Source organism: Mesorhizobium sp. M0598, assembly GCF_040320865.1.
Taxonomy (GTDB): Bacteria; Pseudomonadota; Alphaproteobacteria; order Rhizobiales; family Rhizobiaceae; genus Mesorhizobium.
On the sequence record NZ_JAMYQL010000013.1, the window covers coordinates 1 to 112,722 of the forward strand.

The following is a 112,722-nucleotide window of genomic DNA, read 5'->3' on the forward strand; positions in this document are numbered from 1 at the left end:
ACTGGTCTTGTGGGGTGGTCGGCGTTGGGGGCCCCCAAAAAACTGTGGGGTACCATAAACCCTCGGCGCCCGGCTTTGCCCCGGGCCCCCCGAGCCGGAAAGTTGAGATCGTGGACCGGGATAGCCGTCAGCTCACGCCGGCAAAAGTGCCTCGCATGAGCAGATCCGGCAGATAGCTTGCCGGCTTACCGCCAACCGCCTGCCCACCGGTCAGGCCGCCTTGTATTTCAGGGCCGAAGAACGAATACGGAAAGGGCGTGACCGGCCGGCTCACCGCATCGAGCCGTGCCCGAAGATCTTCGGGAATGTCGAAATCAAGCGCGCCGAGATTGTCCTTGAGCTGGTCAAGCCTGGTGGCGCCGACGATGACGGACGCAATGCCTGGCCTGTTTGCCGTCCAGTTCAGGGCGACCTGCGCCATGCTGCGGCCGAGCTGGCCGGCAACCCTCTCCAGTTCGGCGACGATTTGCCAGTTGCGATCGGTGAATTTCTGGAACCGGGATTGGTCGAACCACGCATTGTCTCCAGCCACCATCCTCGACGATTGTATCGAAACGGTATTTTCCGCTGAGCAGGCCGCTGGCCAATGGACTCCAGACCATGATTCCGGCGCCATAGCGCGTGCCGAACGGCACGAACTCGTGCTCGATGTTGCGCTCGGCCAGCGAATATTCGAGCTGAAGCGCCGAAACCGGTTCATAGCCGCGATGCTCGGCGACGGCCTGCGCCCGGCTTGCGTACCAGGCCGGCACGTCGGACAGACCGACATGCCGGATCTTTCCGGCGCGCACCAGATCGTCCAGCGTCCGCATCACCTCCTCCGGCGGCGTCAGCCTGTCCCAGGTATGGAGGATGTAGAGGTCGATGTAGTCGGTGCCGAGCCGCTTCAGCGAACCGTCTATCGCCCGCAGGATGTTCTTGCGGCCGTTGCCCCCGGCGTTCGGGTTGTCCGGTTCGGCGTTGTAGGTGAATTTGGTACTGATCACCGCCTTGTCGCGCAGCCCACGCTCGGCGATGAAGTCGCCGAGCCAGGTTTCGGCCGTGCCACCGGTATAGAGATCGGCGGTATCGAAGAAATTGCCACCGGCTTCGACATAGGCATCAACCAAGGCGCGCGCGGTTTCCTTCTCCGCGCCCCAGCCCCATTCCGTGCCGAACGTCATGGTGCCGAGCGCCAGGCGGGTGACACGCAGCCCGCTGTTGCCGAGCGTGTAGTAGGACATGGTCATGGATTTTCTCCTGAAGTTTGAAAAGCGGGATTGAGGTCTTGCCTGGGATACGCAGTCAGGCCTTGGCCAGCGCATCGACCACCACCTGGAAGCGGCGCGGATCGAAATAATCGTGGTAGGCGCTGATCAGACCGCTCTTGAAGTGGAAAATCGCAATATTGCTGTTGGTGTATTCAGTGCCGCCGATCAGCACCGCGCGGTTCTTGTACTCAACGACGATCGCGTCCGAATCCGCTGCCGGATAGATGGCTGTCAGCTGCGAATCGAAGGATTCGAAATTGCCGAAGAGGCCTCGGAAGGCCGCCAGGATCGCGGCCTTACCATCGATGCTGTTTCCAAATCCTGCCGGCGGGTAGAAGACAAGTATACGGCCATCTTCAGCCCAAAGGTCGCCCCATGCCTCAATGTCCTTGCGGTGCATCAGATCAAAGAATTTACGCACGGTCTCGAGATTACGGGTTCGTTCGGAATCGAGGTCGGTCATTAGACGTCTCCTTGGCTGCTCGGCGATTGCCGTGTGATGCAGCCAAAGATGCGCCCTCCTTTCCCCGCCGATAAGATTGCATTATCCGAATGGACTATGCGATATCATGCATGAATGGACCGCGATCTGCTTAGCCACCTACCTGTAATCGTTGCCGTCGCGCGGCGTGGCGGCTTCGCGCCGGCAGCCGCCGAGCTCGGCATGAGCCCGTCAGCCGTCAGCCATGCGGTTCGGCTGGTAGAGGAGCGAATCGGCCAGCCGTTGTTTGCCCGCACCACGCGCAGCGTCTCGCTGACCGAGGCTGGCACCGCGCTTGTCGCTGCGGCGGAGCCGGCGCTGGAAGACATTGCCGACCGGATCGAACGTATCCGCTCTGTCAAAGGCCGGGCAAGCGGACTGCTCAGGATCAACGCGCCGCGTTTGGCACTGCCTCTGGCGCTGATGCCCATCCTGACGGCGATGGCGGAACGTTACCCTGACGTGACGGTGGAGATCGTCACCGACGAACGTCTGAGCGATATCGTCGGCGAGGGTTTCGACGCCGGCATCCGGCTGGGCGAGATGATCGCCGAGGATATGGTGACGGTGCGACTGACAGGGCCTTTCCGCAGCATCATCGTTGCCTCGCCGGCCTATGTCGGCCGGCGCGGACGGCCATGGGCGTTGGCCGATCTCGCCGCGCACAACTGCATCGGCTATCGGCTGTTGCGATCACGTGCGCTCTATCGCTGGGATCTGTCCGATCAGGGCAAGGATATCAGCGTCGAGACACGCGGCAGCGTCGTCGTCAGCGATCCGCTGTCGGCAAGGGAAATGGCGCTTGCCGGCATCGGCCTCGCCTATCTGTTCGAGCCGCTTGTCAAGCCGGACATCGAGGCAGGCCGGCTGGTCGAAGTCCTTGGCGAGGCATCGATCGAGGAACCGGGACTGTTCCTCTATTTCCCGCGCCGCGCCGCAATGGCCCCGAAGCTCCGCGCCTTCATCGACACCGCGGAAATCGGCCGGGCATCCTCGCGGATACCCGGCCGAAAAAGCCTTTCAAACGAATAGTTACTTCTTGACCGCTGCCGCGACTTCCGCCGCGAAATCGGTCTCTTCCTTCTCGATGCCCTCGCCGAGCGCGAAGCGCAGATAGGCAGCGATTTTGGCTGGCGCGCCGATTTCGCTTTCGGCATCCTTCAGCGCCTTCTCGACGGTAATGTCGGGATTGAGCACGAAAGCCTGCTTGAGCAGCACGACCTCTTCATAGAACTTGCGCAAACGGCCCTCGACCATCTTCTCGATGATCGCTTCCGGCTTGCCGGACTGGCGCGCCTGGTCGGCGAAGATCGCCTTCTCGCGTTCCACTGCGGCCGGATCGAGCTCTTCGGTGGTCAGGGCCATCGGATTGGTGGCAGCGACATGCATGGCAACCTGACGGGCGAAGGCGTTGGCGGCATGCGCGTTGCCTGTCGTCTCGATGGCCACCAGCACGCCGAGCTTGCCAAGGCCGTCGGCGACCGCATTGTGAACGTAGGTTGCGACAGCGCCGTGCTCGACGGTGAGCTTGGCCGAGCGGCGGAAGCCCAGATTCTCGCCGATGGTGCCGACAGCGTCCTTGATGGTCTCGGCGACCGACTTGCCCGAGCCCGGATAGGGAGCGGCGGCAACGGCCTCGGTCTTGCCGCCATAGGCAAGCGCGACCTTCGCGACATTGGCGACGATCTCCTGAAACGCAGCATTGCGGGCAACGAAGTCCGTCTCGGAATTGACCTCGACGATCGCTGCCTCGCGGACCCCGGAATCTACGCCGATCAGGCCTTCGGCAGCGGTACGGCCAGCCTTCTTGTCGGCCTTGGAAATGCCCTTCTTGCGCAGCCAGTCGATGGCTTCTTCCATATTGCCGTTGGTCTCGTTCAACGCCGCCTTGCAGTCCATCATGCCCGCGCCGGTCAAGTCGCGGAGTTCTTTGACCTGTGCAGCCGAAATGCTCATTGTCGCCTCTTTGTCTAAATGCACTGACGCACCATCGATTTTCGATGATGCGCCTGGTGCCGGTAGCGCTTACCGCGCCAACATATTGGAAAGATGAAGGCCGCAGCCGGCCTTCGCTACTATGCTTCCGGGGTCTGGGCTGCCGGGCTCTCGGCGGCCGGGGTCTGATCGAGCGCCGGCTCGACCGGAGCCTCGACCGATGCGCCGATATCGACACCGAGCGCGCCCTGCTGACGGGCGATGCCGTCGATAGCTGCCTTGGCGATCAAATCGCAATACAGCTGGATGGCGCGGGCCGCGTCGTCATTGCCCGGGATCGGGAAGTCGATCTTGTCCGGGTCGCAGTTGGAATCGATGATGGCAACGACCGGGATGCCGAGACGCTTGGCCTCGAGAATGGCGATCGCTTCCTTGTTGGTGTCGATCACGAACATCAAATCGGGCGTCGAACCCATATCCTTGATGCCGCCCAGCGCCTTGTCGAGCTTCTCACGCTCGCGGTCGAGGTTGAGGCGCTCCTTCTTGGTCAGGCCCTGAGCCTCGCCGGCCAGCATTTCGTCGAGCTTGCGCAGGCGCTGGATGGAATTCGAGATCGTCTTCCAGTTGGTCAGCATGCCGCCGAGCCAGCGCGAGTTGACATAGTACTGGGCCGAGCGCTGCGCGGCATCGGCGACGATGTCGGAGGCCTGGCGCTTGGTGCCGACGAACAGCACGCGGCCGCCCTTGGCAACAGTGTCGGAAACCTGCTTCAGCGCCTGGTGCAGCAAAGGCACCGTCTGCGAGAGGTCGATGATGTGTATGTTGTTGCGGGCGCCGTAGATATAGGGCGCCATTTTCGGGTTCCAGCGGTGGGTCTGGTGGCCGAAGTGAATGCCAGCTTCCAATAGCTGGCGCATGCTGAAATCAGGCAGAGCCATTCTTATTTCCTTTCCGGTTAGCCTCCACGGACACAGGCATTTTTGGACTTTGTCCTCGAACGCCACCGGAGGTTTCAGCCGGATTTCTCCCGGGCAGACACCAAAGTCCGTGTGTGGAATGAGCGCGCATATAGAGGGGAAGCGCGACAAACGCAAGCGTTGTGGCGTCTGTGTTTCAGCGTGCGGCGATCAGCGCACCGGTGTCATCGCCGCATCTTCCCCTTCGGCACCCGCACACGCCGGAAAACAGCGACGATCTCCTCGCGGGTGCATTCGATGGCGCCTAACCGCACTGCGCGGTCGCGCTCGAACCCGGTTATGTCATAATGCGGTGCCGATGTCTTCGGCGGTCCTTGGTAGGACGCGCGCTTGATGCCGAGCTGCCCGGCAAAGCGATGCAGCTCGTCGGTGTCGTCTGCCAGCAGATGACACCAGCGGTGGCCGACCCATTTCCAGATCGCCGCATCGACATAGACCGCCATGAGGCTTGCCGCACTCCTTCATCTTGCGCCGACCAACACATCGCTAACGATGATAGAAGGGATTGGCATAGAAAATGAAGCCGCCGCCGGCCTCGAGTTGCGTCATCGTCCTGGTGACGGTCTCCTGCATCCGGCCGTGCAGTTCGGCGAGTGCCTCCTCGACGGAGCCTTGATAGGCGTGCAAGCCTAGCGGCTCCGGTACCCGGACATAGGCGCGGCGTGGGCCTGCCGGCTGCGGCACGAAACGGTTGATCGTATCGCGCAGCGTACCCTTGCAATAATCGTTGCGGATCCGCTTCAAATGTTCGGCGATCTCCTCCTGCGTGATGCCCGGGTTGGCTGAAGCCCACGGCCCGACACGCTGCACGCGCTGGATTGTATCCGCCAGCATTCGGACCTGCTTCTGGCTTCCACTGCCATCCGTGTCTTCCCGCAGCCAGCGCCGCGAACGGCGCAAAAGGTCCGCATTGTCGAGCGTGCCGGCGTCGACCGAGACAAGTTCGGCAAGGCGACGGCCGAGTTCGGTCAGCAGGTCCTTTTGACGTGCGTCATACGAAGCCCGCTCATCGGACCGCAGGCCATATGCAGCCTCATCGCGCGACAGCAACGTCGCATAGATATGATGGATGCGCTCCGGCAGCGAATCGGCGGCACGGCGTTCGATCTTCAGGCTGTGCTCGACATAGGCGCATTCCCTTGCCAGCGCTGCCTCGACATTCCCCGTGAAAGCAAGCTTCCAGATCACGGGCGCGATCCAAACCTTGAAATCCGGATCCGTCAGGCGGCCGCGCTTCAGCGCCTCGAACCCCATTTCGACCGCGCCCGGCAGCAGCGGGGCAATGATGTTGGCATGCCAGCCGACACCGCCTTCGGGATGCAGGAGCACGCCGTGCCCCTTCAGCGCCCAGGCCACCGAATGTTCCTTGGCGGCCGCGCTGTTGCCCGGGATTTGCGCGATCAGATTGTTGGCCAACCAGAATTTCTGCATCAGCCTGCCAAGCCCGTTGACGACGCCGTGCGTGGCCCAGGATGCCGCCAGCGGGCTTACCCGCGAGACGACCTCCTTGTCGATCATCCAGTCGGTAAAGAATTCGGGATGGTTGGGCGTGATGAACGTCGCCTTGCCCGCGCCGCAACAAGCCTTCAGCCTTTGCCGGTCATCCTCCGGAAAATCGATGTGGCGGACATTGGCGACGCCGCGCAAACCGGCCAGACGGTTGAATGGCAACAGGTCGCGAAAGCCTGGAATGCCGTGCAGCATGACAATCCGGTTGACGAATGTCATAGCGTTGATCAGCGTCGCATTGGGCCGCGGCGCCACAAAAACGTCGATCCTGCTCAACCTGCTCCCCCGCGGCGCATACCGTCATAAGACGTTGATAGGCAATTGCGGCATGCTCAAGTCGATGCGACCTGCCACGCAAGATTAAGCGCTACTATCCCGGATAGCGCCGGCGGCTTGCCGTTCACTCGAGCTTATTTAGACGGGCAGGTCTTTGGCTGATCGAACAGCGACAGATTGACCAGTTTGCCGGTCATCGAGAACTCGCCATAGTCCATGACGAGATCGCGCGTGATGCCGTTCTTGTGCAGCTTGAAGCTGATCCGGTATTCCGGCACCTCCTCGCCGCCTTTGTCGGCATCATCGAAATAGGCGATGTCGACCGGCCAGTATTTGTCGGTGGCGAGCTTGGCCAGCGCCGGCGCTTCCGGATCGGCATTGTCGGCATCGGCTTGCTTGCCGACGACGACGGTGGTGGTCACCACCTTGTTGGCATCCTCAGAGCCGTCGAACAGGTTGGTTTCGTAGAAACGCTCGCCCTTTTCCGCCTTGCCGATCATTTCGACCATTTGCTGGGTCGGGAACTGCGTTGGCGCGAGTTCCAGGCTGTTCTTCTCGGGCTTGTCGATATCGACCTTGAGACCGTTGGCTTCCTTCGTTGCGGTACCCTTGACCTCCTTGTCGAGGTTCTGGTCGACAAAGGATTTGTTCACGAAGGAGAAGGTCTTGCCCTCGGCATCCTCGAAGGTGGTCATCTGCTGGTCGGTCAGCCTGGTGTTGTCGCTGGTTACGATCTGGGTCACCAAACGGAACTTTACCGTATAGCCCTCGCAAGGCGAGCCGTTGAACTCGTAGACCATGCGGCCGGTGATGCCGGTAATGCCGGAGCGGTCTGAAGCCTTGTCGAGTGAAATGTCGTAAACAGCACGATGCGCCTGCAGCGCAGGCACCGCAAAAGCGGGAGCCGCCCAGGAAGCCGCTGTCAAGAGAACGGCGTTGAATGCGAGGCGCGTTGCGCGCATGGGGTGCTCCGATCATCGCGGCTAATGGCAAGCCGCATGGAAAGATGGTCCAGCTTAAAAAAAGTCGTGGCGGAAGCGAGGCAAAAATAGCAATTTCGGCCCGGCCTGCGCGGCACCTTCAAGCAATAGGGAAATAGCATGAGCGAAACAATCGAAAAGCGGCTAAGCGATCTCGGCGTGACGCTGCCGGCCGCCGCCGCGCCCGCCGCCAATTACGTGCCCTATTGCCGGACCGGCAATCTGCTGTTCACCGCCGGGCAGTTGCCGCTCAAGGAGGGCAAGCTTCAGGCGAGCGGACTGCTTGGCCGCGATGTCGACACCGCGACCGGCAAGGAAGCCGCAAAATACTGTGCGATCAACATATTGGCCCAGGCTCAGGCGGCACTTGGCGATCTCGAGAAAATCCGTCGCTTGGTGAAGATCACCGTCTTCGTCGCCTCGGCACCGGATTTTGTCGAACAGCATCTGGTTGCCAACGGCGCCTCGGATTTTCTCGCCGCCGTGCTCGGCGATCGTGGCAAGCACGCTCGCTCCGCCGTCGGCACCGCCTCCCTGCCGCTTAATGCCGCAGTGGAAATCGAAGCGATCTTCGAAGTCGAATGACCGGGACTGCAACCATGACCGATCTTTCCTGGCTGACCGCCCGGCCCGTCGCCCATCGCGGCCTCCACGACATGAACAAGACGCGCTGGGAGAACACCCTTTCCGCCTTCGCTGCGGCGACCGAGCGCGGCTACGCGATCGAATGCGATGTGCACCTATCATCCGACGGCGTCCCCGTCATCATCCACGATGGCGATCTGCTGCGGCTGACCGGCGAGGACGGCTTCGTCTGGCAGCGTACGGCTGCCGAGATCACGGCGCTGAAGGTCGGCGGCACCGCCGACCATTTGCCGACGCTGCAGCAGGCGCTTGATCTGGTCGACGGCCGTGTGCCGATGGTTGTAGAGCTGAAAGGTGCTGCCGGGCACGACGAAGGCCTGGTCGAAAGCGTCGGCAAGATGCTCAAGCATTACAAGGGCAAGACCGCGATCATGTCGTTCGACCATTGGCTGATCCGCGAGTTCCCGAAATATGCACCCGGCATACCCGGCGGGTTGACCGCCTACGGCAACGACAACCACCTGATCGAGGCGCATTTCGCGATGCTGGCGCATGACATCGCCTTCACCTCCTACGCTGCCGGCGACCTGCCGAACCGGTTCGTCTCCTTCGTGCGAGAGAGACTCGGCATGCCGGTGATCACCTGGACCGTGCACGACCAGCCTGCCGTCGACCTGACCTTCAAATATGCCGATCAGATGACGTTCGAAGGATTCGAGCCCGATCTGGTACGGCTCGCCTGAGCGGGCTTGTATGGGTCCGCAGCGAGCTTAAGTAAGCCTCATGGATCAAGGGGACGACTGCGAAAGACAAACGGCGAATGCGGAGCTGTCGATCCGCATCGCCGCGGGCATCGGCGCCTTTACCAGCGCTGAATGGGACAGCCTCGGCGGCACTACACGCGGCGATGCAGAATACGGCTACAACCCGCTTGTTTCATTCGCTTTTTTGAGCGCGCTGGAAGATTCCGGCTGCGCTGTTCGGCGCACCGGCTGGCAGGGCCATCACCTCAGGCTGGAAACCGCGCGAGGCAAGCTGCTCGGGGCGGTCCCCTGCTATCTGAAGTCGCACAGCCAGGGCGAATATGTCTTCGACCATGGCTGGTCGGACGCGTTCGAACGCGCCGGCGGGCGCTACTATCCGAAGCTGCAATGCGCGGTGCCGTTCACACCCGTCACCGGCCCTCGCCTGCTGGTCGGCAGGGGCGAGGACAGCCCCACCGTCAAGGCCGGTCTTGCGGCCGGCCTGAAGGCGGTGACGGATAAGCTCGGCGTGTCTTCCGCGCATGTTACTTTCGCGCCGGAGGATGACGTCCAGATATTGGCGGCGGCCGGCTTCCTTCATCGCACCGACCAGCAGTTTCACTTCTTCAACGAAGGCTTTTCGAGCTACGACGATTTTCTCGCAACGTTAGCCTCGCGCAAGCGCAAGGCAATGAAGAAAGAGCGGCGCGAGGCCCTCGCCGACGGTATCTCGATCGACTGGCTGACCGGCAAGGATCTGACCGAAAAGGCCTGGGACGACTTTTTCGCGTTCTACATGGATACCGGCAGCAGGAAATGGGGCCGGCCCTACCTCAACCGCGATTTCTTCTCGCTGATCGGCGAACGCATGGCCGACGACATCCTGCTGGTCATGGCCAAACGCAACGGGCGCTACATTGCAGGTGCCATCAACTTCATCGGTTCAGACGCGCTCTACGGCCGCAATTGGGGCTGCATCGAGGACCACCCGTTCCTGCATTTCGAGGTCTGCTACCATCAGGCGATCGATTTCGCCATCTCGCGCAAGCTGAAGGTGGTTGAAGCCGGTGCGCAGGGCGAGCACAAGCTGGCGCGCGGCTACCGGCCCGTGACGATGCATTCGGCGCACTACATCGCCCATCCAGGTCTGCGCAATGCAGTGGCCGACTACCTCCAACGCGAGCGGCGCGAAGTCGAGCGGATGAGCGAATATCTGGAAGAGCACACCCCGTTCCGCAAGGACATGGCGGAGTAGAGTAGCGAGCCCCAATCGCTCAGCCGAGCGGGCCGGCACGGCCGATGTCGACCGATCGTCTTGCCCGCCCGGAACAGCTTCGCTACACGAGACAGCGAGCCAAGAACCGGAGCGCGCGCCATGGCCGAAGCAACCTATGACAGCAGCAACATCTTCGCCAAAATCCTGCGCGGAGAAATCCCTTCGCACCGCGTCTACGAGGATGACGCGGTCATTGTCTTCATGGATGTGATGCCGCAAGGACAGGGTCACACGCTGGTGGTGCCGAAAGCGCCGTCGCGCAACCTGCTTGACGCGGATCCGGCGGTGCTTGGCCCGCTCTTCGCTCACGTCCAGAAAGTTGCGCGGGCCGTAAAGAAGGCCTTCGATGCCGATGGCGTCACGGTTATGCAGTTCAACGAACCAGCTTCGGGGCAGACTATCTTTCACCTTCACGTCCATGTCATTCCGCGCTTCGAGGGCATTCCCCTGAAACCGCACAGCGGACAGATGGAAAAGCCTGAAGTCCTGGCCGAAAACGCCGGCAAGATACGGATGGCGCTGGCAAGCTGAACCGGTGCAACCGCTTTGGCGGGCGCCGGGCGGTTAACCGGAAGGTGTCACAAAAAAAGCCCCGTTTCCGGGGCTTTTTTACTGGCTGGTTCGTCAGTTCTTACGCGGCAGTTGCGGCACAAGGCTGCGCTTGCCGCCGTCCTTACCTTTGGGCTCCGGCTTCTGCGCCACCGCCTTTTTCGCGGCGGGCTTTTTCGCCACCGCCTTCTTGGCCTTCGGCGCGTCGTCCGGCTCTTCCTTCTTCGGCTTCACCGGCGCCTCGTCGGCGAGCGATTCGAGCTTCAGGCCGGTCTCGCCGGTTTCCTTCTTCTCGACGGTGACACGCACCGTGCCGCCCTTCTTGAGCTTGCCGAACAGCACCTCGTCGGCCAGCGGCTTCTTGATGTGCTCCTGGATGACACGGCCAAGCGGCCGGGCGCCCATGCGCTCGTCATAGCCCTTGTCGGCCAGCCATGCGATTGCATCCTGCGACAAGTCGAAGGTCACGCCACGCTCGGAAAGCTGTGCTTCCAGCTGCATGACGAACTTCTGCACCACCTGATGGATGACCGGCACCGGCAGCGAGCCGAACGGAATGATCGCATCGAGACGGTTGCGGAACTCCGGCGTGAACAGCCGGTTGATCGCCTCGACATCGTCGCCTTCGCGCTTGGTCGAACCGAAACCGATGGCCGCGCGCTGCGCGTCGGACGCGCCCGCATTGGTGGTCATGATCAGGATGACATTGCGGAAGTCGATCTGCTTGCCGTTGTGGTCGGTCAGCTTGCCGTGATCCATGACCTGCAACAGGATGTTGAACAGATCCGGATGCGCCTTCTCCACTTCGTCCAGCAACAGCACGCAATGCGGATGCTGGTCGACGCCGTCGGTCAGAAGGCCGCCCTGGTCGAAGCCGACATAGCCGGGAGGCGCGCCGATCAGCCGTGAAACGGTGTGGCGTTCCATATATTCCGACATGTCGAAGCGGATCAGCTCCACGCCGAGCGAGGCGGCGAGCTGCTTGGCCACTTCCGTCTTGCCGACACCGGTCGGACCCGAGAACAGGTACGAACCGATCGGCTTTTCCGGTTCCCGCAGGCCGGCCCGCGCCAGCTTGATGGCCGAAGTCAGCGCGGTGATCGCGGTGTCCTGGCCGTAGACGACGCGCTTCAACTCGATGTCGAGACCTTGCAGCACCTTCTCGTCGTCGGCGGAAACCGTCTTCGGCGGGATACGCGCCATCGTGGCGATCGTCGCTTCGATCTCCTTGATGCCGATGGTCTTCTTGCGCTTGGCTTCCGGCACGAGCATCTGCGAGGCGCCGGTCTCGTCGATCACGTCGATCGCCTTGTCCGGCAGCTTGCGGTCGTTGATGTAACGCGCCGAGAGCTCGACCGAAGCCTTGATCGCCTCGCTCGTGTAGCGAACCTTGTGGAACTCCTCGAAATAGGGCTTGAGGCCCTTCATGATCTCGATGGCGTCCTCGACGGTCGGCTCGTTGACGTCAATCTTCTGGAAGCGCCGCACCAGCGCGCGGTCCTTCTCGAAGAACTGCCGGAACTCCTTGTAGGTGGTCGAGCCGATGCAGCGGATCGCGCCGGACGACAGCGCCGGCTTCAACAGGTTCGACGCATCCATGGCGCCGCCAGAAGTGGCCCCTGCCCCGATCACGGTGTGGATCTCATCAATGAACAGCACGGCGCCGGGATAGTCCTCGAGCTCCTTGACGACCTGCTTCAGCCGCTCCTCGAAATCGCCGCGATAACGGGTGCCGGCCAGCAGCGTGCCCATGTCTAGCGCGAAGATGGTGGCATTGTGCAGCACTTCGGGAACGTCGCCCTCGACGATGCGCTTGGCGAGGCCTTCGGCGATCGCCGTCTTGCCGACACCGGGATCACCGACATAGAGCGGGTTGTTCTTGGAGCGGCGGCACAGCACCTGGATGGTCCGGTTGATCTCGCTCTCGCGACCGATCAATGGATCGATCTTGCCGGCCTTGGCCTTGTTGTTCAGGTTGACGCAATAGGCAGTCAGCGCGTCCTGCTGCTGCTTCTTCTTGCCGCCTTCCTCTTGCGGCTCGGCCCCGCTCTGGCTGCCTTGCTCGTCGTCGGCGCCGCGCGGCGTCCGCGTCTCGGAAGCGCCGGGACGCTTGGCGATGCCATGCGAGATGTAGTTGACCGCGTCGTAGCGGGTCATCTGCTGTTCCTGCAGGAAGTAAGCGGCGTGGCTCTCGCGCTCAGCGAAGATGGCGACGAGCACGTTGGCGCCGGACACTTCCTCGCGACCTGACGACTGCACATGGATCACCGCGCGCTGGATGACGCGCTGGAAACCGGCAGTCGGCTTGGAATCTTCATCGTAGCCGGTGACGAGGTTGTCGAGCTCGGTGTCGATATAGGTGAGGACCGTATGCTTCAACTCGTCGAGATCGACGTTGCAGGCACGCATGACGGCCGCCGCCTCGGTGTCGTCGATCAGGGCGAGCAGCAAATGTTCAAGGGTTGCATATTCATGGTGCCGCTCATTGGCGAGCGTCAGCGCTTGGTGAAGCGCCTTTTCCAGGCCTTGGGAGAAAGCCGGCATGTTACCTCACTTCTTCTCCATCACGCATTGCAGCGGATGCTGATTCTGTCGGGCGAAATCCATGACCTGAGCCACTTTGGTCTCGGCCACCTCGAATGTATAGACCCCGCACTCGCCCACCCCATGATTGTGAACATGAAGCATTATGCGTGTGGCGGCTTCGCGGTCCTTCTGGAAAAAGCGCTCCAGCACGTGGACCACGAATTCCATGGGTGTGTAGTCGTCGTTAAGAATGAGGACCCGATACAGACTGGGCTTCTTGGTCTTGGTTTTTGTGCGCGTGATGACGGCCGTGCCGCGACCGGCCTCATTGCCGTTGCTGCCGTTCTGCATTCGCACCACGTAGCTCGTGGCAGTCAAACCTGTAGTCACGTAGTCCTGCCTCTTTCGAATCCTCATGCATGCTCGACATGTAGGTGTTCGATGGACGATTTTAAGCCCTTCTGTTTAGCTGACAATATGGCTAGGTGGCCAAACTTGACCGATTTTTCAAATCGTGAAGACCGCAGGCCCCCGATTTCGAGCTGGCATGAAAAAACCCGGCCGCGCGTTCGCGACCGGGTCTGTCTTTGCAAGCCCAGGGGCCGGCTCGGAATGTTCGTCGAATTTACTTCGCCTTGGCGACGATCGATTCGAACGGCTTGTAGGCTTCCTTGGCGAGTTCGGCATAGAGATCGCCAAGCTTGGTGGCTTCGGTGACGAAGCTCTCATAGGACTGCTTGGCATAGTCGGACTGGATATCGATCGCCTTGTCCAGCGACTTGGCGGAAAAGAGCTTCTCGACAGCGGCGCTACCGGCTTCGAAGCTTTTCTTGGTGTACTCGCCCGCCTCGGCGGCGATAGCCTGCGCACCCTTGGACAGCGAGGCGAAGCTCTTCAATCCGGTGTCCGCAAATTCCTTGCCGTATTTGCTGAAATCTTCATAGGTCTGGGTCATTTCACGCATTCCCTTGAACGGTTGCCTTGGACGATAGACGCGGCTTGTCCGGGCCGCGTTGTGCAATGCGTGTAAATATATTGTGCAGTGCACAAAAGTCAAGATTCCCGCGGCAATGCGGATCGTGAGCTGCCGGCAATCGCTAAGATTCGAATAAAGAGAAGCTCAATCCCACAGAAAATGGTGAACGCGGCGGTTACCATAAACGGATTGGTAACGCTGCCCGCGTTAGCGTGGCCGGAGGTGAGGCAGGACCCTTTGCCGCCTCCAAGGCAACGGAAATTCAAAGGAACTATCAGTGCGTAAGGCGTTGTCGGGCTTCGTTTCCAAATCCGCGTCCCCCCTCAAAACGATCATGATCCTCGCTATGGCGATGAGCTTCGTCGTCGCGGACGCGGCCTCATCCATGGCGGCCAAGTCGGCGGCCATCGTCATCGATGCCAAGACCGGCAAGGTGCTTTATTCGTCGGATGCCGATGGCCGGCGCTATCCGGCTTCGCTTACCAAGATGATGACGCTCTATCTGACGTTCGAGGCGTTGGCGAAGGGCAGGATCAGCAAGAATTCCCCGGTCGTGTTCTCGGCCAATGCCGCTGCCGAACCGCCGACGAAGCTCGGCGTCAAGCGGGGCGGCTCGGTCACGGTCGAGACCGCGATCCTGTCGATGGTGACCAAATCGGCAAACGATTCCGCAACAGCGCTTGGCGAGATGCTCGGCGGCAACGAAGCCAATTTCGCCCGCATGATGACCGCCAAGGCGCGGGCGCTGGGCATGAGGGGAACCGTTTTCCGCAACGCCAACGGCTTGCCTGATCCCGGCCAGTTCACGACCGCGCGCGACATGGCGATGCTCGGCATCGCCCTGAGAGAGCATTTCCCGCAATACTACGGCTATTTCTCGCAGCGCTCCTTTCTTTACGGGCGGCAGCGCATCAACGGCCACAATCGTCTGCTCGGACGCATCAAGGGCGTCGACGGCATCAAGACCGGTTACACCCGCGCCTCCGGTTACAATCTGGTCTCCTCGGTCTCGGATGGCGATCGGCGCATCGTAGCGGTGGTCATGGGCGGCAGGTCCGGCGGCAGCCGCGACAGCCAGATGGCCGGGTTGATCAATGCGTACATGCCGCAGGCGTCGTCGCGCGGCGGCGGCGTGCTGATTGCCAAGGCCGGCGGCGGCAATCCGATTTCAGCCTTGGCCAAGGTGCTTCTGCCGAAGCATGACGCGCCGACACCGGACAGAAAGCCGGACGACGATGCCGTTGCCTCTCTTGTCGAGGAAAATGCGCCCGTCGTTGAAGAGACCGCTCCGGTCGTTCAGGCCAAGAGGGTCAAGACGACGGCTGTGTCGACGGTGGACGACGTGGCGACAGCCCGGGTCGCCGCAGCCTATGCCGAACCGGCGGCAGAGGTCGATCCTGTCAGCACGGCGTCGGTGCCATCCGGCTGGGCAATACAGGTCGCCTCTTCGCCAAAACAGGCCGAAGCGAAGGCTTTCCTCGACAAGGCGACGAAGCAGGCGCCCTCCGTTCTGACCGATGCCTCCGGTTTCACCGTCGCCTTCGACAAGGACGGTGTCACCTACTACCGCGCCCGGTTCGGTGGTTTCGGTTCGAAGACGGCTGCCTGGAAAGCCTGCAACGCTTTGAAAAAGAAGAAGATCGAGTGCTACGCCGTCCAGCAGTAAGCGGCGCGCGAAACGATATCTTTCCCGAAGTTCTGCGTCGAAGGAGACTAGTTGTGATTGGAGAGCAAGACGTCCTTGGCTTCATTGATCCGCGCCGCCAGGAAAGACGTGCCACCGATATCGGGGTGCAGGCGCTGCATCAGGCGGCGGTGCGCCTTGCGGACATCCGCCGCGGCAGCCCCCGCTTCAAGACCAAGGATCTTGTAGGCCTCCTCCTTAGTCATGGCGCCAGAACCTGGCGCAACACCCAGCCCTTCGCCACCATTCGCATCAGCGTCTTTGCGCCAGATGGGAAATCGGCCGTCAAGATACGTCTCTAGCAATTGGCGGCTCTCCGGATCGCCGGAGAGTTCGCGATAGAGTTGCTGCAATTCGGCAAGCCCCATCGAGCCAAGCATCTTGCCTTCATGGCGCCCGGCCAGCACAAGGCCTTCGAGGCCGCCGGTATCGTGATCGAGTTCCATCTCAAGCGCCGCCGTACGAACTGTCGAACGCTTGCCTGCCGCCAGTTTGGCCGCCGGCCGATTCATGCGCATGGAGCCGTACCAGGCGAGCGCAGCCGACAGGATCAAGCCCCCGATGCCCTCGCGCCCGACCAGCAGCACGGCGACGCCGACCAGCCCGAGCAGCACAGGTCCAAGCGTCCTCATGCCGCCTGCAAGCTTCGCCGGATCGGCGCGCAGGAAGATGGTGAGCATGCCGAGAAACACCAGAAGCAATGCTACGAAAGCGACAATCGCGCCCATCAGTTTCCGCCGCCCCGCATATGCTCGATCATCAGTCGGTCCTCCGGCCTGCCCCGGGCCTCCAGTGCCTTCAGCCCGCCGGTCGCAAACACGGCGACGGACGAAAGCAGGCCGGCCAACGTCGCGGCAGCCCGCCGATCGAACCGGAACCAGGCCCCTTTCGACAGCCGCGCAATTTCCTTGAACGCCTTTTCCGCAGCGGCATCATGGCCCTCCTGAAAGACGAAGACAGGAACGCCGTGCAGACCGAGGCTGCCGGCCTTTTCGGCCAGATCATCTATGTTTTCTTCCATCGCGTCGCCGATATAGACCAGCGCGTTGACCTTGGCCGCCGCCGTCTGTTTCAGCGCGTGGGCGAGCACCTTGCCGATCTGGGTATGGCCGCTGCGGCAGTTGATGCGCGTCATCAGCTGTTTCAGAGCTGCGGTATCGGTGACGAATGCGGATGAGCGGCACTCGCCAAGGCCGCGAAAATAGACAAGTTGAACCTTGAGCGCCCCGGCCTTGCCGACGGCGTCGAACATCTCGGCCTGCAGCGCACAGGCGAGATCCCAGGTCGGCTGGCGGCTCATTGTCGCGTCGAGGGACAGGATCAGCCTGCCTGAACCGGTGGCGGATGCAGCGAGCGTCCTTGCCTGACGGAGAAACGCGTCGATCTCGCCGGTGCTCGATTGAGACTCGACCGGCGCAGGATTGGCCCTTGCAGGCACGGGCTGCTTCTTGTCGCTCATGACATTCAAGATGTGGCGTTGTTCCCCGGCTTGCAAGCCCAGATGAGGTGACCTGGAGGACCTGTGATGATGGCACCTGCGGACAACGCTTCGGCTGGTGGTCTTGGCGTTGCGTTTCTCGGCGTCAGAGCAGGCCGAGATCGGCAAGCTCACGCCTGAGCTTCGGCGGCATCTCGATCAGCCCGGCTTTGCCCTTGCCGAGATCGGCCGGCGCGTCCGCCGGCTTCAGGTAGCGCCACCCCTGGAATGCACGGCGCGGTTGCCAGTCAGTGCGCACGACCTCGGGATCGAGGATCAGATGGCAACGGCCGATGCCCTCGTCATCGGTGAAGGGCCGGATTTCGGTGATCAGCTGGCGGCATTGGACATTGCCCTTGATCACCCAGTAGAGCGAGCCGCCGTCGGTAATCTCGGCGCCACGCGTCGGCACCATGCGGGTGGTGTGGTAGTGCTCGGCCGGTTCGCCGGCGCGGCGCCGCTCGTCGAGACGGAAGGCAATCCACTCTTCCAGATCCTCGACGCTGTCACAGCCGACGCAAAGCTTTATGAGATTGAGAGACATCGTTTAAGGTTTAGTCCAGCACGCGAACGCGTCAACGGCCTGATCGACTTCTCCACAGTGGTGGTCCATGCCGCCAGATTGGCGCTCAGCACTCCACGACATTGACGGCCAATCCGCCAAGGCTGGTTTCCTTGTACTTTTCGTTCATGTCGAGGCCGGTCTGGCGCATCGTCTCGATCGCGGCATCGAGCGGCACGAAATGAACGCCGTCGCCCTTGATGGCCAGCGAAGCGGCGGTCACCGCCTTGACGGCACCAAGCGCGTTGCGCTCGATACACGGCACCTGCACCAGGCCGCCGACCGGATCGCAGGTCATGCCGAGATGATGTTCCAGCGCGATCTCGGCAGCATTCTCGACCTGCTCGGGCGTGCCGCCCATGACGGCGCACAATCCCGCCGCAGCCATTGCCGAAGCCGAACCGACCTCGCCTTGGCAGCCGACTTCCGCCCCCGAGATCGAAGCATTGGTTTTGATGATGCCGCCGACGGCCGCCGCCGTCAGCAGGAAATCGCGGATGCTGGGCTGGTCGGCTTCGGGATGGAAATGCAACCAGTAGCGCAGCACTGCGGGCAGAGTGCCGGCCGCCCCATTGGTTGGCGCGGTGACGACACGGCCGCCGGCAGCGTTCTCCTCATTGACCGCCATCGCATAGATCGACAGCCAGTCGTTGGCGAGCAGCGGGTTAGGCCGGTTCTGCTGCCATTGCTCCTGCAGCTTGTCATGCAGCATCCGGGCACGGCGGCGCACCTTGAGTCCGCCCGGCATGATGCCGTCTTGCGACAGGCCGCGCTCGATGCACCCCTTCATGGCGCTCCAGATGCCGTCGAGGCCGGCGTCGAGCTCCCCGCGCGACATCTGTGTCTCCTCGTTGACGCGCTTCATCTCGGCAATGGAAAGCCCGCTTTTCGCTGCCATGGACAGCATTTCGACGGCGTTCTTGAACGGATACGGAACCTTCTTGCCTTCGGTTGTCGCCGAGCCCCTTGCTTTCATCCGCTGCAGTTCTTCCTCGGACACTACGAAGCCGCCGCCGATCGAATAATAGACGCGCCTCAGCAGCAACCGGTCGCCGGCATCATGGGCAGAGAAGGCCATGCCGTTGGCGTGACCCGGCAGCGGCGTCTTGCGATCCAGCACAAGATCCGTTGCCGGGTCGAAACGGTAGGACGGATGGCCGGGCGGCGAAATCCGCTTCTCGGCGGCGATGCGAGCGACGATGCCGTCTGCTAGGTCGGGATCCACAGTCTGCGGCGTCTGGCCGGCGAGGCCGAGCACCACGGCACGATCGGAGCCATGGCCGATGCCGGTATAGGCGAGCGAGCCATGCAGGCTGGCCGCGATCCGGTCGACCTTGGCGCCGGCCGGGCGCGGCCAGTCGTCTCCCGCAATCTCGTCGAGAAACCGCCGCGCGGCCGTCATCGGCCCCATCGTGTGCGAACTCGATGGGCCGATGCCGATCTTGAACAAGTCGAAAACCGAAAGGAACACGTGGGCGTTTTCTCCTGGGACCCTGTTGAGATCTACATATAGGAATTCCCATGATGTTTTCCGCTGTTTTGAAGATTGCGGCGCTGCGCCTGCCGACCTTGTTTGCTCCGGCAGCGACATTCCAGCTTCGGCCATCGAAGCGTTACCGCCGCCTGTGGTAAAAGCAACGCATGAGCGATTCCTTTCACCTATCGACGTCCGACCTTGCGGCGCTGGGGTTCTTCCTTGCCGCGTGGGTGCTGCATACGCTCGCCGCCGACGGAATGCTGGTCAGCCGCATGTCGCTGACGAGGGCTATGAACGCGCAGCGCGAGGCCTGGATGCGGACCATGGCCGAACGCGAGATCCGCATCGTCGACACCGCTATCATGAGCGGGCTGCAACAGGGGACCGCCTTCTTTGCCTCCAGTTCGCTGATTGCGATCGGCGGCTGTTTTGCCCTGCTCGGCGCCTCCGATCAGGTTCTGACCGTGCTCAGCGACCTGCCGTTTGGCGCCACGTCCTCACGCGCGGCCTTCCAGACGAAGGTGTTCGGGCTGGTGCTGATCCTGGCCTTTTCCTTCTTCAAGTTCGGCTGGGCTTACCGGCTGTTCAACTATTGCTCGATCCTGATCGGCGCCGTGCCGATTCCACATGGCGAGGCGTCGCGCAATCCGGTCACCGAAACGGCGGTGTGGCGTGCCGCGCGCATGAACATGCTGGCCGGAAAGCATTTCAATTCGGGCCTGCGCGGCGTGTTCTTCTCGATCGGCTATCTCGGTTGGTTCGTCGATCCCACCGTCTTCGTGCTATCGACGCTGCTGCTTCTGGCGGTACTGGTGCGCCGCCAGTTTTTCTCGGCGGCACGGCAGGCGGTGCTCGGTCAGCCGCCCGGTCCGGGGAAAGGCCGATCGATGCGGCCCGACAGCCAATAGGCGGTGAGCCCTATCCATTCGCGGATCGCAACAGTGGTGACCTCCAGCCAGTCGCCGGGATAAGGCAAGGTGCCGATGCTTTCCTTGCCGGAAGTGCGATAGTCGACCGGCCACGGAACGGTCGAAAAGCCGGCTTTGTCGAACAGCGCCTTGGCGCGTGGCATATGGAAGGCCGAGGTCACCAGCAACCAGGTTTCGCCCGGTTTCGGCGTCACCAGTTCCCTGGTAAAGACAGCGTTCTCGTAGGTGCTGCGGGACTTGTTCTCGAGGATCAGCCGATCGGCCGCCACGCCGAAAGCGGCAAAAAGACGCGGCGCGGTATCTGCATCGCCTTCGCCGCCGCGGAACGTTTCGATGCTGCCACCGGAGATAACGACTTTCGCTGTCGGAAAGCGCCGCGCCAGCACGACCGCCTCGACCATCCGGTCGCCGCTGGAGTTCATTTCATAGCCGCCACGCACCAAATTGACGGCGCCATCCAGACTGCCGCCAAGCACTATGATACCGTCAACCTTTTCCGGCAGCGGCGGCCTGGGGAAGCGTTCCTCCAGCCGATTGAGCATCATGGGGCCGAGCGGGCTCCATGTCGAAACCGCCAGAATGAGAAAGGCAAGAGCGCTGCCGGCGGTCGCCAACCGTCGCCGCCCGAACATCGCCGCGACCAGCCCCGCCAGCAGCAGGAAGATCGCGAGATTCAACGGCTCGACGAAGAACCCGAGAACCTTGGAGACATAGAAGAACATCCCTCACCCCCCTCAGATGAGAAACGATCTTACCACCATTTTTCCGGCTGAAATGTGCTGGCCGCCTTTTCGATGACATGGGCGGTCTGGAACAGCGTTTCCTCGTCGAAGGGCCGGCCGATCAGCTGCAGGCCGAGCGGCAGCCCCTTGGCGTCGAGCCCAGCCGGAACCGCTATGCCGGGCAGGCCGGCCATGTTCACCGTCACCGTAAAAATGTCGTTGAGATACATCTTGACCGGGTCGGCGGCCATGTCCTCGTCGGCGATGCCGAAGGCGGCGGAAGGCGTTGCCGGCGTCAGGATGACGTCGACGCCTGCTGCAAACACATTTTCGAAGTCACGCTTGATCAGGGTTCGAACCTTCTGCGCCTGTAGATAGTAGGCATCGTAGTAGCCGGCGGAAAGCACATAGGTGCCGATCATGATGCGGCGCTTGACCTCCCGCCCGAAGCCGGCGGCGCGGGTCTTTTCATACATATCGACAATGTCCTTGCCGGGCACGCGCAAGCCATAGCGGACGCCGTCGTAACGGGCGAGGTTGGACGAGGCTTCGGCCGGCGCCACGATGTAATAGGCCGGCAGCGCGTATTTGGTATGCGGCAGCGAGATATCGACGATCTCGGCACCAGCATCCCGCAGCCAGGCAATGCCTTTCTGCCACAGCGCCTCAATCTCCGCGGGCATGTCGTCGACACGATATTCCTTGGGAATGCCGACCTTCATGCCCCTGATCGGGCGGCCGATCGCCGCCTCGTAGTCCGGCACCGGCAGGTCGACGGACGTCGTGTCCTTCGGGTCGACCGAAGCCATCGACTTCAACAGGATCGCGGCGTCGCGGACGTCGCGCGCGATCGGCCCGGCCTGGTCGAGCGACGAGGCGAAGGCTACGATCCCCCAGCGCGAGCAGCGGCCATAGGTCGGCTTGATGCCGACTGTGCCAGTGAAGGCGGCGGGCTGGCGGATCGAGCCGCCGGTATCGGTGGCGGTGGCGCCGGCGCACAGGAAGGCCGAGACCGCTGATGCGGAGCCACCGGACGAACCGCCCGGCACCAGTTGGGCATTGTCCAACGTGCGCGCGGTCCTGGTGCCGCCCGCCGAAACGAAGCCGCCCTCGCCCTGATGCGTCGTCGGCATCACCACCGTGTCGAGGCGCGAACGCCGCCACGGGTTGATGACCGGCCCGTAATACGAGGTCTCGTTGGACGAGCCCATGGCGAACTCGTCCATGTTGAGTTTGCCGAGCATGACGGCACCATCCGCCCACAGATTGGCGGTGACCGTCGATTCGTAGCGCGGCTTGAAGCCGTCCAGCACATGGCTGCAGGCCTGGGTGTGGACGCCTTCGGTGCCGAACAAATCCTTGATGCCGAGCGGGATACCCTCGAGCGACCCGCCCTCGCCCTTGGCCAGTTTCGCGTCGGAGGCCTTGGCCATGTCGCGCGCCTTGTCGTCGGTGACCACCACGTAGGCATTGAGCGCCGGATTGGCTCGCTCGACCGCCGATAGATAAGCCTCGGTGATTTCGGTGGCGGTGATCTCCCTGGAGCGCAATTTGGCGCGGGCCTGCGAAATCGTCAGCTGGGTAAGGTCGCTCATCAGGCAAGGCTCTTTTCGTAAAACACCGACCACTCGGAATCGGGATAATCCAGTACCGGGCCGCAACGCGAAAAACCGGCGCGTTCGTAGACGGTCCAGGCGGCGGGATGACGGTCGCCCGTCTCCAGCACCAGACGCTTAAGCCCTTCTTGGCGCGCCAGCGCCTCGATACGCTCGACAATCTTCGCGCCGATCTTGTGGCCGCGATGCGAAGGTCGCGTATACATGCGCTTGACCTCGCCTACGACAGCATCGTGGCGCTTCAGTGCGCCGCAACCGATGGCAAGGCCGTTGTCGCGGGCGATGAAGACGGTCGTGTCGCGGTCCGCCATCTGCTCGACCGTCAAATGGTAGCAATGCTCCGGCGGCGTCAGCTCCAGCAATGTGGCGTTGAGCTCCTCGACCAGCCCACGCACATCGTCCTGCAGCGGCGTCTCAGCCGCGATGTCGATTGCCATCGGCCTGCTACTCCACGACCTTCGGCACAAGGAAGAAATTCTCTTCGGTCGCCGGTGCATTGGCGACGATGTCGGCTGCCTTGCCGCCGTCGGTGACGACGTCCTGGCGCTTTTTCATTGCCATCGGCGTGACTGAGGTCATCGGCTCGACGCCGGAAACATCGACCTCGTTCAACTGCTCGACAAAGCCCAAAATGGCATTCAATTCGCCGGTCATGCGCTCTGCATCCTCCTCGCTCACCGCAATGCGGGCAAGATGCGCGACGCGCTTCACGGTTTTTATATCAACGGACATGTTTGTGCCTCGGGGAAAACCAGCGCTATAGCGGCGCGGCGCGTGCCGCGCAACATGCATCGTGCCTTCAACTGCCCTATGGCATCGCCACGCCGTCGCAGAGGAAATAACTGCCGCCGTTGCCGCTCTGCTCGCCTTCGTCGGCGGCAGGCCGAACCGATACCAGGTCGATCTGCTTCGGGCTCATCTGTGTCAGTGAGAGAACATCGGGAAAGACGTAGCCCGGCTCCTGGCATATAGCGGTCACCGCCCAGCTTGGTGAGCGTGTCGCTTTGGTGATCTGCAGGAATTCACAATTATATTCGATGCTCTCCAGGCCATTTGCCGACAGCACGATATTGCCGCCCTCGATCACCGTCTGCAGCGTATCCTTTTTGGCCTGCGCGCAGAGGTCCTCCGATTGCAGATAGACGCCCTCGATGAAATTTTCCGCGGCCAGCGTCGGCGACGCGGCAACCAGCATGGAAATGCAAAGACAATTTCTCAAGCGCATCGTATCGTTCCGGACCGGCTTTCTTTACAGCGTAATCGTCTCGCCGATCTTCGGCAACGCAACTTTCACACCCGATCCATCCAGCGCGGCCACGAATTTGTCGGCGGTCTGATCGATCATCGGAAATGTGCCGAAATGAGCGGGAACGACCGTCTCGAACTTGAAGAAACGCTGGCAGGCAAGGGCTGCTACCGCGCCACCCATGGTGAAGCGGTCGCCGATCGGCACGATGCCGATCTTCGGTTCGTGCAACTCGTTGATCAGCGCCATGTCGGAAAAAATGTCGGTGTCGCCCATATGATAAAGCGTCTTGTCCTCGGGAAAGTGCAGGACGAGCCCACCCGGATTGCCGAGATAGGTATTCTGGCCACCCTCGCCCGGAAAGGACGATGAATGCAGAGCCTGAACGAAGGTGGTGGTGAAGCCGCCGCAATCGACGGTGCCGCCGATATTGCCGGGATTGATCTGCTTGTCACCGACGCCCTTGCCGACCAGGTACATGCAAATCTCGAAATTGGCGACCAGCATCGCGCCGCTCTTCTTGAGCACTTCGATGGCGCCGCTGATGTGGTCGCTGTGGCCATGGGTGAGCAACACGTGCGTGATCCCTTCGGCCGGCCCTTCCCAGCCGCCCGTCCATGACGGATTGCCGACCAGATAGGGGTCGATGAGGATTTTCGCGCCTTCGATTTCGATTCGGAATGCCGAATGTCCGTACCAGGTCAGTTTCATCAATGCTTTCCTCGATTTTTGCTTCGGTAGAGGATAGAACGCCGACGGCGAAATTAAAGTGCCGCGCACGCTTTGCGCGTATAGGACGTGCGGCGTCGCGGTCAAAGGAAAAGCCGTTGGGCATCATCACCATCGAGGACTTGCCGGCCCGGCTCGGCGGCGGCAAGACCCTGGCCGGTCTCGACCTCGGCGACAAGACAATCGGCATGGCGGTTTCCGACCGCGGCTTGTCGTTCGCCCACCCGCGCCCCGTCATCATGCGCAGGAAATTCTCGCTCGATGCCGCAGTGCTGCTCGCTCTGCTACAGAAGGAAAATGCCGGCGCCGTGGTGATCGGCCTCCCCATCAACATGGACGGCTCCGAAGGCCCGCGCGCCCAAAAATCCCGCGCTTTCGTGCGCAATATGGCTGGATTGACCGATCTGCCCTTCCTCTTTTGGGACGAACGACTGTCGACGGTGGCGGCCGAGCGGACGCTGATCGAGATGGATTTTTCCCGCAAGAAACGCGCCGGCAAGATCGATTCTGCGGCGGCCGCTTTTATCCTCCAAGGTGTTCTCGACCGGCTTCAGGCGCTCGGCGTCGATGCCTGGTCGAAATAGCGGTTGCGCATCGCCGTGATCCAGCCACCAATCGCCTTGCGGCGGCGAAATGCCCAGAACGCCACCAGCAGCAGCCCATCGAACACGCAAGCTTTCGCCACCATGCCCGGAATAAGCGCCGGATCAACGCCGAGCATCTGTCCATAGAGCTGGAAGACGAGATCGTGTAATTGGCGGCTCAGCATGACATAGCCGAAATTGATGTCGTTGAGCGACAGAAAGAACCAGCCCCAAAACAAGAGGAGCGGAGCCGCCCACAGCGCGAACAAGGTGCGCATCAGCGGTCATCCCTCGAATCCAGCCGGCCGGAAATGCGGGCAAGCGAGGAATTATGCGCCGCTGCCTTGGCCATGACATGCGCGGCCGCTCGGATTTCGCCGGTCCCTGGAACTGCCGCGGCAACGGTCGACCGCCGCTCCGCGAGCATCGCGACATAGGACGCCAGAAGTGCCGCCAATTGCACCGCGACAATCATGAACAGCCCATTGATGCCTTGCGCGGCGCCGCCGATGACGATCAGCGACAGCACGCCCAAGGCGGAAATGAAGGCGATTCGCGTGACGCTATCGGCGGAATCCGGGTTGGTCCTGTCGCTGGTCAGTGCTTCAACAAAGGCCCAGCAGAACAGCACCGCGACGACAAGCAGTGCCACGGCGAGCGGCGCCACAACGACGGCGTTTTCGAGATCGGCAAATCGAGTATTCTGGACGGGAACGCCCAGTACGCCAAGGGCCGTCGCCACGCCTCGATTCCCGTCGATGCAAATGAACGCCAGCAGGGCGAAAACGGCCGCCCAATGCAATGCCAGAAAAGAGCTCAGAATATGCCGCATGACGCTCCTGCTTCGCAGGGCAAAGCCGCTCAGCTGAACAATCCTTGCCTTAACCATAACATTGGGCTTTGCCACCGGCCGCCGCAATGGAAACCATTCGTTAAGGTTAACGGCCATCCACAGGGTCACGAGAGCGGCAGCGAATTGGGCGACGGCCCTTAGTTGATCGGCGGGTAGAGCGTATCGATGATCATGCGCGCATCATGGCGGGAATCGATCATGCCATAGGTATTGCGCCACTGGCCGGCGAGGCGCGTTTCGACGAAGGCGTCGGCGATCCGCCCTGCCCCCAGCCTGCGAAGCTCTGCCGCCGCCGCCGACAATGCCAATTGCTCGGTCAAGAGCCGCGCCGAGCCCTCGTCGGTTGCAGCGACCTGCATTGCCGCCTTGAGCACGCCGACGGTGCCGCGTCCGCCGGCGCCGAGATCGCGGTCGATGCCGGCCAGCACGTCATCGAACAGGCCGGGTGCACGCCCCAGCACACGTAGCACGTCGAGCGCCATGACGTTGCCGGATCCCTCCCAGATCGCGTTGACCGGAGCTTCGCGATAGTAGCGGGCGAGCGGCCCCTCCTCGACATAGCCATTGCCGCCGAGGCACTCCATCGCTTCATAGAGCAGCGGCGGCGCAATCTTGCAGACCCAGTATTTGACGACCGGCGTCATGGCGCGGGCGAAGGCCGCCTCGCCGCGGTCGCCGGCCGCCTCGTCGAAGGAGCGCGCCAGCCGGAACGACAGCGCGGTAGCGGCGGCAACGTCGAGCGCCATATCGGCCAGCACACGCTGCATCAGCGGCTGCTCGACCAGATTGGTTCCAAACACCTTGCGGTGGCGCGTGTGGTGGACGGCCTCGGCCAGTCCGGCTCGCATGATCGCCGATGAGGCGACGGCACAGTCGAGCCGCGTCAGGGTCACCATGTCCATGATCGTCTTCACGCCCGCGCCCGGCTCGCCGACCATCTCGCCGATGGCATTGACGAATTCCACCTCCGACGAGGCATTGGAGCGGTTGCCGAGCTTGTCCTTCAGCCGCTGAAAGCGGAAGCCGTTGCCGGATCCGTCGCCGAGCAGGCGGGGAACGAGAAAGCACGACAGTCCCTCCGGCGCCTGTCCGAGCACCAGGAAGGCATCCGACATCGGCGCCGACATGAACCATTTGTGGCCGGTCAGGCGATAAAACCCGCTGCCCGCGCGCTCGGCCCTGGTGACGTTGGCACGGACATCGGTGCCGCCTTGCTTCTCGGTCATGCCCATGCCGAGTGTCAGCCCGGCTTTTTCGACCGGAGGCTTTTGGCTTTGATCGTATTTGCGCGTCGTCACCCGAGGCGCCCATTCGCGAAACAGCTTCGGGCTGGCCATCAGCGCTGCCAGCGAAGCGCTGGTCATGGTGATCGGGCAGAGATGTCCGGTCTCGAGCTCAGCCGTGAGGTAAAAGCGTGCAGCGCGCACCTGGTGGCGGCGGCCGATCTCGGCGTCGCCATTCTCCCAGACCGACGAATGCAGCCCGTTGGCAACAGAGCGGCGCATGAGCGCGTGATAGGCGGGATGGAACTCGACCTGGTCGACGCGCCGGCCCTGGCGGTCATGGGTCCTGAGCTTCGGCATCTCGACATTGGCAAGACGGGCCAGTTCCTGCGCCTCATGGGTCAGAACGAAACGGCCAAGCCCGTCGAGGTCCTTGCGCACCGGATCGGAAAAGCGCTCGGCAAGCTGGATAAGCAACGGATCGCCCCGCCAGGCGTTGCCGCCGGCCAGCGGCGGCGGCTGGTTGGTCACGTCGTCAGTCACGCTTCGTCCTTATCACCTGAAGGCTGCGAATCCAAAGCCAAGGCGGTTTATAGCCTATGGCCAGCGGCGCGCGACGAAAATACCGGGGAGAACCAATCCAATCCCAAGCCGGTGCTTGCAGCCGCGGAGCCTCCCCCCTATAGCAGCGACTTGAGATGACCGACGCATCGTCCCTGCCGCTTTATCCCCACCGCCATCTTCTGGGCATCCGCGATCTTTCCCCTGCCGACATCGAGCTTCTGCTCGACCGGGCGGACAGGGCCGTTGCCATCTCGCGGCAGTCGGACAAGAAGACATCGACGCTGCGCGGCCGCACCCAGATCAATCTCTTCTACGAAGCCTCGACCCGTACGCAATCGTCATTCGAGCTGGCCGGCAAACGGCTCGGCGCCGACGTCATGAACATGTCCGTAGCGAGTTCGTCGGTGAAAAAGGGCGAGACGCTGATCGATACGGCGATGACGCTGAATGCCATGCGTCCCGACATATTGATCATCCGCCATCAAGCGGCCGGCGCGGCAGCACTTCTTGCCCAAAAAGTCGGCTGTTCGGTGGTCAATGCCGGCGACGGCGCCCATGAGCACCCTACCCAGGCGCTGCTCGACGCACTGACCATCCGCCGCGTCAAGGGTCCGTTGTCGAAGCTGATCGTGGCGATCTGCGGCGACATCCTGCATTCGCGCGTGGCCCGCTCCAACATCATCCTGCTCAACGCGCTTGGTGCCCAGGTCAGGGTCGTCGCCCCTTCGACGCTTTTGCCCGCCGGCATCGAGAAGATGGGCGTCATCGTCACACGTTCCATGGCCGAGGGTCTGAAGGACGCCGACGTGGTAATGATGCTGCGCCTGCAGCGCGAACGCATGGAAGGCGCTTTCGTACCGTCGGTGCGCGAATATTTCCGCTATTTCGGCCTCGACGCGGAGAAGCTGAAGGCGGCCAAGGACGGTGCGCTGGTCATGCATCCCGGCCCGATGAACCGCGGCGTCGAGATCGCCTCCGAGATCGCCGACGGCCCGCAAAGCGTTATCCAGGAACAGGTTGAGATGGGCGTCGCCGTGCGCATGGCGGTTATGGAAGCGCTGCTCGACCCCCGTCGAAATCACGAGGGCCGCGCCTGATGAGCATTACGGTCTTCCGCCGGGCCCACATCGTCGACCCGTCGCGCGGCATCGATGAGGTCGGCACCGTCATCGTTGAAGGCCGCAAAATCGTTGCCGCCGGCAAGGCGGCCTTGAACCAGGGCGCGCCCGACGGCGCCACCATCATCGACTGCGCCGGCAAGACTATCATCCCCGGATTGATCGACGCGCGCGTCTTCATCGGCGAACCCGGCGGCGAACACCGGGAGACCATTGCTTCGGCGAGCATCGCTGCGGCGGCCGGCGGCGTCACCTCAATCGTCATGATGCCCGATACCGACCCGGTGATCGACAATGTCGCACTGGTCGAGTTCGTGCTGCGCACCGCCAAGGACACCGCAATCGTCAACATCTTGCCGGCAGCAGCGATCACCAAGGGGCTGGAAGGCCGCGAGATGACCGAATTCGGCCTGCTGCGCGAGGCCGGCGCGGTCGCCTTCACCGATGGCCGGCATTCTATTGCCAGCGCGCTGGTGATGCGCCGCGCGCTGACCTATGCGCGCGATTTCGGTGGCGTCATCGCGCATGAAACCCAAGACGCCGACCTCGCTTCGGCCGGCGTGATGAACGAAGGCCTTTACGCAAGCTGGCTTGGCCTTGCCGGCATTCCGCGCGAAGCCGAATCGATCCCCTTGGAGCGCGATCTCGCGTTGGCTCGCCTGACCGGCGGCGCCTATCACGCTGCCAAGATTTCGACGGCTATGGCGGCAAGCGCGGTAGCACGCGCGAAAGCCGATGGCGCCAATGTCACATCAGGCGTGTCGATCCACAATCTGTCGCTCAACGAGAATGATGTCGGCGAGTACCGCACCTTCTTCCGGCTGACGCCGCCGCTGCGCGCCGAGGAAGACCGGCTGGCGATGATCGAAGCGATCAAGGACGGCACCATCGATCTCATCGTCTCCTCGCACGACCCGCAGGACGTCGACACCAAGCGCCTTCCCTTTGCCGATGCCGCGGCCGGCGCCATCGGCCTGGAAACGCTGCTAGGCGCAGCGCTGCGGCTCTATCACAATGGCGACGTGACGCTGCTCCGGCTGGTCGAGACACTGTCGACCGCGCCGGCAAGATTGTTCGGCCTGCCCGGCGGCACGCTGAAACCGGGGGCATTGGCCGACCTTTCGCTCGTCGATCTGGACGAGCCATGGGTCGTCAGCGAGAGCGGCATCCGCTCACGCTCGAAAAACACCTGTTTCGAAGGCGCACGACTGCAAGGCAAGGTCTTGCAAACGATGGTGGCGGGCCGCACAGTGTTTTCGGCCTAGGACGAAAACAGGTGTCACGGCTTAAAATCCGCTCAGCCAAGGAAAGTTCGGGGGAACAATGGCTTACAGTCCCGTCTTGGCATTGGTGTTCGGCTATCTTCTCGGCTCGATCCCGTTTGGCCTGCTGATCACCCGTGCCGCCGGCCTCGGCGACGTGCGCAACATCGGCTCCGGCAACATCGGCGCCACCAATGTGCTGCGCACCGGCAACAAGAGCTTGGCCGCGGCCACGCTTCTGCTCGACGCCCTTAAAGGCACCGCGGCGGTGCTGATCGCAGGCCGCTTTGCGCCCGAGTTCGGACTTTGGGCCGGCTTCGGCGCGTTTTTAGGTCATCTCTTTCCGGTCTGGCTCGGCTTCAAGGGGGGCAAGGGTGTCGCCACTTACCTTGGCGTGCTGATCGGCCTTGCCTGGCAGGCGGCGCTGATCTTCGCCGTCGTCTGGCTGGCGGTGGCCTTCCTGTTCCGCTTCTCCTCGCTTGCGGCACTGACGGCAGCAGTCGTGGTGCCCATGGCGCTGTATTTCCTGAGCACGCCGCAGATTGCCGGGCTTTTCGCGGCGATGAGCCTAATCGTCATCGTAAAGCACCGCGCCAACATTGCGCGGCTGCTTGCCGGCACCGAGGGTAAGATCGGGGCCAAGGAGTGAGCGAGCCCGACGCCGGGCCGCGCCTCAGCGACCGGCAGCGGCTGAGCTGGCTTCGTCTGATCCGCACGCCGAATGTCGGCCCGGCTTCCTTTCGCGACCTGATCAACCGGTTCGGTTCGGCCGAAGCAGCGCTATCGATGCTGCCCGAGCTGATGATTTCGGGTGGCGCCAAAAAAATCGTCCGCATCCCGTCCATTGCCGAGACCGAGGCGGAGCTGGAGACCGCCCGGCGGGCTGGCGCCCGCTTCGTCGGCATCGGCGAAGCGGATTATCCGCCGCTGATGAAAAGCATGGATCATCCGCCGCCGCTGCTCGCGGTCAGGGGCAATAGCGCGGTGTTCCGCTTGCCAGCGGTCGCCATCGTCGGCGCTCGCAACGCATCGCTGGCCGGCATCAAGATGGCGCGGATGCTGGCGGCGGATCTCGGCCGCGACGGCTATGGCATCGTCTCCGGCCTGGCGCGCGGCATCGATACGGCCGCGCACCATGGCAGCCTTGCGACTGGCACAATCGGCGTGCTCGCCGGCGGCCTCGATTTGCCCTACCCGCCCGAAAATGCCGGCCTGTGCGACGAGATTGCCGAGCGCGGCGGCGCCATCGTCTCCGAAATGCCGTTTGGCTGGCAGCCGCGCGCGCAGGATTTCCCGCGCCGCAACCGGCTTGTCGCGGGTGCTGCATTAGGGTTGGTGGTGGTCGAGGCCGCACAGCGCTCCGGCTCACTGATCAGCGCCCGGCTTGCCGGCGAGATGGGCCGCCTGGTCTTTGCCGTTCCCGGTTCGCCGCTCGATCCGCGCGCTGCCGGCGCCAATGGCCTGCTCAAGGACGGCGCAACCCTTGTCACCGAGGCCGCCGATATCACCAGTGCGATCGCCCCGCTGGTCGGCGCCTGGGCCCCAAGGACATCGCCGCTTGAGGAGCCGCCCGACTTTTCGGCAACGCCGCCGCCGCGCGAGGACGACCGCGACCGCGTCGTCGAGGCGCTCGGCCCGACGCCGGTAGCAGTCGACGAGATCATCCGCCACACCGGCCTGCATCCCGCCCAAGTGTTCATGGTGCTGCTGGAGCTCGACCTAGCCGGACGGCTCGAGCGCCATGCTGGCGGCAATGTCTCGCTGATTTGACCGAGAGCTTGCGCATGTCCCGGCACGCAATTCCGACGTGATCCCGATGGCCGATCCGAGCAACAAGCCAAAGCAGACGCTGTTCACTCGCACGACGGCCCTCGTCTGGTCAGCGCTGAGCGTCATGCTGGCGCTGCAATGGTCCGCCGATCTCGGCATGCTGGGTTCTCCTGATGGCTACATAACGCCCTTCGCAAGAGCGACCAGCACGCTTCGGGGCATTCTGACCGCAGCCTGCATGGCCCAGGGTCTCTACTTTTTCCTGGCCGGCGTGTTCGGCAGAAAGGTAAGCGCCGTCGGTCTTTGCCTGCAAATCTTGCCGGAGCAGTTCTCACCGTGGCGCCAGTGCTTATCGTGAAGGATTGTCCGCATTCACAGCTGTGCAGCAGAGCCTATGAGGCGCTCACCGGCACGATGATGGACGATGGAGCGGGCGGCTAAAGCCACTGCATGCGTTCGGCACGAGGTTGTCACCCATGTCTTAGGTACAATCTGTTACCTATGTCTCCGGGTTGGACAATCTTGATTTTGGTGAGCGCGATGGGATTCGAACCCATGACCTACTGATTAAAAGTCAGTTGCTCTACCGGCTGAGCTACGCGCTCCCGCGGGCTCAGAAAGGCCGCCCTCGAAATTGCGCGGAACATAGGGAGAGTGCCTCTGCCGGTCAACCGGAAAAAGACGGCTCGCAAACCGGACTGTCCTGCAGTGTCATCATGCCTTGCGGAGCGCTTCGGCGTCGACGGAACGGCCTCCCTCTCGCGCAAGGCCGAAGCTCGCGCTTTGCGGGACAAGCGCAAGCAGCGAATCGAGAGAACCTTTGCAGATCAGCAACTTGGGATTTTTGGCGGAACAATTTGCGCAGCCTGTCCGTTTTTCCGCGACAAGGGACACGCGTTTCAAGGAGAAGATCATGAATAGGATCATGTCGGGCCTGCTGGCGACCACCCTTTCGATCTCATTCGCTGCCGCGGAGATCGTGCCAGTCAACGCTCAGCCCAGCTATGCGCCCCCTGCCCAGGGGCTCACCTCGAATGTCCAGACCGTCCAGTACGAGCCGTGGCGGAGGCACCGGAATTTCAATCGCGATTTCTCGCGTCGCGATTTCCGTCGCAATTTTTCGCGTGACGACGGCATGTACTGGCGTGGCCATCGCGGCTATCGCGAATATCGTCGCGGCTATCGCCGTCACGGCGATTTCTGGTTCCCGCTGGCTGCGTTTGCTACTGGAGCGCTGATTACCGGCGCGATCGTCAACCAGAATCGTGTCTATCGTGGCGATGCCCACGTGCAGTGGTGCTATGACCGTTATCGGAGCTATCGCGCTTCTGACAACACTTACCAGCCCAACTACGGTCCGCGCCGGCAGTGCCGGTCGCCTTACTGAGTCCCAGATTAGAGGCTGCAAGCCCGCGCCCGAAACGGCGCGGGTTTTTCATTAGTGCGAATCCGGCGGCATCCCTGCCTATTGCGTACTTAGCGTCCTGCGCACAGCGTGGCGCCAACCTGCCAGCTTGGCGGCACGTGTCGAAGCATCCATGTCCGGCTTGAACCGGCGCTCGAGCGCCCAACTCCTGGCGAATTCCGCGGCCTTCGGCCAGACACCCGCCTTCGAGCCGGCCAGCCAAGCCGCACCGAGTGCTGTTGTTTCGAGAATTGTCGGCCGGTCGACCGGCGCATCGAGAATGTCGGCCAGCCGCTGCATGGTCCAGTCCGACGCCACCATGCCGCCATCGACCCTGAGCACGGTCTTGGCCGAGGCGGCCTTCCAGTCCTTGCGCATGGCGTCAAGCAGGTCGCGTGTTTGGAACGCAACGGATTCCAGTGCCGCGCGGGCAAATTCCGCCGGCCCCGAATTGCGGGTCAGCCCGAAGATGGCGCCGCGCGCCTCGGCATCCCAGTGCGGTGCGCCGAGCCCGACGAAAGCCGGCACCAGATAGACGTTCTGCGTTGGATCGGCTTCCGCCGCCAATTTGCCGCTCTGCTCGGCCTTGCCGATCACTTTGATGCCGTCCCGCAGCCATTGCACGGCGGCGCCGGCGATAAAGATCGAGCCCTCCAGCGCATAGGTGGTCTTGCCGTTCAGCCTGTAGGCGATGGTGGTCAAAAGCCGGTTCTTCGAACGCACCAGATCGCTTCCGGTGTTGAGCAGCGCGAAGCAACCGGTGCCGTAGGTGGATTTCATCATGCCCGGTTCGAAACAGGCCTGGCCGATCGCCGCCGCATGCTGGTCGCCGGCCACACCGAGGATTCTGATCTCTGCACCAAACAGGCTTTTGTCGGTGATTCCAAAATCATCGGCACAATCCTTCACCTGCGGCAGCATTCTTGCAGGTATGCCGAAAATGGCCAGCAGCTCGTCGTCCCAAGCGTTTTGTTCGATGTTGTAGACCAGTGTGCGTGAGGCATTGGTGGCGTCAGTGGCGTGGACCTTGCCGCCAGTCAGGCGCCAAATCAGGAAACTGTCGATGGTGCCAGCCAGCAGTTCGCCCTTCTCGGCGCGTTTTCTGGCGCCCTTCACCTTGTCCAGCATCCAGGCGATCTTGGTGCCGGAGAAATAGGGATCGAGCAGCAGGCCGGTCTTTTTCGTGAATTTCTTCTCCAGCCCCAGCTTCTTCAGTTTCTGGCATAGCGGCGCGGTGCGGCGGTCCTGCCAGACAATCGCGTTGTGGATCGGCTTGCCGGTCTCCTTGTCCCAGATGACGACGGTTTCGCGCTGGTTGGTGATGCCGATCGCGGCGACTTCCGCTGCGTTGCGGCCGGCTGTCTTCAGCGCGGCGTTCACCGTTTCCACGACGCTTGCCCATATCTCCTCGGGATCGTGCTCGACCCAGCCGGAGGCCGGATAATATTGGGTGAATTCCTTTTGCCCGCTGCCGACGACCATCATCTTGTCGTCGAACAGGATCGCCCGGCTCGATGTCGTCCCCTGGTCGATTGCAAGGATATATCCGGTCATTCTCTCTCCCGTCGAAGCGAATTCAAGGTGCTACGATGTCTCGACGCCAGATGGCGCGGAGCCGTTCACGCAAACAGGGGAGACGGCAACATGCCGCCTCCCCTGAGCATGGCGATGCGGGCGCGGACGCCCGCATCAAACGGTCCTATTGCTGCCAGCTCTTCACCAGCTCGTCGTAGTTGATGGTGACCGGCTTTTCCTTCTCGTTCTCGATCTTGAGCTGAGGAGCGAGATTGCCCTTCTTGACCGCGTCCGCATTCCAGTAGGCGAGGTCATGCTCTTCGGCCATCTTCGGGCCAATATCGCCCTGGACGCCCGACTTCTCGATGCGGCTCATCACCTTTTCCTGCTCGGCGCAGAGCGAGTCCATTGCTTCTTGCGCGCTCTTGGCGCCCGACGAAGCATCGCCGATCGCCTGCCACCAGAGCTGTGCCAGCTTCGGATAGTCCGGCACGTTGGTGCCGGTCGGCGACCACTGGACGCGTGCCGGCGAGCGGTAGAACTCGATCAAGCCGCCGAGCTTTGGCGCACGTTCGGTGAAGCTCTTGTCGTGGATCGTGCTCTCGCGGATGAAGGTCAGGCCGACATGGCTCTTCTTCACATCGACCGTCTTCGAGGTGACGAACTGCGCGTAGAGCCAGGCGGCCTTGGCGCGGTCGGTCGGCGTCGACTTCATCAGCGTCCAGGAACCGACGTCCTGATAGCCGAGCTTCATGCCGTCCTTCCAGTAGACGCCATGCGGCGACGGCGCCATGCGCCACTTCGGCGTGCCGTCGTCGTTCAGCACCGCCTTGGCGCTGGCGTCGACCATGCTGGCGGTGAAGGCGGTGTACCAGAAGATCTGCTGGGCAACCGCGCCCTGCGCCGGAACTGGCCCCGATTCGGAGAAGGTCATGCCTTGGGCTTCCGCCGGTGCATAGGCCTTCAGCCAATCGAGGTACTTCTGGATGGCATAGACGGAAGCCGGACCATTGGTGTCGCCGCCGCGCGCCGTGCAGGAACCGACCGGACGCGAATTCTCGTCGACCTTGATGCCCCATTCGTCGACGGGCAGACCGTTCGGAATGCCCTTGTCGCCATTGCCGGCCATCGACAGCCAGGCGTCGGTGAACCGCCAGCCGAGCGAGGGGTCCTTCTTGCCATAGTCCATATGGCCGTAGACCTTCTTGCCGTCGATCTCACGCCCGGTGAAGAACGCTGCAATGTCCTCATAGGCCGACCAGTTCACCGGCACGCCAAGGTCGTAGCCGTATTTGGCCTTGAAGTCCGCCTTGTTCTTCTCGTCGTTGAACCAGTCGTAACGGAACCAGTAGAGGTTGGCGAACTGCTGGTCGGGAAGTTGGTAGAGTTTCTTGTCGGGCGCGGTGGTGAACGAAGTGCCGATGAAATCCTTCAGGTCGAGATTCGGGTTGGTGACATCCTTGCCGTCGCCTGCCATCCAGTCGGTCAGGTTGCGCACCTGCTGGTAGCGCCAGTGCGTGCCGATCAGATCGGAATCGTTGACCCAGCCGTCATAGAGGTTCTGGCCGGTCTGCATCTGGGTCTGGATCTTCTCGACGACGTCGCCTTCCTGGATGACGTCATGCGTAACCTTGATGCCGGTGATGGCCGTAAAGGCCGGCGCCAGCACCTGCGATTCATACTGATGCGTGGCGATGGTTTCGGAAACCACCTTGATATCCATGCCGGCGAAAGGTTTCGCGGCATCGATGAACCATTGCATCTCGGCTTCCTGGTCGGCGCGCGAAAGCGTCGAAAGGGGCCCGATTTCCTTATCGAGGAAGGCCTTGGCCTCGTCCATTCCGGCATAGGCATTGCTTGCCCCGAGCAATAGGACAAGCGCAGTTGTTGATGTCAAGAATTGCCGTCGCATGTATTTCCTCCACTGTTAAAGTTCAAAGTGCGATCTGGATCGGCGGCCGGCACGCCGCCGTTCCAACAGTTTCCCCCTCTATACGTAGCGGAACACGCCGACGGCGTAGACCACGGAGAGAGCGAGAGCCCACCACAGATTGGGTCCGACTAGACCCAGCCAAGCGAGATGGATAAAGGCGCTGCCAAGCAGCGACAGGAACAGGCGGTCGCCACGCGTCGTTTCGAACCGCAGCACGCCGACGCGCGGATTGCCGCCCGGCGAGACGTATTCCCACACCGCCATGCCGCAAAGCAGCAGAAAGATGGTTCCAAAGAAGGCCGCAGTCGGCCACGTCCAAGCCATCCACGAAAAATCGAGGTTGGACGAGAGGTTAAATCCCCACAGGCGGATATTAGCCGGATCGCTGAAGCCTACCGTTATTGCCACGAAATCGATTTGAAGTGCCACCCAGGCCACGACGACCAGGGCGAGAAGCAGCACGGCCCACCACCATGGGCTTCTGTCGACCTGCTCCATCATACCCTCCCCAGGGCAAAGCCCTTGGCGATGTAGTTGCGCACAAACCAGATGACGAGCGCGCCGGGAATCAGCGTCAGCACGCCGGCTGCGGCGAGCAGCCCCCAATCCATGCCGGCGGCCGAAACGGTGCGGGTCATGGTCGCGGCGATCGGCTTGGCATCGGTTGTCGTCAGCGTACGGGCGATCAAGAGCTCCACCCACGAGAACATGAAGCAGAAGAAGCACGCCACGCCGATGCCGCTCGCAATCAGCGGCATGAAGATCTTGATGAAGAAGCGCGGGAACGAATAGCCGTCGATATAGGCGGTCTCGTCGATCTCCTTGGGTACGCCCGACATGAAGCCTTCGAGGATCCACACCGCCAGCGGCACGTTGAACAGGCAATGCGCCAGAGCCACGGCGATGTGGGTGTCGATAAGGCCGAAGGCCGAATAAAGCTGGAAGAATGGCAGCGCGAACACCGCCGGCGGCGCCATGCGGTTGGTCAGCAGCCAGAAGAACAGATGCTTGTCGCCGAGGAAGCGATAGCGCGAAAAGGCATAGGCAGCAGGCAGTGCCGCAGCCACCGAAATCACCATGTTCATAACCACATAGGTGATCGAGTTGATGTAGCCCGAATACCAGGACGCGTCGGTGAAGATGGTGCGGTAATTCGCCAATGTCGGTGCGTGCGGGTAGAGCGTCAGCGACGAGACGATCTCGCCATTGGTCTTGAAGCTCATATTGATGAGCCAGTAGATCGGCAAAAGCAGAACGATGATGTAGAGCGTCGGCACGATCCACCACCAGCGCGACTCCTCGCCGCGACGGCGCATCAGCCGTGCGATCTCGTCCTGCCGTAGCGTGCTGGCAAGCCCTTCCGAAGCTGTCGTCTCGCTCACTCTGTCGGCTCTTTCGTCAGCGCGGCTCATCTCAGCGCTCCGCGTCGTAATTGGTCATCACGGTGTAGAACACCCATGACAACAACAGGACGATAAGGAAGTAGACCAGCGACATCGCCGCCGCCGGGCCGAGGTCGAACTGGCCGAGCGCCGTCTTGACGAGATCGATCGAAAGAAAGGTCGTCGAGTTGCCGGGTCCGCCGCCGGTCACCACGAACGGTTCGGTGTAGATCATGAAGCTATCCATAAAGCGCAGCAGCACGGCGATCAGCAGCACGCGGTTCATCTTCGGCAGCTGGATGTAACGGAACACCGCCCAGCGCGAGGCACCGTCGATCTTGGCCGCCTGATAAAAGGCATCCGGGATCGAGACCAGGCCGGCATAGCAGAGCAGAACGACGAGGCTGGTCCAATGCCAGACGTCCATGATGATGACCGTGACCCAGGCGTCATATGGGTCTTGCACATAATTATAGTCGATGCCGAGCGCGTTGACGTAATAGCCGAGCAGGCCAATGTCGTTGCGCCCGAACACCTGCCAGATGGTGCCGACGACGTTCCACGGGATCAGCAGCGGCAACGCCATCAAAACAAGGCAAACAGGCACGCCCCAACCCTTCTTCGGCATATTGAGCGCAATGAAGATGCCGAGCGGCACTTCGATCGCCAGGATGATGAAGGAGAAGACAAGGTTGCGGATCATCGCCTGCCAGAAGCGGCTGGAGGAAAGCAGTTCCTCGAACCATTCCGTGCCGGCCCAGAAGAAGACGTTATTGCCGAAAGTGTCCTGCACCGAATAATTGACGACCGTCATCAGCGGTATGACCGCCGAGAACGCCACCAGCAGCAGCACCGGCAGCACTAGGAACCAGGCTCTGTTGTTCCAGGTCTTTTCCACTTCAGGCTCCCATCTCGACGCGCCAGGAATCGGCATAGATGTTGATGCCGGCCGGGTCGAACCGCACCTTCGGATCAGCCGGAACTGTCTCGTCCTCGCCGATGACGGCGGCGATCTCGCGTCCTTCGAGATTGGCACGGACCACCTTGTGGCGGCCGACGTCCTCGACCTTGCTGACCCGGACGGCCATGCCCTGGCTGCCCAGGCGCACATATTCGGGACGGATGCCGAGCTCGATGGCGCCGCCGCCCGCCTTGGGCACGCCCGGCAGTTCGATCTGCTGCGAGCCCAGCTTCGCTGTCTTGCCGTCGATCGCCACCGGCATGACATTCATGCCGGGCGAGCCGATGAAATAGCCGACAAAGGTGTGGCGCGGGCGCTCGAACAGCTCCGCCGGTGTGCCGATCTGCACGATTTCGCCGTCATACATGACGACCACCCTGTCGGCGAAGGTCAACGCCTCGGTCTGGTCGTGCGTGACATAGACCATGGTGTAGCCGAAGCGGCGGTGAAGCTGCTTCAACTGCGAGCGCAGCACCCATTTCATATGCGGGTCGATGACGGTCAAAGGCTCGTCGAACAGGATGGCATTGACGTCGGAGCGCACCAGCCCGCGTCCGAGCGAGATTTTCTGCTTCTGGTCGGCGGTCAGTCCGCGCGCCTTTCGTTTGGCCATATCGGCCAGCCCGGTCATCTCCAGCGTCTCGCGCACCTTGCGGTCGACGTCGGCCTCCGGCACGCCGCGATTGCGCAGCGGGAACGCCAGATTGTCGTAGACGGTCATCGTGTCGTAGATCACCGGGAACTGGAAGACCTGGGCAATGTTGCGCTCTTGGGTCGACAGATTGGTCACGTCCCTGCCGTTGAACAGCAGCTGGCCATGCGAGGGATGCAGCAATCCCGAAATGATGTTGAGCAGCGTGGTCTTGCCGCAGCCGGACGGGCCGAGCAGCGCATAAGCGCCGCCATCCTCGAACGTGTGGTGCACTTCCTTCAGCGCGAAATCGGCATCCGTGCGCGGGTTCTGCAGATAGGAGTGGCGGATATGATTGACATCGATGCGCGCCATCGCTTCCTCCTAGGCCGCCAGCTTCGGCGCGGCCACGGCGCGGCCGTGCTCGTCGAAGACCATGATGTGGCGCGGGTCGATGAACACCTCGACCTCCTCGTCCGGCTCGAAATCGCGAATGCCGTGGGTCAGCATGACCCAGCGCGCATCGGCAAAATCGAGATGGATGAAGCTTTCCGATCCGGTGATCTCAGTGATCGTCACCTTTGCGCGCACCGGCACTGCGGCGGCGTTGGGCCGTTCGAGGGACAGATGATGCGGCTGGAAGCCGATCGTATAGATCGCATCGGCAATGCCGAAGAGTTCCGCCGGCACCGGCAATTTCACGCCGCCCTCGAGGAGGAAATCCAGGCCCTTCTTGGCAAGCACGATGGTGTTGAGCGGCGGATCGGCGAAGGTTCTCGCCGTCACCAGATCGACCGGTTTGCGGAACACTTCGATGGTCGGCCCGAACTGGGTGATGCTGCCCTCGGAAAGCGTTGCCGTGTTGCCGCCGAGCAGCAAGGCCTCGTGCGGCTCGGTCGTGGCATAAACAAAGATTGTACCGGCGGCCGCGAAGACTTTCGGCAGTTCCGCGCGTAATTCTTCACGCAGCTTGTAGTCGAGATTGGCGAGCGGCTCGTCGAGCAGCACGAGGCTGGCATTCTTGACGATGGCGCGGGCCAGCGCGGTGCGCTGCTGCTGGCCGCCCGACAGACTGAGAGGCGTCCGGTCGAGATAGGGCGTTAGTTTGAGAAGGGCGGCGGCATTGCGCACCTCCCTGTCGATCGTTGCCTGATCCGTGCCGGCCACCCGCAGCGGTGAGGCGATGTTTTCGTAGACCGTCATCGCCGGATAATTGATGAATTGCTGGTAGACCATGGCGACGTTGCGCTTTTGCACCGGCATGCCGGTGACATCCTTGCCATCGAACCAGACCGAGCCCGAGGTCGGCACGTCGAGGCCCGCCATCAGCCGCATCAGGCTGGTCTTGCCGGAGAGCGTCGGCCCGAGCAGGACGTTGAGCGAGCCGTGCTGAAGCGTCAGCGAGACGTCGCGGATATGTTCCGCCGCACCCACCGTCTTCGTCACGTTTCTCAGTTCAAGCATGATGCCTCCTCCCAGGCTTTCTGCATCAGTCGGCCGTTCCTATTCGGCAGCCGCTACGTGCTGCCGGCTTATTCCGCGCATGAACTCGTCGAGCACTGCCGCCTGCTCACGGCTGAGACGCAGGCCGCGCTTGGTCCGGCGCCACAATACATCCTCGGCAGTCATCGCCCATTCGTTTTCGACGAGGTAGCGCACCTCGGCTTCGTAGAGATCGGCGCCGAAGTTACGGCCAAGATCGACGTTCGACTTGGCGAGGCCCAGCAGCTTCCTTGCGCGGGTGCCATAAAGCCGGGTCAACCGGCGGGCCAGCCGGGCGTCGAGGAACGGGTACGCCGTTTTCAGTTTCGCCACCTCGGCATCGAAGCCGGTGACGGGAAAGTCACCGCCGGGCAGCGGCGCGTTTGCCGTCCATGGTTTGCCGCGCTTGCCGAGAAAACCCTCGATCTTCTCGAGCATCGATTCCGACAATCGGCGGTAGGTCGTGATCTTGCCGCCAAAGGCGTTGACGATCGGGGCGGCACCCTCGCCTCCATCGGCCTTCAGCACATAGTCTCGGGTGGCTTCCTGCGCCTTTGAGGCGCCATCGTCGTAGAGCGGTCGCACCGCGGAATAGGTCCAGACGATATCCGACGGCTTGACCGGCTGCGCGAAATATTCGCTTGCCGCAGCGCAGAGATAGTCGATCTCGGCGTCATTGATCCTGACGTTGTGCGGATCGCCGGGATAGTCACGATCGGTCGTGCCGATGAGCGTGAATTCGTCCTCGTAAGGGATGGCGAAAATGATGCGCCCGTCCTTGTTCTGAAAGAAATAGGCGCGTGGATCGTCGAATTTCTTGCCCACGACGATATGGCTGCCTTGTACGAGGCGGACATTGTGCACGTCGTTCAAGCCGACGGTGGCCGACAGCACCTGATCGACCCACGGGCCGGCGGCATTGACCAGCAGCCGCGCCTTGACCTCCTCGGTATCGCCGGTCCGCACATTTTCAAGCCTGACCGTCCAGAGATTGCCTTCGCGGCGTGCGCTGACGACCTTTGTTCGGGTTCGAATGGTTGCGCCGCGCTCGGCAGCGTCGCGGGCGTTCAACACAACCAGCCGGGCATCGTTGACCCAACCGTCCGAATATTCGAACGCCTTTCGAAACAGCGGCTTCAGCGGCTTGCCGGCCGGATCCTTGGCCATGTCCAGCGTTTTCGTCGGCGGCAGCAATTTGCGCCCGCCAATATGGTCGTAGAGGAAAAGCCCGAGCCGGATCAGCCAGGCCGGACGCAGTCCCTTGGCGTATGGCAGCACGAAGCGCATCGGCCAGATGATGTGCGGCGCGTTCCTCCACAGGACCTCGCGTTCCATCAGCGCTTCGCGCACCAGACGGAATTCGTAGAATTCGAGATAGCGCAAGCCGCCGTGGATCAGTTTGGTCGAGCCGGAAGAGGTCCCGCTGGCCAGATCGTTCATCTCGGCAAGAAAAACCGAAAAGCCACGTCCAACGGCATCGCGGGCGATGCCGCAGCCATTGATGCCGCCACCGATGACGAAAATGTCATGAATCGGTGATGCGCTCAAAGAATCCTCCCTCGATTTCGCATTGCAGCATTTTTGGGTTCTTGCGAAACCGTAGAGGAATTATTTCGAAATGATAACGAATGTCAAACGAAATATGATAGGCGGAAGATGCCGCTACGGCATCTCTAGGATAGCGACGTTTCGATCAGCTGAACTTCTGCCTCCTGGCAGATCTTACGCACCGACGGGATGTCGCAACGATCGGTGATAAAGGTGTTGACCTGCGACAGATGGCCGATGCGGACGGGCGCGGTGCGCTCGAATTTGGTCTGGTCCGACACCAGGATCACATGTCGGGCGTTGGCGATGATCGCCTGAGCCACCTTCACCTCGCGAAAATCGAAGTCGAGCAGTGCGCCGTCATGGTCGATGGCCGAGGCGCCGATCACCGCAAAATCGACCTTGAACTGCCTGATGAAATCGACCGCGGCCTCGCCGACCACACCGCCGTCGGAACCGCGCACGACACCGCCGGCGATCACCACCTCGATCGAAGGATATATGCGCATCCTGTTGGCAACATTGATGTTATTGGTGATGACCATCAGGCCGCTGTGATCGAGAAGCGACTTGCTGACAGCTTCCGTCGTTGTCCCGATATTGATGAACAGAGACGCGTTATCGGGGATCAGCCGGGCTGCTGCGCGGCCGATCGCCTCCTTCTCCTCGGCGGCGATCTTGCGCCGAGCCTCATATTCCATGTTCTCGATGCCGGAGGGGAACAATGCCCCGCCATGGATGCGGGACAAAAGCCGCTGGTCGCAGAGATCGTTGAGATCCTTGCGGATCGTCTGCGGCGTCACGTTGAAATGCGTCGCCAGCTCCTCGACCAGTACGCGGCCATGGTCCTTGGCCATCTGGATGATTTCGGAATGACGCGGCGACAGATACATCTAGCAACCCTCTCATTTTCGTTTTTCTCGTCTATAGCTGAAAACGAAAGCCATGAACAGGTATGGGCCGGCTAATGAAAATCGGGCGACTGCAGCGAGAAAAGCTCCAGCGCAATCTCGACGAGGCTATCAACTCAGCCCCCGCGCGATCTCAGTGATGACCGAGAAAGCAGTATCGACGTCCGCCGCAGTCGTTTCGAACTGCCCGACCTGAAAGCGGATCGCCACCTGCCCGTCCACCCGGGTCTGCGTCAGGTAAATGCGGCCGTCATCGTTGATCGCGCTGACCAACCGCAAATTGTGCTCGTCAGAGTCGATGGCCGCAGCCGCGAGATGGCGGAATGAGAATAGCGACAGCATCGGTTCCGTGACGATCTCGAAATCCGGTTCCCGAGCCAGCCGCGCGGCGAGGCTCTCGCTCCAGGCAACATGGTTGCGGATCATGTTCCGCAGATTTTCCAAGCCATGCGCACGCAGCAGGAACCAAAGTTTCAGAGCGCGGAACCTCCGTCCGAGCGGCACCGACCATTCGGAGTAGTTGATGACCCCGTCGCGGCCATGCGTTTTCAGGAATTCGGGCTTGATCGCCAGCGTGCGGACCAGCTCTTCCGGCTGGCGGATGAACTGCATCGAGCAATCGAACTGTGCCCCCAACCATTTATGCGGGTTGAAGACGATGGAATCGGCATTTTCGGCGCCGGTCCAGAAATGCCGGAACTCGTGGCAGATCATGGCGGAGCCGGCCCATGCGGCATCGACATGCAGGTAGAGCCCGTGCCGCTTCGCCACCTCGGCAACAGCCGCCACATTGTCGGTGCCGCCGGTACTTGTGCCGCCGACGCTGGCGATGATGCCCGCCGGCAGCATGCCGTTTTCGCGGTCGGTAACGATCGCGGCTTCCAGAGCCGCCGTCTGCATGGCGCGGAAGCGTCCGGCGACCGGAATGCGCACGAGGTTCGCCTCGCCGATGCCCGACACCCAGATCGCCCGGTCGATAGAAGTATGGACTTGGTCGGAAGAATAGATCCGCACGACCGGCTGCCCTTGCAAGCCGTTCTTGTTGCCTTGCCAGTCGAGCGCGCGCTCGCGCATGGTCAGCACGGCGGCAAGCGTCGCCGATGAAGCCGAATCCTGCATGACGCCGGAAAATCCCTCCGGCAAACCAAGCGCCTGCCGCATCCAGTCGACGACACGCGTCTCGAGCTCGGTTGCCGCCGGCGAGGTCTGCCAGAGCATGCATTGCGCGGCCATCGCGGAAACCAGATACTCGGCCACGACGGAGACCGGTGCCGCGTTAGCCGGGAAATAGGCGAAGAAACGCGGATGCTGCCAGTGCGTCATGCCCGGCAAGATCTTTTGTTCGAAATCGGCGAAGATTGCCTGCATCGTTTCGCCGTCTTCCGGCGGCGCGGCATCGATGCTTTTGAAGATTTCGCCCGGCTCGACAAGCGGCCGCACCGGTTTTTCGCGAAGGCTGTTTCTGTAGTCGGCGCCCCATTCAGCCGCTCGCAGCGACCATTCGCGGAATTCGTTGCTATTCATCTTCGCCTCCGTAGCGCCTCATCGAGCCGCGATCAAAGAGCACGAAAAACGAAGGTTTTCATTCGGGAAAATCAGGCAGACTGGCAAAGGCGGTCTTCAGAGCGTTCGACCAGCTATCCGAGATCGTACGATAATATTGATCGTCCTGGGTTATTCGCTTTTTGAGGCCGACCTTGAAAGTGTCCTTTTCATAGAACAGCAGGTCGAGCGGCAGGCCGACCGACAGGTTCGACTTCAGCGTCGAGTCGAACGACACCAGCAGCAACTTCACCGTCTCGGCGAAACTCATGGTCCTTTCATACGCACGGATAATGATCGGCTTGCCGTATTTGGTCTCACCGATCTGGAAGAACGGCGTGTCGTCGGTGGATTCGATGAAATTGCCTTCCGGATAGATCATGAACAGGCGCGGCGCGCTGCCCTTGATCTGACCGCCGAGGATGAAGGAGGCGTTGAAGTAGGAATCCGCCTTTTCGCCCGCCGGCGACGAACTGGCGATGACCTCCTTGACGGTGTCTCCGACCAACCGGACTGTCTGGTACATGGAGGGCGTTTCGAGCAGTGTGGCACGGCGCTCCGCCACTGCCTTGGTGCGTTCGTCGAGCAGGCTGACCACGGCCTGCGTCGTCGCCAGATTGCCGGCCGACATCAAAACGATGACGCGCTCGCCCGGCTCTTCCCAGACATGCATCTTCCTGAAGGTCGAGATCGAATCCATGCCGGCGTTGGTGCGCGTGTCCGACATGAACACGAGCCCGCGATCGATCTTCAGGCCGACGCAATAGGTCATCGAATCTCTTTGGCAACAATCTTGCCGGGGATTACTGCTCCACGGTGACGGTGACCGCAAGCTGTTCTTCCGCCTGTCCCAGCCGAATTCCAGATACCGGCGTGGCGTCGCGATAATCGCGGCCGGTCGCCACCTTCACATAACGCTCGTCCGGAGAAATGCCGTTGGCGACATCGAAGGCGACCCAGCCGAGGCCCGAGACATGCGCCTCGGCCCAGGCGTGGCTTGCCGCCTGCTCGATGGCCGCATCCATCATCAGGTAGCCGCTGATATAGCGGGCCGGAAAATCCATGGCACGCGCCGCGGCAACGAAGATGTGGCTGTGGTCCTGGCAAACGCCGGTCTTGAGCGCCAGGGCCTCTTCGGCCGGCGTCGTCACGTTGGTGGTGTCCGGCGTATAAGCGACGCGCTCGCCGATCACCGCCATCAACCGGTGCAGCCTTTCGATGTCGGTACCCTTGCCGACCGAGGCAGCAAGCTCGCGAATGCCGCTTCCGATCGTCGTCAGCGGCGTTTCCTGGCCGAACAGCCAGAGCGGCGCGAAACCCTGGTGCGGTCCGCAGACGCCAGCGGTGTCGCGCGTCACCACTTCGCCGGCTGCTTCGACGGTGATGAAGTCGCGCTCGCCCTCGACGCTCAACAGCCGGGTATCATTGCCGAAATGGTCGGTGAAGCGCACTTCCTCGCGTGCGCCTTCGATCCTCAGCGCCCAGGACAGCACCGTCTGGGTGCGCCCGTTCACCGGGAGCAGCCGCAAACGCTGCAACAGATAATGCACCGGCGCATCGTAGCGGTATTCCGTCAGGTGGGTGATCTTCAGCCGCATCGCACTCGTCCCTGGAGCATGAGCTTTTCCGAAAACCGGTCTCCGCTTTTTGGGGTCATGCTCAATAGAACCTGTAATCCTGCGCGATCTCGTCGCCGAGCCTGGTGTTGTCGCGGATGAAATTGGCCAGGAATTCGTGCAGGCCGGCGTCGAAAATATCCTTGATCGACCCGGCCGTCAGCATGGCCTGGGTCTTGGCAGCCGTCGCATGGCAGGCGTGGCGCTCCCCATAGTCGTCACCCAGGAATTTGAGATGCTCCGTCAGGAAGCGGTAGCAAAAGGTCAGCGAGCGCGGCATGCGGACGTTGAGGATCAGATAATCGGCGATGTTGCTCGGCTTGTAGTCGGCATCATAGACCCAGCGATAGGAACGGTGCGCCGACACCGAGCGCAGGATCGATTCCCATTGGTAGTTGTCGAGCGTCGAGCCGACCCAGGAGATCGACGGCAACAGCACGTAGTATTTCACATCCAGGATACGCGCGGTGTTGTCGGCGCGTTCGACATAAGTGCCGAGCTGCGAGAAATCGAAAATCTCGTTGCGCAGCATCGTGCCGTAGAACGAGCCGCGGATCAGCGCCGTCTCGCGCTTAATTGCGTCGAGCGCGTTGGGCAGGTCGCGCTCGTCGATCGGCTTGGCCAGCATCCGCTTCAGCGACATCCAGGCTTCGTTGATGCTTTCCCAGGTTTCACGGGTCAGTGCGGTACGCACCATGCGGGCATTGTTACGGGCCGTTTCGATAGACGACATCGTGCTCGACGGGTTCGATGTGTCGCGCAGCAGATAGTCGGCGACATTGGCGGCGGTGTAGTCGGAATATTTCTGCGTGAAGCTGGCGTCCGAACCGGCGCTGAGCAGCACCGAATTCCACTCCTCCGAAGCGTTCTGAGTACGAGTCAGCGCCATGCGCAAGCCGGCATCCACCAGCCGCGCCATGTTTTCCGCCCGCTCGATATAGCGGTTCATCCAGTAAAGCCCGTTGGCGGTGCGGCCGAGAAGCATGTCAGGCGGTCCTGTGGTGAATAGTGAATAGTGAATGGTGAATGGTGACTATCCGGATTCCAGGGCACGATGCCGCGCGCTTCACTTTCGGGCATTTCACCAACATCAACGACCCATATCCCTACCTATTCACTATTCACTATTCACTATTCCACTATTCACTATTCACTATTCACTACTTCCACTCTAATCATCCAACACCCACGTATCCTTCGTGCCCCCGCCTTGCGAGGAATTGACGACCAGCGAGCCTTCCTTGAGCGCTACTCGGGTCAGCCCGCCGGGGACGATCTGGATACGGTCGGAAACCAGCACATAGGGGCGCAGATCGACATGGCGCGGCGCCAGCCCCTTGTCCGTCAGGATCGGACAGGTCGACAGCGCCAGCGTCGGCTGGGCGATGTAGTTCGACGGTTTTGCCGCGAGCTTTTTGGAAAACTCTTCGCATTCCTTCTTGGTCGCCGCCGGGCCGACCAGCATGCCGTAACCGCCGGAGCCGTGGACTTCCTTGATCACCAATTCGTCGATGTGTTCGAGCACGTATTTCAGGCTGTCCGGCTCAGAACAGCGCCAGGTCGGGATGTTGCCGAGCATCGCCTTGCGGCCGGTATAGAATTCGACGATCTCGGGCATGTACGAATAAATCGCCTTGTCGTCGGCGATGCCGGTTCCCGGCGCATTGGCGATCGTGATGTTGCCGGCGCGGTAGACGTCCATAATGCCCGGCACGCCAAGTGCCGAGTCGGGGCGGAACGTCAGCGGATCGAGGAACGAGTCGTCGACACGACGGTAAAGCACGTCGATCTGCTTGTAGCCCTCGGTGGTGCGCATCGCGACATGGCCATCGACGACGCGCAGATCCTGCCCCTCGACAAGCTGCACGCCCATCTGGTCGGCAAGGAAAGCATGTTCGAAATACGCCGAGTTGAAGCTGCCCGGCGTCAGCACGGCAATGGTCGGCGCACCCTTGGTGCTTTGCGGCCGCACTGCCGCCAGCGACTGGCGCAAGAGCTGCGGGTAATTCTCAACCGGCCGCACCTTGATCTGCTGGAACAGCTCGGGAAAGAGCTGCATCATCGTCTCGCGGTTCTCCAGCATGTAGGAGACGCCGGACGGCGTGCGCGCGTTGTCCTCCAGCACGTAGAACTCGTTCTCGCTAATGCGTACGATGTCGACGCCGATGATGTGGGTATAGACGCCGGCCGGCGGCCGCACCCCGATCATCTCGGGCAGGAACGCCTCGTTCTTGGCGATCAACTCCTTCGGCACCCGGCCGGCGCGCAAGATCTCCTGGCGATGGTAGATGTCGTCGAGAAAGGCGTTCAGCGCCTGGACGCGCTGCTCGATGCCTTGCGTCAGCCGTCGCCATTCATTGCCCGAAATGATGCGCGGAACGATATCGAAGGGTATCAGCCGCTCCGATGCTTCCTGCTCGCCGTAGACGGCGAAAGTGATGCCTGTCTTGCGAAAGACGCGTTCGGCGTCCTGCATCTTCTCGGTAAGTCTGGCCGGGTCCTGTTCCTTCAGCCAGCGATCGTAAGCCGAATACGGTTTTCTCAGCCCGGAAACTTCCGGAAGCATTTCATCGAACGCTGCCAATCGCATACTCCCCTGTGGCGCCATTTCACTGGCCTCGCTGGAGAAAATCAAGCGCAATCGGTGATTTGTTGGGCGCCGGCGATCAGTATATCGCACTTGCCTAAAATTAAGGCAGCACCAATAGGGCCTTGATCAGGCTTTGCCTGGTGTCCGGGCAGATGCCGGATGCGGATCAAAACGCGCGAAAGGTGACGACCGTGAACGTATCCTTGATGCCCGGGAGAATCTGCACTTTCTCATTGACGAAGTGGCCGATGTCTTCCTCGTCGTCGACATAGAATTTGGCGAGCAGGTCGTAGTTTCCGGCTGTCGAGTAGATTTCCGAAGCAATCTCGGCATCGGCCAGGGCGCTGGCAACGTCGTAGGCCTTGCCCAGATCGCATTTTATCTGCACGAAAAATGCCTTCATTGCCTGGTCCTGCTCACATCGCACGCTCTAGGTATAATCGAGCGGCCCTTGTGGCAGACTGCCGTTCGCCTTTCAAGCATCGGCAATCGCTCAGGCTGTTCTCGCCTCGACAATGCGTCTCGGTCTGGACACGGACTGCCACGCCGAATGTTTGCGCTCGGCTGAAACCCTGAAGCACTGCAAAGCGTATGGTATCATGTACCTTCAGGCAGCGATTTCTCAGGGACAACGGAGACAGGCCATGCGCCGCGCGTTTTTCGCATTCGCAGTCGTTCCATTCATTTTCGCATCCCAGGCCTTTGCTGGCGACGCCGAAGTCAAAGCGGCGCAGACGGTCATCGATGGGCAGTTGAGGGCCTTCATCGCCAATGACGGAATGACGGCCTACAGCTTTGCCGCACCGAATGTGAAACGCATCTTTCCGACCGTCGATACCTTCATGAACATGGTGACAAAAGGCTATCCGCCGGTGCGCCAACCGCAGACCTACTCCTTCGGCAAGGTTCGCGCGACGAGCCCGACGTCGATCATCCAGCAAGTGCTGATCGTCGGCCCGGATGGCAAGGACTACGAGGCGGTCTACACGCTCGAACTACAGCCTGACGGCAGCTTTCGGATCACCGGCTGCAGCCTGCGTGCGTCCACGTCGCTCAGCACCTAAAGGGGTGTTTCAATCCTGTCGCCGGTAGAGCGTCCAGCTCAGGCCTGAAAACCCCCAATGCCTCGACGCATCGGCCCGTTCATACGCCAGAGCGCATGCGGCCGTCGGTTCGACATGTTCGGCTTGTTTGTCCACGTCCCCCTCGAGGACCAGCCAGGCGGGCCGTTCGGTGCACATCCCGTCGTCTGGAACCAGCAATGCCCGACGATCCATTCGCGCCGCAAAATAGTCGACGACAATGGGGGTGCGGAAATTGCCGTCGCTGGCATAGGTGGTTGCGCCGTTCCTGGTCATTTCATCGACGATAGCGGCGTAGGAGCCGCGTCCATATTGATAGAGCTGGAGCAGCGACGAAATGCTTCCACTCACCACGATCGCCAGCGCTCCCATCGCAAGTAGCCTTGCAGTCCCGCGAGCATCCAGGCCGCGGCCAATCATCTCGCCGGCCCAGAGCAGCAGCAATGTTCCGCTGATGATGAAATAGCGTGGGAACTCGAGGTTGGGCAGATGCGCCGCCGCCATGAGCAAAGGCAGTCCGATAATCCCGATCGCATGAAGGCTGGCTCGGCGACCGCGCCAGACACCGGCGGAGAGGCCGACAAGACAGCAGGCGGCAACGATGTAGGGCCCGTCGCCGAACCAGGGTGGCAGCCCGAACAGAGAGCGGATCATCCCGCCATAGCCCTGCGCGAAGGCGGCAATCGAGAACGGCGAAACACCACCGACACTGAAGCCGAACAGCCTGCCGCCGACAAACACGCCGACAGCCAGCGGCAGCACGGCAAGCAAGCCCGGCAGGAAGATCGACGCCAGGTCCGCAACGACACGGCCGACCTTCGCCGTACGCTGCCAGGCGAGCCAGGCGGTCCAGATTGCGAGGACCGCCACCATTCCGATCATTGTGAGGTGGCACAGGAAGCCGAAAAGGATCGCCGCTGCCAAGGCCGCGCCAGACCACCGTCTACTGTCGAGCCGGCGCTCCAGAAAAACCACCGAAAGCAGCGTGAACAGCACAAGGCCGGCATAGCCGCGTGCCTCCGAGCCGTAATGGATCATTGGGTAGCTCACGGCAAACAACAGGCTTGTGGCAATCATCACCTGTCGTCCGCGCGATGCGGCGCTCGCTGCCGCCGCACCGATCGTGGCAACACCTAATGCTATCGACAGACCTCGCTGGATCAGCGGCGAAGCATCGGGGCCAATGAGATAGAGATAGACCGAGTTGAGGAAATGATTGTTGTCGTGATTGACGCGCCAGAATATCTGGTCGATCGAGGTAAGCGGCTCGATCAGCGCAAAGCTCCAGATCTCGTCCAGCCAAAGGTCGCCGCGCGCGCCAAGCAAGCGCAAGACCAGGCCGGTCACTGCGATCGCCAGAATCGCAAGCAACGACCCAGCCGTCCATCGCTGAACCGCGATGGGGGTCGAAGGCGAAGGCTCGGCGATGCCGTTCGTCCGCACCGTCGTGCCAGGAACTGAAACTTGCCCCGAAACGAACAGGTTCTTGATCCTCGCCCGATGTCGTCCGGCAATGCTTATTAGGCAGTCGTTTCAAAACAGTTCATGGCAGGGGCAACTCCTCCCTGGAGCCGGATTCTGGCGAGCATGCCTACCGGACGGCGAGGTCACCGTTTGCCCATTGCTGCGTGATGATCTCGGCTTGTTCGGCGAACCTGCCAGCCTCGATCGCTTCACGAATGTCGCGCATCAGCTGCTGGTAATAGGACAGATTGTTCCAGGTCAGGAGCATCGCCCCAAGCGCCTCTTGCGAGCGCACCAGATGGTGCAAATAGGCCCGCGAATAGTCGCGTGCGGCCGGGCAGTCGCTTTCCTCATCGAGCGGACGCGGATCGTCGGCATGGCGGGCGTTGCGCAGATTGACCTTGCCGCGCCGTGTGTAGGCAAGGCCGTGGCGCCCTGCCCGCGTCGGCATCACGCAGTCGAACATGTCGATGCCGCGCGCCACCGACTTCAAAATGTCGTCCGGGGTGCCGACGCCCATCAGGTAGCGCGGCCGGTCAGCCGGCAGCTCCGGGCAAGTGATGTCGAGTATCTCCACCATCACCGCTTGCGGCTCGCCGACAGCCAGCCCGCCGATCGCGTAGCCCTTCAGCTCCATTGCCTTCAGCGCCTGCGCCGAGCGCAGCCGCAGATCCGGCACGTCGCCGCCTTGCACAATGCCGAACATCGCCTTGCCGGGCTGCTCGCCGAATGCGGTCTTGCAACGCTCGGCCCAGCGCAACGACAACTCCATGGCACGCTCGATCTCGTTCTGCTTGGCCGGCAGCGCCGTGCATTCGTCGAGCTGCATCTGGATGTCGGAATCGAGCAGCCCCTGGATCTCTATCGAACGCTCCGGCGACATCTCGTAGGCGCCGCCGTCGATATGCGAACGGAAGGTAACGCCGCTCTCGGTCAGTTTCCGCAGCTTCGACAGCGACATTACCTGGAAGCCGCCGCTGTCGGTCAGGATTGGATGCGGCCAGCGGGCGAATTCATGCAGGCCGCCGAGCCGCGCCACGCGCTCGGCGCCGGGTCTTAGCATCAGGTGGTAGGTGTTGCCGAGGATAATGTCCGAGCCGACGCCGCGCACCTGATCCATATACATGGCCTTCACCGTGCCGCCGGTACCGACCGGCATGAAGGCAGGCGTGCGGATTTCCCCGCGCGGCATGGTGATTGCACCACGCCGCGCCCTGCCGTCGGTCGCCAGCACCTTGAAGGTGAATGCGTCAGTCATTGAATTCCCTAGCCATCGAACTCCTTGTCGAATACCGGCGCGTCCGGGGCCTGCTTGTCGAGTGATTGCCGGTAGCGGATGCAGCCGCGCATGAATTTCGGCCACGGCGGCACGGCAATCGCCGGCTCGGTCTTTTCGGGCAAAAGTGACCAGAGGTCGGGATGATGCCAGCACAGATCATGGCCGGTGGCGTCGCGGTGTTGGCGGATGCCGGCGCGCAGTTTCCTGACCTCGGCGATCAAGGCTTCCCGGTCGAAGGTTTCCAGGTCATCGTCCATTACTATCCTCCCTGAACAGAAGACTTGCGTCTCCATAGGAATAAAACCTGTAGCGGTTCTCGATGGCATGCGCATAAGCCGCCCGCATCGTCTGCAAACCGCAGAAGGCCGAAACCAGCATGAACAGCGTCGAACGCGGCAGATGGAAATTGGTCATCAGCATGTCTGCGGTCTTGAAACGATAGCCGGGCGTGATGAAGATGTCTGTCGGGCCTGACCATGCGGCCAGCCTGCCGTCCTCGCCGGCCGCGCTCTCCAATAAGCGCAGCGATGTCGTGCCGACAGCGATAATGCGCCCTCCTTTTGCTTTCGCCGCATTCAGCGCCTCGGCGGTTTCCGGGCTGACCGAACCGGTTTCGGCGTGCATCTTGTGGTCGGCGGTGTCGTCCGCCTTCACCGGCAGGAACGTACCGGCGCCGACATGCAGCGTGACGAAACGGCGCTCTATGCCCTTGGCGTCGAGCCTCGCAAACAGCTCCGGCGTGAAATGCAGCCCTGCCGTCGGCGCGGCGACCGCGCCCTCCTCCCTCGCATAAATGGTCTGATAATCGCTGCGGTCGCGTTCGTCGTCGTCACGCTTGGAGGCGATGTAGGGCGGCAGCGGGATGTGGCCGACAGCGTGCAGCGCCTCGTCGAGGAACGGACCTGACAGGTCGAAGCCGAGCAGCACCTCGCCGCCTTCCCCCTTCTCGATCACTGTCGCATCGAGCTGGCCGAGAAAGCAGGAATTGGCGTCATGACCGAAATGGATGCGATCGCCGGCGGCGATGCGCTTGCCCGGACGCATGAAGGCTAGCCACCGGTCGGGCGCCATCCGCATATGCAGCGTGGCTTCGACCTGCGCTGCTGCTTCGCCGCGCCGCCTGATGCCTTTCAGCTGCGCCGGAATGACCTTGGTGTCGTTGAAGACCAGCACATCACCGGCCTTGAGCAGGGACGGCAGGTCGCGCACCGTCCGGTCCTCGAGCCCCTCACCCGGCCTGACCACCAGCATTCTGGCGCTGTCGCGCGGTTCGGCTGGGCGAAGCGCGACGCGCTCTTCCGGCAGATCGAAATCGAAAAGATCGACGCGCAAGAGATCCCCGCCTCAAGGTTCCGGGCAGGTCACCGCCCAGGCGCCGACACTGTCTATGCTCAGCGTACCGCCCATTGCGAAGCTGGACTGCTCGCTGGCCTTGACCAGCCGCAATTTGGCCACGATCGAGCTGAGGCCCTCATCAGTGAGATCGATCAGCATGCGCTCGTCGTCTTCGAATGCCTGTCCAACGATGACTTTCGTTGAGCCTGGCTGTCCGTCCGTGGTCCATGTCTTGCCACCGGCATCCAGCCACACACGCGCCACCGCAATGACGGCCGTGTGTCCCATCAAAACGTCAATCGATGCCGCGCCGCCGTCGGCGCTGCAGACGATCGATTCCGTCGCCAGCGCCGGAGTGGCCGCCGCGACGAGCACAAATGCGATGGCCGCGACAGCCCGGCCGGTCATTTCACGTCGGCCGCGACCTTGAGCGACACGATCTTGTCAGGATCCTGCACCGGTTCGCCGCGCTTGATCTTGTCGACGTTGTCCATGCCTTCGATGACCTGGCCCCATACCGTGTACTGGCGGTTGAGGAAGGCGGCATCGTCGAAGCAGATGAAGAACTGCGAATTGGCCGAGTTCGGGTTCTGCGAGCGCGCCATCGAGCAGGTGCCGCGGCCGTGGTTGGCGTTGGAGAACTCGGCCTTCAGATCGGGCTTGTCGGAACCGCCAGTGCCGGCGCGCGATGGCGCGAAAGACGGCTTGTTGGAATTGCCGAACTTCACGTCTCCGGTCTGCGCCATAAAGCCGTCGATGACGCGGTGGAAGACCACGCCGTCATAGGCGCCTTCGCGCGCCAGCTCCTTGATACGGCCGACATGGCCGGGCGCCAGATCTGGAAACAATTCGATGACGACCTTGCCCTTGGTCGTGTCCATGATAAGCGCGTTCTCGCGGTCCTTGATTTCGGCCATGTCAGAAATATCCTTTTGAACAATTGTGGTTACTTGCCGTCCGCGGCGATGCGCACCTTGATCATGCGATCGGGGTCGGTCACCGTGCCGTTCTGCGCCTCGTCGCCTTTCTTGATGTGGTCCACCAGCTCCATGCCGCTGACGACATTGCCAACGATGGTGTACTGGCCATCGAGCGGCGGTGCCGGCGCGAACATGATGAAGAATTGCGAATTGGCGGAATTCGGATCGTCGGAGCGGGCCATGCCGACCACGCCGCGCTGGTAGTGCTCGGTGCTGGAGAATTCGGCCGGCAGGTCAGGAAGATCGGAGCCGCCGGTGCCGACAGCGTCGGCATTGAAGCCGCTCTTCATGTTGCCGAACTTGACGTCGCCGGTCTGCGCCATGAAGCCGTCGATGACGCGGTGAAAGGCGACGTTGTCGTAGGCGCCCTGGCGCACCAGCTTTTTGATCTGCGCGACGTGCTTCGGCGCAAGGTCGGGCCTCAGCGCGATGGTCACGTCGCCGTCCTTCAGCGTTACGATCATGGTGTTTTCCGGATCGGCGGCAAAGGCCGACACGGATGCGGTCACAAGACCGGCAAGCACGGCAAGCAAGAAGGCAAGCTTTTTCAGCTGCATGGGATCTTTCTCCGAATATCTTCGTTCATGCATGTCGTTACCCAAAGCCGGGTTCCACTTTTGGGTGACATGCATTTATTTCGCGAATTTGGCGGTGAGCGCGCCGGCCACGGCCGCCGGCACGAAGGGGCGGATGTCGCCTCCCATCGAAGCTATCTGGCGCACAAGTGTGGCGGTAATGGTGCGCACTGAAGGGCTGGCGGGCAGGAACACGGTCTGCAGCTCCGGCGCCATGGTCTCGTTCATGCCGGCCATCTGCATCTCATAGTCAAGATCGGTGCCGTCGCGCAGGCCGCGGATCATGATCGAGGCGCCATGCTTCCTGGCCGCATCGATGACCAACCCGTCGAAGGCGACTACTTTGATACGCGCACCGTCGCTGCCGAATTCCGCCTTCGCGGCCGTTTCGATCAGGCCAACCCGTTCCTCGAAGGAAAACAACGGCTTCTTGCCGGGATGGATGCCGATCGCCGCACAGATTGTATCCGCCACGGCCAGCGACGCCTTCAGCACGTCGAGATGGCCGTTGGTCAGCGGGTCGAAAGAGCCGGCATAAAGGGCGATGCGTTCGGTCATGGCAGGTGCTTCTAGCGAGCCTCTCCCCTAAAGGCAAATCCGATCGCCAGCCCGCCCCATGAACCTTTTGGCCGACGTGAACGACAGATGAATGTGCCGCTCGCAACAGCTTCACGCAGTGTTCACTAAGTTGCAGCTGCAGAAGATGAAACCAAACACCCATCTAATCGTTGTTAGGCGCAGGAGAACACGCACATGCTGATCTACATGCTCGCCACCGCAATGACCGTCGCCATGCTGATCGCTACCGTATCGGGTTGCATCAGGAAGCACAGCGCGTCCGCGCCAAGGCCAATACCAAGCGGTTCGAAGGCTTCGGCAACCGCAAGCCCTATCGCCACTTCTAGATTGCGGGGGTGTCTTCACACGCCGGCCCATAGGGCTGGCGCCGTCGTGGCAAACTCACTCGACGGCAGTGTCAGGCTCCCCACCTTCGGCATCGGTGGAAGCGCCACCTTCAGCATCGACACTCTCTTCGATCTCCTCGTCGGCTTGCGGTTCTGAAATCCGCTCCACCGAAACGACCTTCTCACCCTCTGCGGTATTGAAGATAGTAACGCCCTTGGTGGCGCGGCTGGCGAAACGAATGCCGTTGACCGGAACGCGGATGACGGTGCCACCATCCGAAACCAGCATGATCTGATCGTCATTGCCGACCGGGAAGGTCGCCACCAGGCGGCCGATTTCGGCTGTTTTCGAGACGTCGGTGGCGCGAATACCCTTGCCGCCACGGCCAGTCAGGCGGAAATCGTAGGACGATGAACGCTTGCCGTAGCCATATTCCGTCACCGTCAACACGAACTGCTCGTGCGCCTTGAGGAATTCATAGCGGTCGTCGGAAAGCTCCGCCTCTTCGCCGACCTCTTCATTGGTGAGCTGGATTTCTTCCTCCTCGCCGGCCGCGATGTCAGCAGCGAGCCGGCGTTCGGCCACCACCCGCTTGAGGTAGGCGGCACGTTCCGCCGGCGGCGCATCGACATGCTCGATCACCGCCATCGAGATCACCCGGTCGCCATCGGCCATCGCAATGCCGCGCACGCCGACCGAATTGCGGCTCTGGAAGACGCGTACGTCGCTGACCGGAAAGCGGATGCACTGGCCGGAACTTGCCGTCAAAAGCACGTCGTCATTGTCGGTGCAGGTCTCGACGCCGAGGATCTCGTCGCCCTCCTCGTCCAGCTTCATGGCGATCTTGCCGTTGCGGTTGACCTGGACGAAGTCCGACAGCTTGTTGCGACGCACGGTGCCGCGCGTGGTGGCAAACATGACGTCGAGCTCGCCCCAACTCGTCTCATCCTCCGGCAGCGGCATGATCGTGGTGATGCGCTCGCCCTGTTCGAGCGGCAGCATATTGATCAGCGCCTTGCCGCGCGATTGCGGGTTGCCGATCGGCAGGCGCCAGACCTTTTCCTTATAGACGATGCCGCGCGAGGAGAAGAACAGCACCGGCGTGTGCGTGTTGGCGACGAACAGCCGGGTGACGAAATCCTCTTCCTTGGTCGACATGCCGGAGCGGCCCTTGCCGCCGCGGCGCTGCGCCCGGTAGAGCGACAGCGGCACGCGCTTGATGTAGCCGGAATGGCTGACTGTGACGACCATGTCCTCGCGCTGGATCAGGTCCTCGTCTTCCATGTCCGCCCCGCCCTCGGCGAGTTCGGTGCGGCGCGGCGTGCCGAACTCGTCGCGCACGGCCATGAGCTCGTCCTTGACGATCTGCTGGACGCGGGCGCGGGACGAGAGGATGTCCAGGTAGTCCTTGATCTCGTCGCCGATCGTGTTCAGCTCGTCGGCGATCTCGTCGCGGCCGAGCGCGGTCAGGCGCTGCAGGCGCAGTTCGAGGATGGCGCGCGCCTGCTCCTCGGAGAGATTGTAGGTACCGTCCTCGTTGATGCGATGGCGCGGGTCGTCGATCAGAAGAATCAGCGATTCCACGTCGCCCGAAGGCCAGCGCCGCTCCATCAGCTGCTCGCGCGCCGTCTGCGGGTCCGGAGCGCTACGGATCAGCTTGATGACTTCATCGATGTTGGCAACAGCGATGGCAAGGCCGACCAGCACATGGGCGCGGTCGCGCGCCTTGCGCAGCAGGAATTTCGTGCGCCGGCTGATCACCTCCTCACGGAAGGCGACGAACGCCTTCAGCATGTCGGTCAGAGTCAGCAATTCCGGCTTGCCGCCGTTCAGTGCCACCATGTTGGCGCCGAAGGACGTCTGCAGCGGGGTGAAGCGGTAAAGCTGGTTGAGGATGACATCGGCGACCGCGTCGCGCTTCAGTTCGATGACGACGCGGTAGCCCTGGCGGTCGCTCTCGTCGCGAATGTCGGAAATGCCTTCGATGCGCTTGTCGCGCACCAACTCGGCCATCTTCTCGATCATCGACGCCTTGTTCACCTGATAGGGAACCTCGGTGATGACGATCGATTCCCGATCGTTGCCGCGCGCCTCGACGTTGACGCGGCCGCGCATGACGATGGAGCCGCGACCGGTCGAATAGGCGCTGTAGATGCCGGAACGGCCAAGCACGATGCCGCCGGTCGGGAAATCCGGTCCCGGAATGATCTCCATCAGCGCCGGAAGGTCGATCGCCGGATTATCGATTAGGGCAATGGCGCCGTTGCAGACCTCGCCCAAATTGTGCGGCGGGATGTTGGTGGCCATGCCGACGGCGATACCGCCGGAGCCGTTGACCAACAGGTTCGGAAAGCGCGCCGGCAGGACTTTCGGTTCGCTGCCCGACGCATCGTAAGTGTCCTGGAAATCGACGGTGTCCTTGTCGATGTCTTCCAGCAACTCATGCGCGACCTTGGTCAGCCGCGATTCCGTGTAGCGCATCGCCGCCGGCGGATCGCCGTCGATCGAGCCGAAATTGCCCTGCCCGTCGATCAGCGGCACGCGCAGCGACCAATCCTGCGCCATGCGCACCAAAGCGTCGTAGATCGAGGCGTCGCCATGCGGATGGTATTTACCCATCACGTCGGCGACCGGGCGTGCCGATTTCACATATTTGCGGTTCCAGTGATAGCCGCTCTCATAGGCGGCGTAGAGGATGCGGCGATGCACGGGCTTGAGGCCATCGCGCACGTCCGGCAGCGCGCGGCTGACGATCACGCTCATGGCGTAATCGAGATAGGAGCGCTGCATCTCCTCGATGATGGATATCGGCTCGATGCCGGTGGGGCCGCCGTCGGCGCCGCGCGGTGTCTTTTGGTCGGTCAAATCGGATCACAATCTAATCAGGAATCACTTGGTGCTTATATAGGAAGCCAGCCTGAAACTCCAACAATCGCGGCAGTTTTCCAGTGTGGTTTTTAGCGGCAAATTCAAAAGGATAAACCAATTGCGACGATATGGCCGTGGCACCCTTTCACGGGCGTCGCCGGCGGGCGCGATAAGTACCCGGCGCCTCGCCCATCAGCCGCCGGAAACGGCGGTTGAAGGTTGATAGATCGTTGAATCCCGCCGAAAAGGCAATCGCCGAAATCGTCTGATCCGACGTCCGCAGCCGCACGGCTGCCCTGTGCAGCCGCGCTCTCAGCAGGAATTGGTAGGGCGTCATACCGGCAACGTGCCGGAAGGTGCGCAGGAAATGGTAAGGGCTGGTGGCGGTCTCGTCGGCGAGTTCGGCAAGCGAGATCGGCCGGTCGGCATCGACTTCGATGCGCCGCACCGCTTCGGCAACACGCTTCTGGTCACGGCGGCTCGGCGTCCGTCCCCGATCCGTGGCGCTGCAAGCCGCTGTCACCGCGGCACCGGCAATGCGCAGGGCGAGTTCCTCGAACGCGCCGGTGTCGGCCATCTCGCGCGCCGCCTCCGCTTCGGCAAGCAGCGGCACCAGCGCCGGCAAGGGCGGCAGGCGCGGCGTGCCGAAATCGAGCGTCTTCGTGCCCGGCACGTCGGCGACGATCCGCTCCATATAGGCCGGTCCGAAATGGAAGGAGAGGCAGCGGTCGCCGGCGCCATGCTCGTGACCGCATTCATAGCATGTGCCGGGATTGCCGAGCAGGAGCGCGCCCGGCGCCAGCATCGCCGTGCCCTCGCGCGCACGATAGCGGAAGGTGCCGTTGGTTACGGCGGCAACGCAGAAATCCCGATGCTCCTCCTCGAATGGCCTGTCGGCGGCGCTGGCGGTGCAGATGACATCCGACACCTGCCAGCCTCGGCCCGACGCCAGCCTGTGCGCGCTCGTCGTCATCGCCGAAACATAGCAACTTTTCCCAAGCGCAGAACCCCTGTCGGCCTCTATGCTTGCCGGTCTCCTGACAAGATGAGAGCGAAGCCATGTCCAATTCCTTTGCCAAGGCCCTGCACAGCGATGGGCCCGTACCGGCCCTTGCCGAGAAACTGAATCTTTATGGCCGCTTCGTCGGCGCCTGGACGTTCGACGCCACGCGCCATCTCGAGGACGGTCAGGTGCTGACCGGGCGCGGCGAAGTGCATTTCGGCTGGGTGCTCGAAGGCCGCGCGATCCAGGACGTATGGATCCTGCCTGCCCGTGACGCCGGCCCCTCGCCCTCGCTCGGCAAATGGACCTTCTATGGCACGACGTTGCGCGTCTACGATCCCGGCGTTGACGCCTGGCACATCTTCTGGAGCGATCCGCGCAATCAGTACTACAGCCGCCAGCTCGGCCGTGCCGAGGGCGACACCATCATCCAGCAGGGCGCAGACGGCACCGGATCTGCTGTGCGCTGGAGCTTTTCGCGCATCACCGAAAATTCGTTCCGCTGGCTGGGCGAACGCTCACAGGACGACGGCGCCACCTGGCGTCTCGAAGTCGAGTTTCTGGCGCGCCGGGCCGTCAGCCTCTGATCCGTACGGTTTCCACTGGCTCCGCTTTGCTCTACCAATCCCGTTATCCGGCTTTGCCGGCGGGGAGGGTCAGCATGCCGAGCTTCGACAGCCTGTTCAACGCCTTCGTCACCATACTGGTGACGATCGATCCGCCCGGCCTGGCGCCGCTCTTCCTCGCCGTGACCCGCGGCATGAACCGCGAGGAGCGCAACCAGGTCTCCGTGCGCGCCTCGGTCATCGCCTTCCTGGTAATGGCGTTGTTCGCAATCGCCGGCGCGTCGATCCTGTCAGTCTTCGGCATCACTCTGCCGGCCTTCCGCGTCGCCGGCGGCTTTCTGCTGTTCTTCATCGCCTTCGAAATGGTGTTCGAGCGCCGGCAGGACCGCAAGGAGAAGATCGGCGACGTCGCCATCACCAGGGACATGATCCACAACATCGCCGCCTTTCCGCTGGCGATCCCGCTTATTGCCGGTCCCGGCGCGATTTCGGCGACCGTCCTGCTCTCAAGCTCGTTTCAGGGTTTGGGCGCGCAGACAGCCCTTGTCGGCATCATCGCCATCTGCCTCGTCATCACCTACCTGGTGTTCGTGCTGTCAGAGCGCATCGACCGTATCCTCGGCCAAACCGGCCGTTCGATCCTAACAAGGCTGCTCGGCGTCATCCTGGCGGCGCTCGCCGTACAGTTCGTCGCCGACGGCATCAAGGCGCTGATGGCGACGTAGGAACAGCCCTACTTCGCTGTCGTTTCAATGACTTCGAAGTCGTGGGTAATCTCGGCAGTCTTGGCCATCATTGCCGAGGCCGAGCAGTATTTCTCGATCGAAAGCCCGATCGCCCGCTTCACCTTGTCGTGTGATAGCGTCCGGCCCTTGACGACAAAATGCATGTGAATGCGGGTGAACACCCTGGGATCGGCTTCTGCACGGTCGGCATCGAGTTCGACCACGCAATCTTCGACCGCCTCGCGCCCCTTTTCGAGGATATGGACCACGTCATAGGCCGAGCAGCCGCCAGTGCCGATCAGCACCAGTTCCATTGGGCTCGGCCCCGGCGTCTTGCCCTCCGGCCCGAACGCAGTGCCTAGCACCAGCTTGTGCCCATTGGCGGACTCGCCAACGAAAGTACGCTCCTCGACCCATTTGACCCTTGCCTTCACCTGATACGTCCTTTCACCGCTCAAACGCACAACGTCCCGAAAATCCAAGACAGATTTTCGGGACGCCATTTCGTGGCCAAGGTGCCGGCGCTTTTCGCCGCAAGGGCAGTCCGCCCCAAGAAATCAGAACGGGATTTCGTCGTCCAGCTCGCGCGACGAACCACCGCCGCCGCCCTTGTTGGCGCCACCGCGATTGAAACTTTCGCCCGGGCCGGACTGGCCGAAATCGGAACCGCGGCTCGCACCACCACCGGCATAGTTGCCGACCTGGCCGCCGCCCTCGCCCCGCGCATCGAGCATCTGCAGCTCGCCGCGGAATTTCTGCAACACGATTTCGGTCGTATAGCGGTCATTGCCGGTCTGGTCCTGCCATTTGCGCGTCTGCAGTTGGCCCTCGACATAGACCTTCATGCCCTTCTTCAGATACTGCTCGGCCACCTTGGCGATCTGGTCGTTGAAGATCACGACATTGTGCCACTCGGTCTTTTCCTTGCGCTCTCCGGATGTCTTGTCGCGCCAGCTTTCCGACGTCGCGATGCGGATGTTGACGACCGGGTCACCCGAATTCAAGCGGCGGATTTCAGGGTCCGCCCCGAGGTTGCCCACCAGAATGACCTTGTTGACGCTACCCGCCATGATACTTCTCCGCGCTCATCCGAAACCAAATTTTTGTCGCCGCACCTTACAGGCTATGGACAATCCCTGCCTGCCGTCGCTGCCTTTTCCCACAACGTTTTTGTTCTCTTTTCGTTCTATAGGAGAGGCCCTGCACTGTCAATCGTTGTCAGTAAGAAGTAGTGTCTTGGCGTCGAATTTCCACAGACCATGGGATCGAGGCGACCGCATGAAGATGGTTGCGCATGACGATCAGCCGCAAGAAGAGTGGCGAGCGGGAGTAAAGACCCGCATGCATGTCTCTGCCCGCAACGGCGCAACTCAACTTTGCATATTCGAACAATGGGTCGAACCGGCGGTTGGCGCCCCGACACATTGGCACCCAGTCGAGGAAGTGCTTACCGTCATCGCTGGCAGGGCCGAGATGTGGATCGACGAAGAGCATCTCGTCTTGACTGCCGGACAGTCGCTTGTTGTTGCCGCGCACAGGCAACATGGCTTCCGAAACGTCGGCTCCGAATTGCTTCATATTCATGCTGTGCTCGCGTCACCAGTTTTCGAGGCGACGTTCAACGGATCCCCCGACATGGTGAGACGCTGGCTTCCAGCGAGTTTGTAAAACCTCGCCTGTCTTAATAAACACCGCCTGTCTTAAAAACACGGCTTGCCAAACCGATAAGTATTGACTTATGCTTTCGGCATGATCGAAGCAGACATTTTTCGGGCATTGGCGGATCCAACGCGTCGCGCCGTCTATGAGCGGCTCGCCGACGGCGAGATGACGGTATCGGAACTGCGCACTGGCATACCGGTATCGCAGCCGGCGGTATCGCAACATCTCGCAGTGCTGCGCGGCGCCGGCCTCGTGGTCGAGCGCCGGGCCGGTCGCAACGCCTATTACCGCGTCGATCCGAAGGGGCTTGCGCCACTGCTCGGCTGGATCGAACGCTACCGTGCGTTCTGGCCAGAGCGCATCGAAAGGCTCAAGACGGTTTTGAAGGACATGGACCAATGACCAGCCGAGGCAAAGAACGCGCCGAAATGGCCGCAGACAAGATCGAGTTCGAGTGCGAGCTGCCCGAACCGCCGGAAAAGGTGTGGCGGGCGCTGACGGTGCCGGACCTGCTCGCGGCCTGGATGATGCCGAACGACATCAAGCCCGAAATCGGCAACCGCTTTGCCTTTAAAGCGCCGAATGCGCCGATCGAGTGCGAAATCCTCGACGCGGATCCCGGACGGCTGCTGCGCTATTCCTGGCGGGAGCGGCCGGCGCCCGGCGATACGCAGGTGCCGCCCGGCAGCCCCCTGGACAGCGCAATGAACGACAGCCCAGTGGACAGCATCGTCACCTTTACGCTCGACCGCACCGTTTCCGGCGGCACGCATCTGCGTATCGTCCATGATGGTTTTGCTCGGGCAGCAGTGCCGGAGATCGCGATGGCAGGCGCCGGTTGCCGGCTTTCCTTTGAAGCGCGCACTCCCAGGCACAAGCAGATCGCCGCAAACACCCCGCGCCTCTTCCTGCGCGCGGCCTGAACGACAACAGTCAACGGAGACAACCGATGAGCGGCCTTGCCAATCTGGTGCCGATGGTGATCGAGCAGTCGAGCCGCGGCGAACGTGCCTTCGACATATTTTCGCGGCTGCTGCGCGAGCGCATCGTCTTCATCAACGGGGCGATCGACGACGGCACCTCGGCGCTGGTCTGCGCCCAGCTTCTGTCGTTGGAATCCGACAATCCCGACAAGGAGGTCTCGCTCTACATCAACTCGCCGGGCGGCGTGGTGACCAGCGGTTTCGCCATCTACGATACGATGCAGTATATCAGCTGCCCGGTCTCCACCGTTTGTATGGGCTTCGCCGCCTCGATGGCCTCGTTCCTTTTGATGGCCGGCACACCGGGGCGGCGCATCGCGCTACCCAACACCAGCATCGTGCTGCATCAGCCTCTCGGCGGCTTCCAGGGCCAAGCCTCCGACATCCAGCGCCATGCCGAGGGCATCCTTCGCACCAAGCGGCGCATGACCGATCTTTACGCCCACCATTGCGGCCGCACCTACGATGAAGTGGAACGCACGCTCGACCGAGACTTTTTCATGACCGCGCAGGAGGCCAAGGATTGGGGCCTCGTCGACCATGTTTTCGGTACTCGCAAACAGGCCGCGTGAGGCACCTTCCAACGGAACTGAGCGATATGAGCGCCGGCAACTTTCAGCGCCGTTGGTCTGGCTTCGGCGCTATCGCCGCACTATAGTCCGGTGATGATCGCGAACCGTTTATCCAGCGTGTTATGCCTTGCCGTCGCCACCGTTGCCGGCACGAACATGCTGGTGGGTATGGCACTTGCCCAAGATAATTCGACGTCTTCGCAAAAGGGCGCCCTGCCCGGTGTGACCAGCGATTATCGCATCGCCGAGCCAGCGCCGCAGCCTGAGCCTGACGACGTGGCTCCAGGCAACGGCAACGGCACCTTCAAGATTGGCGATACCGACGTTCGGATTTCCGGCAGCATCACCATCGATGTCGCTACCGGCGGGATCAGGCCCTCCAGCCGCTAAGTTCGCCTGGTGTGAACCACAAATATTGCGCTTCAAACGAACAGCCCCGCCATTGCGTTTGCAACTGACGGGGCTTCTTGGATCTGAAATCCAAATTGCCGGGAGTGTAATGCCGGCATTTTATTTCGGATGCTTCGCGGCATTCAGCCGACGATCCGACTAGCAGTCTCTGATTTTATGGGGATCAGCAGGTCCGTTTGGCGGGCAGCGAAAACGCCTGACCCTGGCCACTTATACCTGCCGCGGCTCCAGCGATACGTGGAGCCTCAACGAACAATCCGGTGGAGTCATGCCTCTGCTCTCCTTCTGTTGGTTGCGACTGTCGTCGTCGAAGCACTCATCGCATAACCCGCGGCGTCTCGCAGGCTAGCCCCAGGCCGCGAGGCCATCGAAAGACGGCCGGCTTCGTTGACGTCTGGAGTCTGCCCCCACGGTGCAGGGACGTCAACCTTGAATAGCCGATTACCGAAAATGTGATCGCGAGACGGTTTGGGAAGCCGGCCCCACGGGCAGCTTTTGTCAGGAGCGTGTTCGGCCTTTGTTCTTTCCGCTTGCCCGTTCGCGCGAAAGGCGGTTAAACGCTTTGGTCGAGAGTTGTGGCGTCTCTCGAAAAGGCGGCGAAATTGCCTACATAGGGGGTGGTCGGGAAAACCCGCCCATCCCACGAATTCCAGATTCTGAGGCGGCGACCGGCGATGGCCGACCATAAATATCTCTCCATTCGCGGGGCACGCGAACACAATCTGAAGAATGTCGATCTCGACCTGCCGCGTGACAGCCTGATCGTCATGACCGGCCTGTCGGGGTCGGGCAAGTCGTCGCTTGCCTTCGACACCATCTACGCCGAGGGCCAGCGCCGCTATGTCGAGAGCCTTTCGGCCTATGCGCGGCAATTCCTCGAAATGATGCAGAAGCCGGACGTCGACCAGATCGACGGCCTGTCGCCGGCCATCTCCATCGAGCAGAAGACCACCTCGAAGAACCCGCGCTCGACGGTCGGCACCGTCACCGAGATCTACGATTATATGCGGCTTTTGTTCGCCCGCGTCGGCATCCCCTATTCGCCGGCCACCGGCCTGCCGATCGAGAGCCAGACGGTTTCGCAGATGGTCGACCGGGTGCTTGCGGTCGAGGAAGGAACTCGGCTGTTCATCCTGGCGCCGATGGTGCGCGGCCGCAAAGGCGAGTACCGCAAGGAACTGCTTGAGCTGCAGAAGAAAGGTTTTCAGCGCGTCAAGGTCGACGGCGTCTTCTACGAGATTGCCGACGTGCCGGCGCTGGACAAGAAGTACAAGCATGACATCGACGTTGTCGTCGACCGCATCGTCGTGCGCGGCGATCTGGCGACGCGGCTCGCCGATTCCATCGAGACCGCGCTGAAGCTGGCCGACGGGCTGGCGGTGGCGGAATTTGCCGACAAGCCGCTCGACGCCAGCCAGACCGGCGAGGATTCGGTCAACAAATCGAAGAACGAGACGCATGAACGCATGCTGTTCTCGGAAAAGTTCGCCTGCCCGGTATCCGGCTTCACCATTCCCGAGATCGAGCCCAGGCTATTCTCCTTCAACAATCCGTTCGGCGCCTGCCCGACCTGCGACGGGCTCGGCAGCCAACGCGCCATTGATGCCAGCCTGGTCGTGCCCGACGAGAATGTCTCGCTGCGCGCCGGCGCCGTCAGCCCGTGGGCGAAGTCGACCTCGCCCTATTATGCGCAGACGCTGGAAGCGCTGGGCGTTGCCTATGGCTTCAAGCTCGGCGACAAGTTCAAGGATTTGAGCGAGGAGGCAAGGCAAGCCGTCCTGCACGGCACCGGCGAGCGCGAAATCACCTTCCATTATGATGACGGTCTGCGCTCCTACAAAACGACCAAAACCTTCGAGGGCGTCATCCCCAATCTCGAGCGCCGCTGGAAGGAAACCGAATCCGCCTGGATGCGCGAGGAGATCGAGCGCTTCATGTCGGCCACGCCCTGCCCGGCCTGCCGCGGCTACCGGCTGAAGCCCGAGGCGCTCGCGGTCAAGATCGCCGGCAAGCACATTGGCGAGGTCACCGAACTGTCCATCCGCAAGGCCGACCAGTGGTTCACCGATCTGCCCGCTTCGCTCAACGACAAGCAGAACGAGATTGCGGTGCGCGTGCTCAAGGAAATCCGAGAGCGGCTGCGCTTCCTCAACGATGTCGGTCTCGATTATCTGACGCTGTCGCGCAACTCCGGCACGTTGTCGGGCGGCGAGAGCCAGCGCATCCGGCTGGCCTCGCAGATCGGCTCCGGCCTGACCGGCGTACTTTACGTGCTGGACGAGCCGTCGATCGGTCTGCACCAGCGCGACAACGCCCGCCTGCTCGACACGCTGAAGCATCTGCGCGACATCGGCAACACGGTCATCGTCGTCGAGCACGACGAGGACGCCATCCTGCATGCCGACTATGTCGTCGATATCGGCCCGGCTGCCGGCATTCATGGCGGCCACATCATCGCCCAGGGCACGCCGCAGCAGATCATGGCGACGCCCGCTTCGATCACCGGTAAATATCTGTCGGGCGAGCTCGAAGTGGCGACGCCGGCAGCGCGGCGTGAGGCCAAGAAGAACCGCCGGCTGAAGGTCGTCGGCGCGCGCGGCAACAATCTGAAGAACGTCACCGCCGAAATCCCGCTCGGCACGTTTACCGCCGTCACCGGCGTATCCGGCGGCGGCAAGTCGACCTTCCTGATAGAGACCTTGTTCAAGGCGGCGTCGCGCCGCATCATGGGCTCGCGCGAGCATCCGGCCGAGCATGACCGCATCGAGGGGCTGGAATTCCTCGACAAGGTCATCGATATCGACCAGTCGCCGATCGGGCGCACCCCGCGCTCCAACCCTGCCACCTACACCGGCGCCTTCACGCCGATCCGCGACTGGTTCGCCGGCCTGCCGGAGGCCAAGGCGCGCGGCTACCAGCCGGGCCGCTTCTCGTTCAACGTCAAGGGCGGCCGCTGCGAGGCCTGCCAGGGCGACGGCGTCATCAAAATCGAGATGCACTTCCTGCCCGACGTCTACGTCACCTGCGACGTCTGCCACGGCAAGCGCTACAACCGCGAGACGCTGGACGTCCTGTTCAAGGGCAAGTCGATCGCCGACGTTCTCGACATGACGGTCGAAGAAGGCGTCGATTTCTTCGCCGCCGTGCCCGGCGTGCGCGACAAGCTGGAGACGCTGAAACGGGTCGGCCTCGGCTACATCCATGTTGGCCAGCAGGCAACGACCTTGTCGGGCGGCGAGGCGCAGCGCATCAAGCTTGCCAAGGAACTGTCGCGCAAGGCGACCGGCAAGACGCTCTACATTCTCGATGAGCCAACCACCGGCCTGCATTTCCACGACGTCGCCAAGCTGCTTGAAGTCCTGCATGAGCTGGTCGACCAGGGCAACACGGTCGTCGTCATCGAGCACAATCTAGAGGTGATCAAGACCGCTGACTGGGTTCTCGATCTTGGCCCCGAAGGCGGCGACGGCGGCGGCGAGCTGGTGGCGTCCGGCACGCCGGAGGACATCGTCAGCGAAAAACGCAGCTATACCGGCCAGTTCCTGAGGGAATTGCTGGAGCGGCGCCCCGGAGGCAAGCGCGAAGCGGCGGAGTGATGGCAAAGAACGGTCTCATCACGGTCCAAAGCCGCTTCGGCGTGGCCGAAACGATCGATCGCCTGGTCGGGACTGTGGAAGGTGCAGGATTGCTGGTCTTCGCCCGCATTGACCACGCCGCCGGTGCGCGCAGCGTCGAAGCATCACTGCGTCCAACCCAGCTCCTGATTTTCGGCAATCCGAAAGGCGGCACGCCGCTGATGCAGGACCGGCAGCTTGCCGGCATCGATCTGCCGGTCAAGGCACTGGCTTGGGAGGACAAGCAAAGCAAGGTCTGGCTCTCCTACAATGACGCGCACTGGCTCGCTGAGCGCCACGGCTTGGGCGACGCCAGTCGCAATGCCGTCGCCGCGATAGCGGCCGGCATGGACAAGGTGATTGCGGCCGCTGCCGGCGCGGGCCAGTTTTGATCATGAGAGCCGCTCGGGCCGATGATCTCCCCACGGTGATCTCGCTCACCACCGACGCCTACGCGCCCTACACTGCCCTGTTCGGAGCGCCGCCGATCCCCGTCACCGAGGACTATGCGCCGCGCATAGAACGCGGCGAGGTCTGGCTTTCGGAGCAGGACGAACAGCCGGCCGGCTTGATCGTTCTCGAACGACATGCGGACCATACAATGATCTTCAGCGTCGCCGTTGCGCCGGCCTTTCAGGGCAAGGGTTTCGGCATCGGGCTGCTCGACTGGGCCGAGCAACAGACGCGCTTGTGGAGCTTGCCTGAAATCCGACTCTACACCAATGCCAGAATGGAACGGAACGTTTCGTTGTATAAGGCCTACGGCTTTCGCGAAACGGGTCGCCGGCCCAATCCATATCGGCCAGGATGGACGGTCGTCGACATGGCGAAAGCCGTCGAGACGACCGCCATCGCGTGATCCTTTTCTGCAAACCGGGAGGACGACCATGACTCAATCAGGAACAATCCGCGCCGGCATGGGCGGCTGGACCTTCGAGCCGTGGGACACGTCCTTCTACCCGGACAAATTGTCGAAGGCCAAGCAACTGCATTATGCCAGCCGGCAGGTGCCCACTATCGAGGTCAACGGCACCTATTATTCGAGCTTCAAGGAGCCGACCTTCGTCAAATGGGCCAACGAGGCGCCGGATGGTTTCGTCTATTCGCTGAAGGGCAACCGCTTCGTCACCAACCGCCGCGTGCTCGGCGAGGCCGGGGAATCGATCATGCGCTTCCTCGGGTCGGGCGTCGCGGCACTTGGCGACAAGCTCGGGCCGATCCTGTGGCAGTTCGCGCCGACCAAGAAATTCGACCCGGACGATTTCGAGGCCTTCCTCAAGCTGTTGCCGGAAAAGCAGGACGGCGTTGCGCTGCGCCACGCGGTCGAGGTGCGCAACGACAGCTTCGTCGTGCCGGAGTTCGCCGCCTTGGCGCGAAAGCACAAGGCCGCCATCGTCTATGCCGACCACGCCAAATATCCGGGGATTGCCGACGTTACCGGCGATTTCATCTATGCGCGGCTGCAGACCGGCAGCGACGACAATCCCGATTGCTACACGCCAAAGGCGCTCGACGAATGGGCGGCGCGCGCAAAAACCTGGGCGGAAGGCAAGGTGCCGGCCGACCTGTCGCGCGCCGATCCTTCAACCGACGCGCCGGTCAAGCCACGCGAAGTGTTCGTCTACTTCATCACCGAGGGCAAGGTCCGCGCTCCATTCGGCGCCATCGCGCTGATGAAGCGGGTCGCAGGCTGACGCCCCGCTGTCGGTGGTCCGCCTGGCTTGGTCCTAAACTACCGGCTATGCGGCGCGTTCGTCCGGACGCCGATCAACCCTGACGATCTCGTTGAAAGCATCGAGATCGACATAGAAGACCTTGGTGATCTCCGCGATGAGTTCGTCGTGGTCATACCCCTGCGATTTCAGAATGTTGATGGCTGTCAGGATATCGACGCGCTCCGTGAGCCGTCGTTTCTGGTAGTCCTCGACATAGCGCTCCATCGTCTGGCCCTGGCTCCCAAGCACCCGAAATGTTGGACGACAACAGATCGCTGGAAGGGAACGGCTTGCGCGCAAGCGTGCCGGCGCGGCCCGCGCCTTCCCCTGATCTGCCAAATTGGAACTGGTACGGAAAGCGGCCGACTCACCAAGGCCAAGCAAAATCTAGCACGCAATCTTCGGCGCGCCAGAGTTGCAAACCAATGGAATCAATAAGAATTCAGACAGTCAGGAATTTGCGGACGTCCGCCCGGTCGAGATCCTCGGCGGGGCCGGTATGGACGATCTGGCCGCGGTCCATGATATTGACCTCGTCGGCCAATTCCCGGCAGAAATCGAGATATTGTTCGACCAGAAGCACGGCGATACCGGCCTGGTCGCGCAGATAGCGGATGGCGCGGCCGATGTCCTTGATGATCGACGGCTGGATGCCTTCGGTCGGCTCGTCGAGCACCAGCAGCTTCGGCCGCATCACCAGCGCCCTGCCGATGGCAAGCTGCTGCTGCTGGCCGCCGGAAAGATCGCCGCCGCGGCGCGCGAGCATCTGCTTCAGCACCGGAAACAATTCGAAGACGTGACCGGGAATGTTGCGATCGGCGCGCTTCAACGGCGCAAAACCCGATTCGAGGTTTTCCCGCACCGTAAGCAGCGGAAATATCTCCCTGCCCTGCGGCACGAATGCGATGCCCGACCGGGCGCGATCATACGCCGCGCTCCGGTCGAGCGCCTTCCCCTCGAAGGCAATGCTTCCGCTCGTCAGCCGGTGATGGCCGACGATCGATCTCATCAAACTGGTCTTGCCGACGCCGTTGCGGCCGAGCACGCAGGTGATCTTGCCGGCGCCGGCCTTCAGCGAGACGCCGCGCAGCGCCTGGGCAGCGCCGTAGTGCAGCGTGGCATTGGAGACTTCGAGCATGGTCAGCGCTTTCTCCAACGCGTGAAGAACGAAAGGTCGAAATGATGGAACGGAACGCGCCAGACCATGTTCATCTCCCCAGATAGACTTCGACGACGCGCTCGTCGGCCGAAACGAAGTCGAGACTGCCCTCGGAAAGCACCGAGCCTTCGTGCAGGCAGGTGACCTTGACGCCGAGCTCGCGCACGAAATGCATGTCGTGCTCGACGACAATGACAGAATGGTCGCGCGCGATGTCCCTGAGCAGCCGCGCGGTTTCCTCGGTCTCGGCGTCGGTCATGCCGGCAACCGGTTCGTCGACCAGCAGCAGCTTCGGATCCTGCGCCAGAAGCATGCCGATCTCGAGCCATTGCTTTTGGCCGTGGCTCAGATTGGCGGCGAGTTCGTCACGCTTGTCGCCAAGCCGAATGATGCCGAGGATGTCGTCGATCTGCCGCACGTCCGCGGCCGACCGACGATGGAACAGTGCCGGGAAGATCGAGCGCGGGCCTTTCAGCGCCAGCATCAGATTGTCCTCGATCGTGTGGCTTTCGAAGACGGTCGGCTTCTGGAATTTACGGCCGATGCCCATCATGGCGATTTCGGCCTCGTCGTGTTTGGTCAGGTCGACCTCACCGTTGAAGAAAACTTCACCCGCGTCGGGCCGCGTCTTGCCGGTGACGATGTCCATCATCGTCGTCTTTCCGGCGCCGTTGGGGCCGATGATCGCCCGCATCTCGCCCTTGTCGAGCACCAGCGAAAGGTTGTTGATGGCGCGAAACCCGTCGAAGGAAACCGACACGCCGTCGAGATAGAGGATGGTGTTGCTCTTCGACATCAGGCCATCACTCCGCCGGCTGCGGTTCGGCGCCGGAGGCCGACCAGTCGCCCGGCCTTCTCGCCGCCGAGCGGTCGGTTTTCGGCGGCACCGGCGCATCGGGATCGATGCCGACTTCCTCGGCAACCGAGGCCGCCCGCAGCGCCTTGGCGTTGCCGCGCCAGGAATCCCACATGCCGATGATGCCCTTGGGCAGGAACAGCGTGACGGCGACAAACAGTCCGCCCAGCGCAAACAGCCAGAATTCAGGCAGCACGCCGGTGAACCAGGATTTACCGGCATTGACCAGAAGCGCGCCGATGATCGGCCCGACGATGGTGCCGCGCCCGCCGACGGCCGCCCACACCACCACCTCGATCGAATTGGACGGCTCGAATTCGCCAGGGTTGATGATGCCGACCTGCGGCACGTAAAGCGCACCGGCGATGCCGGCCATCACCGCCGACACGGTGAACGCGAACAGTTTGACGTTCTCCGCCCGCCAGCCGAGGAAGCGCGTACGGCTTTCGGCGTCGCGCACCGCCATTAAAAGCTTGCCATATTTGGAACCGACGATTGCCCAGGTGACGAAGACGGCGAGCGCCAGCATGACGGCGCTGACAGCGAACAGCGCCGAGCGCGTCATGTCGACCTGCACGTTGAAGCCCAAAATGTCCTTGAAATCGGTCAGGCCGTTATTGCCGCCGAAACCCATGTCGTTGCGGAAAAAGGCAAGCAGCAGCGCATAGGTCATCGCCTGGGTGATGATCGACAGATAGACGCCGGTGACGCGGCTGCGGAAGGCAAACCAGCCGAAGACGAAGGCGAGCAGGCCGGGCACCGCAAGCACCATGATCGCGGCAAACCAGAAATTGTCGAAACCATACCAGAACCATGGCAATTCCTTGTAGTTAAGGAACACCATGAAATCCGGCAGCAGCGGATTGCCGTAGACGCCGCGCGAGCCGATCTGGCGCATCAGATACATGCCCATCGCATAGCCGCCGAGTGCGAAGAAGGCGCCGTGGCCGAGCGAGAGGATGCCGCAATAGCCCCAGACGAGATCGAGCGCCAAGGCGAGCAGTGCATAGCAGAGGTATTTGCCGGTGAGCGCGACGATATAGGACGGCACGTAAAACGCACTTGTCGGCGAGACCGCAAGATTGAGCAGCGGCACGACGATTGCAACCGCCAGCAGGATGAAGATGGTGATGGCGACGCGGCGGTCGGCGCCGGCGGCAAAGAAGCGTCCCGTGATCATGCTTCCACCGACCTGCCCTTTAGCGCGAACAGACCGCGCGGGCGTTTCTGGATGAACAGGATGATCAGCACCAGGACGATGATCTTGCCGAGCACTGCTCCGGCATAAGGTTCGAGGAACTTGTTGACGATGCCGAGCGAGAAAGCGCCGACCAGCGTGCCCCAAAGATTGCCGACACCGCCGAAAACGACGACCATGAAGCTGTCGATGATGTAGCCGCGGCCGAGATTGGGCGAGACGTTGTCGATCTGGCTGAGCGCGACACCGGCGATGCCGGCAATGCCGGAGCCGAGTGCAAACGTTAGCGCATCGACCCAAGGCGTCCTGATGCCCATCGAGGCGGCCATGCGGCGATTGGCGGTGACGGCACGCATCTGCAGCCCCCAGGGCGTGCGTTTCATCACGTAGAGCAGCACCGCGAACACGCCGAGCGCGAATACCAGGATCCAGAGCCGGTTCCAGGTCACGGCAAGCTGGCCGATATTGAACGAGCCGGACATCCATGACGGGTTGCCTACCTCCTGGTTGGTCGGTCCGAACATGGTGCGTACGGCCTGCTGCAGGATCAGCGACACACCCCATGTCGCCAGCAGCGTCTCCAGCGGCCGTCCATAGAGGAAGCGGATCAGCCCGCGCTCGATGACAAGGCCGACGAGCGCCGCCACCAGGAAGGCCAGCGGCAGGGCGATGACCAGCGACCAGTCGAACAGGCCGGGAAAGGAATTACGGACAACCTCCTGCACGACGAAGGTCGTGTAGGCGCCGAGCATGACCATCTCGCCATGCGCCATGTTGATGACGCCCATGACGCCGAAAGTGATGGCAAGGCCAATCGCCGCCAGCAGCAGCACCGATCCAAGCGATATGCCATACCAGATATTCTGGCCGGCATCCCACAGCGCCAGCGTCGAATTGATGTTGGCGATCGCAGCCGTCGCCGCGTCCTTCACCGCACCTTCGGAATTGGCCTCTACCGACGTGAGCAGCGACACCGCATCGCGGTCGCTGCGCGCACCGATGAGCCCGATTGCCGCCAGTTTGTCGGCCTCCGGCCTGTCGGAAACGAGAATCGACGCGGCGCGGGCCTGTTCTAGCAGCGCCTTGACGCTTGCCACGCTCTCATTTGCGATCGCGGTGTCGAGCGGCTCGATGTTTGCCGCGTCCGGCGTCTTGAACATTGTGTCGGCGGCGGCAATGCGCACGGCCGGATCCTTGGAGCCGAGCGTCAGTGTGCCCAGCGCGTCGCGGATAACGCGGCGCAGCGTGTTGTTGACCTTGATCTTGGTGATGTCGGCCTTGGCAGCTTCGCCCGATCTTTCGCCGGTAAGCGCATCGAGCAGCTCGATGCCGTCGCCGCTCTCCTTGCCGACAAAGACCAGTGAATCGGCCTTGCGCACGTAAAGGCTGCCCTCCGCAAGCGCGGCAAGCGGCCGTTCTACGGCCGGATCGCCGGAAGCCGCAAGCTCCCGCACCACGGCTTCTATCGCCGGAAAATTGCCGGCGGTGGCGAATTTGGCGATGATCGCGCGTAGATCGGCTTCGCTGGCGTTCGACGGCAGCAGCGTCCCCAGGAGGAGCAGCAGCATCAGGCCAATCGCGCGGATCAGGATCATTGGTTTCTGGTGGCTCTTGAAGATTGAATGTCGCCTCCGGGCAGGCTGGAGGAGGAGCCTGCCCGGAGGCTTGCGGGTCTGGGAGGACAGACCGGGAGGATCAGTTGGTTCCCTTGCCGCCGCATTTGCCGGTGGCAACGTTGAAGTTGCCGCAGGACAGAGGCGCGCGCCAATCGGAGATCAGGTCCTTGGAGTCAGGCAGGTAGTCGGACCACTCGTCGCCCATCACCAGGCCTGGCGTCTGCGAGACGGTTTCGAACTGGCCGTCGGCCTGGATTTCGCCGATCAGCACCGGCTTGGTGATGTGATGGTTCGGCATCATCGTCGAATAACCGCCGGTCAGGTTCGGCACCGAGACGCCGACCATGGCGTCGATGACCTTGTCCGGATCGGTGGTGCCGGCCTTCTCGACCGCCTTCACCCACATGTTGAAGCCGATATAATGGGCTTCCATCGGGTCGTTGGTGGTGCGCTTGTCGTTCTTGATGAACTTGTGCCAGTCGGCGATGAACTTCGCGTTCTCGGGCGTATCGACGCTTTCGAAATAGTTCCAGGCGGCGAGATGGCCGACCAGCGGCGCAGTGTCCAGACCGGCAAGCTCTTCCTCGCCGACCGAGAACGCCATGACCGGGATGTCCTCGGCCTTGATGCCCTGGTTGCCGAGCTCCTTGTAGAATGGCACGTTGGCGTCGCCATTGACAGTCGAAACGACGGCGGTCTTCTTGCCGGCCGAGCCGAACTTCTTGATCGCCGAGACTTCGGTCTGCCAGTCGGAGAAACCGAACGGCGTGTAGTTGACCATGATGTCTTCGGCGGCAACGCCCTTCGCCTTCAGATAGGCCTCGAGGATTTTGTTGGTGGTGCGCGGGTAGACGTAGTCGGTGCCTTCGAGCACCCAGCGCTTCACCGAACCGCCGTCCTCGCTCATCAGATAGTCGACCGCGGGAATGGCCTGCTGGTTCGGCGCCGCACCGGTGTAGAACACGTTGCGCTCGCTTTCCTCGCCTTCGTACTGGACGGGGTAGAACAGGATGTTGTCGAGCTCGCTGAACACGGGCAGCACCGATTTGCGCGACACCGAGGTCCAGCAGCCGAACACCGCCGCGACCTTGTCCTTCGAGATCAGCTCGCGCGCCTTTTCGGCGAATAGCGGCCAGTTGGAAGCCGGATCGACGACGACCGCCTCGAGCTTCTTGCCGAGTAGGCCGCCCTTGGCATTCTGCTCTTCGATGAGCATCAGCATGGCGTCCTTCAGCGTCGTCTCCGAGATCGCCATGGTTCCCGACAGCGAATGGAGGATGCCGACCTTGATGGTGTCGTCGGCCGCCTTGGCGGGAATGCTCATCAGCAGGCCGGCGGTGACCACGCCGGCCGAAAACATTTTTGTTATTGTCGAGAAACTGCCCCTCATACTTTTAAACTCCCAAGCTGGTTAACTGCATCGGAACAGACCATGCAACGGCTGTGCCAATCACCGGCGAAAGATCGGAGGGTTTGAGATTTCCCAGCCCTGTCAGTCGGTTAATGTATTAGCCGCAGGAGATGAACCTCGCCTGCTTGGTTTGAAATGAGAAAAGATCACTCGTATCAGCCTAAGTTTTACTCATATACAGGCCAATGCCCGAATTTTGAGCAGCATCATATGAGCGCTGGCGAGGATTGCAGCGCCGCAGCGAAATGGGGCAAGTTCGACCCTTAAACGAGCGACGCCATGGCCTTCCGAACGTCTTGCATTTTCATCACCATGCTTCTGCTGGCGACGACGACCGTAGCGCGCGCCGGCTTCAGCGACGGCAAGCTGCCGGACGGCTCCTATCATTGCGAAGTCTATCTGCTAGGCATGTTCCTCAGCCTCGGCGACATCGCCATCAAGGGAAACGTCTATAGCGGTCCGGTTAGCTTCGGCACCGCGCCGCAGAGTTATAACTACCAGATGGATGCAGACGGTGTGATTACCTGGCTGGGTCCGCTGGGCGGTTACACCAGCGGTGGCAACTCGATCTCGCTTACGCAGGGGACGCTGGAAAGCGGAACCACCCCGTCCTTCGACATCATCATGAAGCAGCCAGACGGCGCCTTTACCGCCTCGACCTGCACGAAGCGTTGAAAAAAGTGCGGAACCTGGCGAGGTGCCATACTCCGAAGCAGAAAGCCGCCTAGCTCTCCGCCGCCATGTCGAGCGCTAGCCGGGTCATATCGGTGAACAGCCCCTGGCGTTCGGAATAGTCGGTCTGCTCGCCGGTTGCCACATTGTCGACGACGGTCAGGATCGACAGCGCCCGGGCGCCGAAATCGGCCGCAATGCGGTAGAGTGCGCTGGTTTCCATATCCACGGCGAGCGCCCCCTGTGCCTGTGCTTCGGCAAAGCGTTCGCGCCCCAGCGGATGATAAAAAATATCGCTGCAGATGGTCAGCCCGGCCCGATGGTCGATGCCGAGTTCCGCAGCCCGGGCCAACGCCTGGGCCAACAATGCCGGATCGGGGCCGGCATCGGCACGATAGAGCCCAAAAACCTGGCCGCTCTCCGCATTTTCGCCACGCACCGATTGCGCGATCACCAGGCTGCGCAGCACCACCTCAGCGGTCAGGCCGCCGCAGGTGCCGGTGCGGATCAACGTTTTCGCACCGTAGAAATCCAGCAGCTCGTGCACGTAGACCAGGAATGACGCGACGCCGATGCCGGTGGACTGGACGCTGACAGGCTTGCCGCGAAACAACCCGGTAAAGCCGAGCGCGCCGCGGCGGCCGTTGACGCAGCGCGGCGCTTCCAGAAAGGTCTCCGCCATCCATTCAGCGCGCTGCGGGTCACCCGGCAGCAGCACCGTGCTTGCGTAGTCGCCTTTGCTAGCCTCGTTGTGTGGCGTCACGGCATGCTTTCCAAAACCCGTCGCCCGTTTCGCCTGCAATCATGGCAGTCTCACGACATTGCGCAAGCGGAGCGTTGGAAGGGTCAGGATTCAACCATGTCCTTTACGATCGTGGCCAATTGCTTGAGCGAAAACGGCTTCGGCAAGAAGCCGAAATGCGCGTCGGCCGGCAAGTTCTTGGCGAACGCGTCTTCGGCATAGCCGGACACGAAGATAAACTTGATGTCGGGTTGCCGTTTGCGCAATTCGCCAAGCAGCGTCGGGCCATCCATTTCCGGCATCACCACGTCCGACACCACGACGTCGACCTTGCCGCCGAGCGCTTCGTAGACTTCAAGCGCCTCGACGCCCGACGACGCCTCGTGGACGGTGTAGCCGCGCGATTTCAGCGCCCGCATGCCGCCCATGCGCACGGCGTCCTCGTCCTCGACCAGCAGCACCGTGGCCGAGCCCGACAGATCCTTGGCTGAGTCGGCGATCTTGGCAGGGGCGGCCGGCACTTCTCCAGCCTCGCCCGCCTTCCTTGCCTCCGCAATGTGCCGCGGCAGGAAGATGCGGAACACGGATCCCTTGCCGACTTCGGAATCGCAGAAGATGAAGCCGCCTGTCTGCTTGATGATGCCATAGACCATGGACAGGCCGAGGCCGGTTCCCTTGCCAACCTCCTTTGTCGTGAAGAAGGGTTCGAAGATCTTTTTCAGCACATCAGGCGCGATGCCGCTGCCGCTGTCCTCGACCTCGACCAGCACATAGTCGGCCGGAGTAAGTTCGCGGTAGGAAAAGGTCTTGCACTCTCCGGCGCTGACGTTGCGGGTGCGTACGGTGAGGTCGCCGCCGGCCGGCATCGCATCGCGCGCATTGACCGCCAGATTGACCACCACTTGCTCGAACTGCCCGATATCGACCCTGACCGGCCACAGGTCGCGGCCATGGTCGATCTTGAGCTTGATGTCGTTGCCGACCAGCCGGGCAAGCAGCATCCTGAGATCGGCGAGCACATCGGTCAGGTTGAGCACCTCCGGCCGCAGCGTCTGCTTGCGCGAGAAGGCCAGCAACTGCCGCACCAGCGAGGCCGCCCGGTTGGCATTCTGCTTGATGTTCATGATGTCCGGGAACGACGGATCGGACGGCCGGTGGTTGGTCAACAGCAGGTCCGAGGCCATGATGATGGCGGTCAGCACATTGTTGAAATCATGCGCGATGCCGCCGGCGAGTTGGCCGACCGCCTGCATCTTCTGGCTCTGCGCCATCTGGCCCTCGAGGGCCTTTTGCTCAGTGGTCTCCACGGCATAGACAATGGCCGATTCCTCGGCGCCCTCGCCACCGGTACCGTCTGCGACCGCGTTGACGTAGAAGCGTATGTGGCGCTCCTCATTGCCGGGCAGCACCGTATCGATCGGCTCGATGTCAGCCTGTTGCTGGCGTGCCTTTTCGAACGCCGCGGCGAAAGGCGGCCGGTCGCGCTCGTGGATCACCGTATCCAGCCGCACACGCCGATCGACCGCGTCGCGGTCGACGACCGAGGAAAACAGCGACAGGAACGGCGCATTGGTGCGCAGGATGCGGCCGGCATGGTCGACGCCGGCTATCGCCATCGGCGTCGAGTTGAAGAACCGCGTGAAGCGTATTTCCGATGCGCGGAGGTCGGCCGAAGCGTCCTCGCCTTGCGTCCGGTTGAGCACGATGGTGCGAGTCGGGCCGTTGAGCCCCTCTCGGCTGGCCGAGACACGATGCATGAAGCGCACCGGCAGCGCCTCGCCGGTCATCGTCGTCAGATCGAGGTCGATAACGGCATTGCGCGTGGTACCAGCGTCGGCCTTGACCGAACGGACCAGCGCCATGCCGTCGCCGGCGACGATCTCCGGCAGCGTGATGGCGCCGGGAGTGAAGCTGGCCAGGTCGATGCCCAGCCACTCCGCAAGGGTCGCGTTGACATAGGTGACGCGGCCTTCCTGGTCGGCCGAAAAGAAGCCGGCCGGCGCATGGTCGAGGTGATCGATCGCCTTTTGCAGGTCGAGAAAGAACCGCTCCTGCTCGGCTCGTTCCTGCGAGATGTCGGCAAGCTGCCAGGCAAGCATGGGCAGCCGCTGGCCGGGAACGCTGAAGGCGCGGGCCCGAACGCGGTACCAGCGAGCGCCCGGTTCGGCGCCTGGCCGAATGGACTGCGCGAGCCGAAACTCGCCGTCGCCAGGCTGGCCGTCACGCAGGCCGGACGCCAGCCGGTATATGGTCACCGAGGCCTCGGGAACGTCTGAAAGCAAACCTTCGACCGTCTTGAGGTCGGCGGCCGACTCGGCACCCGTCATATCGGCATAGGTCCGGTTGGCGTAGATGATACGGCCTTTGGTGTCGGTGACCAGGAGACCTTGCGACATCGAATCGACGAAAGCTTTCGACAGTTCGTCGCTTGTCGAGCGCGGCGTGATGTGCACGAAGCCGATCGCAGTGGCGAATAGAAAGCCGACGCCGATCATCGCCAGCACGCCAAGCATGCCAAGCAGGAATGGATCGCCAAGGCGCTCGCGGAAAAGGCCGAAGACGATCGCTGCCCCAGTCAGGACGACGATGAAGACGATAAGCCGGGTGACCGCTCCCGGTCGCGTGTTCTGGTCGACGATAGGTACCGGATAGAAATCGCCGCGCGCTTCCTTGGCCATGTGCCCCCTGCTCGTGAATTCCGGTGTCGGTTGAATCATATTCTCAGGGTTGGGAAAAGGCCCGGCTGCAGATGTCCGCTAAAAATGACGCCGTTCGGCTCCCGGCGTTTCAAGCTGTTCACGAAGCGTGAAAGGCAACTTGCGGTGGCCTGCCGCAACAGTCTAGTGTCGCTTCTCTTCGAAAGCTGATTTTGGGGGAACCAATGCTGCAATGGCTGGATGGCGTGGCGGGTCCTGGTTATGCCGCAGCAATCCTATGGACGTTTGCAGTACTTGTCCTTCTGCTCATCATTCTTCTTATCATCAGGCTGGTCCGCAGCCTGACGTTCGGGACATTCGTCGCCGGCGGCAGGAACCGCAAGACGAGGCTGGCTGTCATGGATGCCACAGCGGTCGACAGTCACCGGCGGCTGGTGCTGGTGCGCCGTGACGATATCGAGCACCTGCTCTTGATCGGTGGTCCGACCGACGTCGTTGTCGAGCGCGACATCAGGCTCTCGGCGCTGCGGCGCCCGGCATTGACCGGAGACAACGGCCACCAGCCGGCAGCAAGGTCTGCTTCGACCACAGCCGCGCCGGTGAGGCAAGCGCCACCGCAGCCGGCAAGCGTAACCGCGACCCCTGTCCGAGCCCGCCAGACGGCGACGATGCCGGTAACAATGCCGGCGCCGGCGCCGAAACCGGCATCGAACGTCACACCGTTGCCAAGTTATGGATCCGTCAACGCCAATGCCTCGCGGCATGCGCAGCCGCCGGCAAGACAGGACTCCCCGGCAAGATACGAGCCGCCGGCACAGCACGAGTCGATTGACGATGCGCTGATGAAGGAGCTGGAGGTTTCCCTCGACGAGCCACGCTTCAGCCAAACGCCGAGCAAGCCGGTGGCGAAGGCATCGCCCTCTCTCGACGACGAGATGACGAAGCTCCTCGGCGAGTTGTCCAATCAGAAAAGATAGGCCGATAGCGAACGGCCAATGAAAATGGCCGGAAAACCGGCCATTTTGAACGCTTTACCGATGCCGCTGTTTTTCCCGGCGACTCAGTCGTCGCGGTAGACCTTCTCGCGCCGCTCATGGCGCTCCTGTGCCTCGATCGACAAGGTGGCGATCGGGCGCGCGTCGAGCCGCTTCAGCGCGATCGGCTCGCCCGTCTCCTCGCAATAACCGTAAGTGCCTTCGTCAAGGCGCTGGAGGGCCGAATCAATCTTGGAGATGAGTTTTCGCTGGCGATCGCGGGCGCGAAGTTCGATGGCGCGGTCGGTTTCGGAGGAGGCGCGATCGGCGAGGTCGGGGTGGTTGGCGTTTTCCTGCTGCAGGATTTCGAGAGTTTCGCGCGCTTCGCGCAAGATGTCGTTCTTCCAGGTGACGAGCTTCATGCGAAAGTAGGATTTCTGCCGCTCGTTCATGAACGGCTCGTCTTCGGAGGGCACGTAATCGGCGGTAACGATGTCGTTCATTCGACTCACCCAACAAACCCCAAATTTGGCGCCTATATATTCGCGGACCGAAAGCTGCACAAGGTCAATCGACAACAGTTTCACGCAATTGTTAGTCTCGGACAAACCAGCATCGGCGATGCCCTTTTTGCGAAGAATACGACCGAATCCGTACATGATTCGCTATGCTTGAGGGGTGCTTGCCATTGCGCACGGAGCTCTTCTGATGGCAAATCCTGCGGCGTGCTGACGGGTTCGGTGCCCGGCACAACGGGGATCCGGTGACCAGACTTTACCTGCTGAGGCATGCGAAGGCCGGCTGGGCGCTGCCTGGCGTGGCTGACTTCGATCGCCCGCTCGATCCATCCGGCTTCGCCGATGCCGAAGCGATGGGCGTGCTGATGCGTTCCCGCAAATACGCACCGGCCCTCACCCTTTGCTCAAGCGCCAAGCGCGCCCGCCAGACGCTGGAAAGCTTGGCTGGCCAGACGGACACGGGCCGGGTGCTGTTCTGTGACACCCTCTACAGCGACGATGCCGCCGCGTACCTCACTGCCATCCGGCAGAATGGCGGGCTGGATGCCTTGCTCGTCATCGGCCACAATCCGATGATTGAGGATCTCGCCATGGCGCTCTCAGGCGACGGCAACGAGACCGCGCGGACCATGCTGAACCACGGCTTCCCGACCTCCGCACTTGCGGTGGTCCGGTTCAACGGCAGACTTGCCGAGGCTGCGCCAGGCACCGGCTATCTCGAAGCCTTCCTGACGCCTGCCGATATCTGAGGCCATTTCAAAGCCGCGCATCAAAGCCTATATCGGATCCTGACCGGCCCGCGAGAACAGATTTGGCATCATCGCTGACGACTTTTACCGACGAGGCGAAGATTGCCTTGGATACGTTGTCAGGCCGCGCTGCCGGGCTTTTCGCTCCGTCACTGCGTCTTGGCGTGACCGGGCTGTCCCGCGCCGGCAAGACGGTGTTCATCTCGGCCCTTGTGCACAATCTGGTCCATGGCGGACGCTTGCCGCTGTTTGAGGCACAAAAATCGGGGCGCATCGCCCGGGCTTTTCTCGAAGAGCAGCCGGACGACGCGGTACCACGCTTCCAGTACGAGGATCACATCGCGGCTCTTGTCGACGATCGCGTCTGGCCGGATTCGACGCGCGCGATTTCCGAACTGAGGCTCACCATCGAATACGAATCGGCCTCTGGCTGGAGCCGCATGTTTTCCGCCGGCAAATTGTCGGTCGACATCGTCGATTATCCCGGCGAATGGCTGCTCGACCTGCCGCTGCTCGGCAAGTCCTACGCCGATTTTTCGCGTGAGGCCTTCGAGATGGCCGTGTTGCCGGTGCGTGTCGATCTTTCGCGGGAATGGCAGGCGCTCTCCGCCTCCGTCGACCCCAACGCCGACGCCGACGAGATGACGGCGCGCCGTCTCGCCGAGAGCTTCGCCGCCTATCTCAAGGCCTGCAAACTTGACGAGCGGGCGCTTTCGACCCTGCCGCCCGGCCGCTTCCTGATGCCCGGCGATCTTGAAGGCTCGCCCGCTCTCACCTTCGCGCCGCTGCCGAATCTGGGCGGCCGGCGCGCCCGCTCGGGATCGCTGCAGGCTATGATGGAGCGGCGCTACGAGGCTTACAAGACGCATGTCGTCAAGCCGTTCTTTCGCGAACACATCACGCGTCTCGACCGCCAGATCGTGCTCATCGACGCATTGCAGGCATTGAATGCCGGCCCCGGTGCAATGGCCGATCTGGAGCGCGCGGTCACCGAAATCCTGTCCTGTTTCCGGCCCGGCCGGGGCAACTTCCTGACCGACCTGTTTTCGAGGCGTATCGACCGCATATTGGTGGCCGCGACCAAGGCCGACCATCTGCACCACGAAAGCCACGACCGGCTGCAGGCGATCGTGCGGCGGCTAGCCGACCGAGCCGTGGCGCGGGCGAATTTCACCGGCGCCGACGTCGACGTCGTCGCTATGGCTGCCATGCGCGCGACCCGGGAAGGCACGGTCAAGCAGGGCCGCGAGACTTTGCCGGTCATTATCGGCACGCCATTGCGCGGCGAAAAAATCGATGGCAAAACCTTTGACGGAAAGACCGAAACAGCCATATTTCCCGGTGACTTGCCGGAGAAAGTTGATGCGGTGTTCGACGTTTCCGAATCGACCCGCCCGCAGAACAATGACGACCCCGCGATCCGCTTCGTGCGCTTTCGCCCGCCGAAACTCGAGCGCACCGCCGAGGGTGTGACGCTGTCGCTGCCGCATATCAGGCTCGACCGCGCGCTGCAGTTCCTGATCGGAGATCATCTCGCATGAGTGCGCCCCGCAGACCGGCGGCCTTTCGCATAGAGCCGGAGCCCCAGCAGAAGGAAGATTCGACGGCTCACCATGCTGCGTCCGAGGCCGCGCCGGCGCGAAAGCCGCGTACCGTGACGGCGGATCTTGCCGTGGTCACACCGGCGGAGATCGACGTCTTCGACGAGCCTGATATCGTCGCTGCCGAACCGCCGCCGGCGATTGCGCCGCGAAAACGTTCGCCGCTTGGCAGCCTGTTCTTCGGCGCGCTGGGCGTTCTGGTTTCGCTCGCCGTCGGCCTCTGGACCGACCAGCTGATTCGCGACCTGTTCGAGCGCGCCGAGTGGCTGGGCTGGCTGGCTGCCGCTATGGCCGCGATCGCCATCCTGGCGCTTCTGATCATCCTCGTGCGCGAATTCATGGCGATTGCCCGCCTTGCCGAGGTCGAAAAGTTGCAGAAGCGGGCGCTCGATGCGATTGCCCGTGACGATCCGAAGGCCGCCCGCGCCGTGGTCGACGAGTTGTCGGTCTTTGTCTCGGCCAAGCCTGAAACCGCGGCAGGCAGGCGCTCGCTGGCCGAATTGCGCGGCGAGATCATTGACGGCGGCAATCTGGTGCGGCTGGCCGAGACCGAGATACTCGGCCCGCTCGATGCCCGCGCCAGGGTGATGATCCTCGAAGCGGCGAAGCGCGTCTCCCTGGTGACCGCGGTCAGCCCCCGCGCGCTGGTCGACGTCGCTTATGTCGTGTTCGAAGCCGGCCGGTTGATTCGCCGGCTGTCGGAGCTTTATGGCGGCCGCCCCGGCACGCTTGGCTTTTTTCGCCTGGCGCGCAGCGTTCTGGCCCATCTCGCGGTCACCGGGTCGATCGCCGTCGGCGACAGTTTCGTCCAGCAGATCGTCGGCCACGGCCTTGCCGCCCGGCTCTCGGCCAAGCTCGGCGAAGGCGTCGTCAACGGCATGATGACTGCGCGCATCGGCATTGCAGCGATGGAAACCGCAAGGCCCCTGCCCTTTTACGCAGTCAGGCGGCCCGGATTGGGCGATTTCCTCTCCGCGCTGACCTCCTTTGCAGCAAAGAAAGAAAAAGAAACGTCCGCTTCCGGAACGTGACTATTGCCTTGGGGTGACAAAGCATTAACCAATCTTGTCCATGGTCGGAAGCGTCCAACCAGTCTCTTTGTTGCCGGGTGTCGTCGATGAAAAGCGTTATTCTGTCCAGCGGGCTGCCCGTGGCGCTCGCGCTTGTCGCAACCGTCGGCATTGCCGGAAAGACCTCGGCGGCGGAACCGGACAAGCAGTTCTTTCGGTCGGTCGAAGGCAAATGGGTCGGCCCCGGGGAAATCGTTGCCGGCAAATACAAGGGCACGAAATTCACCTGCAGCTTCATCGGCTCGACGCCTGACGGCAAGGTCGGCATGTCGCTCGACGGCGGCTGCCGGGTAGGCATGTTCACCCAGCAGATGTCGGCAACGATCGAACACAAGGGCCGGCAGGGCTACAAGGGCAGCTTTATGGGCGGCGCCGCCGGCTCCGGCCTCGACATTATCGGCGGCAATGTCGTCGATGCGCACAAGGTGGTTTTCACCATCAATCGCAATCAGTTGCGCGGCGTTATGCAGGCGCTTGTCCCCGACGACAATTCGATGACGGTGACCGTTGCCGTGCGCGTCGACCAGCAGCTGGTCCCGGTCATCGGCATGAAGTTGAAGCGGGTCGATGCAGTCGAGGTCGGCTCCATAACTCCGAACTGAGCTTTCGGCGTGAAAAAGGCGGCAACCAAACGGCGCCGCCCTCTTTGATATGCAAATGGGTGCTCAACCCTTGATCGCGGCAATCACTTCGTCATAGGCCTTGCAGGCCTCGGCTGCTGTCGTGCCGCCCTGGTACTTGGTTGTGACCGCCTGGACCTTGGCCCCGAGGTCGGCTGCCTTGGCCGGACCCTTGGTAATCGCAACCTGAAGCAACGCCCGGGAGCCCATTATCCTGTGCAGTGCGCCTGCAATATCGCCTTCACAACGCGCCGGATTCGCACTGTTCGATCCGCTCCGAAGCCCCTATCTTGGCCGCTTGACTCCCAGGAGAGCGGAACGGCAGGCATGGCGGCAGAGGCATCGAACGGCGATCTGATCCAGGTGGTGGCGCTGCTCGCCGCCGGCGTCGTTGCGGTGCCGATCTTCAGGCGCATCGGACTTGGCTCCATCCTCGGCTATTTGACGGCCGGCGTCGTGATCGGTCCGTTCGGGCTGCGCATCTTTTCCGAATCGGAAGCCATTCTTCATGTCGCCGAACTCGGCGTCGTCATGTTCCTGTTCATCATCGGGCTGGAGATGCAGCCGTCACGGCTATGGGGCATGCGCCGCGAGATTTTCGGGCTTGGCGCGCTGCAGGTCGGCGTCTGCGCGGTCCTGCTGACCGCCGTCGGGCTGGCGGGAGGTTTTCCTATCGCGCAATCCTTCGTCGCCGGCGCCGGTTTCGTGCTCACCTCGACGGCAATCGTCATGCAATTGCTGGAAGAACGCGGCGAACTGGCCACGCCCAAGGGCCAGCGCATCGTCTCGGTCCTGCTCTTGGAAGACTTGGCCATCGTGCCATTGCTGGCGCTGATCGCCTTCCTCGCGCCGGGCGGCGCCGATATGAGCCTGTCGGATCGGTTGACGGAGGTCGGCATCGGCCTTGCCGCGATCGTCGGGCTGGTGCTTGCAGGACGCTATCTGCTCAATCCGTTCTTCCGTATTCTGGCGGATGCGCGCGCCCGTGAGGTGATGACCGCAGCCGCCCTTCTGGTCGTGCTCGGGTCGGCGCTCGCCATGCAGCTTTCCGGCCTGTCGATGGCGATGGGCGCCTTCCTGGCCGGCGTGCTTTTGTCGGAATCGACCTTCCGCCACCAGCTGGAGGCCGACATCGAACCATTCCGCGGCATTCTGCTCGGACTGTTCTTCCTCGCCGTCGGCATGTCGCTCGACCTGCATGTGGTCGTCGTCAACTGGCAGCTCATTGCCATCTATGTCGTCGCCTACATGATGATGAAGGCGATCGGCATCTATATCGTCGCCCGCATTCTCAAAACCGGCCACCGGGAAGCACTCGAGCGCGCGGTCTTCATGGCGCAAGGCGGCGAATTCGCCTTCGTCCTCTATTCCGCAGCGGCGGCTGTCGGTATCATCGATAGCCAGGCCAATGCGATGCTGACCGCCATCGTCATCATTTCCATGGTGCTGACGCCCTTAGCGATCATAGCATTGCGGTATCTGACGCCACGCGACGAGCAGTCGCTTGAAGGCGTCGATGTCGCCGAAGGCCTGACCGGCAGCGTGCTGATCATCGGCTTTGGCCGGTTCGGCCAGATCGCCAGCCAGCCGCTTTTGTTGCGCGGGATTGATGTGTCGATCATCGACAATGAGGTCGAGATGATCCAGGCGGCGGCCGATTTCGGCTTCAAGGTCTATTACGGCGACGGCACGCGGCTGGACATCCTGCGTGCCGCGGGCGCCGGGCGCGCACGCGCCGTGCTGATCTGCGTTGACAAGCCCGATGCCGCCGTGCGCATCGCCGAGCTCATCAAGGCGGAGTTTCCGTTGCTGACGGTGCTGGCGCGGGCTTTCGACCGCGGCACGGCGTTGCAGCTCATTCGTGCCGGCGTCGACTATCAGCTCCGCGAGACGTTCGAATCGGCGCTTGTCTTCGGCGGCTCGACACTGGAAGCTCTCGGCGTCGATCCGGAAGAGGTCGCCGAGGTAGTCGAGGACGTCCGCCACCGCGATGCTGCCCGTTTCGAACTTCAACAGGCAGAAGGCATCCGCGCCGGGCGGCGCTTCCTCAAAGGCAATATCGGCACCCCCATCCCGACGCCGCTCAGCACGCCACGGCGCGTGGGCCAGGCGCTCAACGAGGAGACCGCCGGCGTGCTGCAGAAATCCGAACCGGCCGATTAAACGTTGGAAAGACGCGAATGATGAACGAACTGGACGAGCGCGCTGTCTCCATCACCAGATTCTGGCGCGACGCCGGGGAGGACGCGTGGTTCGAGAAGAACGACGCCTTTGATGCCGACTTCCGCACCCGGTTTCTCGATCTGCACTTTGCCGCCGCCCGCCGCGAATGCGACGGCTGGTCCGAACACGCCGAAGGGTCGCTGGCGCTGATGATCCTGCTCGACCAGTTTCCGCGAAACTGCTTTCGCGCCACCGGCCACATGTACGCCACGGACCCGCTGGCGCGGCATTTCGCCGGGAAAGCGATCGCTGCCGGCCATGACCTGGCACTCGACGAAGAGCTCCGCGTTTTTCTCTATCTGCCCTATGAGCATTCGGAGGACCTCGCCGATCAGCTCAAATCGGTAGAGCTTACCGCCGCCAAAGCCCCGATCTATCTGAAATATGCGATCGAGCATCGCGACATCATCCAGCGCTTCGGCCGCTTTCCGCATCGAAACAGGATGCTTGGCCGCGAGACGACACCGGACGAACAAATGTTCCTCGACGGAGGTGGGTTCTCCGGCTGATTTCAGGCACCGATGGCGGCAGCGTCAGGTTTTCCACCAATCCCGGCCTGACGGCAGCCGTTCAATGCCCGATGTGTCGACGGCGGCCAGCCGCTCCGATACGCTCTTGCCGTCGACCACAAGCTCCGGCGCAATTTCTGCCAGCGGCGCCAGCACGAAGGCGCGCTCCAGCATGCGCGGATGCGGCACCTCCAGTCCGGTCTCGTGGATGATGCGGTCGCCGAACACCAGAATGTCGATATCGATCAGGCGTGGACCCCAGCGCTCCTCGCGCACCCGCTTCAGTTTTCGCTCGGCGTCGAGGCAAACGTCGAGCAAAGCCCGTGGCGCGAGCGCGGTCGAGATTTCGGCCGCCGCGTTGAGGAAATCCGGCTGATCGAGCTTGCCCCAGGGCGGCGTGCGGTAGAGCGACGAAACGGCAACGACGCGCGTTCTCTCGTTGGCATCCAGAATGCCCAGTGCCGCAGCCATCGACTTCGCCGGATCACCGAGATTGCCGCCAAGGCTGAGATAGACGGTGTTGTTGTTGTTACTATTCTGGCCAGACAACGGTCACCTCGACATGATCGAGCACACCCGGCACCGGGGCGTTCGGCTTGCGCACGGTGATCTCGGCCTTTTTGATCTGCGGAAACCGCGCCGTTAGCGCCCTCGCCACTTCGAGCGCCAGCGCTTCGATCAGAAAGCGCCGTTCGCCGGTAATGATCTTCTCGATGACCGCAAAGGCGATGCCGTAATTAACGGTGTCCTCGATGGAATCCTCGACCAGCGCCCGCCCGGGATCCACCGTGAGTGCCGCATCGACATAAAAGCGCTGGCCGAGCGTCTCTTCTTCGTCCAGCACACCGTGCCGGGCAAAGAAGGCGCAGTTCTTCATGCGGATGACGTACATGGCTCAGCTTTCCCCGATCTCACGTGCCAGCATAGCATCGGCGATGGCCAGCGCATCCACGTTGATTGCGACATCGTGGACGCGAAAGAGATGCGCGCCTTTGAGCCTCAGGATAACGCTGGTGGCCGCGGTCCCGGCGCCTCTTGCGGCTGCGTCGCGGCCGGTGACGGTGCCGATAAAGCGCTTTCGCGATGTGCCGGCCATCAGTGGAAAACCCAGCGCATGAAGCTCGGAAAACCGTGCCATCAGGTCAAGATTTTCCGCTGCCGTCTCCTTGGCGAAGCCGAAGCCCGGATCGAGCACGATGTGGTCGTCGGCAACACCGCTCCGCCGCGCGATTTCCAGCGACTTCCTGAGGAAGAAGAGCTGATCGGCAATCACGTCGGGCAATTTCTGCCGGTCCCGTCCCGTGTGCATGATGACAAGCCCGGCGCCGGTTTCGGCCGCGACGCGGGCAATGCCCGGTTCGCGCTGCAGGCCCCAGACGTCATTGACGATATGCGCGCCGGCTTGGACGGCAAGCCGGGCCGTATCCTCGCGATAGGTATCGACCGAGATCAGCGTTCCGCCAGACGTCGCGAGCGCCTCGATGACCGGCAATATGCGAGCCTGCTCTTCGTTTGCGGAGACCGCAGACGCCCCGGGACGTGTCGATTCTCCGCCGATGTCGATGACGGAGGCCCCCTCCTCGACCATGCGGCGCGCCTGAACCACGGCTTTTTCCGGCGCATCGAACAGGCCGCCGTCGGAAAAACTGTCCGGCGTGATGTTGAGGATGCCGACGACCACGGCCTTGCCGCCAAGGTCGAGATGGCGTCCGTGCGCCAACTGCCATCGCCCTGTCATCATTGCCCATCAACCATGTTCGATCCCGCGGCGTGGCGGGGGATCAATTCCGTTGCGCCGAGGACGGCGGTAAAGCAAGGTGGGGAAAGAGGCAACACGATGAAACGATCCCTCCTTTGCGCCCTGATGCTCGCTCTGACCGCATTCCCGGCCGGCGCTGCAACTCTCGTCAAGACATATAGTTATTTCCCGATCGGCGGCAGGACGCTCGACGACATCGAGACCCAGCTGTCGAAACTCGGGCCTCAGGTGAAAAGCACCGGGTCGCGGCATCCGGGAGCTACCCAGATGGCGTTCACCACCCGCGTCAGCTATGCGCAAAAGCCGGGCTCGTGCTGGATTGCCGACGCTGTCGTCACCGTCAAGGTCAAGGTCATCCTTCCTGAGTGGCGCCGCCCGCGCAAAGCCGATGCCGGCGTCAGGCTGTTCTGGGATACGTTGTCCGCCGACATCAAGCGCCATGAGGAACGCCACGTCGAGATTGCCAAGAACCACGGCCGCGAACTAGAAGACGCCTTGAAGGCGAGCTACCCGGAAAAGACCTGCGAACTGGCAAAGGCCAAGGCCGCAAAAATCACTGCGGCCATGCTTGCCAAACACGACCAGGACCAGATGCGCTTCGATCGTGTCGAAAGCGCCAATTTCCAAAGCCGCATCCTGCGGCTTTTGCACTATCGCATCGAGCGCATTGAGAACGGCCGACTCGCTCCCGGCTGAACTCCGCGTCGTCGGACAAAGCCAATTTTGCCGAAACATAGTGCCAGCTTCGGAAAACTTTCGAGCCGCTGTCGAAATCGGCCTATAGCGAACGACATATGCCAGGTTCGCAGGGATCAGCCTCCGGCAAACGCCAATCGGCGTACTAGATGCTTCCCAGCCCGTCGCGGACGTGCACGCAGGCATAATGGATGAACGGATATGGACCAGGCTGTCGACAAGCAAACGATGGTGGAAACCAGCGCGCCGCTGACCGAAACCGAGAAAAACGCCATCATCGGCGGCGTGCTTTTGTCGATGCTGCTGGCGGCGCTCGACCAGACCATCGTCGCGCCGGCGATGCCGACGATGGCACGTCTGCTCGGGCATGCCGAATATCTGCCATGGATCGTGACCGGCTATCTTCTGACCGCGACCGCCGTGGCGCCGCTCTACGGCAAGATCTCCGATATTTATGGTCGCCGGCCGACCGTCTATGCTGCAATCCTGATCTTTCTCGCCGGCTCGCTGGTCAGCGCCACGGCTACTAACATGCTGGTCCTGGTTGTCGGCCGGGCGATCCAGGGCGCCGGTGGCGGCGGCCTGTTCGCTCTGACGCAGACCGTAATCGGCGACCTTGTGCCGCCGCGCGAGCGGGCCCGATACGCCGCCTGGATCTCGGGCACATGGGCCGTCGCCAGCATCGCCGGGCCGCTGCTCGGCGGCACCTTCGCCGAACATCTGCATTGGTCGCTGATCTTCTGGATCAACATTCCGCTCGGCCTGCTGGCCATGGCGATCATCAACAACCCGCTCAAGAAGCTGCCGATCGCCGCAAAACATCACCGCATCGACGGCCTCGGCGCGCTGCTTCTGGTCGCGGCCACCTCGCTGCTGCTGCTTGCCTTGAACTGGGGCGGCAGCGAGTATCCGTGGCTGTCGCCTGAAATCCTTGGACTGCTCGCCTGCTCGGCGGTGTTCTGGAGCGCGTTCGCGCTGCGGCTCATGCGCGCGGCCGAACCGCTGATCTCGCTCGAAGTGCTCGGCAATCCGATCGTTCTCGCCGGCACATTGTCGATGTTCCTGCTGCAGGCCGCCAATGTCGGCTTGTCGGTCTATCTGCCGGTCTACCTGCAATCGGTCGTCGACCTGTCGGTCAGTCAATCGGGCACCGCATTGCTTGGGCTGATGCTCGGCACGGTGGCCGGTGCGACCTTCAGCGCGCGAATGATCCCGCGCTTTTTTCACTATAAACGCATTGCCATGATCGGAACTGTTTTCTCGATCCTGTGCCTCGGCGTGCTCAGCCTGGTCGCCGGGCATGCCTCACTGTTGCTCGTCGAGGTGTTGACGACCTGCGTAGGCCTGGGCACAGGCACGACCTTTCCGGTTGCCACCGTCTCGGTCCAGAACGCCGTCGATCGTATGCACCTTGGCGTGGCGACCGGCGTTCTCACCTTCCTGCGCTCGCTGGGCAGCGCGCTTGGCGTCGCTATGCTCGGTGCCGTCGCCCTTGGTTACGGGCTGCCGCTGGCCAGCGAAGGCACGCAGCCGGCCGGCCATATCGCCTCGGCCATGCCGTTCGTGATGATCTTTCTTGCCGCGGCCGCGATCTTGCTGTTGTCGCTCATCACGCTCTGGCTGATGCCGGAGAAAACGCTTCGCGGCCATGCCGAGGCTGTGGCCCCAACCCTGGCCGAATAGACCTGTCCGGCGAAATCCGGCGAGCTTCAGTCGACCACGCCGAGCTTCTTGTGCAGGCTGGTCGACGAGGTCGTATACTGGAATACGATGCGCTCGCCGGGGCTGATGATGCGCTTGGCTGCCTGCGCCATTAGAGCGACCTCATGGAAGCCCGACAAGATCAGCTTCAGCTTGCCGGGGTACCAGTTGATGTCGCCGACGGCGAAGATGCCGGGAACCGACGTCTGGAATTTTTCGGTGTCGACCGGGATCAGGTTCTCGTGGAGGTTGAGCCCCCATTCGGCGATTGGGCCGAGCTTCATCGTCAGGCCGAAGAACGGCAGCATCCGCGTGCACGGCACTTCGACATCGCCCTCCGGCCCCTTGATCGTGGCCGAGACTAGCTGGCCGTCGCTGCCGGTCAGGCCAGTCACCTGTCCAACCTGGAATTCCAGCTGCTTCATCTCCTGCATGGCATACATCTTGTTGACACTGTCGGGCGCTGCGCGGAATTCGGGCCGCCGGTGCACCAGCGTCACGCTCTTGGCGACCGGCTGCAGGTTCAGCGTCCAATCGAGCGCCGAATCGCCGCCGCCGACGATGACGAGGTCATGGCCGCGAAAGTCCTCCATCCGGCGCACCGAGTAGAACACGCTCTTGCCTTCATAGGGTTCGATGCCTGGAATCGGCGGCCGCTTCGGCTGGAACGAACCGCCGCCGGCGGCAATCACCACAATTTTGGCTTCGAACACCTCGTTTTCGTCGGTAATGACGCGGAAGCTGCCGTCGTCCAGCCTTTCCAGGCTCGAAACCATGCGGCTATAGGTGAATTCGGGCTTGAACGGCGCGATCTGCTCAAGCAGCTTGTCGACCAGGCCTTGCGCCGAGATCGAGGGCCAGCCCGGAATGTCGTAGATCGGCTTTTCCGGGTAGAGTTCGGCGCATTGCCCGCCGGGCCGGTCGAGTATGTCGATCAGATGGCACTTCATGTCGAAGAGGCCGAGCTCGAATACGGCAAACAGGCCGACAGGCCCTGCCCCGACAATGAGTACGTCCGTCTTGGTGATAGCGGTCATGAAGCATGCGCCTTTATGGGAAAACGGCGCGACACTGCATGACCATTGGTCCGCTGCCAAGCGGCAGCCGCAAAAATCGGCTTCAGCCCTGGCGGGCCGGCACGCGCACGACCAGCCCGTCGAGAGCGTCGCGCACCTTGATCTGGCATGACAGCCGCGAGTTCGGCTGGACCTCGTAGGCGAAATCCAGCATGTCCTCTTCCATGGCTTCCGGCTCGCCGACCTCCGCCGTCCAGGCTTCGTCGACATAAACATGGCAGGTCGCGCAGGCGCAGGCGCCGCCGCATTCCGCTTCTATTCCCGGCACCGCATTGCGGATCGCATTTTCCATGACGGTCGAGCCGTTTTCGGCATCCACGTCAAAATGCGTGCCGTCATGGGCGATGAAGGTCAGCTTGGTCATTTGTCACCTGAAGGGAGTCTGAGCCGACATAATCACTCTGCCGGACAAGTCAACTGCGGCGCCAAAGCGCCGCTGTGTGGCGTTTTGGGAATAAGCGCTATCGGCTGATGGCGGCGACGAAGTCGCGCACTTCTTCGATCAGCGAGCCAAGCCGCTTCAGCGTGCTGGCGTCTTCGGGCCGGCATTCGATCGCGCTGGCGCAATCGGCAATGGCGAAGGCGCCGACCCCGCGCGCCGAGCCTTTGAGCCCGTGTGCCAATAGCAGCCGCTGCCTGACATCCGCATCGACGATCTTGTCGCGCACCGACAGCGCCTGCTGCACGAACAGAGCCAGCACCTCCTGCTCGAGGCTCCGATCGCCCATCGTCTGGCGCGCAAGATGCGCCAGGTCGATCGGCCGGGCCCCGGCTGTCCCCGACACGTCGCCGCCGGGCATCGAGAAGGCAATGCCGTTTTCGCCACGTATCACTTTGAGACTCCGTTCTTCGACCGCCGCAAAAGCTAGGCGTATCCGGTGGACAACGGGTTAATGATTGGCCCGGAAAAATGTCGCGATAACGGCGCCGGAATCACGGCTGTGTTAACCTTATATTTAAAGTTTTACGTATCGGGCGGAATGCATGTTTTCTTTACCCGGCTGTGTCATTACGATACGACAGGTCCATTTTCAGCCTCCTGCGCGGGACACGCTAGGCAGAATCAATAAGCAGAACCATAAGTCCCGCGGCAGCTTGTACAGGGTAGCGAAGGCATGGCGAAGAAACCAACGACGACAAGAACGCTCGACAGCGACGTAGCCAGGGAACTTGAAAAGGCACTTGAGATCGATCTGAGCGGCGATGCCGGCGGCGACTTCGACATGGCTGCATCCATGGAAGATCTCGAAGCGCAAATATCGCAAGCCGCCGACGAGCTGGCGCGCGAAGGTCGCAGCCAGAACGAAGCCCCTGCCCCGGACCAGACCCAAAACGCGGCACCTGCCGCCAATCAAAGCCAGATCGCAAATCCCGCGCCAAAGGCCAAGCCGGCTGAGTTGCGTCCTGTCGCAACGCGCAATGGCTCGCAGCCGGCAGCTTTCTCGCCGGCCAACGACGATCGTCAAAAAGACTATAAGACGCTCCTGCACACCCTCAATCGGCGCGCCTCGAACACGATCTACTGGGTCGTGGCTTTCGTTTCGCTGGCCTGGATCGCCGGCGCTGGCGGCCTTGCGAACCTGTTGTTCGGACCTGGCATCTGGAACATCCGCACCTTCGATCAGTTTTTCGCCCGTCCGGAGCTGATCGGCCTGGCGGTCGCGGCAATCGTGCCCGTCATCCTGTTCTGGGCATTCGCAGTGATGATTCGCCGCGCTCAGGAGATGCGCCTTGCCGCGCAGTCGATGACCGAGGTGGCCTTCCGTCTGGCCGAGCCGGAAAATCTTGCCCAGGATCGCGTCATGATGATCGGCCAAGCGGTTCGCCGCGAGGTGGCAGCCATGGGCGAAGGCATCGAACGCACGCTTGCGCGTGCCGTCGAGCTCGAAACGCTGGTCCACAGCGAGGTGAACCAGATCGAGCGCTCCTATTCAGAGAACGAGTCCCGCATCCGCTCGCTGGTCGACGGGCTGGGCAGCGAGCGCGAAGCGGTCGTCACCCATGCCGAGCGCGTGCGCGCCTCGATCACCGGCGCCCACGAGACACTGAAAGACGAGATCAACGCCGCCAGCGATATCATTCGCGACAGCATTCTCAACGCCTCGACCAAGCTGTCGATGACGATCAACGAATCCGGCGACACGCTGATCGACAGGATCAACGGAAGCTCGATGTCGATCTTCGATTCGGTGGAAGGCCGGCTCGAATCGATCACCGATCGGCTGTCGACGTCGGGCGAGGCCTTCGCCAGCCTGCTCGACACCCGGATCGCCAAGCTGACGGACACCACCGATGGCCTGACGCGGTCACTGACCGACCTGCTCGACGACCGCACGAGCGGCATGGTGTCGCTGCTCGGCGGTGCCGCCCGCACACTCAATTCGGAATTCGAAGCCAGCCTCAACGGCATCGAGCGGACGCTTGCCGAACGTGGCCAGGCGCTGATCAGCGAGTTCCAGACCCGCGCCGAGGCGCTCGACACCGGCACGCAGAAGCTCAACGCCGCGCTGGAGGCTCGCGCACGCCAGATCAACGAGACGCTGGTCGAGCGCGCCCGCGAAATCGCCCACACCTTCCAGGATAGCAAGGAGACGCTGTCGGCGATGATCGATCAGGGCAAGACCCAGATCGGCGCCGACATGGCCGACATCATTTCATCGACCTCGACCATGCTTGAAGCCCGCGCCGGCGATTTCGCCGGGCGCATGGAAGCGGCGCGCCATGTCGTATCGCGTTCGTTCGATACGGACATCGAGCGGCTTGCCGATGCTCGCGCCGGCATCGAGGAAGCCGTCGAGAACCACAGCCGCAAGCTTTCCGAAAGCCGCGACCGGATGGCGGCGGCAATGCAGGCCGATCTGGCGAAGTTCGCCGAAGGTCGCGCCGAAATCGACGCAGCGGTGGCTAACCAGGTGCAGAAGCTAGCCGAAGGCCGCGGCCTGATCTCGCGCGCCCTTGAAGAGGATCTGCGCAAGGTCAACGAATCGCGCGCAGCGATCGACGCTTCGCTGGGCAGCCATCTCGAAAGCCTTGAAGAGGGTCGCAACAGGCTTGCCCAGGCCTTGAACGAAGACTCTGGAAAACTCGTGCAAGCCCGCACGATAATTGATGAAATGGTTGCCGGGCATGTAGGCAAGCTCGCCGAGGGCCGCAGCATCCTTTCGCGCGCGCTCGAGGCCGACCTCGGCAAACTGGCAGAGAGTCGCGCCAGCATCGACGGCCTCGTCGCCGGTCAGGTCGAAAAGGTCGCCGAGGGCCGCGCCATACTCGCCAGTGCGCTGGAAGCCGACATCGCCGGCATCAATGGCCTCATCGAGGCGCATTCGGCGAAATTGGCGCAAGACCGCAGCGGGCTTTCCCAGTCACTCGATAACGACCTGTCCGACATCAGGAGCCTGATCGCCGATCATTCTGGCAGACTCGCCGATGACCGCAGCCTGCTTTCGAAGACGCTTGAAGACGATCTTGCCAAGCTGGCCGAAAGCCGGTCGAGCATCGATGGGCTGGTTGCCGGCCAGGTCGAGAAGCTGGCCGAAGGCCGCGACATCCTCAAGCGCGCGCTTGAATCGGACCTGAACGCGATCAAGGGCGTCATCGCCAGCCAGTCTGAAAAGCTGGCGGAAGACCGTGGCCAGTTGTCGCGGGCACTGGAGAGCGACCTGGAGGCTGTGCGGGGCGTTGTCTCCGATCACATGAACAAGCTCGCCGAAGACCGTTCGACCCTTTCGAAGGCGCTCGAAGACGATCTCGCCAAGTTGGCCGAAAGCCGCTCGAGCATCGATGTGATGGTTGCCGGCCAGGTCGAAAAGCTGGCAGAGGGCCGCGACATCCTCAAGCGTGCGCTCGAAGCCGATCTGAGCACTGTCAAGGATGTCATCGCCGGCCAATCCGAGAAGCTGGCCGAGGATCGCGGTCAGCTGTCGCGGGCACTGGAGACCGATCTCGAGACCGTGCGGGGCGTCGTCTCCGAACATATGAACAAGCTCGCCGAGGACCGTTCAGCCCTGTCGAAGGCGCTCGAGGACGATCTTGCCAGGCTGGCAGAGAGCCGGTCGAGCATCGACGGGCTGGTCGCAGGCCAGGTCGAGAAGCTGGCCGAGGGTCGCGACATCCTCAAGCGCGCGCTGGAAGACGATCTCGCCAAGCTGGCCGAAAGCCGCTCGAGCATCGACGGACTGGTTTCCGGCCAGGTCGAGAAGCTGGCCGAAGGCCGCGACATCCTCAAGCGCGCCTTGGAGGCCGATCTCAGCACGATCAGGGGCGCCATCGCCGATCAGTCGCAGCTATTGACCGACAATCGCGCGCAGTTTTCGCGTGCGCTGGAAGCCGATCTCGGCAACGTCAACAGCCTTGTCGCAACCCACGCAGAGAAGCTCGTCCAGGACCGCTCGACCCTGTCGAAGGCGCTCGAGGACGATCTCGCCAAGCTGGCCGAAAGCCGCTCGAGCATCGACGGGCTGGTTGCCGGTCAGGTCGAGAAACTGGCCGAAGGCCGCGACATCCTCAGGCGCGCGTTGGAAGCCGACCTGGAGAGGCTTGCAACGAGCCGCAGCGAGGTCGACGAGATCGTCGCCGGTCATGTCGGCAAGCTGAGCGAGGGCCGCGACATGCTGACCCGCGCATTGCAGGACGATCTCTCCAGGCTCGCCGAAACGCGCAAGGATGTCGACCGTTCGCTGTCCGGCCATATCGACCAGATCGCCGCCAGGAGCACCGACATCTCCGATGCCATCGCTGCCGACGTAGAAAAGATCGAGCAGGCGTTCAGCCGGCAGACAGGCATCATTGAAGAGCGCGCCAGCACAATGGAGCGGGCGCTGTCGACGGGTGTCGACAACGTGCGCAGTGTGCTCGAAAGAAGCGCGGTCTTCGTCGCCGGCGCGCTGCGCGAGAAGGTCATGGAAGTTACCAGCGCGCTGCATGAGCAGGCGGGCGCGGCATTCAGCGATGCCGACCGCAAGATCGCCGAGCGCGCCGAGCAGACCTCGGCCGCCCTGCTCGCCAGGGCGGAGGACATCGCCCGCACCTTTGAAGAGGCGGATCGTCGCCTCGCCGCCCGCGCCGAGGATACGTCGAGCGCACTGATTGCCCGCGTCGACGACACGTCGAACAGCTTGCTCGCGCGTGCCCAGGAAACGGCCGATCAGCTGGCAGCCAGAGCAAGTGAGATTGCCGGCACCTTCGACGCGGCGGACCACAGGCTGGTCTCTCGCGCCATCGAAACGGCCCAGTCGCTGGCGGCACGTGCCGGCGACATCCTGCGCAATTTCGAAACGGCCGACGAGCGGCTGGGCGTGCGCATCGGCGAATCCGCCGAAGCGCTCGCGGCACGCGCGTCGGATCTCGGTCGCATTTTCGATGCCGCCGACCAGCAACTTATTTCGCGCATTGCCGAAGGCTCCGAAGCACTTTCGGCCCGTGCGTCCGAGATCGGCCGCATCTTCGAGGAGGCGGATCATCGCCTGGTGTCCCGTATCGCCGGCAGCAGCACCGCAATCGGCGAACATGCCGACACCATTGTCGGTGCCTTCACCAGCACCGAGCAGCGGGTTGCCGAACGCGCCAGGCAGACTGGCCAGGAACTCGCCGTCCATGCCCGTGAAATCGAGCAACTGCTTGCCGGTGCCGACGAACGCCTGGCATCGAGTGCCGCCGCCACAGCGGTCCGCGTCGAGGAGCAGGTCGCCAGCGTCGAGAACCGCCTCGCCTACTCCGCCGAGACAATGGGCCAAAAGCTCAACGAACAGGTCTCGAATGCCGCGGCGCAGTTGGTCTCGCGCGCCAACTCGATCGCCGAAACCTTCACCGCGGTCGGCCAGCATATCGGCCAGAGCACCAATGACGCTGCAAAGACCATCGGTGCCAATACTCGCGAGCTCAATACGATGCTTGCGGCACGTTCGGCCGAAATATCGAAAATCCTGGACGAGACGGCACGGCCTCTGGTCGAGCGCTTCGCCCAGGGCGGCTCCGAGCTGCAAAAGAGCATGGAAGAGGTCACCGAACGTGCGACCGAGAAGCTGCGCACTCAAAACGCCGCCCTCGTCGACGCCCTCGCCAACCGTACGGCCGAAACCCTGTCGGCCGTCGAAGGCGCGCGCTCGACGCTTGCCGACAGCGTTGCCGACCTCATCGGCCGCATGACCACCTCCAGCTCGCAGCTCGGTCAGTTGATCGAGCAGGCGGCGACCAATCTCGGCCAGGTCGACGAACGCCTGACCGGGAGCACGCAAAGCTTCGCGGCGACCACGGAAAAGACCGCGCAGACCTTCGCCAGTTCGGCGCGTCTGGTCGATTCGAACACGACGCGGCTCACCGAGCTGTCGTCGTCGACCTTGCGCGAGGTTGCTTCAATCGCCACCAAGTTCGACGAGCACAGCCGGTTGCTTTCCAGTGCCTCGGACCTGTTGAGCTCGGCCCAGAGCAATCTTGAGCACACGCTCGAAAGGCAATCGTCGCTGGAGGACCTTGCCGTCGGTCTTGTCAAGAAATCGGAAGATCTCGAAAGGGTCATGCGCTCGTTCGAGAATCTGGTCGGCCAGACGCTGCAGAACGCCGAAGGCAAGACGCTGGAATCCGCCGACAAGATCCGTACCGCGATTTCCGAAGTGGTCGATTCGGCAACCAAGCGCTTTGCCGATGCGACCGAGGAGATGCGGCGTACCGCCGGCTCGATCAAGAGCGAGCTCGACCTCACCCGGGCCGAGCTTAAGAAAGGCGTCATCGAGATGCCGGAAGAGGCAAAGGAATCAACCACGGCTATCCGCCGTGCCGTTTCAGAGCAGATCAACGCGCTGAAGGAACTTTCTGAAATCGTTGCGAAATCTGGCCGCAGCGCCGACGGTTCGGAACAGCGCAACCTGCGTCCGGCGCCGCAAGCGCCTGCCGCACGCCCCGCCGAACCGCCACGTCGCCCGGCTCCGGCTCCCGAACAGCGCCGTGCACCGCAGGCGCCTTCGGGCGAGACGGCGCTGCGCGGCACGCTCGACCTCGAACGTCCCGCAGACCAAGCGCCGCGCCAGCGCGACCCCAACGGCCGCACGCCGCAGGGCGGTTGGGTGCGTGACCTCCTGACCGGTGCATCACGCGAAGACGACGCCAAGCCGGCAGCGCCTGCCGAAGCGCCGCGCCCAGCTCCCGCTGCGCGGTCGCCGCTTCATGTCGTGGAATCGCTGAACTCGCTCTCGGTCGATATCGCACGCGCCATCGATCACGATGCCTCGATCGAGCTGTGGAACCGCTACCGGCGCGGCGAGCGCGATGTCTTCACGCGCCGACTTTACACGCTGAAGGGCCAGCAGACGTTCGACGAGATCCGCCGCAAATATCAGTCGGAGGCGGAGTTCCGCGCTGCTGTCGATCGTTACTGTGACGATTTCGAAAAGCTGCTCAAGGACGTGTCGCGCAACGACCGCGACAACATCATGACACAGACCTACCTGACGTCGGATACCGGCAAGGTCTACACCATGCTGGCCCACGCCAGCGGCCGCCTGCACTAAGCGGGCGACAGAGAACAAACGAAAAGGCGGGATTTCCCGCCTTTTTTATGCCGTACTGAATTCCATTGGCGCTGTAGAGTGCCGTGCCGGCAGTTCCGGCTATGTCAGATCACGGTGTCGGTCCAGCGGACGATTTGCCCGGCCGCATCGCCGAACGCGGCATCGAGCGCGCCGACATAGGCCTGGTTGCCATTGCCCGAAACGGGCGCGATGGCGCTAAACGTCTTCGAAGCGCGCACTTCACCGTTGCGGTCATTCAACAGGCGCACGAACAGCTCGACCTCGGCATGTTCGCCGCCATCGACACGCACCTCGAACGAGCGGATCTCGACGATCACCTGATAGTCGATCGCCAGCCCCTCGCCTGGCTTGCCGACGCCGGTGAAGCTGCCCGAGCGCTGGAACGTCTCTGCCAGCCGCGCCTGTACGATCATCGGCAGCCGGTCGGCCCATTGCGCGCCCTTGAGATACTGGATCGATCGCGGCGATGGCTTAATGACGATGTTCTGGCTGTCCAGCGCCTTGAGCGCCGATGGCTGAGCGATGAGTATCTGGCGACGGCTGTGGGCACGCGCTTCCAGCGACGGCGCCGAAAGCTCAAACGTATCCAGCGGCGCCGGCTTGCCGCCCAGCGCCGCGCAGCCGGCGAGCGAAAGCGCCAGCAGTGCCGCTCCGGTCTTGAACCCACTCGATCTGACGCTGCCTGAACTGATCGATTTCAAACGCGATCCCCCCCGGATCGTGGAAACAACGCGCATCCGCAAGCTATGTTCTTGCGGTGGGCGCAGGCCGAAGTCAACGGCGCACCCTGCCGTCGAACTGCCGGACCTCACCCTCGCCGCCGGACAGGATCCGCTGTGGATTGCGGCTGAGGTCGGTCACCGCCTCTTCGATGCGGTTGATCGAACGACGGCTGTCCTGGACCAGCGATTCGACGTTTTGCAGCCCCTGCCCCGAGAACCGCGCCAGATTGTCGGTGATGGTGCCGAGGCGGGCGTTCAGCGTGTCGGCGACCTGCTTGAACGATTTGAGCGTCGCCCTGGCATCGGCCATGACGCCGTCGGCCTGGCCGGAGCCGAGCAGTTTGTCGACCTTGGCAAGGATACCGTCGACTCGCACCGAGGCATCGTTGAGGCGTCCTGCGAGCTGGTGCGCGTCTTTGATGGTTTCATCGATGTCGTCGGCTCGGTTGGCGAACTTGTTGGTCACCTTGGCGATGTCGGCGGCAGCCTCGTTGGCGTTTTCGCTGGCCTTTTGGATATTGGCCAGCGCGGTGCGAACCTCAGCCGGATCGATGCCGTCGAGAACGCCGTCGACCTTGGCCAGCGTGCCTTGCGTCTTCTGGGCGAAGTCGTTGATCGAGCCGACCGCGGTGTCCACGTTCTTGATGACCGTGTCGAACTGCTTGCTGGTTTCCTTGAGGTTGGAAGTGACCGTGTCGATATTGGCGACGATGCTCTTGATCTGGTCCTTGTCGACGGCGTTGAGTAGCCCTTCCGCCGCCTTCAGGGTGCCGTCGAGCTTGCCCGAAACACCCTTCAGTTCGTCCGCCAGCGAGCTGACGCTGGCCAGGAACTTGTCGACGCCGTCCGCATTCCTGGCCAGTGCATCGGAGAAGGTCTGGACATTGTTGACGGTCTGCGTCAGCGGCCCGCGAACATCCTTGGTGAAGCCTTCGAGCTCCGAAAGGACCTTGTCGGCGCGGGTGAAGATGTTCTGCGCTGTCTGTAGCAGATTGGTGACCGCCGACGGGTTGGCAACGATCTCGGCGACACGGCCTTCCTTTTCCGCCTCGTCGAGAAGTTTTGGCTCTTTGGGGTCGGCGCCCTTGAGCTCGATGTTGGCCTGGCCGGTGAGGCCGGCAAGCCCGATATCGGCCTGCGTCGACTTGGTGATAGGCGTATTCCGGTCTATTTCGGTGTCGGCGATAGCAGCGGTCGGATTGTCGACGTCGATATAGACACGGCGCACGTCGCCGACTTTGACGCCATTGAACAGCACGAAGCTGCCACGGCCGAGCCCCGAAGCGGAGCCTGGAATGCGCACGCGCAGCACCGTCGTCTCACCCTTTTCGCCGATTGCCGCCGTCCAATAGACGAAAGCGAAAGCCGCGAGGATCGCGGCCAGCGTGAAAATGCCGACAATGACGTAGTTGGCCCTGGTTTCCATTGCTCACTTATGGCTATGCGCGCGCCGCAAGATCAAGTTGCCGGGCGCGTTTTCCGCGGAAATAGGATTTTACCCAAGGTTCCTCGCTCCTGAGCATGTCGTCGATCGTGCCCTCGACCAGCACTTTCTTGTTGCCGAGCACCGCCACGCGGTCGCACGCCGTAAACAGCGTGTCGAGATCGTGCGTGACCATATACACGGTCAAATCCATCGTATCGCGCAGTTTGACGACCAATTCGTCGAACTCAGCCGCGCTGATCGGATCGAGCCCGGAAGTCGGTTCGTCGAGGAAGACGATATCCGGATCGAGCGCCAGAGCGCGCGCCAGCGCAGCACGCTTGATCATGCCGCCGGAGAGCTCGGAGGGGAATTTCTGCGCCGCCTCCGGCGGCAATCCGACCAGCTCGACCTTGAGCATGGCAAGTTCGTCCATCAGCTTCTTCGGCAAATCGAGATATTCACGCATCGGCACCTGGACGTTTTCGAGGACCGTCAGCGCCGAAAAAAGGGCGCCATGCTGGAACAGCACGCCAAGCCGCATGTCGATGCGAAGGCGCTCCCTTTCGGTTGCCCTCTCGACGTCGACCCCGAACAGTTTGATTGTTCCCGATTGCTTGCGCGTCAAGCCAAGGATGGTGCGCAAGAGAACAGATTTGCCGGCACCGGAGGCACCGACGAAGCCGAGAATCTCCCCGCGCCAGATATCGAGCGATAATTTGTCGAGAACGACCTGATCGGCGAACGACACCGTGACGTCGTGCGCCGACAGCACGATCTCGTCTTCTTTGGCTTTCGCCGCCACCTTGGTCGTGTTTGTGCCCGGCAGCGCCATCTCAGAACTCGATCGCTGCATAGAACATGGCGAAAAGCCCGTCGAGGATAATGACCACGAAGATCGACTTCACCACTGAGGCGGTCACATGCTGGCCAAGCGATTCGGCGCTGCCGCCAACCTTCATGCCCTCGACCGAGGCGATTATGCCGATGATCATGGCCATGAACGGCGCCTTGATCAGGCCGGCAAAGATGGTGCTGAGGTCGATTGCGACACGCAGCCGGTCGATGAACGCTGCCGGTGCAATATCGGAGTAGAGCCATGCAGCCAAAATGCCGCCGCCCAACGCGGCAAAGTTGGCGACGATCGTCAGGCAAGGCAGCGCGATGACCAGCGCGACCAGCCGCGGAAACACCAGCACGCCGATTGGATTAAGACCGATCACCTTCAGCGCATCGACCTCCTCGCGCATCTTCATCGAGCCGATCTCGGCGGTGATCGCACTGCCGGAGCGGCCGGCGATCATGATCGCCGTCATCAGCACGCCGAGCTCGCGCAGGATCAGCACCCCGACCAGGTCGACGACGAAGATGTCGGCGCCGAAATAGCTGAGCTGATAAGCGCCTTGCTGGGCGACGATCGCACCGACGATGGCCGACATCAGCACGACTACCGGTATGGCGCCGACACCCATGCGATCGATCTGGTTGAAGATCGCCGCCATGTTGACGGCATGGCCACGGCCAAGCTTCATCTGCGAGCCGCGTATCGTGGCGCCGAGGATATTCATTGCGGCCAGGAAATCGTCGCGCATCTCATAAACGCGCCGGCCAACCGCCTCGAGCCCGCGAATGATGAAGTTGGGCAGCTTTGCCGGACCTGATTCGGGCTCGCGTCGAACCGCATCACCGACGGCACCAAGCAGGATCGAGGCAATCTCGCTTTGCCCCTGCATCGTGATCTCGACGCCCTTCTTTTCGAAGCTGCTGACCAGGCGGTCGATCAGCCACGCCCCGGCTGTGTCCATCTTCTCGATTTGTGAAAGGTCGAGCGCCAGCGTCTTGAAGCCGCTGCGCTTCTCGATCTTGCGCATCTCGGCATCGACCAGCGCCACGGTGCGCGTCGTCCAGGTTCCCGAGAAAGCGCAGCCGAGAACGCCGCCCTCCTCGCCGATCGCGATGCGCGGCTGGTGGTCGGGCTCCTTGGCAGGGCCGCTTGCGTCGCGTTTGCGGATGGTCAACATGGCGTCCTGTTTAGCCTGACGGGGCCGACCTGTCGATTTGCCGATATCCTCCTTGTCGCACAGCTGGAGCAGAAAAACATGGCGCGTGTCATTTCGGTCGAGGCCGAGCGCTTTCCGATAGCCGGGACCTTTACCATTTCGCGCGGCTCGAAGACCGAAGCGGAGGTGATTTCCTGCGCCATCACCGAAAACGGCCGTACAGGACGCGGCGAATGCGTCCCTTACAAGCGCTATGGCGAAACCATGGAGGGTGTGCGCGACGCGATCGAGGCGATGCGCAGCGAGATCGCGCGCGGCATCAGCCGCATCGCCCTGCTCGATGCCATGCCTGCCGGCGCGGCACGCAGTGCCATCGACTGCGCGCTCTGGGACCTGGAAGCGAAGATCAGCGGAACACCCGTGGCGCATACGATACGAACCGTTCCGTTACGACCGCTTGAGACGGCGTATACATTGTCGCTCGCCGAGCCGGAGGCGATGGCGGCGCAGGCCCGCGCTAACGCCCAGCGCCCGCTACTCAAGGTCAAGATCGGCGGCGACAACGACATCGCGCGCATCCGTGCAGTGACGGCGGCAGCACCCGACAGCCGAATCATTCTCGACGCCAATGAGGGCTGGAATGACGACAATATCGTCGCAAACCTCGCCTTTGCCGCCGAGCACGGTATCGCCTTGATCGAACAGCCGCTGCCGGCGGGACATGACGGTATTCTTCGCCACATCGCACATCCGGTACCGATCTGTGCCGACGAAAGCGTGCACGAGGCGAAGGACCTTGAAGCGCTTGTCGGCCTTTACGACGCCGTCAACATCAAGCTCGACAAATCGGGTGGCCTGACCGCTGCACTCGTGCTTCGCGACCGCGCCCGGGAACTGGGTCTTGGTGTCATGGTCGGCTGTATGGTCGGCACATCGCTTGCGATGGCGCCGGCCGTGCTGTTGGCGCAGGATGCCGATTTCGTCGATCTCGACGGTCCGCTGCTGCTGGCCAGCGACCGCGTTCCCGGTCTCGTCTACCAAGGTTCGCTGGTGTCACCGCCCGAGCGGGCGCTGTGGGGCTGAACGCGCGGCAAGCCCGATCAGAGCCAGGCCCGTCAGGGCGATCGGGATCATCGCAAAGAAGCCATTCGCGCCGAAGCGGTCGTAAAGAGGACCGGAAATCAGCGTCGCCGCCGCCATGAAGAAGCCATTGGAGAAGTAGGCGATGCCTTGCGCCGCCCCGGTGCGTTCTTCCTCGACCGTCTCACCGATCATCTTTTGCAGGCCGATCAGCACCAGCGCCACAGAAACCGCGTGCAGCATCTGGATCGCGAAAAACCCGCCAACGCCAAGCCCAAGCGGCCAGATCAGCGGAAAGGCGAACCAGCGCACGATCGCGCCAATCCCGGCAATCAGCATGATCGAGACGACCGAGAAGGAGGCGAAAGCGCGGGTGAAAACGACGAACATGCATATCTCGGCGACGACGCCCCACCCCCACAGAAGCCCGACAACCGAATCGCTGATGCCGATCGACTTCCAGTAGATCGACACGAAACCGTAGAGAAATGCGTGGCTGGCGGTGATGACGCCGACGCCTGTCGAAAAATAGAGGAAGTACCGGTTGAGGAGTTTCGGTGCCGATTGCTGGATATCGGCGGCCGAAAGCGGCGAGGCGCGGCGTGGACGGCCGAGGCGCGGCGCAATCAGTCCGGCGGCTAGCGCGGCACACAGCGCCGCGAAGATGATCACCGGGACAGCCTGGGCACCGCTCGCCGACAGGATGAAACCGCCGGCGAGATTGGCGCAGAGATAGGAGATCGAGCCCCATTTGCGCATGCTTGCGTAATTCGAGCCGAAGCGGCGAACACCTGAAAGGGCGAGCGAATCGGCTATCGGCGAATGCGGCGTCCAGACGACCGTCAGGGCCAGCGACACGGCAAGTACCGTTGCGTAGGTCGGCGGCAGGAGGTAGCCGGCGGACAGGATCAGCGATGCGGCGACCAGCGCAACATAGACATTGGCGCGGTCGCTCGCTTTGTCTGCCAGCGCAGTAAGAAAAGGCGTCGTCGCTACGCGCAGGAACATCGGCGCGGCGAGGATCACGGCTATCTGCTCGGCGTGGAACCCTTTTGCCTGCAGCCACAGCGGGAAATAGGGCACATGCGTTCCGAGCGGAACGAAGAGCGTAAAGAAGATCAAGCTCATGCGCAGTTCGAAATGGCGTGGCTTGACGAGCTGTTCGGGCGAAAGCGGCGGCAGCGAGGACATTGACAGGCGATCCGTCGGCACGGCATTCAGCCGGGTCGGCCCGCCGCACCTGCCGCTGCTTAACACGGCGAAAAAGTCGATGAAACCGCTGGACTAACCGATTGAAGCGAGATGCGGCCGGATTTGGTCAAGCCGCCTGGACTGCCCTGCCCTTGATGTCGATCGGCACGAGCACCTCGCTGCCGACCGGAGTCTCCGGCAGGACATGCGCCCAGTGCAGGATCTCCATCCGGCCGTCAAAATGCTCGACCACCGCCGTGCAGCTCTCCACCCAGTCGCCGGTGTTGATGTACTGCACGTCCTCGTAGCTTTCGATCGCGGCATGGTGGATGTGCCCGCAGATCACGCCGTCGACGTGCGAGCGGCGCGCCTCCTCGGTCAGCACGGTCTGGAACGAGCCGATGAAATTCACCGCCTTCTTGACCTTGACCTTGGCCCAGGACGAGAACGACCAGTAAGGCAGGCCGAGCACCTGGCGCAGGCGCGTGATGACGCGGTTGACCAGCATCGCCGCGTCATAGGCGTAGTCGCCAAGATAGGCCAGCCAGCGCGCATTATGGACGACGGTGTCGAACTGGTCGCCATGGATGACAAGAAGGCGTTTGCCATCGGCGGTCTCATGGATGGCGCGGTCGGCGACGACAATGCCGCCGAAATGAACGCCCTGGAACTGGCGCGCGAACTCGTCATGGTTTCCGGCGATGTAGGTGATACTGGCGCCCTTGCGCGCCTTGCGCAGCAACTTCTGGACGACGTCATTGTGGCTCTGCGGCCAATGCCAGCTCCGTCTCAAGCGCCAGCCGTCGACGATGTCGCCGACGAGATAGATGATATCGGCATCGTGATGGCGCAGGAAATCGATCAGGAACTCGGCCTTCGCCGCCTTCGATCCGAGGTGGACGTCGGAGATGAACATGCTGCGGAAAGTGCGGAGCTCTGCGCCGGACATCATTTGTCACCGTTGCTTTCGGTGAGGCTATGCCCCGATTCATGCAACAACCGTATGACGGTTGCGATTGGTCCAGCCATACGGGTAGGTTGCCGCGGCAATCAGAGGAGAAAACCACCATGGATCTCGGCATTCGCGGCAAGAAGGCCATCGTCTGCGCTTCAAGCAAAGGCTTGGGACGCGGCTGCGCCATGGCACTGGCGGAGGCAGGCTGCGATCTGGTGGTCAACGGCCGCAACGCCGACGTGCTGGCCAAAACCGCCGCTGAACTGCGCGAGAAATTCGGCGTCAAGGTGACCGAAATCGTCGGCGACGTATCCAAGCCCGATGTCCAGAAGGCGCTGCTTGCCGCCTGCCCCGATCCCGACATCCTCGTCAACAACAATGGCGGTCCGCCGTTTCGCGATTTCCGTGCGCTCGACCGCGAAAAGATCCTCGAAGGCGTCACCCAGAACATGGTGACCCCAGTCGAACTAGTTCAGGCCGTGATCGACGGCATGTCGGCGCGCGGCTTCGGCCGCATCGTCAACATCACCTCGCTGTCGGTCTATGTGCCTATCCCCGGCCTCGACCTGTCGTCCGGCGCCCGCGCCGGCCTCACTTCGTTCCTCGCCGGCGTCGCGCGCACGGTGATCGACCGCAATGTGACGATCAACAACATGCTGCCGGGAAAACTCGATACCGACCGGCTGCGCGGCCCGCACGAGGCCGGCACGCCCGAAGATCCGGCCGCCGCCGCCGCGCGCAAGGCGCAAGCAGCGGCCAATGTTCCGGCCAAGCGACTCGGCACGCCGGAGGAATTCGGCCAGATCTGCGCCTTCCTGTGCTCGGTCCATGCCGGCTATCTGACCGGACAGAACATACCGGTGGACGGCGGCCTCTATGTCAGCGCGTTTTAGTGGGTATCTGACGCTTTGGTATCCGCTGGGAACGGCGGGAAACGACCCATTGCGGACGTGGTAGCCATCAGCATAAGCTCCGCCAATGCAACACTCGTCCCTCGTATCCTTCCTCAACGGCGACAAAACTACCGGACGAGCTTTGGCAGGAGATTGAAGCCGAAGTGACCGAATGCGTGACCGCCGCATCCAAGCCTGGCTCCGTGGGGCATGTCATCATCACTGAGGGGCCAAATACGATCATTGACCGTCGGCATGTGGACGTGCTGGTTAACGGGCTGGCGGACGGCACGCTCCCGGTCCAAGCCGCCGCCTATGTTGCCGATGCGCTGATCATGAGCGACGACTTCAACTTTGCGGACGAGGGCGTCTTGGAGGTTCTGTTCTTCCTGTCAGACGAGAGCGCGCCCCTTTCGCGAGAAGAGGTGCAAGCGCTGCAGAGCCGCCTTTCGACGGGACTGTAGCGTCCGCTTTCCATCCATTGCGGGCCTTGCGTCTTTCGCAGATACTGGCGGCATGGTTGAACTGGCCGGGCGGAATTATGAAGCAACGATTGGCAGTGATGTTCAACGGGATGGCATGTACCTGGAGCTCGTCGACCAGGACAATCACATAGTGGGCGAGATTTTTTTCTCGGACATTGATGGAAAGATGACGATTACCTTAGGTCAGCCCGAGGTTTCCGTTGAAGTAGTCGAATGGATGATTGCTAAAGCCAAGGTTCGCCTGCCACCGACTGATCCTGTTTCTCCTAACGACGGATCGGGAGGAGTACTGTGAAAACCTTCGCAGAAAGAATGATCGGCAAGTCGATACGGTCCGTTGGAAGAAGTGAAGAAGGGTACGGGATTACTGTTCTTTTCTCCGACGGCACCGGCCTTACCGCCTATTCAGAGGTGTCGCTGCGCATGAGTGACGCAGCAAGCGGTTCGCACATCGAACGCGTCACATCTACCGATCAAGAGATTACCTTTCACTTGGAAGGGGATGACTTCGTCGCGATCTCGACCGACCGTCAAAAGCACGACGCCGTCGAGTTGTTCGTCTACCAAGACACGGACGGCACCTTTATCGTCGAGAACTAAGCGACCGCCCTCCACACATAATGATCATTCGAACCGGCGCCGCCATAGCTCGCCGCAGCACTACTTCGTCGCAAACATCTTCCACAGCAGATCGCAAAGTTAGGGTAATGCGAGGCAGAGCGTCGCGCTTGCGACATATCACCCCTCGAAAAGCCTCGGCTGCATGCTAAGAGACTCAAAACACCAAACGGACTGAACTGAGGAGGCGGCCGTCATGACAGGCGAAAGCAAGAAGGCGGCCCGATCCGACCTCGACGAAGCAGCGCTCTATTTCCATAAGCACCCCCGTCCCGGAAAGCTTGAAATCCAGGCGACGAAGCCGCTCGGCAACCAGCGCGACCTGGCGCTTGCCTATTCGCCGGGTGTCGCCGCCCCCTGCCTTGAAATCCGCGACGATCCGGCAACCGCTGCCGACTATACAGCCCGCGCCAATCTGGTCGGCGTTGTCACTAACGGTTCGGCGGTGCTCGGCCTCGGCAATATCGGTCCGCTCGCCTCCAAGCCGGTGATGGAGGGCAAAGCGGTGCTGTTCAAGAAGTTCGCCGGCATCGATGTCTTCGACATCGAGATCGACGCACCGGGCATCGAGCGCATGGTCGAGACGATCTCGGCGCTGGAACCAACCTTCGGCGGCATCAACCTCGAAGACATCAAGGCGCCCGAATGCTTCGAGGTCGAGGAGCAGTTGAAAGCGCGCATGGACATACCGGTCTTCCATGACGACCAGCACGGCACCGCCATCATCGTCGCCGCCGCCGTGCTCAACGGGCTGGAATTCGCCGGCAAGTCCATCTCGGACATCAAGATCGTCACGTCGGGCGCAGGTGCTGCGGCGCTTGCGTGCCTCAACCTTCTGGTCTCGCTCGGCGCGCGGGTCGAAAACATCTGGGTCACCGACCGGTTCGGGG

115 protein-coding genes, 1 tRNA gene and 1 pseudogene (1 of these 117 only partly in view) are annotated in these 112,722 nt (G+C 62.2%); 43 read left to right on the forward strand and 74 right to left on the reverse strand.

What is annotated here, in order from left to right; all coding sequences use genetic code 11:
- Positions 1-127: 127 nt before the first annotated feature.
- Positions 128-1,229 (reverse strand): annotated as a pseudogene (locus NKI59_RS17660) (aldo/keto reductase).
- 55 nt (positions 1,230-1,284) lie between these two features.
- Complete coding sequence (locus tag NKI59_RS17665; protein ID WP_352624878.1) at positions 1,285-1,713, reverse strand: nuclear transport factor 2 family protein; 429 nt, start codon at positions 1,711-1,713, stop codon at positions 1,285-1,287.
- Between the two features lie 114 nt (positions 1,714-1,827).
- Here NKI59_RS17665 and NKI59_RS17670 point away from each other — a divergent pair, with 114 nt between their 5' ends.
- Complete coding sequence (locus tag NKI59_RS17670; protein ID WP_352705685.1) at positions 1,828-2,763, forward strand: LysR family transcriptional regulator; 936 nt, start codon at positions 1,828-1,830, stop codon at positions 2,761-2,763.
- Here NKI59_RS17670 and tsf read toward each other — a convergent pair whose 3' ends face one another.
- From tsf to NKI59_RS17695, 5 genes are all read right to left on the reverse strand, one after another.
- Complete coding sequence (tsf, locus tag NKI59_RS17675; protein ID WP_352471655.1) at positions 2,764-3,687, reverse strand: translation elongation factor Ts; 924 nt, start codon at positions 3,685-3,687, stop codon at positions 2,764-2,766. It abuts the gene before it with no gap.
- A gap of 119 nt (positions 3,688-3,806) precedes the next feature.
- Positions 3,807-4,604 (reverse strand): 30S ribosomal protein S2, encoded by a 798-nt coding sequence (gene rpsB, locus NKI59_RS17680; RefSeq protein ID WP_031211288.1) that lies wholly within the window; start codon positions 4,602-4,604, stop codon positions 3,807-3,809.
- Positions 4,605-4,807: 203 nt separating this feature from the next.
- On the reverse strand, positions 4,808-5,086 hold the full coding sequence (locus NKI59_RS17685) for a DUF4031 domain-containing protein (protein WP_352448814.1): 279 nt from the start codon (positions 5,084-5,086) through the stop codon (positions 4,808-4,810).
- 43 nt (positions 5,087-5,129) lie between these two features.
- Positions 5,130-6,428, reverse strand: coding sequence for a lysophospholipid acyltransferase family protein (locus tag NKI59_RS17690; protein WP_352705687.1), 1,299 nt, complete (start codon positions 6,426-6,428; stop codon positions 5,130-5,132).
- A gap of 134 nt (positions 6,429-6,562) precedes the next feature.
- Positions 6,563-7,390: a cell envelope integrity EipB family protein gene (locus NKI59_RS17695; protein ID WP_023674927.1), complete on the reverse strand. Its 828-nt coding sequence runs from the start codon at positions 7,388-7,390 to the stop codon at positions 6,563-6,565.
- Between the two features lie 138 nt (positions 7,391-7,528).
- On the opposite strand from NKI59_RS17695, the gene NKI59_RS17700 reads away from it, so the two are divergent.
- The 4 genes from NKI59_RS17700 (at position 7,529) to NKI59_RS17715 (ending at position 10,543) form a co-directional block, all read left to right on the forward strand.
- The gene (locus tag NKI59_RS17700; RefSeq protein WP_352448812.1) at positions 7,529-7,993 is read left to right on the forward strand and encodes a RidA family protein; all 465 of its coding nucleotides are present in this window, start codon (positions 7,529-7,531) and stop codon (positions 7,991-7,993) included.
- A gap of 14 nt (positions 7,994-8,007) precedes the next feature.
- Entirely contained in the window at positions 8,008-8,736 is a 729-nt protein-coding gene (locus NKI59_RS17705) for a glycerophosphodiester phosphodiesterase (RefSeq protein WP_352705690.1), read from the forward strand.
- A 40-nt stretch (positions 8,737-8,776) separates the two neighbouring features.
- Positions 8,777-9,991: a GNAT family N-acetyltransferase gene (locus NKI59_RS17710; protein ID WP_352705692.1), complete on the forward strand. Its 1,215-nt coding sequence runs from the start codon at positions 8,777-8,779 to the stop codon at positions 9,989-9,991.
- Positions 9,992-10,111: 120 nt separating this feature from the next.
- The gene (locus NKI59_RS17715; RefSeq protein WP_352502384.1) at positions 10,112-10,543 is read left to right on the forward strand and encodes an HIT family protein; all 432 of its coding nucleotides are present in this window, start codon (positions 10,112-10,114) and stop codon (positions 10,541-10,543) included.
- 93 nt (positions 10,544-10,636) lie between these two features.
- Here the strand turns inward: NKI59_RS17715 and clpA are convergent, their stop codons facing one another.
- From clpA to NKI59_RS17730, 3 genes are all read right to left on the reverse strand, one after another.
- Positions 10,637-13,105, reverse strand: a complete 2,469-nt coding sequence (gene clpA, locus NKI59_RS17720; RefSeq protein WP_352448808.1) for an ATP-dependent Clp protease ATP-binding subunit ClpA — start codon at positions 13,103-13,105, stop codon at positions 10,637-10,639.
- Positions 13,106-13,111: 6 nt separating this feature from the next.
- Positions 13,112-13,438: an ATP-dependent Clp protease adapter ClpS gene (gene clpS / locus NKI59_RS17725; RefSeq protein ID WP_023674921.1), complete on the reverse strand. Its 327-nt coding sequence runs from the start codon at positions 13,436-13,438 to the stop codon at positions 13,112-13,114.
- A 274-nt stretch (positions 13,439-13,712) separates the two neighbouring features.
- Positions 13,713-14,042 carry a phasin family protein gene (locus NKI59_RS17730; protein WP_352471661.1) on the reverse strand — a complete coding sequence of 110 codons (330 nt, stop codon included), beginning with the start codon at positions 14,040-14,042 and terminating at the stop codon, positions 13,713-13,715.
- 298 nt (positions 14,043-14,340) lie between these two features.
- Between NKI59_RS17730 and NKI59_RS17735 the strand changes: the two genes are divergently transcribed.
- Positions 14,341-15,729, forward strand: a complete 1,389-nt coding sequence (locus NKI59_RS17735) for an SPOR domain-containing protein (protein ID WP_352705694.1) — start codon at positions 14,341-14,343, stop codon at positions 15,727-15,729.
- Between the two features lie 47 nt (positions 15,730-15,776).
- Here the strand turns inward: NKI59_RS17735 and NKI59_RS17740 are convergent, their stop codons facing one another.
- The 4 genes from NKI59_RS17740 to NKI59_RS17755 all read right to left on the reverse strand — a co-directional run bounded on the left by NKI59_RS17740 (position 15,777) and on the right by NKI59_RS17755 (position 19,257).
- Positions 15,777-16,475, reverse strand: coding sequence for a DnaJ domain-containing protein (locus NKI59_RS17740; protein WP_352705696.1), 699 nt, complete (start codon positions 16,473-16,475; stop codon positions 15,777-15,779).
- On the reverse strand, positions 16,475-17,206 hold the full coding sequence (locus NKI59_RS17745; protein WP_352471664.1) for a vWA domain-containing protein: 732 nt from the start codon (positions 17,204-17,206) through the stop codon (positions 16,475-16,477). Before NKI59_RS17745 ends, NKI59_RS17740 begins: the two co-directional genes overlap by 1 nt.
- A 124-nt stretch (positions 17,207-17,330) precedes the next feature.
- Positions 17,331-17,768: a DUF1489 family protein gene (locus tag NKI59_RS17750; protein ID WP_352466463.1), complete on the reverse strand. Its 438-nt coding sequence runs from the start codon at positions 17,766-17,768 to the stop codon at positions 17,331-17,333.
- An 85-nt stretch (positions 17,769-17,853) separates the two neighbouring features.
- Complete coding sequence (locus tag NKI59_RS17755) at positions 17,854-19,257, reverse strand: L-serine ammonia-lyase (RefSeq protein ID WP_352448802.1); 1,404 nt, start codon at positions 19,255-19,257, stop codon at positions 17,854-17,856.
- 170 nt (positions 19,258-19,427) lie between these two features.
- Between NKI59_RS17755 and NKI59_RS17760 the strand changes: the two genes are divergently transcribed.
- Positions 19,428-20,171 carry a DUF599 domain-containing protein gene (locus tag NKI59_RS17760; protein WP_352682844.1) on the forward strand — a complete coding sequence of 248 codons (744 nt, stop codon included), beginning with the start codon at positions 19,428-19,430 and terminating at the stop codon, positions 20,169-20,171.
- On the opposite strand, the gene NKI59_RS17765 is transcribed toward NKI59_RS17760, so the two are convergent.
- The 6 genes from NKI59_RS17765 to NKI59_RS17790 form a co-directional block, all read right to left on the reverse strand.
- Positions 20,120-20,914: a YdcF family protein gene (locus NKI59_RS17765; protein ID WP_352705699.1), complete on the reverse strand. Its 795-nt coding sequence runs from the start codon at positions 20,912-20,914 to the stop codon at positions 20,120-20,122. The genes NKI59_RS17760 and NKI59_RS17765 overlap by 52 nt on opposite strands.
- A gap of 29 nt (positions 20,915-20,943) precedes the next feature.
- Positions 20,944-22,509, reverse strand: a complete 1,566-nt coding sequence (locus NKI59_RS17770) for an amidase (RefSeq protein WP_352682848.1) — start codon at positions 22,507-22,509, stop codon at positions 20,944-20,946.
- Positions 22,509-22,967 carry a GNAT family N-acetyltransferase gene (locus NKI59_RS17775; RefSeq protein ID WP_352448798.1) on the reverse strand — a complete coding sequence of 153 codons (459 nt, stop codon included), beginning with the start codon at positions 22,965-22,967 and terminating at the stop codon, positions 22,509-22,511. The genes NKI59_RS17770 and NKI59_RS17775 overlap by 1 nt, the downstream gene beginning before the upstream one ends.
- A gap of 7 nt (positions 22,968-22,974) precedes the next feature.
- Positions 22,975-23,262 carry an Asp-tRNA(Asn)/Glu-tRNA(Gln) amidotransferase subunit GatC gene (gene gatC, locus NKI59_RS17780; protein ID WP_023674910.1) on the reverse strand — a complete coding sequence of 96 codons (288 nt, stop codon included), beginning with the start codon at positions 23,260-23,262 and terminating at the stop codon, positions 22,975-22,977.
- 76 nt (positions 23,263-23,338) lie between these two features.
- Positions 23,339-23,755: a hypothetical protein gene (locus NKI59_RS17785; RefSeq protein WP_502901076.1), complete on the reverse strand. Its 417-nt coding sequence runs from the start codon at positions 23,753-23,755 to the stop codon at positions 23,339-23,341.
- Positions 23,756-23,779: 24 nt separating this feature from the next.
- Entirely contained in the window at positions 23,780-24,487 is a 708-nt protein-coding gene (locus NKI59_RS17790) for a metal-dependent hydrolase (protein ID WP_352705702.1), read from the reverse strand.
- A 116-nt stretch (positions 24,488-24,603) separates the two neighbouring features.
- Here NKI59_RS17790 and ruvX point away from each other — a divergent pair, with 116 nt between their 5' ends.
- Positions 24,604-25,089 carry a Holliday junction resolvase RuvX gene (ruvX, locus tag NKI59_RS17795; RefSeq protein ID WP_352705705.1) on the forward strand — a complete coding sequence of 162 codons (486 nt, stop codon included), beginning with the start codon at positions 24,604-24,606 and terminating at the stop codon, positions 25,087-25,089.
- Here ruvX and NKI59_RS17800 read toward each other — a convergent pair.
- From NKI59_RS17800 to NKI59_RS17810, 3 genes are all read right to left on the reverse strand, one after another.
- Positions 25,056-25,367: a DUF6105 family protein gene (locus NKI59_RS17800; RefSeq protein WP_352455732.1), complete on the reverse strand. Its 312-nt coding sequence runs from the start codon at positions 25,365-25,367 to the stop codon at positions 25,056-25,058. The two genes, ruvX and NKI59_RS17800, sit on opposite strands and share 34 nt — an antisense overlap.
- A complete protein-coding gene (locus NKI59_RS17805; protein ID WP_352568709.1) occupies positions 25,367-25,921 on the reverse strand; it encodes a hypothetical protein in 555 nt (184 codons plus the stop codon). The genes NKI59_RS17800 and NKI59_RS17805 overlap by 1 nt, the downstream gene beginning before the upstream one ends.
- Before the next feature lie 158 nt (positions 25,922-26,079).
- A complete protein-coding gene (locus NKI59_RS17810; RefSeq protein WP_352705707.1) occupies positions 26,080-27,708 on the reverse strand; it encodes a DNA alkylation response protein in 1,629 nt (542 codons plus the stop codon).
- Between the two features lie 155 nt (positions 27,709-27,863).
- On the opposite strand from NKI59_RS17810, the gene NKI59_RS17815 reads away from it, so the two are divergent.
- The 5 genes from NKI59_RS17815 to NKI59_RS17835 are packed head-to-tail and all read left to right on the forward strand — an operon-like array spanning position 27,864 to position 32,237.
- Entirely contained in the window at positions 27,864-28,826 is a 963-nt protein-coding gene (locus NKI59_RS17815; RefSeq protein ID WP_352705709.1) for an aspartate carbamoyltransferase catalytic subunit, read from the forward strand.
- A complete protein-coding gene (locus NKI59_RS17820; protein ID WP_352540579.1) occupies positions 28,826-30,112 on the forward strand; it encodes a dihydroorotase in 1,287 nt (428 codons plus the stop codon). The genes NKI59_RS17815 and NKI59_RS17820 overlap by 1 nt, the downstream gene beginning before the upstream one ends.
- A gap of 58 nt (positions 30,113-30,170) precedes the next feature.
- The gene (gene plsY, locus NKI59_RS17825) at positions 30,171-30,758 is read left to right on the forward strand and encodes a glycerol-3-phosphate 1-O-acyltransferase PlsY (RefSeq protein ID WP_352682860.1); all 588 of its coding nucleotides are present in this window, start codon (positions 30,171-30,173) and stop codon (positions 30,756-30,758) included.
- Positions 30,755-31,879 carry a DNA-processing protein DprA gene (dprA, locus tag NKI59_RS17830; protein ID WP_352682862.1) on the forward strand — a complete coding sequence of 375 codons (1,125 nt, stop codon included), beginning with the start codon at positions 30,755-30,757 and terminating at the stop codon, positions 31,877-31,879. The genes plsY and dprA overlap by 4 nt, the downstream gene beginning before the upstream one ends.
- A 46-nt stretch (positions 31,880-31,925) precedes the next feature.
- The gene (locus tag NKI59_RS17835; RefSeq protein WP_352705712.1) at positions 31,926-32,237 is read left to right on the forward strand and encodes a hypothetical protein; all 312 of its coding nucleotides are present in this window, start codon (positions 31,926-31,928) and stop codon (positions 32,235-32,237) included.
- Positions 32,238-32,408: 171 nt separating this feature from the next.
- Here the strand turns inward: NKI59_RS17835 and NKI59_RS17840 are convergent.
- Positions 32,409-32,484, reverse strand: a tRNA-Lys gene (locus NKI59_RS17840).
- Positions 32,485-32,792: 308 nt separating this feature from the next.
- On the opposite strand from NKI59_RS17840, the gene NKI59_RS17845 reads away from it, so the two are divergent.
- Positions 32,793-33,266 (forward strand): BA14K family protein, encoded by a 474-nt coding sequence (locus NKI59_RS17845; RefSeq protein ID WP_023674898.1) that lies wholly within the window; start codon positions 32,793-32,795, stop codon positions 33,264-33,266.
- A 78-nt stretch (positions 33,267-33,344) separates the two neighbouring features.
- On the opposite strand, the gene glpK is transcribed toward NKI59_RS17845, so the two are convergent.
- The 15 genes from glpK to NKI59_RS17920 form a co-directional block, all read right to left on the reverse strand.
- Complete coding sequence (gene glpK / locus NKI59_RS17850; protein ID WP_352705715.1) at positions 33,345-34,838, reverse strand: glycerol kinase GlpK; 1,494 nt, start codon at positions 34,836-34,838, stop codon at positions 33,345-33,347.
- Between the two features lie 145 nt (positions 34,839-34,983).
- A complete protein-coding gene (locus NKI59_RS17855; protein WP_352682868.1) occupies positions 34,984-36,711 on the reverse strand; it encodes an ABC transporter substrate-binding protein in 1,728 nt (575 codons plus the stop codon).
- Between the two features lie 78 nt (positions 36,712-36,789).
- Positions 36,790-37,056, reverse strand: a complete 267-nt coding sequence (locus NKI59_RS17860; protein ID WP_031193610.1) for a DUF2160 domain-containing protein — start codon at positions 37,054-37,056, stop codon at positions 36,790-36,792.
- A gap of 173 nt (positions 37,057-37,229) precedes the next feature.
- The gene (locus tag NKI59_RS17865) at positions 37,230-38,144 is read right to left on the reverse strand and encodes a carbohydrate ABC transporter permease (RefSeq protein ID WP_352523506.1); all 915 of its coding nucleotides are present in this window, start codon (positions 38,142-38,144) and stop codon (positions 37,230-37,232) included.
- A gap of 1 nt (position 38,145) precedes the next feature.
- Positions 38,146-39,012: a carbohydrate ABC transporter permease gene (locus NKI59_RS17870; RefSeq protein WP_023674893.1), complete on the reverse strand. Its 867-nt coding sequence runs from the start codon at positions 39,010-39,012 to the stop codon at positions 38,146-38,148.
- 1 nt (position 39,013) lies between these two features.
- A complete protein-coding gene (locus tag NKI59_RS17875; RefSeq protein ID WP_352455722.1) occupies positions 39,014-40,081 on the reverse strand; it encodes an ABC transporter ATP-binding protein in 1,068 nt (355 codons plus the stop codon).
- A 9-nt stretch (positions 40,082-40,090) separates the two neighbouring features.
- The gene (locus tag NKI59_RS17880; RefSeq protein ID WP_352705716.1) at positions 40,091-41,170 is read right to left on the reverse strand and encodes an ABC transporter ATP-binding protein; all 1,080 of its coding nucleotides are present in this window, start codon (positions 41,168-41,170) and stop codon (positions 40,091-40,093) included.
- Between the two features lie 39 nt (positions 41,171-41,209).
- Positions 41,210-42,736, reverse strand: a complete 1,527-nt coding sequence (glpD, locus tag NKI59_RS17885; RefSeq protein ID WP_023674890.1) for a glycerol-3-phosphate dehydrogenase — start codon at positions 42,734-42,736, stop codon at positions 41,210-41,212.
- Positions 42,737-42,861: 125 nt separating this feature from the next.
- Positions 42,862-43,629: a DeoR/GlpR family DNA-binding transcription regulator gene (locus NKI59_RS17890; RefSeq protein WP_023674889.1), complete on the reverse strand. Its 768-nt coding sequence runs from the start codon at positions 43,627-43,629 to the stop codon at positions 42,862-42,864.
- Positions 43,630-43,758: 129 nt separating this feature from the next.
- Entirely contained in the window at positions 43,759-45,171 is a 1,413-nt protein-coding gene (locus tag NKI59_RS17895; RefSeq protein ID WP_352705718.1) for a pyridoxal phosphate-dependent decarboxylase family protein, read from the reverse strand.
- Positions 45,172-45,229: 58 nt separating this feature from the next.
- On the reverse strand, positions 45,230-45,961 hold the full coding sequence (locus tag NKI59_RS17900) for a proteasome-type protease (protein WP_254817354.1): 732 nt from the start codon (positions 45,959-45,961) through the stop codon (positions 45,230-45,232).
- A gap of 31 nt (positions 45,962-45,992) precedes the next feature.
- Positions 45,993-46,787 carry a transglutaminase family protein gene (locus NKI59_RS17905; protein ID WP_352448779.1) on the reverse strand — a complete coding sequence of 265 codons (795 nt, stop codon included), beginning with the start codon at positions 46,785-46,787 and terminating at the stop codon, positions 45,993-45,995.
- Positions 46,788-46,848: 61 nt separating this feature from the next.
- Positions 46,849-47,790 (reverse strand): alpha-E domain-containing protein, encoded by a 942-nt coding sequence (locus NKI59_RS17910; RefSeq protein ID WP_023674885.1) that lies wholly within the window; start codon positions 47,788-47,790, stop codon positions 46,849-46,851.
- 186 nt (positions 47,791-47,976) lie between these two features.
- Entirely contained in the window at positions 47,977-49,389 is a 1,413-nt protein-coding gene (locus NKI59_RS17915) for a circularly permuted type 2 ATP-grasp protein (RefSeq protein WP_023674884.1), read from the reverse strand.
- Positions 49,390-49,561: 172 nt separating this feature from the next.
- A complete protein-coding gene (locus NKI59_RS17920; protein WP_023674883.1) occupies positions 49,562-49,798 on the reverse strand; it encodes an Lrp/AsnC ligand binding domain-containing protein in 237 nt (78 codons plus the stop codon).
- Between the two features lie 241 nt (positions 49,799-50,039).
- Here NKI59_RS17920 and NKI59_RS17925 point away from each other — a divergent pair, with 241 nt between their 5' ends.
- Positions 50,040-50,459 (forward strand): DUF4864 domain-containing protein, encoded by a 420-nt coding sequence (locus tag NKI59_RS17925; protein WP_352705867.1) that lies wholly within the window; start codon positions 50,040-50,042, stop codon positions 50,457-50,459.
- 9 nt (positions 50,460-50,468) lie between these two features.
- Here NKI59_RS17925 and NKI59_RS17930 read toward each other — a convergent pair whose 3' ends face one another.
- The 11 genes from NKI59_RS17930 to NKI59_RS17980 form a co-directional block, all read right to left on the reverse strand.
- Positions 50,469-51,848, reverse strand: a complete 1,380-nt coding sequence (locus NKI59_RS17930; protein WP_352705721.1) for a glycosyltransferase family protein — start codon at positions 51,846-51,848, stop codon at positions 50,469-50,471.
- A 220-nt stretch (positions 51,849-52,068) separates the two neighbouring features.
- Entirely contained in the window at positions 52,069-53,199 is a 1,131-nt protein-coding gene (gene tgt / locus NKI59_RS17935) for a tRNA guanosine(34) transglycosylase Tgt (protein ID WP_352705723.1), read from the reverse strand.
- 8 nt (positions 53,200-53,207) lie between these two features.
- Complete coding sequence (locus NKI59_RS17940; protein WP_352448773.1) at positions 53,208-53,477, reverse strand: hypothetical protein; 270 nt, start codon at positions 53,475-53,477, stop codon at positions 53,208-53,210.
- Positions 53,467-54,552, reverse strand: coding sequence for a tRNA preQ1(34) S-adenosylmethionine ribosyltransferase-isomerase QueA (gene queA / locus NKI59_RS17945; RefSeq protein WP_352705725.1), 1,086 nt, complete (start codon positions 54,550-54,552; stop codon positions 53,467-53,469). The genes NKI59_RS17940 and queA overlap by 11 nt, the downstream gene beginning before the upstream one ends.
- Positions 54,553-54,564: 12 nt before the next feature.
- Positions 54,565-54,963, reverse strand: a complete 399-nt coding sequence (locus NKI59_RS17950; RefSeq protein ID WP_352705728.1) for a hypothetical protein — start codon at positions 54,961-54,963, stop codon at positions 54,565-54,567.
- A complete protein-coding gene (locus NKI59_RS17955) occupies positions 54,960-55,472 on the reverse strand; it encodes a peptidylprolyl isomerase (protein WP_254817363.1) in 513 nt (170 codons plus the stop codon). Before NKI59_RS17955 ends, NKI59_RS17950 begins: the two co-directional genes overlap by 4 nt.
- A 29-nt stretch (positions 55,473-55,501) precedes the next feature.
- On the reverse strand, positions 55,502-56,092 hold the full coding sequence (locus NKI59_RS17960; protein WP_352471695.1) for a peptidylprolyl isomerase: 591 nt from the start codon (positions 56,090-56,092) through the stop codon (positions 55,502-55,504).
- A 75-nt stretch (positions 56,093-56,167) separates the two neighbouring features.
- Positions 56,168-56,668 (reverse strand): pantetheine-phosphate adenylyltransferase, encoded by a 501-nt coding sequence (gene coaD / locus NKI59_RS17965; protein WP_352705730.1) that lies wholly within the window; start codon positions 56,666-56,668, stop codon positions 56,168-56,170.
- Between the two features lie 203 nt (positions 56,669-56,871).
- The gene (locus NKI59_RS17970) at positions 56,872-57,009 is read right to left on the reverse strand and encodes a hypothetical protein (RefSeq protein WP_352705731.1); all 138 of its coding nucleotides are present in this window, start codon (positions 57,007-57,009) and stop codon (positions 56,872-56,874) included.
- A 61-nt stretch (positions 57,010-57,070) separates the two neighbouring features.
- Entirely contained in the window at positions 57,071-59,881 is a 2,811-nt protein-coding gene (gene gyrA, locus NKI59_RS17975; protein WP_352705734.1) for a DNA gyrase subunit A, read from the reverse strand.
- 148 nt (positions 59,882-60,029) lie between these two features.
- On the reverse strand, positions 60,030-60,857 hold the full coding sequence (locus NKI59_RS17980; RefSeq protein WP_352593499.1) for a helix-turn-helix transcriptional regulator: 828 nt from the start codon (positions 60,855-60,857) through the stop codon (positions 60,030-60,032).
- A gap of 86 nt (positions 60,858-60,943) precedes the next feature.
- Between NKI59_RS17980 and NKI59_RS17985 the strand changes: the two genes are divergently transcribed.
- The gene (locus NKI59_RS17985; protein WP_352705736.1) at positions 60,944-61,474 is read left to right on the forward strand and encodes a hypothetical protein; all 531 of its coding nucleotides are present in this window, start codon (positions 60,944-60,946) and stop codon (positions 61,472-61,474) included.
- A 74-nt stretch (positions 61,475-61,548) separates the two neighbouring features.
- Positions 61,549-62,178: a MarC family protein gene (locus NKI59_RS17990; RefSeq protein ID WP_023674869.1), complete on the forward strand. Its 630-nt coding sequence runs from the start codon at positions 61,549-61,551 to the stop codon at positions 62,176-62,178.
- 8 nt (positions 62,179-62,186) lie between these two features.
- On the opposite strand, the gene NKI59_RS17995 is transcribed toward NKI59_RS17990, so the two are convergent.
- Both NKI59_RS17995 and NKI59_RS18000 read right to left on the reverse strand, forming a co-directional pair.
- Positions 62,187-62,612 carry an OsmC family protein gene (locus NKI59_RS17995; protein ID WP_352705738.1) on the reverse strand — a complete coding sequence of 142 codons (426 nt, stop codon included), beginning with the start codon at positions 62,610-62,612 and terminating at the stop codon, positions 62,187-62,189.
- A gap of 123 nt (positions 62,613-62,735) precedes the next feature.
- Positions 62,736-63,248: a single-stranded DNA-binding protein gene (locus NKI59_RS18000; RefSeq protein ID WP_352448761.1), complete on the reverse strand. Its 513-nt coding sequence runs from the start codon at positions 63,246-63,248 to the stop codon at positions 62,736-62,738.
- A gap of 271 nt (positions 63,249-63,519) precedes the next feature.
- On the opposite strand from NKI59_RS18000, the gene NKI59_RS18005 reads away from it, so the two are divergent.
- The 9 genes from NKI59_RS18005 (at position 63,520) to NKI59_RS18045 (ending at position 71,114) form a co-directional block, all read left to right on the forward strand.
- Positions 63,520-63,846: a cupin domain-containing protein gene (locus NKI59_RS18005; RefSeq protein ID WP_352705869.1), complete on the forward strand. Its 327-nt coding sequence runs from the start codon at positions 63,520-63,522 to the stop codon at positions 63,844-63,846.
- An 81-nt stretch (positions 63,847-63,927) separates the two neighbouring features.
- On the forward strand, positions 63,928-64,242 hold the full coding sequence (locus NKI59_RS18010; protein WP_352448759.1) for an ArsR/SmtB family transcription factor: 315 nt from the start codon (positions 63,928-63,930) through the stop codon (positions 64,240-64,242).
- Complete coding sequence (locus NKI59_RS18015; RefSeq protein WP_352455703.1) at positions 64,239-64,763, forward strand: SRPBCC family protein; 525 nt, start codon at positions 64,239-64,241, stop codon at positions 64,761-64,763. The genes NKI59_RS18010 and NKI59_RS18015 overlap by 4 nt, the downstream gene beginning before the upstream one ends.
- 26 nt (positions 64,764-64,789) lie before the next feature.
- Positions 64,790-65,395 carry an ATP-dependent Clp protease proteolytic subunit gene (locus tag NKI59_RS18020; RefSeq protein WP_352448757.1) on the forward strand — a complete coding sequence of 202 codons (606 nt, stop codon included), beginning with the start codon at positions 64,790-64,792 and terminating at the stop codon, positions 65,393-65,395.
- Positions 65,396-65,488: 93 nt separating this feature from the next.
- The gene (locus NKI59_RS18025; protein ID WP_352448962.1) at positions 65,489-65,785 is read left to right on the forward strand and encodes a hypothetical protein; all 297 of its coding nucleotides are present in this window, start codon (positions 65,489-65,491) and stop codon (positions 65,783-65,785) included.
- A gap of 695 nt (positions 65,786-66,480) precedes the next feature.
- The gene (gene uvrA / locus NKI59_RS18030) at positions 66,481-69,402 is read left to right on the forward strand and encodes an excinuclease ABC subunit UvrA (protein ID WP_352705740.1); all 2,922 of its coding nucleotides are present in this window, start codon (positions 66,481-66,483) and stop codon (positions 69,400-69,402) included.
- On the forward strand, positions 69,402-69,812 hold the full coding sequence (locus NKI59_RS18035; protein ID WP_352705743.1) for a DUF302 domain-containing protein: 411 nt from the start codon (positions 69,402-69,404) through the stop codon (positions 69,810-69,812). The genes uvrA and NKI59_RS18035 overlap by 1 nt, the downstream gene beginning before the upstream one ends.
- Complete coding sequence (locus NKI59_RS18040; protein WP_352705745.1) at positions 69,809-70,279, forward strand: GNAT family N-acetyltransferase; 471 nt, start codon at positions 69,809-69,811, stop codon at positions 70,277-70,279. Before NKI59_RS18035 ends, NKI59_RS18040 begins: the two co-directional genes overlap by 4 nt.
- 28 nt (positions 70,280-70,307) lie before the next feature.
- Entirely contained in the window at positions 70,308-71,114 is an 807-nt protein-coding gene (locus NKI59_RS18045; RefSeq protein WP_352705748.1) for a DUF72 domain-containing protein, read from the forward strand.
- A gap of 45 nt (positions 71,115-71,159) precedes the next feature.
- Here NKI59_RS18045 and NKI59_RS18050 read toward each other — a convergent pair whose 3' ends face one another.
- The 6 genes from NKI59_RS18050 to urtA form a co-directional block, all read right to left on the reverse strand.
- Positions 71,160-71,360, reverse strand: a complete 201-nt coding sequence (locus NKI59_RS18050) for a hypothetical protein (RefSeq protein ID WP_023674857.1) — start codon at positions 71,358-71,360, stop codon at positions 71,160-71,162.
- A gap of 217 nt (positions 71,361-71,577) precedes the next feature.
- On the reverse strand, positions 71,578-72,273 hold the full coding sequence (urtE, locus tag NKI59_RS18055) for an urea ABC transporter ATP-binding subunit UrtE (RefSeq protein ID WP_352705750.1): 696 nt from the start codon (positions 72,271-72,273) through the stop codon (positions 71,578-71,580).
- 70 nt (positions 72,274-72,343) lie between these two features.
- Positions 72,344-73,090 (reverse strand): urea ABC transporter ATP-binding protein UrtD, encoded by a 747-nt coding sequence (urtD, locus tag NKI59_RS18060; RefSeq protein ID WP_023674855.1) that lies wholly within the window; start codon positions 73,088-73,090, stop codon positions 72,344-72,346.
- Between the two features lie 7 nt (positions 73,091-73,097).
- Positions 73,098-74,330: an urea ABC transporter permease subunit UrtC gene (gene urtC, locus NKI59_RS18065; RefSeq protein WP_352705753.1), complete on the reverse strand. Its 1,233-nt coding sequence runs from the start codon at positions 74,328-74,330 to the stop codon at positions 73,098-73,100.
- Positions 74,327-75,943 (reverse strand): urea ABC transporter permease subunit UrtB, encoded by a 1,617-nt coding sequence (urtB, locus tag NKI59_RS18070; protein ID WP_352705755.1) that lies wholly within the window; start codon positions 75,941-75,943, stop codon positions 74,327-74,329. Before urtB ends, urtC begins: the two co-directional genes overlap by 4 nt.
- A gap of 100 nt (positions 75,944-76,043) precedes the next feature.
- Complete coding sequence (gene urtA, locus NKI59_RS18075) at positions 76,044-77,354, reverse strand: urea ABC transporter substrate-binding protein (RefSeq protein WP_352448748.1); 1,311 nt, start codon at positions 77,352-77,354, stop codon at positions 76,044-76,046.
- 300 nt (positions 77,355-77,654) lie between these two features.
- Here urtA and NKI59_RS18080 point away from each other — a divergent pair, with 300 nt between their 5' ends.
- Positions 77,655-78,050 (forward strand): hypothetical protein, encoded by a 396-nt coding sequence (locus tag NKI59_RS18080; RefSeq protein WP_352705758.1) that lies wholly within the window; start codon positions 77,655-77,657, stop codon positions 78,048-78,050.
- A 49-nt stretch (positions 78,051-78,099) separates the two neighbouring features.
- Here NKI59_RS18080 and NKI59_RS18085 read toward each other — a convergent pair whose 3' ends face one another.
- Complete coding sequence (locus NKI59_RS18085; RefSeq protein ID WP_352705760.1) at positions 78,100-78,810, reverse strand: purine-nucleoside phosphorylase; 711 nt, start codon at positions 78,808-78,810, stop codon at positions 78,100-78,102.
- A gap of 83 nt (positions 78,811-78,893) precedes the next feature.
- The gene (gene cckA / locus NKI59_RS18090; protein WP_352705762.1) at positions 78,894-81,467 is read right to left on the reverse strand and encodes a cell cycle histidine kinase CckA; all 2,574 of its coding nucleotides are present in this window, start codon (positions 81,465-81,467) and stop codon (positions 78,894-78,896) included.
- A gap of 203 nt (positions 81,468-81,670) precedes the next feature.
- Here cckA and NKI59_RS18095 point away from each other — a divergent pair, with 203 nt between their 5' ends.
- The gene (locus NKI59_RS18095) at positions 81,671-82,423 is read left to right on the forward strand and encodes a hypothetical protein (protein ID WP_352705764.1); all 753 of its coding nucleotides are present in this window, start codon (positions 81,671-81,673) and stop codon (positions 82,421-82,423) included.
- A gap of 83 nt (positions 82,424-82,506) precedes the next feature.
- Here the strand turns inward: NKI59_RS18095 and dksA are convergent, their stop codons facing one another.
- On the reverse strand, positions 82,507-82,923 hold the full coding sequence (dksA, locus tag NKI59_RS18100; RefSeq protein ID WP_023674847.1) for an RNA polymerase-binding protein DksA: 417 nt from the start codon (positions 82,921-82,923) through the stop codon (positions 82,507-82,509).
- A gap of 260 nt (positions 82,924-83,183) precedes the next feature.
- Here dksA and NKI59_RS18105 point away from each other — a divergent pair, with 260 nt between their 5' ends.
- From NKI59_RS18105 to NKI59_RS18120, 4 genes are all read left to right on the forward strand, one after another.
- Entirely contained in the window at positions 83,184-83,687 is a 504-nt protein-coding gene (locus NKI59_RS18105; RefSeq protein WP_352682917.1) for a SixA phosphatase family protein, read from the forward strand.
- A 62-nt stretch (positions 83,688-83,749) separates the two neighbouring features.
- The gene (locus NKI59_RS18110; protein WP_352705766.1) at positions 83,750-85,228 is read left to right on the forward strand and encodes a YcjX family GTP-binding protein; all 1,479 of its coding nucleotides are present in this window, start codon (positions 83,750-83,752) and stop codon (positions 85,226-85,228) included.
- Entirely contained in the window at positions 85,225-86,319 is a 1,095-nt protein-coding gene (locus NKI59_RS18115) for a YcjF family protein (RefSeq protein ID WP_352448741.1), read from the forward strand. The genes NKI59_RS18110 and NKI59_RS18115 overlap by 4 nt, the downstream gene beginning before the upstream one ends.
- 86 nt (positions 86,320-86,405) lie before the next feature.
- On the forward strand, positions 86,406-86,960 hold the full coding sequence (locus NKI59_RS18120) for a hypothetical protein (RefSeq protein ID WP_352448740.1): 555 nt from the start codon (positions 86,406-86,408) through the stop codon (positions 86,958-86,960).
- Positions 86,961-87,023: 63 nt separating this feature from the next.
- Here the strand turns inward: NKI59_RS18120 and NKI59_RS18125 are convergent, their stop codons facing one another.
- On the reverse strand, positions 87,024-87,188 hold the full coding sequence (locus NKI59_RS18125; RefSeq protein ID WP_352705769.1) for a hypothetical protein: 165 nt from the start codon (positions 87,186-87,188) through the stop codon (positions 87,024-87,026).
- 117 nt (positions 87,189-87,305) lie between these two features.
- On the opposite strand from NKI59_RS18125, the gene NKI59_RS18130 reads away from it, so the two are divergent.
- Both NKI59_RS18130 and NKI59_RS18135 read left to right on the forward strand, forming a co-directional pair.
- On the forward strand, positions 87,306-89,141 hold the full coding sequence (locus NKI59_RS18130) for a monovalent cation:proton antiporter-2 (CPA2) family protein (RefSeq protein WP_352705770.1): 1,836 nt from the start codon (positions 87,306-87,308) through the stop codon (positions 89,139-89,141).
- Positions 89,142-89,161: 20 nt separating this feature from the next.
- A complete protein-coding gene (locus tag NKI59_RS18135) occupies positions 89,162-89,710 on the forward strand; it encodes a DUF924 family protein (RefSeq protein WP_352448961.1) in 549 nt (182 codons plus the stop codon).
- A 24-nt stretch (positions 89,711-89,734) separates the two neighbouring features.
- Here NKI59_RS18135 and folK read toward each other — a convergent pair whose 3' ends face one another.
- From folK to folP, 3 genes are read right to left on the reverse strand one after another with little or no spacing between them, the layout of a single operon-like run.
- A complete protein-coding gene (gene folK / locus NKI59_RS18140; protein WP_352705772.1) occupies positions 89,735-90,259 on the reverse strand; it encodes a 2-amino-4-hydroxy-6-hydroxymethyldihydropteridine diphosphokinase in 525 nt (174 codons plus the stop codon).
- Positions 90,243-90,602, reverse strand: coding sequence for a dihydroneopterin aldolase (folB, locus tag NKI59_RS18145; RefSeq protein ID WP_023674838.1), 360 nt, complete (start codon positions 90,600-90,602; stop codon positions 90,243-90,245). Before folB ends, folK begins: the two co-directional genes overlap by 17 nt.
- 3 nt (positions 90,603-90,605) lie before the next feature.
- Positions 90,606-91,451, reverse strand: a complete 846-nt coding sequence (gene folP, locus NKI59_RS18150) for a dihydropteroate synthase (RefSeq protein WP_352705775.1) — start codon at positions 91,449-91,451, stop codon at positions 90,606-90,608.
- Between the two features lie 96 nt (positions 91,452-91,547).
- Here folP and NKI59_RS18155 point away from each other — a divergent pair, with 96 nt between their 5' ends.
- Positions 91,548-92,165, forward strand: coding sequence for a DUF922 domain-containing Zn-dependent protease (locus NKI59_RS18155; RefSeq protein WP_023674836.1), 618 nt, complete (start codon positions 91,548-91,550; stop codon positions 92,163-92,165).
- Between the two features lie 201 nt (positions 92,166-92,366).
- A complete protein-coding gene (locus tag NKI59_RS18160; RefSeq protein ID WP_352705777.1) occupies positions 92,367-93,848 on the forward strand; it encodes an MDR family MFS transporter in 1,482 nt (493 codons plus the stop codon).
- 26 nt (positions 93,849-93,874) lie between these two features.
- Here NKI59_RS18160 and NKI59_RS18165 read toward each other — a convergent pair whose 3' ends face one another.
- From NKI59_RS18165 to NKI59_RS18175, 3 genes are all read right to left on the reverse strand, one after another.
- A complete protein-coding gene (locus NKI59_RS18165; RefSeq protein ID WP_352455681.1) occupies positions 93,875-94,903 on the reverse strand; it encodes an NAD(P)/FAD-dependent oxidoreductase in 1,029 nt (342 codons plus the stop codon).
- Positions 94,904-94,985: 82 nt separating this feature from the next.
- The gene (locus tag NKI59_RS18170) at positions 94,986-95,306 is read right to left on the reverse strand and encodes a 2Fe-2S iron-sulfur cluster-binding protein (protein ID WP_023674833.1); all 321 of its coding nucleotides are present in this window, start codon (positions 95,304-95,306) and stop codon (positions 94,986-94,988) included.
- A 97-nt stretch (positions 95,307-95,403) separates the two neighbouring features.
- Complete coding sequence (locus NKI59_RS18175; RefSeq protein ID WP_292660938.1) at positions 95,404-95,772, reverse strand: Hpt domain-containing protein; 369 nt, start codon at positions 95,770-95,772, stop codon at positions 95,404-95,406.
- 285 nt (positions 95,773-96,057) lie between these two features.
- Between NKI59_RS18175 and NKI59_RS18180 the strand changes: the two genes are divergently transcribed.
- Positions 96,058-102,444 carry an apolipoprotein A-IV repeat region-like domain-containing protein gene (locus tag NKI59_RS18180; protein WP_352705779.1) on the forward strand — a complete coding sequence of 2,129 codons (6,387 nt, stop codon included), beginning with the start codon at positions 96,058-96,060 and terminating at the stop codon, positions 102,442-102,444.
- A gap of 104 nt (positions 102,445-102,548) precedes the next feature.
- Here NKI59_RS18180 and NKI59_RS18185 read toward each other — a convergent pair whose 3' ends face one another.
- From NKI59_RS18185 to NKI59_RS18200, 4 genes are read right to left on the reverse strand one after another with little or no spacing between them, the layout of a single operon-like run.
- Positions 102,549-103,202 (reverse strand): ABC-type transport auxiliary lipoprotein family protein, encoded by a 654-nt coding sequence (locus NKI59_RS18185; RefSeq protein ID WP_352502487.1) that lies wholly within the window; start codon positions 103,200-103,202, stop codon positions 102,549-102,551.
- Positions 103,203-103,239: 37 nt separating this feature from the next.
- The gene (locus tag NKI59_RS18190; protein ID WP_352705781.1) at positions 103,240-104,613 is read right to left on the reverse strand and encodes an MlaD family protein; all 1,374 of its coding nucleotides are present in this window, start codon (positions 104,611-104,613) and stop codon (positions 103,240-103,242) included.
- Between the two features lie 13 nt (positions 104,614-104,626).
- Entirely contained in the window at positions 104,627-105,445 is an 819-nt protein-coding gene (locus NKI59_RS18195; RefSeq protein WP_352682936.1) for an ABC transporter ATP-binding protein, read from the reverse strand.
- Between the two features lies 1 nt (position 105,446).
- A complete protein-coding gene (locus NKI59_RS18200; RefSeq protein ID WP_352705784.1) occupies positions 105,447-106,631 on the reverse strand; it encodes an ABC transporter permease in 1,185 nt (394 codons plus the stop codon).
- A 78-nt stretch (positions 106,632-106,709) separates the two neighbouring features.
- On the opposite strand from NKI59_RS18200, the gene dgcA reads away from it, so the two are divergent.
- On the forward strand, positions 106,710-107,693 hold the full coding sequence (gene dgcA, locus NKI59_RS18205) for an N-acetyl-D-Glu racemase DgcA (RefSeq protein WP_352705786.1): 984 nt from the start codon (positions 106,710-106,712) through the stop codon (positions 107,691-107,693).
- Here dgcA and NKI59_RS18210 read toward each other — a convergent pair.
- Both NKI59_RS18210 and NKI59_RS18215 read right to left on the reverse strand, forming a co-directional pair.
- Positions 107,664-108,881: an MFS transporter gene (locus NKI59_RS18210; RefSeq protein WP_352705789.1), complete on the reverse strand. Its 1,218-nt coding sequence runs from the start codon at positions 108,879-108,881 to the stop codon at positions 107,664-107,666. The genes dgcA and NKI59_RS18210 overlap by 30 nt on opposite strands.
- 127 nt (positions 108,882-109,008) lie before the next feature.
- Entirely contained in the window at positions 109,009-109,797 is a 789-nt protein-coding gene (locus NKI59_RS18215) for a UDP-2,3-diacylglucosamine diphosphatase (RefSeq protein ID WP_036245071.1), read from the reverse strand.
- A 152-nt stretch (positions 109,798-109,949) separates the two neighbouring features.
- Here NKI59_RS18215 and NKI59_RS18220 point away from each other — a divergent pair, with 152 nt between their 5' ends.
- The 5 genes from NKI59_RS18220 to NKI59_RS18240 all read left to right on the forward strand — a co-directional run.
- Complete coding sequence (locus NKI59_RS18220; protein ID WP_352705791.1) at positions 109,950-110,729, forward strand: SDR family oxidoreductase; 780 nt, start codon at positions 109,950-109,952, stop codon at positions 110,727-110,729.
- Positions 110,730-110,893: 164 nt separating this feature from the next.
- On the forward strand, positions 110,894-111,193 hold the full coding sequence (locus NKI59_RS18225; protein ID WP_352568770.1) for a hypothetical protein: 300 nt from the start codon (positions 110,894-110,896) through the stop codon (positions 111,191-111,193).
- 52 nt (positions 111,194-111,245) lie between these two features.
- A complete protein-coding gene (locus NKI59_RS18230; RefSeq protein WP_352568771.1) occupies positions 111,246-111,509 on the forward strand; it encodes a hypothetical protein in 264 nt (87 codons plus the stop codon).
- Positions 111,506-111,814, forward strand: coding sequence for a hypothetical protein (locus NKI59_RS18235; protein ID WP_352568772.1), 309 nt, complete (start codon positions 111,506-111,508; stop codon positions 111,812-111,814). The genes NKI59_RS18230 and NKI59_RS18235 overlap by 4 nt, the downstream gene beginning before the upstream one ends.
- A gap of 214 nt (positions 111,815-112,028) precedes the next feature.
- Positions 112,029-112,722: the 5' end (the start) of an NADP-dependent malic enzyme gene (locus NKI59_RS18240; protein WP_352705794.1), read on the forward strand. 1,631 nt of this gene lie beyond the right edge of the window; the window shows 694 of its 2,325 coding nt (coding positions 1-694); the start codon lies at positions 112,029-112,031; its stop codon lies off the right edge, out of view.

Bases quoted from the DNA above. Each gene is read 5' to 3' on its own strand.
- NKI59_RS17665 (WP_352624878.1), bottom strand. From the start codon at position 1,713: ATGACCGACCTCGATTCCGAACGAACCCGTAATCTCGAGACCGTGCGT.
- NKI59_RS17670 (WP_352705685.1), top strand. From the start codon at position 1,828: ATGGACCGCGATCTGCTTAGCCACCTACCTGTAATCGTTGCCGTCGCG.
- tsf (WP_352471655.1), bottom strand. From the start codon at position 3,687: ATGAGCATTTCGGCTGCACAGGTCAAAGAACTCCGCGACTTGACCGGC.
- rpsB (WP_031211288.1), bottom strand. From the start codon at position 4,604: ATGGCTCTGCCTGATTTCAGCATGCGCCAGCTATTGGAAGCTGGCATT.
- NKI59_RS17685 (WP_352448814.1), bottom strand. From the start codon at position 5,086: ATGGCGGTCTATGTCGATGCGGCGATCTGGAAATGGGTCGGCCACCGC.
- NKI59_RS17695 (WP_023674927.1), bottom strand. From the start codon at position 7,390: ATGCGCGCAACGCGCCTCGCATTCAACGCCGTTCTCTTGACAGCGGCT.
- NKI59_RS17700 (WP_352448812.1), top strand. From the start codon at position 7,529: ATGAGCGAAACAATCGAAAAGCGGCTAAGCGATCTCGGCGTGACGCTG.
- NKI59_RS17705 (WP_352705690.1), top strand. From the start codon at position 8,008: ATGACCGATCTTTCCTGGCTGACCGCCCGGCCCGTCGCCCATCGCGGC.
- NKI59_RS17710 (WP_352705692.1), top strand. From the start codon at position 8,777: ATGGATCAAGGGGACGACTGCGAAAGACAAACGGCGAATGCGGAGCTG.
- NKI59_RS17715 (WP_352502384.1), top strand. From the start codon at position 10,112: ATGGCCGAAGCAACCTATGACAGCAGCAACATCTTCGCCAAAATCCTG.
- clpA (WP_352448808.1), bottom strand. From the start codon at position 13,105: ATGCCGGCTTTCTCCCAAGGCCTGGAAAAGGCGCTTCACCAAGCGCTG.
- clpS (WP_023674921.1), bottom strand. From the start codon at position 13,438: ATGCAGAACGGCAGCAACGGCAATGAGGCCGGTCGCGGCACGGCCGTC.
- NKI59_RS17730 (WP_352471661.1), bottom strand. From the start codon at position 14,042: ATGACCCAGACCTATGAAGATTTCAGCAAATACGGCAAGGAATTTGCG.
- NKI59_RS17740 (WP_352705696.1), bottom strand. From the start codon at position 16,475: ATGGGCGCGATTGTCGCTTTCGTAGCATTGCTTCTGGTGTTTCTCGGC.
- NKI59_RS17745 (WP_352471664.1), bottom strand. From the start codon at position 17,206: ATGAGCGACAAGAAGCAGCCCGTGCCTGCAAGGGCCAATCCTGCGCCG.
- NKI59_RS17750 (WP_352466463.1), bottom strand. From the start codon at position 17,768: ATGTCTCTCAATCTCATAAAGCTTTGCGTCGGCTGTGACAGCGTCGAG.
- NKI59_RS17760 (WP_352682844.1), top strand. From the start codon at position 19,428: ATGAGCGATTCCTTTCACCTATCGACGTCCGACCTTGCGGCGCTGGGG.
- NKI59_RS17765 (WP_352705699.1), bottom strand. From the start codon at position 20,914: ATGTTCTTCTATGTCTCCAAGGTTCTCGGGTTCTTCGTCGAGCCGTTG.
- NKI59_RS17770 (WP_352682848.1), bottom strand. From the start codon at position 22,509: ATGAGCGACCTTACCCAGCTGACGATTTCGCAGGCCCGCGCCAAATTG.
- NKI59_RS17775 (WP_352448798.1), bottom strand. From the start codon at position 22,967: ATGGCAATCGACATCGCGGCTGAGACGCCGCTGCAGGACGATGTGCGT.
- gatC (WP_023674910.1), bottom strand. From the start codon at position 23,262: ATGTCCGTTGATATAAAAACCGTGAAGCGCGTCGCGCATCTTGCCCGC.
- NKI59_RS17785 (WP_502901076.1), bottom strand. From the start codon at position 23,755: ATGCGCTTGAGAAATTGTCTTTGCATTTCCATGCTGGTTGCCGCGTCG.
- NKI59_RS17790 (WP_352705702.1), bottom strand. From the start codon at position 24,487: ATGAAACTGACCTGGTACGGACATTCGGCATTCCGAATCGAAATCGAA.
- NKI59_RS17800 (WP_352455732.1), bottom strand. From the start codon at position 25,367: ATGCGCACCTTGTTCGCGCTGTGGGCGGCTCCGCTCCTCTTGTTTTGG.
- NKI59_RS17805 (WP_352568709.1), bottom strand. From the start codon at position 25,921: ATGCGGCATATTCTGAGCTCTTTTCTGGCATTGCATTGGGCGGCCGTT.
- NKI59_RS17815 (WP_352705709.1), top strand. From the start codon at position 27,864: ATGACCGACGCATCGTCCCTGCCGCTTTATCCCCACCGCCATCTTCTG.
- NKI59_RS17820 (WP_352540579.1), top strand. From the start codon at position 28,826: ATGAGCATTACGGTCTTCCGCCGGGCCCACATCGTCGACCCGTCGCGC.
- plsY (WP_352682860.1), top strand. From the start codon at position 30,171: ATGGCTTACAGTCCCGTCTTGGCATTGGTGTTCGGCTATCTTCTCGGC.
- NKI59_RS17835 (WP_352705712.1), top strand. From the start codon at position 31,926: ATGGCCGATCCGAGCAACAAGCCAAAGCAGACGCTGTTCACTCGCACG.
- NKI59_RS17845 (WP_023674898.1), top strand. From the start codon at position 32,793: ATGAATAGGATCATGTCGGGCCTGCTGGCGACCACCCTTTCGATCTCA.
- glpK (WP_352705715.1), bottom strand. From the start codon at position 34,838: ATGACCGGATATATCCTTGCAATCGACCAGGGGACGACATCGAGCCGG.
- NKI59_RS17855 (WP_352682868.1), bottom strand. From the start codon at position 36,711: ATGCGACGGCAATTCTTGACATCAACAACTGCGCTTGTCCTATTGCTC.
- NKI59_RS17860 (WP_031193610.1), bottom strand. From the start codon at position 37,056: ATGGCTTGGACGTGGCCGACTGCGGCCTTCTTTGGAACCATCTTTCTG.
- NKI59_RS17865 (WP_352523506.1), bottom strand. From the start codon at position 38,144: ATGAGCCGCGCTGACGAAAGAGCCGACAGAGTGAGCGAGACGACAGCT.
- NKI59_RS17875 (WP_352455722.1), bottom strand. From the start codon at position 40,081: ATGGCGCGCATCGATGTCAATCATATCCGCCACTCCTATCTGCAGAAC.
- NKI59_RS17880 (WP_352705716.1), bottom strand. From the start codon at position 41,170: ATGCTTGAACTGAGAAACGTGACGAAGACGGTGGGTGCGGCGGAACAT.
- NKI59_RS17890 (WP_023674889.1), bottom strand. From the start codon at position 43,629: ATGTATCTGTCGCCGCGTCATTCCGAAATCATCCAGATGGCCAAGGAC.
- NKI59_RS17895 (WP_352705718.1), bottom strand. From the start codon at position 45,171: ATGAATAGCAACGAATTCCGCGAATGGTCGCTGCGAGCGGCTGAATGG.
- NKI59_RS17900 (WP_254817354.1), bottom strand. From the start codon at position 45,961: ATGACCTATTGCGTCGGCCTGAAGATCGATCGCGGGCTCGTGTTCATG.
- NKI59_RS17905 (WP_352448779.1), bottom strand. From the start codon at position 46,787: ATGCGGCTGAAGATCACCCACCTGACGGAATACCGCTACGATGCGCCG.
- NKI59_RS17910 (WP_023674885.1), bottom strand. From the start codon at position 47,790: ATGCTTCTCGGCCGCACCGCCAACGGGCTTTACTGGATGAACCGCTAT.
- NKI59_RS17920 (WP_023674883.1), bottom strand. From the start codon at position 49,798: ATGAAGGCATTTTTCGTGCAGATAAAATGCGATCTGGGCAAGGCCTAC.
- NKI59_RS17925 (WP_352705867.1), top strand. From the start codon at position 50,040: ATGCGCCGCGCGTTTTTCGCATTCGCAGTCGTTCCATTCATTTTCGCA.
- tgt (WP_352705723.1), bottom strand. From the start codon at position 53,199: ATGACTGACGCATTCACCTTCAAGGTGCTGGCGACCGACGGCAGGGCG.
- NKI59_RS17940 (WP_352448773.1), bottom strand. From the start codon at position 53,477: ATGGACGATGACCTGGAAACCTTCGACCGGGAAGCCTTGATCGCCGAG.
- NKI59_RS17950 (WP_352705728.1), bottom strand. From the start codon at position 54,963: ATGACCGGCCGGGCTGTCGCGGCCATCGCATTTGTGCTCGTCGCGGCG.
- NKI59_RS17955 (WP_254817363.1), bottom strand. From the start codon at position 55,472: ATGGCCGAAATCAAGGACCGCGAGAACGCGCTTATCATGGACACGACC.
- NKI59_RS17960 (WP_352471695.1), bottom strand. From the start codon at position 56,092: ATGCAGCTGAAAAAGCTTGCCTTCTTGCTTGCCGTGCTTGCCGGTCTT.
- coaD (WP_352705730.1), bottom strand. From the start codon at position 56,668: ATGACCGAACGCATCGCCCTTTATGCCGGCTCTTTCGACCCGCTGACC.
- NKI59_RS17980 (WP_352593499.1), bottom strand. From the start codon at position 60,857: ATGACGACGAGCGCGCACAGGCTGGCGTCGGGCCGAGGCTGGCAGGTG.
- NKI59_RS17985 (WP_352705736.1), top strand. From the start codon at position 60,944: ATGTCCAATTCCTTTGCCAAGGCCCTGCACAGCGATGGGCCCGTACCG.
- NKI59_RS17990 (WP_023674869.1), top strand. From the start codon at position 61,549: ATGCCGAGCTTCGACAGCCTGTTCAACGCCTTCGTCACCATACTGGTG.
- NKI59_RS18000 (WP_352448761.1), bottom strand. From the start codon at position 63,248: ATGGCGGGTAGCGTCAACAAGGTCATTCTGGTGGGCAACCTCGGGGCG.
- NKI59_RS18005 (WP_352705869.1), top strand. From the start codon at position 63,520: ATGCATGTCTCTGCCCGCAACGGCGCAACTCAACTTTGCATATTCGAA.
- NKI59_RS18010 (WP_352448759.1), top strand. From the start codon at position 63,928: ATGATCGAAGCAGACATTTTTCGGGCATTGGCGGATCCAACGCGTCGC.
- NKI59_RS18015 (WP_352455703.1), top strand. From the start codon at position 64,239: ATGACCAGCCGAGGCAAAGAACGCGCCGAAATGGCCGCAGACAAGATC.
- NKI59_RS18020 (WP_352448757.1), top strand. From the start codon at position 64,790: ATGAGCGGCCTTGCCAATCTGGTGCCGATGGTGATCGAGCAGTCGAGC.
- NKI59_RS18025 (WP_352448962.1), top strand. From the start codon at position 65,489: ATGATCGCGAACCGTTTATCCAGCGTGTTATGCCTTGCCGTCGCCACC.
- uvrA (WP_352705740.1), top strand. From the start codon at position 66,481: ATGGCCGACCATAAATATCTCTCCATTCGCGGGGCACGCGAACACAAT.
- NKI59_RS18035 (WP_352705743.1), top strand. From the start codon at position 69,402: ATGGCAAAGAACGGTCTCATCACGGTCCAAAGCCGCTTCGGCGTGGCC.
- NKI59_RS18045 (WP_352705748.1), top strand. From the start codon at position 70,308: ATGACTCAATCAGGAACAATCCGCGCCGGCATGGGCGGCTGGACCTTC.
- NKI59_RS18050 (WP_023674857.1), bottom strand. From the start codon at position 71,360: ATGGAGCGCTATGTCGAGGACTACCAGAAACGACGGCTCACGGAGCGC.
- urtE (WP_352705750.1), bottom strand. From the start codon at position 72,273: ATGCTCGAAGTCTCCAATGCCACGCTGCACTACGGCGCTGCCCAGGCG.
- urtD (WP_023674855.1), bottom strand. From the start codon at position 73,090: ATGTCGAAGAGCAACACCATCCTCTATCTCGACGGCGTGTCGGTTTCC.
- urtC (WP_352705753.1), bottom strand. From the start codon at position 74,330: ATGATCACGGGACGCTTCTTTGCCGCCGGCGCCGACCGCCGCGTCGCC.
- urtB (WP_352705755.1), bottom strand. From the start codon at position 75,943: ATGATCCTGATCCGCGCGATTGGCCTGATGCTGCTGCTCCTCCTGGGG.
- urtA (WP_352448748.1), bottom strand. From the start codon at position 77,354: ATGAGGGGCAGTTTCTCGACAATAACAAAAATGTTTTCGGCCGGCGTG.
- NKI59_RS18080 (WP_352705758.1), top strand. From the start codon at position 77,655: ATGGCCTTCCGAACGTCTTGCATTTTCATCACCATGCTTCTGCTGGCG.
- cckA (WP_352705762.1), bottom strand. From the start codon at position 81,467: ATGGCCAAGGAAGCGCGCGGCGATTTCTATCCGGTACCTATCGTCGAC.
- NKI59_RS18095 (WP_352705764.1), top strand. From the start codon at position 81,671: ATGCTGCAATGGCTGGATGGCGTGGCGGGTCCTGGTTATGCCGCAGCA.
- dksA (WP_023674847.1), bottom strand. From the start codon at position 82,923: ATGAACGACATCGTTACCGCCGATTACGTGCCCTCCGAAGACGAGCCG.
- NKI59_RS18115 (WP_352448741.1), top strand. From the start codon at position 85,225: ATGAGTGCGCCCCGCAGACCGGCGGCCTTTCGCATAGAGCCGGAGCCC.
- NKI59_RS18120 (WP_352448740.1), top strand. From the start codon at position 86,406: ATGAAAAGCGTTATTCTGTCCAGCGGGCTGCCCGTGGCGCTCGCGCTT.
- NKI59_RS18125 (WP_352705769.1), bottom strand. From the start codon at position 87,188: ATGGGCTCCCGGGCGTTGCTTCAGGTTGCGATTACCAAGGGTCCGGCC.
- NKI59_RS18130 (WP_352705770.1), top strand. From the start codon at position 87,306: ATGGCGGCAGAGGCATCGAACGGCGATCTGATCCAGGTGGTGGCGCTG.
- NKI59_RS18135 (WP_352448961.1), top strand. From the start codon at position 89,162: ATGAACGAACTGGACGAGCGCGCTGTCTCCATCACCAGATTCTGGCGC.
- folB (WP_023674838.1), bottom strand. From the start codon at position 90,602: ATGTACGTCATCCGCATGAAGAACTGCGCCTTCTTTGCCCGGCACGGT.
- folP (WP_352705775.1), bottom strand. From the start codon at position 91,451: ATGATGACAGGGCGATGGCAGTTGGCGCACGGACGCCATCTCGACCTT.
- NKI59_RS18155 (WP_023674836.1), top strand. From the start codon at position 91,548: ATGAAACGATCCCTCCTTTGCGCCCTGATGCTCGCTCTGACCGCATTC.
- NKI59_RS18160 (WP_352705777.1), top strand. From the start codon at position 92,367: ATGGACCAGGCTGTCGACAAGCAAACGATGGTGGAAACCAGCGCGCCG.
- NKI59_RS18165 (WP_352455681.1), bottom strand. From the start codon at position 94,903: ATGACCGCTATCACCAAGACGGACGTACTCATTGTCGGGGCAGGGCCT.
- NKI59_RS18170 (WP_023674833.1), bottom strand. From the start codon at position 95,306: ATGACCAAGCTGACCTTCATCGCCCATGACGGCACGCATTTTGACGTG.
- NKI59_RS18180 (WP_352705779.1), top strand. From the start codon at position 96,058: ATGGCGAAGAAACCAACGACGACAAGAACGCTCGACAGCGACGTAGCC.
- NKI59_RS18185 (WP_352502487.1), bottom strand. From the start codon at position 103,202: ATGCGCGTTGTTTCCACGATCCGGGGGGGATCGCGTTTGAAATCGATC.
- NKI59_RS18190 (WP_352705781.1), bottom strand. From the start codon at position 104,613: ATGGAAACCAGGGCCAACTACGTCATTGTCGGCATTTTCACGCTGGCC.
- NKI59_RS18195 (WP_352682936.1), bottom strand. From the start codon at position 105,445: ATGGCGCTGCCGGGCACAAACACGACCAAGGTGGCGGCGAAAGCCAAA.
- NKI59_RS18200 (WP_352705784.1), bottom strand. From the start codon at position 106,631: ATGTTGACCATCCGCAAACGCGACGCAAGCGGCCCTGCCAAGGAGCCC.
- dgcA (WP_352705786.1), top strand. From the start codon at position 106,710: ATGGCGCGTGTCATTTCGGTCGAGGCCGAGCGCTTTCCGATAGCCGGG.
- NKI59_RS18210 (WP_352705789.1), bottom strand. From the start codon at position 108,881: ATGTCCTCGCTGCCGCCGCTTTCGCCCGAACAGCTCGTCAAGCCACGC.
- NKI59_RS18215 (WP_036245071.1), bottom strand. From the start codon at position 109,797: ATGTTCATCTCCGACGTCCACCTCGGATCGAAGGCGGCGAAGGCCGAG.
- NKI59_RS18220 (WP_352705791.1), top strand. From the start codon at position 109,950: ATGGATCTCGGCATTCGCGGCAAGAAGGCCATCGTCTGCGCTTCAAGC.
- NKI59_RS18230 (WP_352568771.1), top strand. From the start codon at position 111,246: ATGGTTGAACTGGCCGGGCGGAATTATGAAGCAACGATTGGCAGTGAT.